Source organism: Streptomyces herbicida (assembly GCF_032656585.1).
In the GTDB taxonomy this organism is placed as follows: Bacteria; Actinomycetota; Actinomycetes; order Streptomycetales; family Streptomycetaceae; genus Streptomyces; species Streptomyces herbicida.
This window is the reverse complement of the sequence record NZ_JAUYWJ010000013.1, coordinates 1-115,343: the sequence shown is the minus strand read 5'-3', so window position 1 is coordinate 115,343 and position 115,343 is coordinate 1. Positions and strand designations below refer to the sequence as shown.

84 protein-coding genes, 7 pseudogenes and 1 riboswitch (1 of these 92 running past the window's edge) are annotated in these 115,343 nt (G+C 69.7%); of the genes and pseudogenes, 45 read left to right on the top strand and 46 right to left on the bottom strand.

Features of this window, described 5'->3' with window-relative positions; translation table 11 throughout:
* The 3 genes from Q8A52_RS26505 to Q8A52_RS26495 form a co-directional block, all read left to right on the top strand.
* Nucleotides 1-387, top strand: the 3' portion of a protein-coding gene (locus tag Q8A52_RS26505) for an SDR family oxidoreductase (RefSeq protein WP_316755913.1). 453 nt of this gene lie to the left of the window's left edge; 387 of the gene's 840 nt are visible here — the last part of the coding sequence; its start codon lies beyond the left edge, outside the window; the stop codon is at nucleotides 385-387.
* 744 nt (nucleotides 388-1,131) lie between these two features.
* Nucleotides 1,132-1,338 carry a hypothetical protein gene (locus Q8A52_RS26500; protein ID WP_316755911.1) on the top strand — a complete coding sequence of 69 codons (207 nt, stop codon included), beginning with the start codon at nucleotides 1,132-1,134 and terminating at the stop codon, nucleotides 1,336-1,338.
* Between the two features lie 134 nt (nucleotides 1,339-1,472).
* Complete coding sequence (locus Q8A52_RS26495; RefSeq protein WP_408649251.1) at nucleotides 1,473-2,489, top strand: amidohydrolase family protein; 1,017 nt, start codon at nucleotides 1,473-1,475, stop codon at nucleotides 2,487-2,489.
* A 286-nt stretch (nucleotides 2,490-2,775) separates the two neighbouring features.
* Here Q8A52_RS26495 and Q8A52_RS26490 read toward each other — a convergent pair whose 3' ends face one another.
* Entirely contained in the window at nucleotides 2,776-3,285 is a 510-nt protein-coding gene (locus Q8A52_RS26490; protein ID WP_316755907.1) for an SRPBCC family protein, read from the bottom strand.
* Nucleotides 3,286-3,424: 139 nt separating this feature from the next.
* On the opposite strand from Q8A52_RS26490, the gene Q8A52_RS26485 reads away from it, so the two are divergent.
* From Q8A52_RS26485 to Q8A52_RS26460, 6 genes are all read left to right on the top strand, one after another.
* Nucleotides 3,425-4,336 (top strand): helix-turn-helix domain-containing protein, encoded by a 912-nt coding sequence (locus Q8A52_RS26485; RefSeq protein WP_316755906.1) that lies wholly within the window; start codon nucleotides 3,425-3,427, stop codon nucleotides 4,334-4,336.
* A 189-nt stretch (nucleotides 4,337-4,525) separates the two neighbouring features.
* On the top strand, nucleotides 4,526-5,491 hold the full coding sequence (locus Q8A52_RS26480; RefSeq protein ID WP_316755904.1) for an SMP-30/gluconolactonase/LRE family protein: 966 nt from the start codon (nucleotides 4,526-4,528) through the stop codon (nucleotides 5,489-5,491).
* Between the two features lie 101 nt (nucleotides 5,492-5,592).
* Entirely contained in the window at nucleotides 5,593-6,498 is a 906-nt protein-coding gene (locus Q8A52_RS26475; protein ID WP_316755902.1) for an MBL fold metallo-hydrolase, read from the top strand.
* A gap of 123 nt (nucleotides 6,499-6,621) precedes the next feature.
* On the top strand, nucleotides 6,622-8,160 hold the full coding sequence (locus Q8A52_RS26470; protein WP_316755900.1) for a carboxylesterase/lipase family protein: 1,539 nt from the start codon (nucleotides 6,622-6,624) through the stop codon (nucleotides 8,158-8,160).
* Nucleotides 8,157-8,393, top strand: a complete 237-nt coding sequence (locus Q8A52_RS26465; RefSeq protein ID WP_316755898.1) for a Rid family hydrolase — start codon at nucleotides 8,157-8,159, stop codon at nucleotides 8,391-8,393. The genes Q8A52_RS26470 and Q8A52_RS26465 overlap by 4 nt, the downstream gene beginning before the upstream one ends.
* A 612-nt stretch (nucleotides 8,394-9,005) precedes the next feature.
* Nucleotides 9,006-9,440, top strand: coding sequence for a CBS domain-containing protein (locus tag Q8A52_RS26460; RefSeq protein WP_316755896.1), 435 nt, complete (start codon nucleotides 9,006-9,008; stop codon nucleotides 9,438-9,440).
* Between the two features lie 279 nt (nucleotides 9,441-9,719).
* Here the strand turns inward: Q8A52_RS26460 and Q8A52_RS26455 are convergent, their stop codons facing one another.
* Nucleotides 9,720-10,388, bottom strand: coding sequence for a response regulator transcription factor (locus tag Q8A52_RS26455; protein ID WP_316755894.1), 669 nt, complete (start codon nucleotides 10,386-10,388; stop codon nucleotides 9,720-9,722).
* Nucleotides 10,385-11,560 (bottom strand): sensor histidine kinase, encoded by a 1,176-nt coding sequence (locus Q8A52_RS26450; RefSeq protein ID WP_316755892.1) that lies wholly within the window; start codon nucleotides 11,558-11,560, stop codon nucleotides 10,385-10,387. The genes Q8A52_RS26455 and Q8A52_RS26450 overlap by 4 nt, the downstream gene beginning before the upstream one ends.
* Nucleotides 11,561-11,768: 208 nt before the next feature.
* Here Q8A52_RS26450 and Q8A52_RS26445 point away from each other — a divergent pair, with 208 nt between their 5' ends.
* The gene (locus Q8A52_RS26445) at nucleotides 11,769-12,689 is read left to right on the top strand and encodes an ATP-binding cassette domain-containing protein (protein WP_316755889.1); all 921 of its coding nucleotides are present in this window, start codon (nucleotides 11,769-11,771) and stop codon (nucleotides 12,687-12,689) included.
* Nucleotides 12,686-13,510, top strand: coding sequence for an ABC transporter permease (locus Q8A52_RS26440; protein WP_316755887.1), 825 nt, complete (start codon nucleotides 12,686-12,688; stop codon nucleotides 13,508-13,510). The genes Q8A52_RS26445 and Q8A52_RS26440 overlap by 4 nt, the downstream gene beginning before the upstream one ends.
* A gap of 278 nt (nucleotides 13,511-13,788) precedes the next feature.
* Here the strand turns inward: Q8A52_RS26440 and Q8A52_RS26435 are convergent, their stop codons facing one another.
* A complete protein-coding gene (locus Q8A52_RS26435) occupies nucleotides 13,789-13,902 on the bottom strand; it encodes a hypothetical protein (protein WP_316755886.1) in 114 nt (37 codons plus the stop codon).
* A gap of 284 nt (nucleotides 13,903-14,186) precedes the next feature.
* Here Q8A52_RS26435 and Q8A52_RS26430 point away from each other — a divergent pair, with 284 nt between their 5' ends.
* Genes Q8A52_RS26430 through Q8A52_RS26405 form a run of 6 tightly spaced genes read left to right on the top strand, consistent with a single transcriptional unit; the run spans nucleotide 14,187 to nucleotide 21,012 of the window.
* Nucleotides 14,187-14,978, top strand: coding sequence for a GntR family transcriptional regulator (locus tag Q8A52_RS26430; RefSeq protein WP_316755884.1), 792 nt, complete (start codon nucleotides 14,187-14,189; stop codon nucleotides 14,976-14,978).
* A 38-nt stretch (nucleotides 14,979-15,016) separates the two neighbouring features.
* Entirely contained in the window at nucleotides 15,017-15,244 is a 228-nt protein-coding gene (locus Q8A52_RS26425; RefSeq protein ID WP_055491243.1) for a 4Fe-4S dicluster domain-containing protein, read from the top strand.
* 15 nt (nucleotides 15,245-15,259) lie between these two features.
* Nucleotides 15,260-16,603 (top strand): ABC transporter substrate-binding protein, encoded by a 1,344-nt coding sequence (locus Q8A52_RS26420; protein WP_316755879.1) that lies wholly within the window; start codon nucleotides 15,260-15,262, stop codon nucleotides 16,601-16,603.
* Nucleotides 16,600-17,481 (top strand): ABC transporter permease, encoded by an 882-nt coding sequence (locus Q8A52_RS26415; protein WP_316755877.1) that lies wholly within the window; start codon nucleotides 16,600-16,602, stop codon nucleotides 17,479-17,481. The genes Q8A52_RS26420 and Q8A52_RS26415 overlap by 4 nt, the downstream gene beginning before the upstream one ends.
* A complete protein-coding gene (locus tag Q8A52_RS26410; RefSeq protein ID WP_316755875.1) occupies nucleotides 17,465-18,253 on the top strand; it encodes an ABC transporter ATP-binding protein in 789 nt (262 codons plus the stop codon). Before Q8A52_RS26415 ends, Q8A52_RS26410 begins: the two co-directional genes overlap by 17 nt.
* A gap of 11 nt (nucleotides 18,254-18,264) precedes the next feature.
* Nucleotides 18,265-21,012, top strand: a complete 2,748-nt coding sequence (locus Q8A52_RS26405; protein ID WP_408649250.1) for a fumarate reductase/succinate dehydrogenase flavoprotein subunit — start codon at nucleotides 18,265-18,267, stop codon at nucleotides 21,010-21,012.
* A 43-nt stretch (nucleotides 21,013-21,055) separates the two neighbouring features.
* Here the strand turns inward: Q8A52_RS26405 and Q8A52_RS26400 are convergent.
* Nucleotides 21,056-21,635 (bottom strand): annotated as a pseudogene (locus tag Q8A52_RS26400) (LLM class flavin-dependent oxidoreductase); the annotation flags it as partial.
* Here Q8A52_RS26400 and Q8A52_RS26395 point away from each other — a divergent pair.
* From Q8A52_RS26395 to Q8A52_RS26340, 11 genes and pseudogenes are all read left to right on the top strand, one after another.
* A pseudogene (locus Q8A52_RS26395) lies at nucleotides 21,621-22,025 on the top strand (ABC transporter permease subunit); the annotation flags it as partial. The pseudogenes Q8A52_RS26400 and Q8A52_RS26395 overlap by 15 nt on opposite strands.
* Nucleotides 22,026-22,239: 214 nt before the next feature.
* Nucleotides 22,240-22,767, top strand: coding sequence for a MarR family winged helix-turn-helix transcriptional regulator (locus tag Q8A52_RS26390; protein WP_316755872.1), 528 nt, complete (start codon nucleotides 22,240-22,242; stop codon nucleotides 22,765-22,767).
* Nucleotides 22,768-23,685: 918 nt separating this feature from the next.
* Nucleotides 23,686-24,624: pseudogene (locus Q8A52_RS49440) on the top strand (winged helix-turn-helix domain-containing protein).
* A 513-nt stretch (nucleotides 24,625-25,137) separates the two neighbouring features.
* Nucleotides 25,138-29,199: an amino acid adenylation domain-containing protein gene (locus Q8A52_RS26375; protein ID WP_316755866.1), complete on the top strand. Its 4,062-nt coding sequence runs from the start codon at nucleotides 25,138-25,140 to the stop codon at nucleotides 29,197-29,199.
* 63 nt (nucleotides 29,200-29,262) lie between these two features.
* Nucleotides 29,263-29,871, top strand: a complete 609-nt coding sequence (gene epsC / locus Q8A52_RS26370) for a serine O-acetyltransferase EpsC (protein ID WP_316755864.1) — start codon at nucleotides 29,263-29,265, stop codon at nucleotides 29,869-29,871.
* Between the two features lie 83 nt (nucleotides 29,872-29,954).
* Nucleotides 29,955-30,911: pseudogene (locus tag Q8A52_RS26365) on the top strand (ATP-grasp domain-containing protein); the annotation flags it as partial.
* Nucleotides 30,897-32,195, top strand: a complete 1,299-nt coding sequence (locus tag Q8A52_RS26360; RefSeq protein ID WP_408649258.1) for a cysteine synthase — start codon at nucleotides 30,897-30,899, stop codon at nucleotides 32,193-32,195. The pseudogene Q8A52_RS26365 and the gene Q8A52_RS26360, both read left to right, overlap by 15 nt.
* Nucleotides 32,192-33,466 carry an ATP-grasp domain-containing protein gene (locus Q8A52_RS26355; protein WP_316755862.1) on the top strand — a complete coding sequence of 425 codons (1,275 nt, stop codon included), beginning with the start codon at nucleotides 32,192-32,194 and terminating at the stop codon, nucleotides 33,464-33,466. The genes Q8A52_RS26360 and Q8A52_RS26355 overlap by 4 nt, the downstream gene beginning before the upstream one ends.
* A gap of 80 nt (nucleotides 33,467-33,546) precedes the next feature.
* Nucleotides 33,547-34,803 carry an ATP-grasp domain-containing protein gene (locus tag Q8A52_RS26350; RefSeq protein WP_316755861.1) on the top strand — a complete coding sequence of 419 codons (1,257 nt, stop codon included), beginning with the start codon at nucleotides 33,547-33,549 and terminating at the stop codon, nucleotides 34,801-34,803.
* 8 nt (nucleotides 34,804-34,811) lie between these two features.
* Entirely contained in the window at nucleotides 34,812-36,074 is a 1,263-nt protein-coding gene (locus tag Q8A52_RS26345; RefSeq protein WP_316755860.1) for an MFS transporter, read from the top strand.
* Between the two features lie 64 nt (nucleotides 36,075-36,138).
* Complete coding sequence (locus tag Q8A52_RS26340; RefSeq protein WP_316755858.1) at nucleotides 36,139-36,591, top strand: cupin domain-containing protein; 453 nt, start codon at nucleotides 36,139-36,141, stop codon at nucleotides 36,589-36,591.
* Between the two features lie 71 nt (nucleotides 36,592-36,662).
* On the opposite strand, the gene Q8A52_RS26335 is transcribed toward Q8A52_RS26340, so the two are convergent.
* From Q8A52_RS26335 to Q8A52_RS26305, 7 genes are all read right to left on the bottom strand, one after another.
* On the bottom strand, nucleotides 36,663-37,211 hold the full coding sequence (locus tag Q8A52_RS26335; protein ID WP_316755856.1) for a nucleoside deaminase: 549 nt from the start codon (nucleotides 37,209-37,211) through the stop codon (nucleotides 36,663-36,665).
* 2 nt (nucleotides 37,212-37,213) lie between these two features.
* On the bottom strand, nucleotides 37,214-38,074 hold the full coding sequence (locus Q8A52_RS26330) for an LLM class flavin-dependent oxidoreductase (protein ID WP_316755854.1): 861 nt from the start codon (nucleotides 38,072-38,074) through the stop codon (nucleotides 37,214-37,216).
* A gap of 90 nt (nucleotides 38,075-38,164) precedes the next feature.
* Nucleotides 38,165-39,397, bottom strand: coding sequence for an MFS transporter (locus Q8A52_RS26325; RefSeq protein ID WP_316756245.1), 1,233 nt, complete (start codon nucleotides 39,395-39,397; stop codon nucleotides 38,165-38,167).
* A 366-nt stretch (nucleotides 39,398-39,763) separates the two neighbouring features.
* Entirely contained in the window at nucleotides 39,764-40,789 is a 1,026-nt protein-coding gene (locus Q8A52_RS26320) for a transporter substrate-binding domain-containing protein (RefSeq protein ID WP_316755852.1), read from the bottom strand.
* Between the two features lie 113 nt (nucleotides 40,790-40,902).
* Nucleotides 40,903-41,940: an ABC transporter substrate-binding protein gene (locus Q8A52_RS26315; protein ID WP_316755850.1), complete on the bottom strand. Its 1,038-nt coding sequence runs from the start codon at nucleotides 41,938-41,940 to the stop codon at nucleotides 40,903-40,905.
* A gap of 56 nt (nucleotides 41,941-41,996) precedes the next feature.
* Nucleotides 41,997-43,307, bottom strand: coding sequence for an O-acetylhomoserine aminocarboxypropyltransferase/cysteine synthase family protein (locus Q8A52_RS26310; protein ID WP_316755848.1), 1,311 nt, complete (start codon nucleotides 43,305-43,307; stop codon nucleotides 41,997-41,999).
* Nucleotides 43,304-44,335, bottom strand: a complete 1,032-nt coding sequence (locus Q8A52_RS26305; RefSeq protein WP_316755846.1) for an isopenicillin N synthase family dioxygenase — start codon at nucleotides 44,333-44,335, stop codon at nucleotides 43,304-43,306. Before Q8A52_RS26305 ends, Q8A52_RS26310 begins: the two co-directional genes overlap by 4 nt.
* A 591-nt stretch (nucleotides 44,336-44,926) precedes the next feature.
* Here Q8A52_RS26305 and Q8A52_RS26300 point away from each other — a divergent pair.
* From Q8A52_RS26300 to Q8A52_RS26290, 3 genes and pseudogenes are all read left to right on the top strand, one after another.
* Nucleotides 44,927-46,288: a bifunctional o-acetylhomoserine/o-acetylserine sulfhydrylase gene (locus Q8A52_RS26300; RefSeq protein WP_316755844.1), complete on the top strand. Its 1,362-nt coding sequence runs from the start codon at nucleotides 44,927-44,929 to the stop codon at nucleotides 46,286-46,288.
* A complete protein-coding gene (gene metX / locus Q8A52_RS26295; RefSeq protein ID WP_316756243.1) occupies nucleotides 46,285-47,430 on the top strand; it encodes a homoserine O-acetyltransferase MetX in 1,146 nt (381 codons plus the stop codon). The genes Q8A52_RS26300 and metX overlap by 4 nt, the downstream gene beginning before the upstream one ends.
* Nucleotides 47,431-47,610: 180 nt before the next feature.
* A pseudogene (locus Q8A52_RS26290) lies at nucleotides 47,611-48,060 on the top strand (formylglycine-generating enzyme family protein); the annotation flags it as partial.
* A 153-nt stretch (nucleotides 48,061-48,213) separates the two neighbouring features.
* Here Q8A52_RS26290 and ssuE read toward each other — a convergent pair.
* Nucleotides 48,214-48,771: an NADPH-dependent FMN reductase gene (gene ssuE / locus Q8A52_RS26285; RefSeq protein ID WP_316755842.1), complete on the bottom strand. Its 558-nt coding sequence runs from the start codon at nucleotides 48,769-48,771 to the stop codon at nucleotides 48,214-48,216.
* An 864-nt stretch (nucleotides 48,772-49,635) separates the two neighbouring features.
* Between ssuE and Q8A52_RS26275 the strand changes: the two genes are divergently transcribed.
* The 8 genes and pseudogenes from Q8A52_RS26275 (at nucleotide 49,636) to Q8A52_RS26245 (ending at nucleotide 56,032) form a co-directional block, all read left to right on the top strand.
* A complete protein-coding gene (locus tag Q8A52_RS26275; RefSeq protein ID WP_408649249.1) occupies nucleotides 49,636-49,878 on the top strand; it encodes a hypothetical protein in 243 nt (80 codons plus the stop codon).
* A 288-nt stretch (nucleotides 49,879-50,166) separates the two neighbouring features.
* The gene (locus Q8A52_RS26270) at nucleotides 50,167-50,736 is read left to right on the top strand and encodes a winged helix-turn-helix transcriptional regulator (protein ID WP_316755841.1); all 570 of its coding nucleotides are present in this window, start codon (nucleotides 50,167-50,169) and stop codon (nucleotides 50,734-50,736) included.
* Between the two features lie 12 nt (nucleotides 50,737-50,748).
* The gene (locus tag Q8A52_RS26265; RefSeq protein ID WP_316755839.1) at nucleotides 50,749-51,978 is read left to right on the top strand and encodes an acyl-CoA dehydrogenase family protein; all 1,230 of its coding nucleotides are present in this window, start codon (nucleotides 50,749-50,751) and stop codon (nucleotides 51,976-51,978) included.
* Between the two features lie 282 nt (nucleotides 51,979-52,260).
* Nucleotides 52,261-52,719 carry an RrF2 family transcriptional regulator gene (locus Q8A52_RS26260; protein ID WP_316755835.1) on the top strand — a complete coding sequence of 153 codons (459 nt, stop codon included), beginning with the start codon at nucleotides 52,261-52,263 and terminating at the stop codon, nucleotides 52,717-52,719.
* Nucleotides 52,720-52,857: 138 nt separating this feature from the next.
* Nucleotides 52,858-52,959: a putative leader peptide gene (locus tag Q8A52_RS49100; RefSeq protein ID WP_361614562.1), complete on the top strand. Its 102-nt coding sequence runs from the start codon at nucleotides 52,858-52,860 to the stop codon at nucleotides 52,957-52,959.
* A 210-nt stretch (nucleotides 52,960-53,169) separates the two neighbouring features.
* Nucleotides 53,170-54,276: an aliphatic sulfonate ABC transporter substrate-binding protein gene (locus tag Q8A52_RS26255; RefSeq protein WP_316755833.1), complete on the top strand. Its 1,107-nt coding sequence runs from the start codon at nucleotides 53,170-53,172 to the stop codon at nucleotides 54,274-54,276.
* A 38-nt stretch (nucleotides 54,277-54,314) separates the two neighbouring features.
* Nucleotides 54,315-55,112: an ABC transporter ATP-binding protein gene (locus tag Q8A52_RS26250; RefSeq protein WP_316755831.1), complete on the top strand. Its 798-nt coding sequence runs from the start codon at nucleotides 54,315-54,317 to the stop codon at nucleotides 55,110-55,112.
* 42 nt (nucleotides 55,113-55,154) lie between these two features.
* Nucleotides 55,155-56,032 (top strand): annotated as a pseudogene (locus Q8A52_RS26245) (ABC transporter permease).
* 291 nt (nucleotides 56,033-56,323) lie between these two features.
* Here the strand turns inward: Q8A52_RS26245 and Q8A52_RS26240 are convergent.
* The 20 genes from Q8A52_RS26240 to Q8A52_RS26140 form a co-directional block, all read right to left on the bottom strand.
* The gene (locus Q8A52_RS26240; protein ID WP_316755830.1) at nucleotides 56,324-56,557 is read right to left on the bottom strand and encodes a hypothetical protein; all 234 of its coding nucleotides are present in this window, start codon (nucleotides 56,555-56,557) and stop codon (nucleotides 56,324-56,326) included.
* A 1,050-nt stretch (nucleotides 56,558-57,607) separates the two neighbouring features.
* Nucleotides 57,608-58,918, bottom strand: coding sequence for an LLM class flavin-dependent oxidoreductase (locus Q8A52_RS26235; protein WP_408649257.1), 1,311 nt, complete (start codon nucleotides 58,916-58,918; stop codon nucleotides 57,608-57,610).
* 77 nt (nucleotides 58,919-58,995) lie between these two features.
* Nucleotides 58,996-60,048, bottom strand: a complete 1,053-nt coding sequence (locus tag Q8A52_RS26230) for an aliphatic sulfonate ABC transporter substrate-binding protein (RefSeq protein WP_316755826.1) — start codon at nucleotides 60,046-60,048, stop codon at nucleotides 58,996-58,998.
* Between the two features lie 59 nt (nucleotides 60,049-60,107).
* Nucleotides 60,108-60,839 (bottom strand): ABC transporter ATP-binding protein, encoded by a 732-nt coding sequence (locus tag Q8A52_RS26225; RefSeq protein WP_316755824.1) that lies wholly within the window; start codon nucleotides 60,837-60,839, stop codon nucleotides 60,108-60,110.
* Nucleotides 60,836-61,726, bottom strand: a complete 891-nt coding sequence (locus Q8A52_RS26220) for an ABC transporter permease (RefSeq protein WP_316755822.1) — start codon at nucleotides 61,724-61,726, stop codon at nucleotides 60,836-60,838. The genes Q8A52_RS26225 and Q8A52_RS26220 overlap by 4 nt, the downstream gene beginning before the upstream one ends.
* The gene (locus tag Q8A52_RS26215; protein WP_316755820.1) at nucleotides 61,726-62,622 is read right to left on the bottom strand and encodes a TauD/TfdA dioxygenase family protein; all 897 of its coding nucleotides are present in this window, start codon (nucleotides 62,620-62,622) and stop codon (nucleotides 61,726-61,728) included. Before Q8A52_RS26215 ends, Q8A52_RS26220 begins: the two co-directional genes overlap by 1 nt.
* Nucleotides 62,623-63,504: 882 nt before the next feature.
* Nucleotides 63,505-63,678 (bottom strand): membrane dipeptidase, encoded by a 174-nt coding sequence (locus Q8A52_RS26210; RefSeq protein ID WP_316756241.1) that lies wholly within the window; start codon nucleotides 63,676-63,678, stop codon nucleotides 63,505-63,507.
* A gap of 221 nt (nucleotides 63,679-63,899) precedes the next feature.
* Nucleotides 63,900-65,582, bottom strand: a complete 1,683-nt coding sequence (locus tag Q8A52_RS26205) for an ABC transporter family substrate-binding protein (RefSeq protein WP_316755818.1) — start codon at nucleotides 65,580-65,582, stop codon at nucleotides 63,900-63,902.
* Nucleotides 65,583-65,699: 117 nt separating this feature from the next.
* The gene (locus Q8A52_RS26200; RefSeq protein WP_316755816.1) at nucleotides 65,700-67,787 is read right to left on the bottom strand and encodes an ABC transporter ATP-binding protein; all 2,088 of its coding nucleotides are present in this window, start codon (nucleotides 67,785-67,787) and stop codon (nucleotides 65,700-65,702) included.
* Nucleotides 67,784-68,698, bottom strand: a complete 915-nt coding sequence (locus tag Q8A52_RS26195) for an ABC transporter permease (protein WP_408649256.1) — start codon at nucleotides 68,696-68,698, stop codon at nucleotides 67,784-67,786. The genes Q8A52_RS26200 and Q8A52_RS26195 overlap by 4 nt, the downstream gene beginning before the upstream one ends.
* A 25-nt stretch (nucleotides 68,699-68,723) precedes the next feature.
* Nucleotides 68,724-69,707, bottom strand: a complete 984-nt coding sequence (locus Q8A52_RS26190) for an ABC transporter permease (RefSeq protein ID WP_316755815.1) — start codon at nucleotides 69,705-69,707, stop codon at nucleotides 68,724-68,726.
* A gap of 1,538 nt (nucleotides 69,708-71,245) precedes the next feature.
* Nucleotides 71,246-72,373, bottom strand: coding sequence for an LLM class flavin-dependent oxidoreductase (locus tag Q8A52_RS26180; RefSeq protein ID WP_316755813.1), 1,128 nt, complete (start codon nucleotides 72,371-72,373; stop codon nucleotides 71,246-71,248).
* A 14-nt stretch (nucleotides 72,374-72,387) separates the two neighbouring features.
* A complete protein-coding gene (locus Q8A52_RS26175; protein ID WP_316755811.1) occupies nucleotides 72,388-73,479 on the bottom strand; it encodes an LLM class flavin-dependent oxidoreductase in 1,092 nt (363 codons plus the stop codon).
* A complete protein-coding gene (locus Q8A52_RS26170; RefSeq protein WP_316755809.1) occupies nucleotides 73,476-74,885 on the bottom strand; it encodes an NtaA/DmoA family FMN-dependent monooxygenase in 1,410 nt (469 codons plus the stop codon). The genes Q8A52_RS26175 and Q8A52_RS26170 overlap by 4 nt, the downstream gene beginning before the upstream one ends.
* 19 nt (nucleotides 74,886-74,904) lie before the next feature.
* Nucleotides 74,905-76,113 (bottom strand): LLM class flavin-dependent oxidoreductase, encoded by a 1,209-nt coding sequence (locus Q8A52_RS26165; RefSeq protein WP_316755807.1) that lies wholly within the window; start codon nucleotides 76,111-76,113, stop codon nucleotides 74,905-74,907.
* A 74-nt stretch (nucleotides 76,114-76,187) separates the two neighbouring features.
* Nucleotides 76,188-76,304 (bottom strand): putative leader peptide, encoded by a 117-nt coding sequence (locus tag Q8A52_RS26160; protein ID WP_316755806.1) that lies wholly within the window; start codon nucleotides 76,302-76,304, stop codon nucleotides 76,188-76,190.
* 110 nt (nucleotides 76,305-76,414) lie between these two features.
* The gene (locus Q8A52_RS26155; protein WP_316755804.1) at nucleotides 76,415-77,209 is read right to left on the bottom strand and encodes a GNAT family N-acetyltransferase; all 795 of its coding nucleotides are present in this window, start codon (nucleotides 77,207-77,209) and stop codon (nucleotides 76,415-76,417) included.
* A gap of 78 nt (nucleotides 77,210-77,287) precedes the next feature.
* Complete coding sequence (locus Q8A52_RS26150) at nucleotides 77,288-78,307, bottom strand: transporter substrate-binding domain-containing protein (RefSeq protein WP_316755802.1); 1,020 nt, start codon at nucleotides 78,305-78,307, stop codon at nucleotides 77,288-77,290.
* Nucleotides 78,308-78,363: 56 nt separating this feature from the next.
* Complete coding sequence (locus tag Q8A52_RS26145; protein WP_316755800.1) at nucleotides 78,364-79,158, bottom strand: amino acid ABC transporter ATP-binding protein; 795 nt, start codon at nucleotides 79,156-79,158, stop codon at nucleotides 78,364-78,366.
* Complete coding sequence (locus Q8A52_RS26140) at nucleotides 79,155-80,159, bottom strand: amino acid ABC transporter permease (protein ID WP_316755798.1); 1,005 nt, start codon at nucleotides 80,157-80,159, stop codon at nucleotides 79,155-79,157. Before Q8A52_RS26140 ends, Q8A52_RS26145 begins: the two co-directional genes overlap by 4 nt.
* 456 nt (nucleotides 80,160-80,615) lie before the next feature.
* A riboswitch (SAM riboswitch) is annotated at nucleotides 80,616-80,760 on the top strand.
* Between the two features lie 211 nt (nucleotides 80,761-80,971).
* On the opposite strand from Q8A52_RS26140, the gene Q8A52_RS26135 reads away from it, so the two are divergent.
* Nucleotides 80,972-81,754 carry a glutathione S-transferase C-terminal domain-containing protein gene (locus tag Q8A52_RS26135; RefSeq protein WP_316755796.1) on the top strand — a complete coding sequence of 261 codons (783 nt, stop codon included), beginning with the start codon at nucleotides 80,972-80,974 and terminating at the stop codon, nucleotides 81,752-81,754.
* 54 nt (nucleotides 81,755-81,808) lie between these two features.
* On the opposite strand, the pseudogene Q8A52_RS48935 reads toward Q8A52_RS26135, so the two are convergent.
* From Q8A52_RS48935 to Q8A52_RS26125, 3 genes and pseudogenes are all read right to left on the bottom strand, one after another.
* Nucleotides 81,809-81,910 (bottom strand): annotated as a pseudogene (locus Q8A52_RS48935) (sulfurtransferase); the annotation flags it as partial.
* A 36-nt stretch (nucleotides 81,911-81,946) separates the two neighbouring features.
* Nucleotides 81,947-82,120 (bottom strand): hypothetical protein, encoded by a 174-nt coding sequence (locus tag Q8A52_RS26130; protein WP_316755794.1) that lies wholly within the window; start codon nucleotides 82,118-82,120, stop codon nucleotides 81,947-81,949.
* 785 nt (nucleotides 82,121-82,905) lie between these two features.
* Complete coding sequence (locus Q8A52_RS26125) at nucleotides 82,906-83,370, bottom strand: NUDIX hydrolase (RefSeq protein ID WP_316755792.1); 465 nt, start codon at nucleotides 83,368-83,370, stop codon at nucleotides 82,906-82,908.
* Nucleotides 83,371-84,092: 722 nt separating this feature from the next.
* Between Q8A52_RS26125 and Q8A52_RS26120 the strand changes: the two genes are divergently transcribed.
* The 3 genes from Q8A52_RS26120 to Q8A52_RS26110 all read left to right on the top strand — a co-directional run bounded on the left by Q8A52_RS26120 (nucleotide 84,093) and on the right by Q8A52_RS26110 (nucleotide 89,209).
* Nucleotides 84,093-87,350 carry an NPCBM/NEW2 domain-containing protein gene (locus Q8A52_RS26120; RefSeq protein WP_408649248.1) on the top strand — a complete coding sequence of 1,086 codons (3,258 nt, stop codon included), beginning with the start codon at nucleotides 84,093-84,095 and terminating at the stop codon, nucleotides 87,348-87,350.
* Between the two features lie 424 nt (nucleotides 87,351-87,774).
* A complete protein-coding gene (locus Q8A52_RS26115; protein ID WP_316755790.1) occupies nucleotides 87,775-88,410 on the top strand; it encodes a carboxymuconolactone decarboxylase family protein in 636 nt (211 codons plus the stop codon).
* Nucleotides 88,403-89,209, top strand: coding sequence for an SDR family NAD(P)-dependent oxidoreductase (locus Q8A52_RS26110; RefSeq protein ID WP_316755788.1), 807 nt, complete (start codon nucleotides 88,403-88,405; stop codon nucleotides 89,207-89,209). Before Q8A52_RS26115 ends, Q8A52_RS26110 begins: the two co-directional genes overlap by 8 nt.
* Nucleotides 89,210-89,275: 66 nt before the next feature.
* Here Q8A52_RS26110 and Q8A52_RS26105 read toward each other — a convergent pair whose 3' ends face one another.
* Complete coding sequence (locus Q8A52_RS26105) at nucleotides 89,276-89,938, bottom strand: TetR/AcrR family transcriptional regulator (protein WP_316755787.1); 663 nt, start codon at nucleotides 89,936-89,938, stop codon at nucleotides 89,276-89,278.
* 59 nt (nucleotides 89,939-89,997) lie between these two features.
* Here Q8A52_RS26105 and Q8A52_RS26100 point away from each other — a divergent pair, with 59 nt between their 5' ends.
* Nucleotides 89,998-90,339, top strand: coding sequence for a DoxX family protein (locus tag Q8A52_RS26100; RefSeq protein WP_316755786.1), 342 nt, complete (start codon nucleotides 89,998-90,000; stop codon nucleotides 90,337-90,339).
* A 157-nt stretch (nucleotides 90,340-90,496) separates the two neighbouring features.
* Here Q8A52_RS26100 and Q8A52_RS26095 read toward each other — a convergent pair whose 3' ends face one another.
* From Q8A52_RS26095 to Q8A52_RS26085, 3 genes are all read right to left on the bottom strand, one after another.
* On the bottom strand, nucleotides 90,497-91,264 hold the full coding sequence (locus Q8A52_RS26095) for a thioesterase II family protein (protein WP_316755784.1): 768 nt from the start codon (nucleotides 91,262-91,264) through the stop codon (nucleotides 90,497-90,499).
* Between the two features lie 100 nt (nucleotides 91,265-91,364).
* A complete protein-coding gene (locus Q8A52_RS26090) occupies nucleotides 91,365-92,972 on the bottom strand; it encodes a GMC oxidoreductase (RefSeq protein WP_316756235.1) in 1,608 nt (535 codons plus the stop codon).
* A gap of 450 nt (nucleotides 92,973-93,422) precedes the next feature.
* Nucleotides 93,423-94,001: a LuxR C-terminal-related transcriptional regulator gene (locus tag Q8A52_RS26085; protein ID WP_316755782.1), complete on the bottom strand. Its 579-nt coding sequence runs from the start codon at nucleotides 93,999-94,001 to the stop codon at nucleotides 93,423-93,425.
* Nucleotides 94,002-94,478: 477 nt separating this feature from the next.
* Here Q8A52_RS26085 and Q8A52_RS26080 point away from each other — a divergent pair, with 477 nt between their 5' ends.
* Nucleotides 94,479-97,976 (top strand): BTAD domain-containing putative transcriptional regulator, encoded by a 3,498-nt coding sequence (locus Q8A52_RS26080; protein WP_316755780.1) that lies wholly within the window; start codon nucleotides 94,479-94,481, stop codon nucleotides 97,974-97,976.
* 81 nt (nucleotides 97,977-98,057) lie between these two features.
* On the opposite strand, the gene Q8A52_RS26075 is transcribed toward Q8A52_RS26080, so the two are convergent.
* The 6 genes from Q8A52_RS26075 to Q8A52_RS26050 form a co-directional block, all read right to left on the bottom strand.
* Nucleotides 98,058-98,252 (bottom strand): ferredoxin, encoded by a 195-nt coding sequence (locus Q8A52_RS26075; RefSeq protein ID WP_316755778.1) that lies wholly within the window; start codon nucleotides 98,250-98,252, stop codon nucleotides 98,058-98,060.
* Nucleotides 98,253-98,296: 44 nt separating this feature from the next.
* A complete protein-coding gene (locus Q8A52_RS26070; protein WP_316755776.1) occupies nucleotides 98,297-99,511 on the bottom strand; it encodes a cytochrome P450 in 1,215 nt (404 codons plus the stop codon).
* A gap of 585 nt (nucleotides 99,512-100,096) precedes the next feature.
* Complete coding sequence (locus tag Q8A52_RS26065) at nucleotides 100,097-101,296, bottom strand: cytochrome P450 (protein WP_316755774.1); 1,200 nt, start codon at nucleotides 101,294-101,296, stop codon at nucleotides 100,097-100,099.
* Nucleotides 101,297-101,341: 45 nt separating this feature from the next.
* Entirely contained in the window at nucleotides 101,342-102,598 is a 1,257-nt protein-coding gene (gene ccrA, locus Q8A52_RS26060; protein WP_316755773.1) for a crotonyl-CoA carboxylase/reductase, read from the bottom strand.
* Nucleotides 102,599-102,656: 58 nt separating this feature from the next.
* A complete protein-coding gene (locus Q8A52_RS26055) occupies nucleotides 102,657-112,715 on the bottom strand; it encodes a type I polyketide synthase (protein ID WP_316755772.1) in 10,059 nt (3,352 codons plus the stop codon).
* A 46-nt stretch (nucleotides 112,716-112,761) separates the two neighbouring features.
* The coding region (locus Q8A52_RS26050; protein ID WP_316755771.1) for an SDR family NAD(P)-dependent oxidoreductase at nucleotides 112,762-115,343 on the bottom strand (2,582 nt) is incomplete at its 5' end.

The window sequence follows — 115,343 nt, the reverse complement described above, 5'->3', positions numbered from 1 at the left end:
GTCGCCGCGCCCTTCGGCGACGTCGGGGTGCCGATCGTCGACCCCGCGGACATCGCCAAGGTCGCGGAGGCCTGCCTGCTGGACGACCGGCACACCGGCGGGGTGTACGAACTGACCGGGCCGGAGGTGATCACGCCGCATCAGCAAGCGGAGACCATCGCCACCGCGCTCGGCTCGCCGGTGCGGTTCCACGAACTCACCCGCGACGAGGCCAAGGCCGCGATGACCCAGTTCGTGCCGGCGGAACTCGCCGACGACACCCTGGACATCCTCGGCGCCCCGAGCCCGGCCGAACTGCGGATCAGCCCGGACGTGGAACGGGTCCTCGGCCGCGCTCCGCGCCCCTTCATCGACTGGGTCGCCCGCAACATCGCCGCTTTCCGCTGACACAACTGCAGCGACCGGCCCGGCCCCACGCGCCGACGGCCGGCTGCGGCCGCGCGGGCGACCATCTCCGCGGTGCCGACCGCCGGGCGGAAGCCGAGGATCTCTCCGAGCGGTGGAGCTACCGGCCGCAGCCTGCGGCGACGCCCTAGGGTTCAGATCATTTTCTGGGTCGGGGTCCGGTCACGCCTCGCGGCGGCGCGTGGTGGGCGCCCCGACACGGCCACCTCCTCGCCCCCACGGACGCCACCTACCAGGGGCTACAAGGTCTGCATCTGGCTCAAGAACCCGCGCCGCCGCGCGTAAAACGATGAACATCGAGCGCCGACGCGCCGAGAGGCTTCCCGCCGGGTCGCGGCCGACGCCCTGACCGAGGAACGGCGCGACCAACTGGACGACATCGACCTCTCGTGGTGCCCGGCCTGGCCGGTGGAATGGCAGCGCGCCCTCCACCTCACCCGCTAGCACCTGGAAGAGACCGACGTTGTGGCCAGCCGAGGTCCCGCCTGCGATCGCGTACCTCAACGCCGCCGAGGGCGGCGGGAGGAGAATGCAGAACTGGCCACTCTTCTCCGGCCGTGCGGACAGGGCACCGTTCGTCGATGTCCGTGATGATGATCGCCTCACCAGGGTGCGGCTAGCCTCACTCGGCATCGGCCGGCTCCGCACCCTCGGCCTCCGCCTCCCCGGAACTCGCTTCGGCTGTGGGTGCTTCGCCCTCAGCCGCAGGCTCCTCGGATTCCGCGCGTGGCTGGTCGACATCGCGCTCGCCTCCGGGTGTTCGGCCCGGACGTGATCCGCGTCTGTCGCCGGCTGCTGACCTCAGGCGTCCGTATCGGCATCATCCAGCTGACCAGCGCCCCACCCCAGCCAGGCCCCCGAGCCGACGCGGGAGGCCTCGTGAGCAGCGACATCGCCCGGCCGGGCCGGCACCTCACCGCCGTGGCCCGGTGACGGATCCCTCACTGCTCCCTGTGGACCCGGTGACGGATCCCTCACTGCTCCCTGTGGACCCGGTGACGCATACCTCACGGCCCCCTGTGGAAAGGAGTGGACCCGCCACCGCATCGAGGTCGATCGTGGGCGACATGAACGATCACCGCATTGCGTCTGTCGACCCTGCCGGTTCCGCAGAACCCGCCCCCGGACCGAGCCGCCCGCACGATGCCGGGTCGCCAGGGTCGATCGCGGCGACGGGTTCGCGAGCGGCCATGAGTGACGTGCCGCTGGGTGAGGAGGCCAGTGAGGTCCGCCGTTTCTGGAGCCGGCTCGGTCTACCCGGGCTGGTCGATGTCCACACGCACTTCATGCCCGAGCGCGTCCTGCACAAAGTCTGGGGCTACTTCGACGCACTCGGACCGCTCACGGGTGGGCTCGAATGGCCGATCACTTACCGGAAGGAGGAGGCGGAACGGGCGTCCCTGCTCCGGGAGTTCGGGGTGCGGGCCTTCACCGCGATGCTCTACCCGCACAAGCCGGGGATGGCCCGGTGGCTCAACGGCTGGGCGGCCGACTTCGCCCGCCGCACCCCCGACTGCCTGCACACCGCCACCCTCTACCCCGAGCCGGGCGTCGAGACATACGTCCAAGAGGCCGTCGAGTCGGGTGCGCGCGTCTTCAAGGCGCATGTGCAGGTGGGAGCGTACGACCCGGCCGACGAACTCCTCCAGCAGGCCTGGGGGTTGCTGGCCGAGGCCCAGATCCCCGTGGTGATCCACTGCGGCTCCGGGCCCGCGGCCGGCAAGCACACGGGCCCCGAGCCGATCGCGCAGGTGCTGGCGCGGCATCCCCGGCTGCGGCTGATCGTCGCGCATCTGGGGATGCCCGAGTACGAGGAGTTTCTCGGCCTTGCCGAGCGGTACGGGGAGGTGCGGCTGGACACGACGATGGCGTTCACCGACTTCACCGAGGCACTCATGCCGTTCCCCCGCCGGGCCCTGCCCCAGCTCGCCGGACTCGGCAACCGCATCCTGCTCGGCTCCGACTTCCCCAACATCCCCTATCCCTACCTGCACCAGCTCCACGCCCTGGAGCGGCTGGGCCTTGGAGAGGAGTGGCTGCGGGCGGTGTGCCACGACAACGCGGCAGACCTGTTCGGACTGTGAAGAGGAAAGCTGTTCGGGGAGGACTGGTCCATCCCTGACAGGGTGGGAAACTGCACTTCTCCGTACCCGCCGAAGAACGAACCGTCCTTGACGTCAGGGAGACGTCCCGCCCGACCGTACCGTGCACGGCCCGACAAGATGTCGACGTACCGGCTTGCGGCGAAGCTGACACTCATTGCGGACTGCCGGGGCTACCCCACCGCTTAGTAGGGCTAGGTCACGTTCCTGTCGGGGTGGGTGCGTCGCGGTGGCAGGTGGGACAGGCGCCCGGAACGGCTGGTCGGGATCACCTCGAGCGTTCTTCGGCCAGCCATTGGGCGAGGGCGGTGAGGGTGACTTCGACGCTGTTCGCCATGTAGCCAAGGAGCGCGTCCAGGTCGGTGCGGGTGGTGCCCAGCACCGGGTCGAGGCGCAGCAGTCGCCAGGACTGCTGGACGACGGTTCCGCGCCCCTGGGGGGCGAGGGTCCATTCCCAGCGCACGATGCCGCTCTCGGCGCCGCCGACGACGAAGCCGAAAGCCGCGCCGGGGTCGGCCTTTACGACCTGGGAGCGGGTGGTCCACTCCTTGCCGTCCCTGCGGTTGCGGCCGCTGAACCAGTCGCCGACCCGGGGTCCAGCGCTGTGGTCGAAGGCGACGTCGCCGGCGTTGGGACTCCAGCGACCGATCGCGGACACATCGCTGATCAGCTCGTAGACTCGGGCGGGCGCGGCGTCGACCCAGGCGCGTCTGGTGAAGGCGAAGTCGGATGCGACCAGAGCCTCGAAGGAGTCGTTCTCGGTGGTGGCGGCGCTCAAGGTGACCTCCTGGGTGCGCGCGGAATGCCGGTTCAGCTGAATCCACTTCACCGACGGTCCGGCAGGGGAGCCAGACCCACCGTTGCCTATCCACAGCTGGGTCAGGCTGGGTGTTCCGAGGCGGCCCATACTCGGAGCCATGGATGGAAAAACGCGGCTCGGGGACTTCCTGCTGGCGCGGCGCTCCCAGCTGCGCCCGGAGGATGTCGGGGTGCCCACCTACGGGGAGCGCCGTCGTGTGCCGGGCCTTCGACGCGAGGAACTGGCACTGCTGGCGGGTGTGAGCGCTTCCTACTACACCCGCCTGGAACAGGGACAGTCACTGAGCGCATCCGCGGAGGTTCTGGACGCGATCGCCGGGGCTCTGCGGCTGGACGAGTCCGAGCGGGGGTACCTGCACGACCTGGCCCGAGTGAACAGGCATCGCGCCCGGGGCCGACGGCCCGCTCCGGAACGGGTGACGGAGGCGATGCGCCAGTTGCTGGACGTGTTGGGCGACGTTCCCGCGATCGTCCTCGGCCGGCGCAGCGACGTGCTGGCGTGGAACCGCCTGGGTCACGCGTTGTTCGCCGGGCACCTGGACCCCGGTGCCCCTGAGACGCCGGCGCAGCGCCCGAACATGGCCAGGCTGGTGTTCCTCGACTCCCATATCCGTGACCTGTACGTGGACTGGCCGAGCAAGGCCAGGGCGGCGGTCGGGAATCTGCGCCTGGTGGCGGCCCAGCATCCGGAGGACGCGGCACTGCATGCGCTGCTGGGTGAACTGACCACGAAGAGTACGGAGTTCGCCTCGATGTGGGCCGACCACCGCATCAAGGCCTGCACCGTCGCCCCGTACGAGATGCACCATCCGCTGGTCGGGCCCCTGACCATCATCCAGCAGACCCTGAGCAACGGGCCGGGCCCCATCGTGGTGGTCGCCACCACAGAAGCGGGCTCGCCCTCGCGGACCGCGCTCGCCCTGCTCGCGCAGGCCACCAGCAAGGCCCCCGCGCAGGCCGGCCTCTCCTCCGACCTGGCGCAGACGCGGCCCCGCGCCGACAAGGACTGATCCCCACAAGGTCACCGGGCGCTCGGCCGCAACGAGCCGGCATTCGTTCCACCCAGGCACGGCCGACGGCCGGCCCTGCCGCGGGCATCCGCGGGGCGCCGCCCGGCCAGAAGAACCCACATCCCCACCAATGCGTCGGCGTGTTGCTGCCGCATGCCCGAAAGCACCCCGACAACAGAGAAAGAAACCATGTTCAAGAAGCCCTTCACGTCCGCCGTGACGGCGGGCGCTCTGGTCGTGGCCGCTGCCGCGGCGTTCAGTCCCGCCCCGGCCTCGGCCGTCTCTGCGCCACTGAACAGCGCGCGGATCGCCGCCCACTTCGACCTGGCCAAGGGCCAGACGCCGGAGAACGTTGCCCTGGCACCGGGCGGCCGCGCGTACGTCACCTTCGCCAAGAGCCGCCAGGTCGCCGAGGTCTCCCCCAGGGGCGACGTCCGGATCCTGGCGACCCTGCCCAGGCCCGCCGACGGCGGTGTCCACACCCCGGCCCTGGGCTTCCCGCTGACCGTCGGCCTGGTCCGGGCCCACGACGGCACGCTGTACTTCCTGTACGCCACCGGCACTCCCGATCTCACCGGCGTGTGGCGGATGCGTCCCGGCGGGCAACCGCAGCGGATCGCCGCGCTGCCCGCAAACGGCCTGCCCAACGGCCTGGCGCTGGACCCGCGCACCCACACCCTCTACGTCACCGACTCCGTGCTCGGCACCATCTGGAGCGTGCCCACCACCGGCGGCACTCCCACCGCCTGGGCCACCGCCCCCGAGCTGACCCCCACCGGCTTCCTCGGCGCCAACGGCCTGAAGATCCACAACCGCGCGGTCTGGGCCACCAACCTCGACCAGGGCACCCTCCTGCGCATCCCCATCCTCCGGGACGGACGCGCCGGCGAGATCCACACCCGGGCCAACGGCATGCCGGGGATCGACGACATCGCCTTCACCAGCCACGGCGACCAGCTGCTGGCCGCCCTCGACGAGCCGAACGAAGTCGCGCTCGTCCAGCCCGACGGCAGCCATTCCACCGTGCTGACCTCGGCCGACGGCCTGCAAAACCCGACGTCCATCGCCCTGCGCGGCGACACCGTCTACGTGCTGAACGCCGGCTGGCTCACCGCCAAGGACCCCAACCTGATCCTCGCCCACCTGGACCGGTAGAGCACCGGGCGCAAGCACAGACCCGAGGCACACCGGCCCCAGGACGGCTGGTCACACCATCCCCGGCCCTCCAAGAAACCCGCCCTCTACGGAGAGACACCATGCAGGACACACACGAAATCACTCTGGGCAATGTCACCATCACCCGGATCGAGGAGATGCACGGGCCGATCATGCCGTCGGACCAGTTCTTCCCGGATCTGCCCGAGCAGGCCTGGAAAGACCACCGCGACACGCTCGTGCCCGACCACCTGGGTGCCGACGACGCCATGGTCCATGTCGCCATGCAGACCTGGCTGCTGCGCAGCGGCGGCCGGACCATCCTGATCGACACAGGCGTCGGCAACGACAAGATCCGCCCGGCCGTCGAGGCGTGGGACCACCTGCAGTTGGACTACCTCGGCAACCTCGCCCGCGCCGGTGTGCGGCCCGAAGACGTCGACCTGGTCGTCAACACCCACCTGCACGTCGACCACGTCGGCTGGAACACCCGCCTCGTCGACGGCTCCTGGGTGCCCACGTTTCCGAACGCCACCTACCTGATGCCCAAGCCCGACTTCGAGTTCTGGAACCCCGCCAACAACCCGGACATCGCCGGCGGCGTCAACGAGCACGTCTTCGAGGACAGCGTCGCCCCCGTCCTTGCCGCGGGCCAGGTCCAGCTGTGGGAGACAAGCCACCCCCTCGACGCGCACCTGCGCCTGGAAGCAGCACCCGGCCACACCCCCGGCTCCAGCGTCGTCAAACTGCACTCCGGCAGCGACCGGGCGCTGTTCGCCGGGGACCTGATGCACACCCCGCTGCAGGTCACCCACCCGGACCACAACAGCTGCTTCTGCCAGGACCCGGCGCAGGCTCGCACGACCCGCCGCAGGCTGCTCGGCTGGGCCGCCGACCACAACGCCCTCGTCCTGCCAGCCCACTTCAGCGGCCACAGCGCCCTGGAAGTCGAGGACCGGGGCAGCGGCTTCGCGATCAAGAAGTGGGCGCCGTTCACCCGGTACTGACACCGATGCAGAGCCCGCCGCCGCTCCGGCCGCCCCGGAGCGGCGGCTCCAGCGGGGGATCCCGCGAGTGCTGTGTGGGTTCTCTTCGCCCACCAGGGCCGATGCCCGCAGAAAGGAATGACTGTGTACGACCATCACGCCCCGGTCGTGACCACCGCACAGGGAGCGGTCCGCGGCCTGCGCCAGGGCGAGACCGTCGCCTTCCTGAACATCCCCTACGCCGCCCCTCCGCTTGGCGCCGGCCGGTTCGCCCGGCCGCAGCCGCACGCGTCCTGGGACGGCGTACGGGACGCCACCGTGCCGGGACCCAACGCGCCGCAGTCCGTACGCAAGCTCGGCAGCGTGGACATGTCTCCCTACTTCGGCAGCGGCTGGAGCCGAGGGGAGGACTACCTCACTGTCAACGTCTTCACGCCCCCAGCCGCGAGCGGCGGCCTGCCCGTCATGGTGTTCGTCCACGGCGGCGGATTCGTCGCCGGCTCGACGCGGTCCGCGCTCTACGACGGCTCCGCCTTCGCCCGGGACGGCGTCGTCCTGGTCACCCTCAACTACCGGCTCGGCATCCACGGGTTCCTCCACCTCCCCGCAGCGCCCGCCAACCGCGGACTGCTCGACGTCGTTGCGGCGCTGCGCTGGGTCCAGGAGAACATCGCTGCCTTCGGAGGCGACCCGCACAGCGTCACCCTCTTCGGCCAGTCGGCCGGGGCAACCATCGTCGGTGGCATCCTCGCCACGCCAGAAGCCGGAGGACTCTTCCACAGAGCCATTGTCCAAAGCGGCAGCGGCCTGGGGGCATTCACGACTGAGCAGGCCACCCGTGTCACCCGGGCAGCAGCCGAGGCCCTGGGCATCGAGCCCCGCATCGACGCCTTCGCGGAGGTCTCCGACGAGCGCCTGCTCAAGGCCGCCTCCCGTGTCACGGGCATCGACCTCCAGACCGAGACGCACAGCGATCCGCTGGTCGGGCTCAGCCCCTTCAGTTTGGTCCTCGACCCACAGCCCGCTCAATCCGTCGCGGCCGGCCTCAGCGCGGATATCGACCTACTCATCGGGACCACCACCGAAGAGGGAAACCTCTACCTGGTCCCCGTGGGCAAGTACTCCACCTCGACCGCCAGGAACGTCACCGCGGCAGCGGCGCGCTCCCACCCGCGTCCGGCGCAACTCGTCGCCACATACAAGAAGACGCGTCCCAAGGCCTCCTTCGGCGAGCTGTGCTCCGCCATCATGGGCGACGCCCTGTTCGGCGCGGGCAGCTGGGCCCTGGCCGAAGCACATGCCACCCACCCCGAATCCGCCACCTTCTGCTACGAGTTCGCGTGGCGCTCCCACGCCCTGGACGGACAACTCGGTGCCACCCACACGATGGAGCTGCCTTTCGTCTTCGACCTCGCCCATATTCCCCAGTTGCACGGACCGGGCGGCCTGCTCGGCCCCGACCAACCCCCCGCGGACCTCGCCGCACGCATGCACCAGACCTGGGTCCGCTTCGCCACGGCGGGAAACCCCGGCTGGGCCTCATACGACAACGAACGCCGGGCCACGATGCGCATCAACGCCGAATGGACCCAGCTCGACGACCCCCGTAGCCAGGAACGTCAGGCCTGGACCCGGCCCGCCGTATCCAGCCCCGTACGTGCTCCCCTCAGGGACACACCATGACCAGAACCGTCATCACCGCCAAGAGCACCCCCACCCTGGCAACCCCGCTGTTCCAGGGCATCCGCAAGGGCCCCGTACTGCAGGTGTCCAGTCGGCTGCCGCTCGCCCCGGACACGGGCGAGATCGCCGGCACCACGGTCGCCGAGCGGAGCGCACACACACTGCGCCACGTCGCCGCCGTGCTCACCGCGGGCGGCGCCGGCCTGGAGCACGTCGTGATGCTGCGCGTCTAGGGATCCCCGCAGAGAAGAGGAACGCGGTCCCGTTCGCGCTGTTCGCCGGTCGGGGCTCTGCGAGCGCGCAGGGCACGTCACCGAGTGGGCGTCCACAAACCGCTCCTGCGGACGTGACCCACTTTCCCGCCGAGGAACCGGAAACCGGGACCATGTACCCCCAGGTGGTTGCGGGGGTCAGGACAATGACATGCCAACACGGGACCACTACTGATCACCGACATTCGTCTGTTGAGCAGCCTGAAGGACCCGGCCGGCACGTCGTCCTGCCCGCCTTCGACAACGACCCCGCATCCATCCCGACAGACGCGTGACCCCATTCCCGGCGCTCTCCAGACCGAGCAGAGCCAGGCCGGGCCTGACTCACAGCACGATCTGCACGCCCTGGGCCGTGGTCCGTGCCGCCTACGCCTCTGGCACGGGCAAGCAGTAGCCCGACCGGCAGGCGCATCGCGGCAGCGAGGGGGCGGAGACCGGCCCGGGCCGGGCCGGAGCACACCCGGTCTCTCCCCCAGCCCCGGAAGCGATCTTGCTCCATTCGTGGTGTCATCAAAAATAGACGCCATGTGGCACACACGCCTGAGATGAACGCTGCGAACAGCGGGAGGAATCATGGCCGGCAAGCTCAGGGCCCGGGACATCATGACCGGCGGAGTGCAATGCGTAGGCGCGCACCAGTCGTTGCAGGACGCTGCGCGGATGATGCGCGATCTGAAGGTCGGCGCGCTGCCCATATGCGGTGACAACAACAGGCTGACGGGGATGATCACCGACCGTGACATCGTCATCAAGTGCTGTGCCGAGGGCATCGACCCGTCGACGGTACAGGCTGGTTCCCTGCAGGGCGAGATCCACTGGATCGACGCCGAAGCGGACGCCACCCAGGTCCTGGAGACCATGGAACAACACCGGATCAAGCGCCTCCCGGTGATCGACGTCAAGGGCGGCCACCAACTGGTGGGCATGATCAGCGAGGCCAACCTCGCCAAGAATCTCACCGACACCCAGCTCGCCGAATTCACCACCCGCCTCTACGCGACCGCCTGACGCGCTCCACCTCGGTCTGGACCTCGTCCGTGACACCGGCAGGGCCACGGCCAGGAGCTCGACCAGCCCGGGCCGTCGGCCGCACGGTTGACGGGCGGCGACTCCTGCTCGATCCGGACGCCGTCAACCTCGACGATGACGACGAAGAGGACTGAGCCAGCCCGGGACCGGCCAGTCCTGTGTACAGCCGCAGAGGGTGGCGTGGTAGCGGCGGCTCCCACACGAGACGTGTGCGACGACAGGGCATTTCCGGCTTCACCATGGGGCCTGAGACGCCCATCAGAGAGGCAGGGTGACGAGCCCCATCTCATAGGCGGTGATGACGAGCTGGACCCGGTCCCGGGCGCCCAGTTTGGTGAGCAGCCGTGACACGTGCGACTTGGCGGTTGCCACCGTGATGAAGAGGTCCTCGGCGATCTCGGTGTTCGACCGGCCGCGTCCGACCAGGGTCAGCACTTCCCGTTCCCGCTCGGTGATGCCCTCGACGACCGGCCGTGGGGAGCGCTCCGGGGCCGGCGCGGGGCGCCGCCCGATGAAGTCGGCGATCAGTCGGCGCGTCACACCCGGCGCGATCAGTGCGTCGCCGGCGGCGACGACGCGGATCGCCGCGAGGATGTCGTCCAGCGCCATGTCCTTGACCACGAAGCCGCTCGCGCCGGCCCGGAGTGCGCCGTAGACGTGGTCGTCCTCGTCGAAGGTGGTCAGGACGAGGACGCGCGTGGTTGCCGGACCGGTCGTGATCAGGCGGGTCGCCTCGATCCCGTCCATGCCGGGCATCCGGATGTCCATGACCACGACGTCAGGGCTGGTGTCGCTCACCAGTTGGACGGCCTCGGCGCCGGTGGCGGCTTCACCGACGACCTCCAGGTCGGGGTGATCAGCCATGAGCACGCGGAGACCGGACCTCACCAGCGGCTGGTCGTCGGCGAGCACCACCCGGACGGTCATCGGGCCTCCGCCGGAACTCCGACGGGCGCGGGCAGCGGCAGCCGGGCTGCCACCCGGAAGCCCCCCTCCGGGCGCGGCCCGATGCTGAGGTGGCCGCCCAGCAGACCGACCCGCTCCCGCATCCCGATGATGCCGAAGCCGTGGGCCGAGCCGTTCTCGGTGGCGCCGCGCCCGTCGTCGACGACCTCCACGGACAGTTCCTCGTCTCCGTAGGTGATGGCCACCCGGCAGCGTCCGGTGCCCGCGTGGCGGACCACGTTGGTAAGCGCCTCCTGCACGATGCGGTAGGCGGACAGGTCGATGTCGGCCGGCACAGGACGCTGCTCCCCGCTGCGGCGAACGTCGACGCGTACCCCCGCGCCCGCGGTCGCTGCCGCCAGCCGTTCGAGGTCCGCCAGCCCCGGCGAGGGTGCGAGCGGTGACTGCTCCGAGGTGGTCGCGCCCCGGTCGGCCTGACGGAGCGACACCAGCGTGCGCCGAAGGCCCGACAAGGTCTCTCTGCTCGTGGCCTCGATGGCACGTAGGGCCTCGCGGGCCTGTGCCGGCTGGGTCTGGATCACCCGGCTGCCCACACCGGCCTGAATGGCGATGATGCCGATGCTGTGCGCGACCATGTCGTGCAGCTCCCGTGCGATCCGCAGCCGTTCGCTGGTCACGGCCTCGGCCACCTCCTGTGCACGCAACGCCACCGCGTGTTCGCGGCGCTCGCGGCTCAGCAGACCGGCCATGCAGGATGCGGCCAACGCCAGGAGGGCGATCACCTCGTTGACGGCCAGGCCGTCCCCGTGCGCGAAGACGCCGATCACCAGGAGCTGCACTGCGACAGACACGGCCACGGCGACCATCGAAGCGCGCCGTACGCAGGTGGCGACGATGAAACCCAGCACGAGGTCCACCGCCAGATACGACAGGAACTGGCCCTGGTACGACGCCGACCGGCTCTCATGGCCGGAACTCGGAGGGCCCACCACCACAGCAGTGGATCCGAGGAGTGCCATGGCCAGAGCCAGCAGCGGCATCCGTCGCACCACGTCGGCGAGCAGGCTCACAGCCAGCAGTGCCCCGACACCGTGGACCGTGCCCGACGCCCGCGGCGCGCCCCCCACCAGCAGACCCACCACGAGGAGGTATGAGGCACCTCCCACCCAGGCCACGGCCTTGGTTCTGGTCATCAGCGGCATTCCCTCCCGGGAGCAACGCCGTGATGCGCGACGCGCGCAGGCAACGGAGTGATCGTCATGGGGTTCACGCCGCGAGACTAACCCGCCACCGCCTGCGCGGCATCAGCCCGGGGACGTACGCCCACGGGCCCATGCGGCCGCACGATTGCCGCCCACGGCCCCATGTCCGGGCGGGGGTCCCCTCGGCAGTGTGGGTGCCGTGATCGAAGTCAGCGAACTCACCAAGCGCTACGGCAGCAAGACGGCCGTCGACCATCTGTCCTTCACCGTGCTGCCGGGCCAGGTCACCGGATTCCTCGGCCCCAATGGAGCCGGCAAGTCCACCACCCTGCGGATGATCCTCGGCCTGGACGCGCCCACCACGGGCGCCGCCACCGTCAGCGGCGTCCCCTTCCACCGCCACCCACGGGGGCTGCGGCATGTCGGCGCCCTCCTCGACGCCGGGCAGATCCACGGCGGACGCAGTGCCGCGGCCCACCTGTCCGCCCTGGCCCGCAGCAACGGCATCCCGCGGCGCCGGGTGGAGGAGGTGCTTCAGGAGGTGGGGCTGGCCGAGGTGGCGAACCGCCGCATTGGCGGATTCTCCCTCGGCATGAAGCAGCGTCTCGGCCTCGCCACCGCCCTGCTCGGCGACCCGCCCGTGCTCATGTTCGACGAGCCGATCAACGGCATGGACCCGGAGGGCGTGCTCTGGGTACGCCGGCTCTTCCGGCGACTGGCCGCCGAGGGGCGCACGGTCTTCCTCTCCAGCCACCTGATGTCGGAGATGGAGAACACCGCCGACCAGCTGGTCGTCATCGGCCGGGGCCGCCTCATCGCCGCCGAGTCGGTACGGGACTTCGCGGCCCGCAGCACCCGTCGCAGCGTCGTGGTGGGGACACCGCAGGCCACCGAGCTGGCAGCCGTACTGACCGCAGCGGGCGCCTCGGTCGAGCCGGAGGGCTCGGCCGGCGCCGAGAAGCTCGCCGTGACCGGGCTCCCGGCGGACCGGATCGGAGCGCTCGCCTTCGAGAACCGCATCCGGCTGGACGAGCTGACCACCCGCACCGCCTCGCTGGAGGCAGCCTTCATGGAAGTCACCGCCGACAGCACCGAGTACCTGGGAGCAGAGCCCCGATGACCCCACTCGCCTCCGTCACCGGGACCGCCCCCGCCGCCGGGTCGCCCGCCCGCTTCCGCGACCTGCTCGCCTCCGAGTGGATCAAGATCCGGTGTCTGCGCTCCACCTCGTGGACTATCGGACTCACCGTCCTGTTCGTCGTCGGGTCCGCTGCCATGGCCACGCTGGCGGACAACGCCGCAGGCTCCGGCCCCGCCGACTTCCTGCCCTTCGATGCCTACCCGGCGGCGGGCTACTGGACGCTGATGCTCGTCGCCAGCAGCATGGGCGCACTCACAGTCGTGAGCGAGTACAGCAGCGGGCTGATCCGCACCACCACCGTGGCCGTCCCGGCCCGCCGCTCGGTCGTGCTGGCCAAGGCGGCCGTCACCGCCGCACTGTGGACCGTGGTCGGCACGGCCGCCTCCACCGGTTCCTTCTTGGTCTCCCAGGCCATCCTGAACGGGCACCATGCCGGCGTTCCGATCACCCACCCCGGGGTGTTCCGGGCGCTGGCGGCATCCGCGTTGCTGGCTCCAGTGTGTGCCCTGGTCGGTCTGGGCCTCGGCGTTCTGCTCCGGCATGCCGCCGGAACCATGGTCACCGGCGTCTTCACCCTGTTGATGCTGCCCACCATGTTCTCGGAGAGCAACCGCTGGTCGGCGGACGTCAAACACGCGCTGGTGTCGGCCGCCTGGAATCGCCTGGTCCAAAACTGGGGGCCGGATCCCGGGTCCCTGGGCTACACCGCCACGGTCCCCGGCTCCTGGATCGTGTACACGCTCTGGCCGCTGATCACGATCGCACTCGCGGTGCTCGTCGTGAGGCGCCGCGACGTGTGAGTGTGCCTCCAGAGGCGAGATCCCGGTAGCTCGTCGCCGCCTCGAGGACGGTCTCTCATCAATGAACATCTGTGAGAGTTCCGCGAGAAGCCCAGGAGCGATCCGGCGGTCCTGATCGGCCCATGTGGCAGGACGCGCAGCCTGGCCCACCGTTCCCGTCGCTGATCGGTGTCCGACGTTCAGCCCCGACCTGCTGGCGCGGGCTCGCACTCCCGTGCGCCCATCCGGCAGCGCCTGATCAGGTTCTGCCGGGCGCGGTTCGTTTGGATTTGCTGTGGTTAGCCGACGATGGCGACTCCGATCGGGTTGTTGCCGACGCTGATGGGGGTCCCGATCACCTGGTTGGTGCGGGTGTCGATCACTGACACGGTGTCGTCGCGGGCGTTGGTCACGTAGGCGAGGTCGTCGCAACCGGGTGGGTGCTGGGCTGCTGCCGCGTGCGGAGCGCGTGCGGGCAGCAGCGCGGCGCACAGAGCGACCAGCGCCCCAGCCTTCCCGGGATTTGGGGCCCCTGGGCCGATGGCAGCACCGGAGTTCGCAGCGCCCCGGCAGAGCCTGGCGGATGCTCCCGCCGGCCTGCTGAACTGCCCAGGTCAGCGACGCATCCGGCGGGGCGTCAGATGGCGCAACAATCCAGCAACACCACTATCCCTATCGGATAGCTATGGTTCGAGCCATGCCGCCCACCGACCGCATTCGAGACCACGCCGGCCAAGGCGCCGCGACCACGGTCGCCGCCCACCGCAGCCGGCGCAGGCTGCGCGCCGACCGGGCCAGGCAACTCGCCGACCTGCTCCGCCGCCAACTCCTCACCGGAGCCTTCCCCAATGGCGCGCTCCCCCACGAGTCGACCCTCGCCACCGATTACCGCGCCTCCCGCAACACCGTCCGCCAGGCCCTGGACCTGCTGCGCACCGAGGGCCTCGTCGAGCGCCAGCCCGGTGTCGGCACGCTGGTCGTGGCCCGGAAGTACCCCCATGGCCTCGACCGCCTGATGGGTCTTGCGGAAACCCTCCGCGAGCACGGCCGGGTCACCAACGAGGTCCGCACCATGGGCCCCGTCCCGGCCCCCGCCCCCGTCGCCGAACGACTCCACGTACCTGCGGACGCCGACGTCCTCTACATCGAGCGCCTGCGCCGTCTGAACGGCCTCCCCCTCTCCCTCGACCTCACCTACATCCCTCTCGACATCGGCACCGCGCTCCTCGCCGCGGACCTGGAGAACACCGACGTCTTCCGCCTGCTGGAGGCGACCTGCGGCCGGCCTCTCGGCCACGCCGAGATCACCCTGGAGGCAGTCAACACGGACGCACACTCCGCCGCTGTGCTGCAGGCCCCCCAAGGCGCCGCCGTCCTGATGCTGGAACGACTCACGCATCTTGACGACGGCCGCCCCGTCGACCTCGAGTTCATCCGCTTCCGCGGCGACCGCATCACCATGAGCGGCCTGCTGCACCGCTCTGTCTGAACGCCCCCGAAAAAGCTCGACCTTCCCTGGAGACAGCCATGCCCTTGGCGCCCCAGCGGGCCGACGTGCCCGTGACCATCGACGAGTCGAAGTGCATTGACGGCTGCACGCTCTGCGTGGACATGTGCCCGCTGGACTCCCTCGCCATCGACGTCAGCAGCGGCAAGGCGTACATGCACGTCGACGAGTGCTGGTACTGCGGCCCGTGCGCGGCTCGCTGTCCCACCGGAGCCGTCACGGTCAACATGCCCTATCTGCTCCGCTGAGAGGCCCGAACTCCCATGAAACGCACGGCAGTCGCACTCGCCACATCCGCTCTGCTGCTCCCCCTGTCCGCCTGCGGCGGCAGCGCCGAGGCCGGCAGCGGTGCCACGGTCACCGTCACCGTCGGATACCAGTCCAAGACCATCAACACTGTCACCGCCGGCACCCTCCTGCGCTCCCTCGGCTACTTCGAGAAGCAGCTGAACGCCCTCCACGACGGAAAGACGTACAAGGTCGACTGGCAGGACTACGCCACCGGCGCCCCCATCACGGCCCAGATGACCGCCGGGAAGATCGACATCGGCTCGATGGGTGACTTCCCGCTGCTCATCAACGCGGCCCGCGGCAAGCAGCTGGGCAAGCCCACCCACCTGGTCTCGGTCACCGGATACAACCTCAAGGGCGGCCTGAACACGGTCGTCGTCGCACCGAAGTCCAAGCTCACCTCCCTGAAGGGCCTGAAGGGCAAGAAGGTTTCCACGAGCGTCGGCTCGGCCGCCGACGGCACCCTCGTACGGGCCCTGCAGCGGGCCGGCATCGACCCGAACAAGGGCATAGAGAAGCTGAACCAGCAGCCCGCGGTGGGCGCCTCTGCCCTCTCGGCGGGCAGCGCGGACGCACTGTCGCAGTTCGTGGCCTGGCCGGGCCTGCTCACCTACCAGGGCAAGGCGCGGGCGCTGTACGACGGCGCGCAGCTGAACCTGCCCACGTTCCACGGCGTCACCGCCCGCGAGGACTTCGCCGAGCAACGCCCGGCCGTCCTGGAGGCGTTCCTGAAGGCCCAGACGGAGGCGACGGACTACCTCAACGCCCATCCGGTGGACGCCGCCGAGAAGGTCGCCGCCGCCACCGGTCTGCCCGCCGAGGTCGTCTACCTCTACAACGGCGCCCACGGCATCTCCACCTTCGACCCCGCCGTCAAGCCGCGGCTCGTCTCCGCCCTCGAGCAGGACGTGTCGGTCCTGAAGGCGGCCAAGCTGACCGGCGACATCGACGTCGACTCCTTCGTCGACGACCAGTACGCCGAGAAGGCCCTCGGCGCCGACTACGCCAGGCGACTTGCCGCCGGCCCGCCCGCCGCCGCGAGCGAGGTCTGGCCCGAGGGCGCCACGAAGACCCGGAGCTTCACCTCCCCCACCCAGCTCCTCGCCTACGTCGCACAGCACAAGGACGGCATCCGCGCGGCCTACGTCCCCGACGCCACCACCGGCACCCTCTGGTTTGCCGACAAGGCAGTCTGGGTGGCGGACGGCAAGCATCTGCTGCCCTTCGTCGCCCCGGCCACCGCGCAGAGTTACGTGGCCGGTCACAGCGGTGCCCAGGTGATCACGTACGCGGACGCCCTGGGTCGGGCCTCATGAGCCGGTACCACCGGAGGGCGGGACGGCTCGCACTGCGGGCCGGCTCGCTGGCCGCCGCTCTCGGCCTGTGGCAGCTGCTGACCACTCTCGATGTGAACGTGTGGCTGCGCTTCTCACAGTTCCCGACGGTGACCGACGTGGCCCGGACCTTCACCGACCGCCTGTCCGGACCCGACTACTGGACCGACCTCACGGACAGCCTCACCCGCATCGTGACCGGCTTCCTGCTCGCCGCCGTCCTGGGCGTGTCCACCGGCGTGCTCGTGGCCCGCTCGCGCCTCGCCGAGGACCTGCTCGGCCCGGTCCTGGAGGTGGTGCGGCCCATCCCGGCCATCGCCATGGTCCCTGTCGCCATCCTCCTCTTCCCCTCCAACGAGCAGGGCATCGTCTTCATCACGTTCACCGCCGCCTTCTTCCCGGTGCTGGTCTCCACCCGGCACGCGGTGCGCGCGCTCACCCCCGTATGGGAGGAGGCGGTGCGCACCATGGGCGGCGGCCTGTGGCGGATCCTCCGCTCCGTCGTACTGCCGGGCGCGCTGCCCGGCATCTTCGGCGGCCTGTCCGTCGGCATCGGCGTGTCCTGGATCTGTGTGATCTCCGCCGAGATGATCTCCGGCCAGTACGGCGTCGGCTACCGCACCTGGCAGGACTACACGATCGTCAACTACCCCGGCGTCTTCGTCGGCATGGTCACCATCGGCGTGCTCGGCTGGCTCACCTCCACCGCCGTCGAACTGCTCGGCCGCCGCCTCACCCGCTGGCTGCCGCGCACGTCGTACGTCCCCGGCGCCCGGCCCCGGCCCGCTCGGGCCCTGGTGGCCAGGTCCACCGCCGAACCCACCAAGGCCGAGGAGGCACGCGATGAGCACCTCGTCTGAGACCAAGCCGGCCGAGGCGAGGGTCGTGTCGGCGGCCCCGCACGGCACCCGCCTCACCCTGCGCGGCGCCATGCTCGGCCGGCCGGACGCCCCGGCAGTGGCCGACGTCGATCTGGAGGTCGCCGCCGGCGAGATCCTCACCGTCGTCGGCCCGTCCGGCTGCGGCAAGTCGACGCTGCTGCGCACCTGGGCCGGGCTGCTGCCCACGCTGGACGGGGCGGTGGAACAGGACGGACGGCCGGTGACCGGACCGAGTACGGACCGGGCGTTGGTCTTCCAGGAGGACGCCCTGCTGCCCTGGCGCACCCTGCGCGCCAACGTCGAACTACCCCTCGCCATCCAGGGCCTGCCACGCGCGCGACGCAGGGAACAGGCCGAAAGCTGGCTGGCACGGGTCGGACTCGCCAACCTGACCCGGCAGTTGCCACAGCGCGTCTCCGGCGGTCAGCGCCAGCGCACCCAGCTGGCCCGCGCCCTCGCCGGACGCCCACGCGCCATCCTGATGGACGAACCCTTCGGCGGGCTCGACGCCCAGACCCGCGCCGGCATGCAGGACCTGCTGGTCGAGGTGCTGGGCGGCACCGGCGCGACCGTCGTCTTCGTCACCCACGACGTGGACGAGGCCCTGTTCCTCGGCGACCGCGTGGCCGTGCTCGGCGCGGGCCGCCTCGTCGCCGTACGGGACGTACCGCGCCCGCGCGAGCGCGCCGCCCACGACAACTCGGCGCGCATCGCCCTGCGGCGCGACATCCTCACCTCACTCGGTTCTTGAAAGGCACCCTGGTGGACACCCCTCCAAAGATCCCGGCCCTCGCCGACGCCGAGGAGCTGACCTGCGACGTCCTCGTCATCGGCGGCGGCACGGCCGGCACCATGGCGGCACTGACCGCCGCCGAGCACGGCGCGGACGTCCTGCTGCTGGAGAAGGCCCACGTACGCCACTCCGGCGCACTCGCCATGGGCATGGACGGCGTCAACAACGCGGTCATCCCAGGCCGCGCCGAACCCGACGACTACGTCGCTGAGATCACCCGCGCCAACGACGGCATCGTCGACCAGACCACCGTCCGCCAGACCGCCACCCGCGGCTTCGCCATGGTGCAGCGACTGGAGTCGTACGGGGTGAAGTTCGAGAAGGACGAGCACGGCGAGTACGCGGTCCGCCAGGTCCACCGCTCCGGCTCGTACGTACTGCCGATGCCGGAGGGCAAGGACGTCAAAAAGGTCTTGTACCGGCAGCTGCGGCGGCGCGAGATGCGCGAACGGATTCGCATCGAGAACCGGGTGATGCCGGTGCGCGTGCTGACGGTTCGGGGGCAGGCCGTGGGGGCAGCGGGCTTCCACACGCGCACGGGCGCGTTCGTCGTCGTCCGCGCGGGCGCGGTGATCCTCGCGACCGGCGCCTGCGGACGGCTCGGCCTGCCCGCCTCCGGCTATCTGTACGGCACGTACGAGAACCCGACCAACGCGGGTGACGGCTACGCGATGGCCTACCACGCCGGCGCCGAACTGACCGGCATCGAGTGCTTCCAGATCAACCCGCTGATCAAGGACTACAACGGCCCGGCCTGCGCCTACGTCGCCAATCCCTTCGGCGGCTACCAGGTCAACCGGCACGGGGAACGCTTCGTCGACTCCGACTACTGGTCGGGCCAGATGATGGCGGAGTTCGCGGCGGAGGTGGCGTCGGACCGCGGCCCGGTGTACCTGAAGCTGAGCCACCTCCCAGAGGAGTCGATCACGGCCCTGGAGTCGATCCTGCACTCCACCGAGCGCCCCAGCCGCGGTACCTTCCACGCGGGCCGCGGCCACGACTACCGCACCCACGACGTCGAGATGCACATCTCCGAGATCGGCCTGTGCGGCGGCCACTCGGCTTCGGGGGTACGGGTCGACGACCACGCCCGCACGACCGTCCCCCGCCTGTACGCGGCCGGCGACCTGGCCTGTGTGCCGCACAACTACATGATCGGCGCGTTCGTCTTCGGCGAGCTGGCGGGCGCGGACGCCGCACAGTACCCGCCGTACGAAGGAGAACTTCCGTCCGGCCAGCTGCGCGAGGCGCACGAACTGGTCTACCGCCCGCTGCGCAACCCCGACGGCCCGCCGCAGCCCCAGGTCGAGTACAAGCTGCGCCGCTTCGTGAACGACTACGTGACCCCGCCGAAGTCCGGCGCCCGGCTGTCGCTCGCCCTGGAGGCGTTCGAGCGGATGCGCGCCGACGTCGCCGCGATGGGTGCGCGCACCCCGCATGAGCTCATGCGCTGCGCGGAGGTCACGTTCATCCGCGACTGCGCGGAGATGGCCGCGCGGGCTTCTCTTGCCCGCACGGAATCCCGGTGGGGCCTCTACCACGACCGTCTCGACCACCCCCACCGTGACGACGCATCCTGGTTCCACCACCTCGATCTGCGTAAGTCTCCTTCCGGCGCGATGGAGTTCACGGCACGCCCCGTGGCGCCCTATCTGGTACCGGTTCACGGTTTCACCCCGCTCGGCGGCCCCTCCCGTCACCTCGGCGAGGTCCGGCCGGACCCGGTGGCGACGGCGGGCGCACGGGAGGTGGCCCCGGTGACGATGCGGCCGGAGCCCACCGTTGCCGCCACAACCGCCCGCCCTGCTACCGACGCGCAGGCACCAGCCACGCCGCGTCTCCTCGAACTCCTCGCCCTCACGGAGGACCAGCCCGAACTCTCCACGCTCAACCCCTACTTGACCGACCCCGAGCCCGCTGTGCGCCGAACGGCCGTGGCCGTACTGACGGAGACCACACCGCCGGGCACCGGACCGGCACTGGCTGCGGCGCTCGCCGACACCGACGCGGGCGTCCGCGCCGCCGCGGCCGCCTCGCTGCGTGAACTGGTCGAGACCCTGACCCCGGAGCCGGGCCTGCGTGACGGCCTCATCGCCGCCCTCCCCGAAGCCGATCCAGTCGTCCGTGCCGCCGCACTGGACATCCTGCGCGGCCTGCGCGCCGGGGACGTGGACCTGTTCGCGGCCTCCCTGTCGGACTCCGACATCACCGTCCGTATCGCGGCCGTGCGAGCACTCGTGTCGGTCGACGCCACTGCGGAGGTCGCCCGCGCGGCGGCCACCGAACCGTCTCGCGAGGTCCGCGTCACGATCGCCAAGGCCCTGGCCGGCATGGCTCCGGGTCCGGACTCGGACGTGCCCCTTTCGGCTCTGGCCGAACTGATCGACGATCCCGACGCCCTGGTGCGCGGCGCCGCCTACGAAGCCCTGGGCACGACCGGCTGCCCGACCTCCCTGGCCGCACACGCCGAGTCAGCCCTGTCCGACCCCGCCTGGCAGGTGCGAGCCGGCGCCGCCACCGCCTTGTCCACCGGGGACCCCGACGTGGCCGTCCCCGCACTCGCCAAGGCCCTCGCCGACGCCAACGCCGACGTCCGCAAGGCCGCCGTACTGGCCCTGACCCGGCACCGTGCCGCCTCGGACGCCCGAGCAGCCCTGGCCACGGCGACGGCGGACTCGGACGCGGACGTGAGGGCCTATGCCGCGCGAGCACTGTGATGGCGTCCTGGCGACGGAACAAGAGTCGTGCCCCGTTCCGGGATCACGTGGGTCGTCGCGGGCTCCCGGCGGCGGCGAAGGGTACGTGAACCGAGGGTGCCACCTGCCGGCCGCATGAGTGCCGCCACAGGCCCTGCGCCCGAAGCCTCGGCAGGACGCCCTCGCCGAACCAGGAGGCCTCCTACAGGTGCGGGTAGCCGGAGAGGAGGAACTCCTCGCCGCCCAGGGCGCGGTACTCCTTGATCCGCTCGGCCACCTCGGCGTGGCTGCCGACCAGCGCTGTGCCGCGCCGCCCCGCACCAGGCCGGTGTCGGCCCACAGGTTGGGGTGGACCTCGAGGGAACTCGCCGCCCACACCTGCTCAGAGGTGACGCGGGTGATGCCGTGCAGCCGGATTCCGAAGCGAAGGGCACGGTTCTGCTTGGCGGCCAGCCCCTTGATCCAGGTGAGCTTCTCAGCGACCTGGGCGGGCGGCTCCCCCCGGTGAGACAGACATCGGTGTACCGCGCCGGGACCTCACCCGCGATGGGCGACGAGCCGCCGAAGTGCACCTCGGGGACGGGGTTCGGCGGCCGCGCGAGCCTGGCGTCCTCGACCAGCAGGGGCACGCCGCCGTGCTCGACGGGCTGCTGCTCACCCTCTGGTTGACCGGAGGGGATGGTGCTCGGCTTCCTGCTCGGCACCCCCCTTGGCCGTGATCCGGCTGTCCGCCAATCCTGCTCTGCGGACGCCGAGTTGGGGCAATGTGTGGATCTTCCGGTCCACCCCGCTGCTGGTGCAGCTGCTGTTCTGGTTCAACACAGGCGCCCTCTGTCCCACGCTCGGCCTCGGCATCCCGTTTGGGCCTCAGTTCGTCGCCGTCAAGACGGTCAATCTGCTCGGCCCGACCCTCACCGCCTTCATCGGGCTGACTCTGCACGAAGCGGCTTACTCCGCCGAGGTCGTACACGGCGGCATCCTCTCGGTGGTACGCCGGCCAGACGGAGGCCGCCCAGGCTCTCGGCATCGGCAGACTGTATCTGCGGGTCCTCCTGGAGGGGGAGGCGGTGTCCGAGCCGATCAACTGCCTGAGTCAGCTGGCTGGCAGCACGCAGGCGTGGCCGCACCGGGATCCCGGCCACTGCTGGCAGATGGAAGGCATCCTTCGAAGCAAATAGCTTGCTTTGAAACTACTTTCTTTCAAGCTACTTTCTTGCAGGTGACCGTTCCGCGGTCGATACTCGCGGCATGAGTGCACGCCACCCGCAGCTCAAAGCCCCGGCTAAGCGGCGCAAGGACCCCGTCGACGCGATCACGGATCAGTGGGCGGCCATGCGGCCCGATCTGGACACGACCGCGATGGAGGTCTTCGGCCGCGTCTTCCGGATCGCGCGCGCGATGGGCGACCGCGTGGACAAGGTGCACGCCCGGTTCGGGATCTCCCGCGGCGAGTTCGACGTCCTGGCGACCCTGCGCCGCTCCGGTGAGCCGTACGCCCTCTCCCCCCGCCAGCTCTCCGCGACCCTGATGGTGACCACGGGCGGCATGACCGGACGCCTGGACAAGCTGGAGCGCGCCAACTTGCTGCGCCGCTCCCCCGACCCGCACGACCGGCGGGGACTCCAGGTAACGCTGACCGAGGAGGGATTGCGCCTCGTCGACGAGGCGGTCGGCGCCGATCTCGCCGTCCAGACCGAGGCCCTGTCCGTCCTCGACAAGGACCAGGCCGGCCAACTGGGCCGCATCTTGCGGGAGTTGGTCAGGGGAACCGAGTGACCAAGAGCCGCTCAGTCCACGTGGGCGGCGACCGCGCCCTCGATCTCCGTGCCGTCCGCCGCCCACGCCACCTAAACGGCGCTCTCCAGCCCAGCGTTCCACGGCCTGCCGGTCCTTGCGGGCCCCCGTTCCCCCGTACGCCTCCGGAGTGATCAGCACGAACCGGCGGCCGCGCAGGGCCTCGTAGAGGCGGCCGCCCGCCGGGACGACGTCCTGGGCGCGGTGTTCGTCACGTGGCATGTGGGTCAGCCTCGGGGCCGCGAGCATCGCCAGGCCCGTGTCGCGCCGTGGATCGCGTAGTTCCAGGTGCCGCGCACCTCATGACGCTCGATGGGCAGCGAGTTGAGATGTTCTTGGCTGACTCCGCCCCCTGTGGGGGTAGGCGCTCGTTGACCCTCTCTCCTCGCCGACCTGCCCGTACTCAGCGCCACAGAGGGCTCAGGCTCTGCGGACATGAGCGCGTCGGCGAACGTCTTGGCCATCGCGCGCGCAGATCGGTACCGGGCGCGCACCCCCTGGCTGAGGGGTGTAAAGGCTTCGGCGGTGAAGCGGTACCAACTGCTCCGGTGGCACCCTCCGTTGCAACTCCGTGAACGCTTCTTTAAGGCCCCGACTTCATCGGCCGGCCGCAACGCACAACTGACTGCATGGGGCATTCACTGCAGCAGACGGCCAGAAATGTTCGCATGTCGAGGGGCGGTCGGCCGACTCACCGTCGGCTGTCATGAACCAGGCCGCTGCAATAACGGCCGGATGAGGCCCCTCCGCATCGCGTCGATGGCACTACTGACTTCGGCTCGTCGGGGTGATCTTGCGCGAAGTCCCTGATGCGGCTGGGTGTTGGTTGGAGTCCGTGGTGTGTGAGGTACGCGGTCTGGCGGGGCTGACCGCTGCGGGGGGCGCCGGGAGACGGTATGGATGCAGGCAGCCGAGTTGTTCGAGCAGGACACCAAGTCGCCGGAGGTCGCGGGGGGCTGCTGGCCGGAACGCGGCCTACCAAGGGCACCAGATGTGGCGCGACGGCGGTGCGCAGGCCCTTGCCTCCCGTGGCCCGAGCGGTTCACGGTGCCGTTTCTCCCCGCGTTGCCTGGAGAAACTCGCCGCATATCTGGAGCAGGGGCCGGCCGCGCACGGCTGGGTGGAGAACAAGGTGTCGACCGCAGCGAGGTTGGCGCTGCTGATCGGCAGGAAGTTCCACGTCTCCTGCAGCGCTCGGGTGCCGCCGGGGTGATGCACCGGCTCGGCTTGTCCCCGCAGGTGCCCATACGGCGGGTGACCGAGCGCGACGAGCAGGGTGTTACGGCGCGGAAGGAGGCGACGAGGGCCGAGGTAAACGAGGCCAGGCGGCCTTCGGGGGTTACATCTGCTTCGAGGACGAGGCGGGCTTCACCCGACGGCCGCCCGAAGGACGCATCTGGAGCCAACGGGAACGGGGCCGCACTCCGGTCGTGACGGTCAGCGCGCGATGCTCGGGACGCCTGTCGGTCGCCGACCTGACCGCGATGCGACCCGGCTCGCATACCCGGCTGTACCAGCGCCTGCGCACCCATCCCGCATGCCGGGCAATCGTCGCAACATGAGCAGCGCGGACTCATCGCGCTGAACGACAGCGTCCACCAGCCCCTGAGAGCACAGTTGTTCGCCCGGCGGGAGTTGCTGACAGTGTTCCTGCTTCCCGTCTACTCGCCCGGCCTCAACCCGGTCGAGGGCGTGTGGCGCAGCCTGGGCAACCTCACCCTCGATCGTCTGGAGACGCTCGTACGCCACCGGCTCAAACGCCTCCTGCACCGATCCGAGATCCTCGACCGCCTCATCACCGGAACCAGCTTGGCCCTCGATGCCCCAACATCACTCTGACGAGGCGAAGCCAGTAACCGGAACAATGTCCCCCTATTTGCACCTCGCAACACTTCGGTCATCCTGGCCTGACCGAGACCGCAGCGGTGATGAATGGCCACAAAAGGGATGAGTGAGCCTGTTTCTCAATCTCGCGTCGACCATCTCCGTCGTGTACGTTCCGATTGATCACCGAGATGACTGACTTGTTTTGGCCTACGTAGCGCCCTCCGGGGGGAAGGCGCTAGATCGTCACAGGCATACCGATTGGTTGGGGGAGGCGTAAAAGGCATGTCTGCACAACCCCTTGGGCAAGCACAGAACCCTCGTGGGCGATGTACGGAGACGCCCTGAGCGCCAGCCTGGCACCGTATGGTCCCGACCGGTTGTTCTAGCGACCGATCACGCAACCGTCGCAGGTTTTCCGACGGCTTCCATCCAAAACGAAGCCCATCACCGATCGCGCTTCTCCATGACCGTTTCCAGGCGTGTTACGCGCGTCGACGCAAAAATGACGAATTCTAGGTTCGAAGGATGATGGCGAAACTAACGGGGTCCGAGGAATTGTCCCTGTCAGACATGCTGCGCGCGGCCACCCTCGCCCAGCCCGACCGGACTGCCGTCTCCTGTGGGACGGAGCGGCTCACCTTTCAGCAGCTCAGTGAGCGCAGCAAGAACATGGCTGACCACCTCCGGCAGCGCGGTACGTCGACGAACGAGCCCGTCGGCATCTTCATGGAGCCGTCCGTCGACCTCATGGTGAGTGTCTGGGGCGTCCTGCACGCAGGCGCCGCCTACCTGCCGCTGTCGCCGGAGTACCCGGATGAGCGCGTGCGCTACATGGTCGCGGACTCACAGACCAAGGTCATTCTGACGGACGAGGCCTTAGTATCCCGGCTGGCCGCGATGACGCCACCGGAAACGAAGATCGTCACCGTAGCCCAGACGCGAGCCCACCTGGAAGTCGAGCAGGACTCCGGACCCGCCACTCCATCGGCCGCGCCCGCGAAGGCCGACAGCCTCGCGTACATCATCTACACCTCGGGCAGCACGGGCGACCCGAAGGGCATCGGCATCGAACACCACAGCATCGTCAGCCAGATGCGCTGGCTGGCCGACGAACAGGGTCTGGACGAACGCAGAACGGTGCTGCAGAAGACGCCGCTGAGCTTCGACGCGGCCCAGTGGGAGATCCTCGCACCGGCCTGCGGCAGCAGCGTGGTGATGAGCGAACCAGGGCTCTACGCCGACCCCGGCGGGCTCATCGACCTGATTGTGGCGAACAAGGTGACCACCCTGCAGGGCGTGCCGACGCTGCTGCAGGCGCTCGTCGACACCGGACGGCTGTCCAACTGCACCTCGCTCACCCACGTCTTCAGCGGCGGTGAGGCGCTCACCAGGAACCTGGCGATCGAGCTGCTCGACGCGTTGCCGGACTTCGAACTGGTCAACCTGTACGGCCCGAGCGAGTGCACTATCAACGCGTCGGCCCACACCGTGGACCGCAGTAGCGTCCAGCACAGTCCGGACCACATCTCCATCGGCCGACCGGTCCGGGGCATGAGCTTCCACATCCTCGACGCCGCCCGCCGGCCTGTCGCACAAGGTGAATCGGGTGAACTCCACATCGCGGGACGCCAACTCGCCCGCGGGTACCTGAACAAGCCCGAGCTGACCGCCGAACGGTTCATTGCCAATCCGTTCTCCACCGATCCCGAATGCGCCCGCCTCTACCGCACCGGCGACCTGGCCCGGTGGAACGACGACGGCACCGTGCAGTTCCTCGGCCGTACCGACAGCCAGGTCAAGCTGCGCGGCTTTCGGGTCGAGCTGGACGAGATCAAGGTGTCCATCGAAAAGCATGACTGGGTGAAGCGCGCCGCCGTCCTGGTCCGGGACGACACCAGAATCGGTGCCAACCTCATCGCCTTCATCGAGCTCGACCCCCAGCGGGCCGCGCTGATGGACCAAGGCAACCACGGCACCCACCACCAGTCGAAGCAGAGCAGGCTTCAGCTCAAGGCGCAGCTGGCGAATCCGGGCGTCCGTCAGGAGGACGGAGTGCCGGTCGTCGAGCTGCCCGGACGGTCAGCAACGGCCCGGCAACGGCGCACGGTGTTCGCCCGCAAGACGTACCGGTTCTACGAAGGGGGTGAGGTCACCCGGGCCGACATCCTGAGCCTACTCGCCCGCCCGACAGAACAACCGGCCGCGCCCCGGGACCCGGACACCCTGACGCTGTCCGAACTCGGCGCCCTGCTGCGCTATTTCGGACAGTTCCTCAGCGGCGAACGGCTGCTGCCCAAATACGGTTACGCCTCGCCCGGCTCGTTGTACGCCACGCAGTTGTACCTGGAGCTGTCCGGCATCGCGGGCCTCGAACCTGGCTACTACTACCACCACCCGATCAACCACCAGCTCTCGCTGATCAGCCGCGCTCCCGCCGCCGCGCCGAGGCTGCGCGTCCACTTCATCGGACGCCGGTCGGCTGTCGAGCCCGTCTACCGCAACAACATCCAGGAAGTCCTCCAGTTCGAAGCCGGTCACATGGTCGGCCTGTTCGACCACGTTCTCCCCGAGTACGGGCTACGGATCAACGCCCGCCAAGGGGCGCCGGAGGTCCGGGACATCCTGCGCTGCCCGGACGAGGACTACTACCTGGCCACGTACGAGGTGGAGAGGGCCGCCGCCCCGACCGTCGAAAGGCCGGTCGACCTGTACGTGCAGGCCCATCCCGGGCGGATCGCCGATCTGGCCGACGGCCTGTACCGGTACGCCGGCGCCGAGCTGGTGCGCGTGTCCGACGACCTCATCCGCAAGCAGGACGTCATCGCCATCAATCAGGAGGTCTACGAGCGCGCGAGCCTCGGGATCAGCCTGATCGGTCGCGCGTCCGAGCCCTGGCAGCGCTACGTCGACCTCGGCCGGGAACTGCAGCGCCTCCAGATGAACGGCCTCGACCTGGGGTTGATGTCCTCCGGCTACAGCTCGGAGAGCGGCAACCCCCTGCCGTCGGCCCGGCGCATCGCGGACATCGTCGACCTCGGGCCGAACGCGGCCTCCTACTTCGCCGTCGGCGGCCGTATCAGTGCCGAGCAGCGGCTCAGCGAAGGCATGAAGGAGGACTCCGTCCACATGCGGGGGCCGGCCGAGATCGTCAAGGACAACCTCGCCGAATCCCTGCCTTCGTACATGGTGCCCAACCGGGTCACCGTGCTGGACTCCTTCCCGCTCACCCCGAACGGCAAGATCGACCACCACGCCCTGCGCCGGCTGGACAAGGCCGCCATGGACGACACCGAAGCGCCGGTCGTCCCCCCGCGTACGCCCACCGAGGAAGCCATCGCCACGCTGTGGCGGAAGGTGCTCAGGCAGGATCGGGTCTCGATCCGGGACAACTTCTTCGCCGCCGGGGGCCACTCGCTGACCGCGGTCAACCTGGTCGGCCGGATCAACCGGGAGCTCGGCAGTTCCCTGCCGATCCAGGTGCTGTTCGACGCACCGACCATCGCCGAGCTGGCCAGACGCGTCGACCGTGAGCCCGCGACCGCGCTGTCCAGGCTGGTGCAACTGCACGCCGAAGACGGTGGCCGGCCGGTCTTCTGCTGGCCCGGGCTGGGCGGCTACCCGATGAGCCTGCGGCTGCTGGCCGGCAGGCTGGAGCTGGACCGGCCATTCCTCGGTGTCCAGGCCTACGGCATCAACGCGGGCGAGGTCACGTACCCGACGTTCGACGAGATGGTCGCCAATGACATCGAAGTCATCCAGCAGGTCCAACCGGTCGGGCCCTACACGCTGTGGGGTTATTCCTTCGGCGCCCGGGTCGCGTTCGAGGCGGCCCATCGACTGGAACGCGCCGGCGAGCAGGTCGACGAGGTGATCCTGATCGCACCGGGCAAGCCGCCCGTGGAAATCCGCGACGAGACGCCCACCGAGACGGCGGTCAGCTTCACCGACACCACCTTCGTCTCCATTCTCTATTCGGTGTTCGCCGGAAACCTCGAGCAGTCGGCGGTCGCCGCGTGCCTGGCCGCGACCCACGACGAAGACTCCTTCATCGCATTCGTCTGCGGCCGGTTCGAGCACCTGGAGCGTGAACTGGCGCGCAGGATCGTCAGCGTAGTGCGGCAGACCTTCCTCTTCGAGTACGCCCCGCACGAACTGGCCGAGCGCAGCATCGCGGCGCCGATCACCGTGATCCGGGCCAAGGGCGACCAGGACTCCTTCATCGACTCCGGCCACGCGCTGTGGCGCACTCCCCCCAGGATCACCCAACTCAAGGCTGATCACTACGAACTGCTGCGCGCGAACGGAATAGACGAACTCGTCACCGCCATTCAGGCCGCACGACTCCCCAGAAAGGCCATCGGAGTGCCTCACGTCAACATCAAGCATTTCCCGAACAACCTCGAAGCCGACCAGATCTCGGCCCTCGTCGACGCGATCACCAGCGCGGTTCGGACCGCGTTCTCGGTCGATGAAGGTGCCGTGTCGATCGCCCTCGAACCGGTGGCCCAGGACGTCTGGACCGAGCGGGTCTACATACCGGAGATCGTCAAAGGCACCGGAAACCTGGTCAAGGCCCCGAACTACTGAGGCCGGCCATCGAGTTCGACGGTGCCACCGGAAAAACCAGGACATGACATTACGGAGGATCGCATGCGCAGGGTGATCATCAGGGCGAGGGAAGACCTCTCCGTGATCGTCGCGCGGGACCCGTCGATCCACACACGTACGGAGGCGCTGCTGCATCCCGCACTGCCGGCACTGTGGACCCACCGGCTGGCGCATGTCCTGTACACCCGTGGGCACCGTCAGCTCGCCAGGATCCTGGCCTATCTGGCGCGCGCGGTGACCGGCGGCATCGAAATCCATCCGGGCGCAACGCTCGGTCGGCGCGTGTTCATCGATCACGGGGCCGCGGTGGTCATCGGGGAGACCGCCGAGGTCGGCGACGATGTCACGATCTTCCATCAGGTCACGCTGGGCGCGGTCGGCTGGTGGCGCGACGGGCGCCGCGAGCCCGGTGCCCGACGGCATCCGGTCGTCGGCAACCGGGTGGTGCTCGGCACCAACGCGATCGTGCTCGGTCCGGTCACCGTCGGCGACGACGCGTTGATCGGCGCAGGTTCGCTCGTACTGAGCGATGTGCCCTCAGGCGCCCGGGTGATGGCCCCCGTGGCCGAGGTCGTGCCGCGGCTGACGGCCGCGGATCGCGAGGAGGCGGACCAGTTGCTGCGCGCCCTGGCCACCTCCGGGTGCTGGTGACGGCCCGCCCGGTTCCGTTCCCCGTTCGTCGTTTGTCGTTCCTCGCAACCCGACCACGTGTCGGCATGCCATCGGAGGCATAGATGATTCACGTCGGTGTCGTGGAGAGCAACCTCTCCGGATCCGGCTTCGAAGGCCTGCAGATCATCAAGGAACTCGACTGTCGCGTCACCTTCTTCACCCGCGACCTGGACCGGTACCTGGAAGTGCCGGGCGGCCCTGCGTACTTCGACAACTACGTCGACGAGATCGTCCACTGCGAGACGAACATCTTCGAGAGGCTCCTGCCGCACGTGCACACGGCCGGGGCCAAGCATCCCTTCGACGCGTTCCTGACCCTGGCGGAGTACGACGTGGTCGTGGCCGCCGAGGTGGCGGTCCACCTCGGACTCCCCACGGTCAGCGTCGACGGCGTCGCGACGGCGCGCAACAAGGCGTTGATGCGCCGACGCTGCGCCGAACTCGGCGTCGCGATACCGGCGTTCCGCACCGTGCAGAACCCCGCCGAGGCCGAGGCGGCCGCGGCGGAGATCGGCCTGCCCTGCGTGGTGAAGCCCGCCGACGAGACCAGCAGCGCCGACGTCCGGCTGGTGGAGACCGCGGCGCAGGCCGCCGAGCATGTCGCGCTGATCCGGTCCCGGGTGGAGAACACCCGCGGCCAGGCCCGTTACCACGAGCTGATGGTCGAGGAGTACCTGAGCGGTCCGGAGGTCAGTGTGGAGGTGCTGGCCGACGGCGACCGGTACGAGGTGTTCGGGGTGACCGACAAGTCGGTCATCGGCCAGGGCTACTTCGTCGAGCTGGCCCACAGCTTCCCCTCCAGCCTGCCCGAGTCGGTGGTGCGCGCCTGCGGCGACCTGGCCGTGGAAGCGCTCCGCGCGGTCGGGTTCGACCTGGGCATGGCCCATGTCGAGATCAAGGTGACCGGGTCCGGGCCCAAGCTCATCGAGATCAACCCGAGGCCTGCCGGCGGCAAGATCACCTACCTCGTCGACCGCGCTCTCGGCATCCAGTCCCTGGAGCTGGTGGCCCGGCAGTATCTCGGGCAGCCGCTGCCGGCCCGGGTGCTGCCCGAGCGGCCGGTCGGCGGCGCCGCCATCCGCTACCTGACCGCGCAGCCCGGCCGAGTCGTGTCGGTCAGCGGCCAGCAGCGGGCTGCCGCACTGCCCGGCGTCGAGGAGGTCGTCGTCAAGCCCAAGCCGGGTTCCGTGGTGCGGGAGTTGCGCCGCAACGGCGACCGCGCCGGTCATGTGCTCGTAGTGGCCGAGACCGCCGAGCTCGCGGCGCGCACCGCGGAGGCCGCCGTGCAGGAGATCAGCATCCGGACCGAGCCGGTCACCCGACGCCCGGTCGCAGACTCCCTGGTCGACCTGATCGGCGGTACGCCGCTGCTCCGGCTGCCGGTTCACCGCATCGTGGCCGGTGTCCCGGGCGATGCAGAGGTGCTGGCGAAGCTGGAGCTGTTCAACCCCTCGTCCAGCAGCAAGGACCGGGCCGCGCTGTCGATGCTGCGCGGCGCCGAGGAGCGAGGGCTGCTCACCCCGGGCGACGGCACCGTGATCGAGGCGACCTCGGGCAACACCGGCATCTCGCTGGCCGCGCTGGCGGCGGCCCGCGGTTACCGCTGCGTCATCGTGCTGCCGGACAACGCCACCCAGGAGCGGGTGGCCATGCTCCAGTCGCTCGGCGCCGAGGTCGTACGGACTCCGCACACGGGCGGTTACCAAGCGGCGGTCGACATGGCCGAGGAACTCCACCGGCAGACCCCCGGGTCGTGGTTCTGCTGCCAGCACGACAACCCGGACAACACACGGGCGCACTACGAGACGACCGGCCCGGAGATCTGGAACGACGCCGACGGACAGATCGACGTTTTCGTCTGCGGGGTGGGCACCGGCGGCACGCTCAGCGGCGCGGGGCGGTACCTGCGCGAGAGCCATCCCGCGGTCCGGATCGTGGCGGTGGAACCGGCAGGCTCGCCGCTGCTGTCCGGCGGCGAGCCCGGCACGCACACCATCCCGGGCTTCAACGGCGGCTTCATCGCGCCTACCACGGAACGGAACCTCATCGACGAGGTGATCGCGGTCTCCGACGCGGACGCCCTGGACACCACCCGGCAGCTCGCCCTGCGCGCCGGCCTGATGGTCGGTGTCTCGGCCGGCGCTGTCGTCCACGCGTCCGGTGTCCTGGCCGCCCGTCCGGAGTACCGGGGCCGGCGCATCGTGACCCTGCTGCCCGACACCGGCGAGCGGTACCTGAGCCTGCTCGGCCGCGAGGCCAAGCAGGTACCGGCCGGGGCTGCCGACAGCGGCGGTGCCCGGTGACGGCATCCGGACCCACCGATGACCGGCCCCGGCTGCTGATGGTGATGCCGTACCGCCAGTTCGTACGGAAGGCACAGGCCGAGGGGTTCTGGGTAGGTGCGATCTGGGACCCCCGGCTGGAGTCGCCGGAGTACCTCGACGACGTGCGCGCACTGGCGGACCTGTTCATATCGGCCGACTTCCGGGACGCGGAACTGCTGCGCCGCACCCTCCACGAGGTGGCCAAGGAGCACCGCGCCACGGTGATCTACCACATCGGCAGGGAAGAAACGATGGTCACCGCCTACGAGGTGGCCGAGGACCTGCACGCCGAGCTCAACCCGGCCGCGGCGATCCGCTTCCTCGCCGACAAGCACGCGATGCGTAACCTGCTCGCCCGGCGCGGGCTGTCCCCGGTGTCCTTCGAGGCCGCACCAACGCGGCAGGAGGTGCCGGACGCGGTCGAGCGGATCGGCTACCCGGCCGTGGTCAAGCCGACCGCGCTCGCCGGCAGCCGAGGCGTGTTCCTATGGCGGGAGGCTCAGGACCGGACGGCCTGGACCGCACTCGTCGACCAGTACGGCTACGACGGCCCGTTCCTGGTCGAGGAGTATCTGCGGGGTCCCGAATACAGCGTGGAGACGCTGAGCAGGGACGGCCGGCACCAGGTCATCGGCATCACGGAGAAGCTGCTGGGACCCCCGCCGCTGTTCGTGGAGGTGGGGCACGTCCATCCGGCGCCACTGCCCCAGGACCGCCGGCGGGCCGTCGAGGAACTCACCACGGAGTTCCTCACGGCATGCGGGTACCGGTTCGGCCCCGCGCACACCGAGGTGATCTGGACACAGCGTGGCCCGCGCATCGTCGAATCGCAGGCCCGGCTCGGCGGTGACCGAATACCGCGACTCGTCGAGTTGGCCACCGGACTGGACATCGAACAGGCGATCTTCGCCGCCCTGGCGGACAGGCCGGCCGAGCCCACCGAGCCGACGGCGACTGCGATCGTGCGGTTCTTCACCTTCCCGCCCGGCCACGTCGACGAGATCCACGGCCTGGAGACAGCCGCTCGCCTCGGACACGTCGACGAGCTGAGCCTCCGGCTGAGCCCCGGCGACACCGTGCCGGCGGTCCGCGATTCCAAGAGCCGGCACGGGCACGTCATCGTCTCCGGTGCCTCTCCCGAGGAGGCCCGGACCCGCTGCGCGGAGGTGCTCGCCGCCATCGAGGTCGTCATCGACAAAACGCCCGTACGAGCGGACGGTCGCGCCGGTGCGCTCGGGACGCCCGTGTGAGCACCGTCGGTCACGAGTCCCCCCACCCGAAGAAAGGCAGTGACCATGCAGTGGTCCCTACCCACAACCAGGAGGTCGCCATGACCACCCCCGCCACCGACGCACAGGTGGTGTTCGTCGGCTACAACGCGGCCTACCTGCGCGCGATCGACGGGAGCGTCCCCGACAGGTCGGTTGTGGTGATCGAGGAACCCGACATCATCCGCAAGCGGGAACTTCAGGACGCGGCGGCGCGCTTCGACTGCCTGGACCGGATCGTCCCAGCGAGCTACCAGCAGTCGGCCGAGGCACTCGACCTGGTGGCCGAACTGACGGCCGCGCGCCCGGTGGCCGCCGTCGTCCCGGGTCTGGAGTACGCGGTGCCGGCCACGGCCGCACTGGCCGAGAAGCTCGGGCTGCCGGGCGCGACCGAAACGGCTGCGCAGGCACTGCGGGACAAGGTCCGGCTGCGCGAGGCCTCCGGTGCCGGCGGGGTCCGCAATCCGCGCTGGCGCGAGGTGCACGGGCCTGCGGACATCCTCGAGTTCGCCGGCGACGGTCCGGTGGTGGTCAAGCCGGCGAACCGGCAGGCGAGTGTCGGCGTGCAGCTGCTGGACTCGGTCGATGCCAAGGGCGCGGCACAGGCGTGGGAGCGGACCTCGTCCGCCGCCGAGTACGAGCAGGTGCCCGACCGGCAACTGGCGTGGCGCTTCCTCGCCGAGGAACGCCTGCAAGGTCCCGAGTACAGCGTCGAGGCGCTGGTGCAGGGAGGTGAGATCATCTTCGAGAACATCACGGCCAAGACCGTGATCTCGGGGCGGTACCCGGTCGAACTCGGCCATCTGCTGCCTGCTCCGCTCGGCCAGGACACCCAGCACGCGTTCGAGACGGCCATGCGGGCTCTGGTCGCCGCGCTCGGGTTCGAGACCGGCATCCTGCACGCCGAGTGGATCCTGACCGAGTCGGGCCCGACACTGGTCGAATGCGCCGGCCGCTGCCCTGGTGACTACCTGATCGACCTGATCGACCTGGCCTACGGCACGCGGATCAGGCTGACCCTCATCGCCCTGCTGGCCGGCCGTCCCGTCACGCTCCCCCGATCGGCGCGGCAGACCTCGGCGATCCGGTTCCTGGCCGCCGAGCCGGGCACCGTGACGGAGGTCACCGGCGTGAACACGGCACAGGAGCTGCCCGGCATCCAGCTCGCGGAAGTGGACGTCGAGGCCGGCCAGGAGGTCCGGCCGTGGGCGTCCTCCTGGGACCGTGCCGGGCACGTCATCGCGACCGGGCCGGACGCGGACACCACCCGTCAGCGCGTCCTGGACGCGGTCGCCGCCATCCGCATCGCTACCGAATGAGGAAACACATGTCTGTGTGGCAGCGCGTCCGCGGATGGCGCGGGTCCATGCCCGGAGGGTCGGTCGGCATACGGCTGGCCGTGATGGCGATGATCGACGCGGTGGGCACCGGTGCCTTCCTGGCCGTCTCCGTGCCGTTCATCACCAGGTCGGTCCACCTGTCGGAGGGCAACCTCGGTCTCGGCCTGACCCTGTCCGCCGCCATCGCCCTGGGCACGGCGATCCCGATCGGCATCCTCGCCGACCAGATCGGCCCGAAGAAGGTGCTGGTCGGGGTGAGCCTGTGGCGCTGCGCCTGCTTCGTGGTATATCCGCTCGTCCAGAACCTGTGGCAGTTCCTGACCGTGGTGTGCCTGCTCGGCCTGGTCGACAAGGCGGCGGCACCGATGGAACAGGCGCTGGTCGGGCAGGCGACGGCGACCGACGACCGGGTCAGGGTGGTCGCGATTCTCCGGTCGCTGCGCAACGTCGGCTTCACCGTCGGCGCCCTGTTGGGCGGTATCGGGCTGCTGATCGGCACGCGGGCGGGATACACCGCGATCCTGCTGGTCAACGCAGCTTCCTTCGCCGTACTCGCAACCCTGGCCTCCCGGCTGCCGGTGCTCAGCGCGCCGGCCAAGAGCCTGCGCCGGCGTTTCTCGGTCAGTGTGCTGCGGGACGGGTCGTTCCTGTCGTTCACCGGGATCAATGCCGTGCTCACCATGCACATGACCCTGCTGAGCATCGGCATCCCGCTGTGGATCGTTGGGCACACCGACGTCTCCTCCGCGCTGATCTCCCCCCTGGTCGCGGTCAACACCGTGCTCGCGGTAGCCCTGCAGGTGCGCGCCAGCCGGGGGACCGAGACCATCGCCGGCGCAGCACGGGCCCTGGTGTGGGCCGGCATCTCCCTCGCCGTCTGCTGCCTGCTGCTCGTCGCGGCGCCGAAGCTGCCGATCCTCCTGGCCGTCGGCGCGCTGCTGCTGGCCATGGTCGCGCTGACCGGCGGCGAGTTGTTCCAGTCCGCCGGCGGCTGGGGCGGCTCGTATCTGCTCGCGGTGCCCGGCCAGGAAGGCGTCTACCTCTCGGTCTTCTGGCTCGGCGTGGCCATCCAGCAGATCGCGGCCCCGATCCTGGTCAGCCTGGTCGTCACGACCGGCACCACCGGATGGGTTGTCCTCGCTGCACTGTTCGCGGTCTGCGGCCTTGCGGCGCCGGCCATCGGCCGGTGGGCGCAGGCACAGGCGGACAGCAGGACGCAGCAGGACCCGAGCCTGGCCGAGGCCACGTAACCACCCCTGCATGTCTACCCCGCGTAGGCGAGTCGGCACAGTAGATCACCACTTAAGGAGAGAAATGTCCGTTCCGCTGTATGTTCCGTCCGGCGAAGGCGAGTTCGTCAACATCAGGGACACGAAGAGGACCTACCTCAAACTCACCACGGCGGACTCCGACGGCGAGTTCGGCCTCTTCGAGCACCACATGGCTCCGGAGGCGAGCGGTGCCAGCCCGCACATCCACAAGAAGTCCACCGAGATGTTCTACGTGGTGAAGGGCGAGATCGAGTTCACCATCGGCGACCGCAAGGTGGTGGGTGAGCCCGGCGCGTTCGCCTACGTCCCCAAGGGCGAGCCGCACGGCTTCACGAACAGGGGCAACGAGGACGCCACGCTGCTGATCATGTTCTACCCGATCTACAACCGCGAGGACTACTTCCGCGGCCTGGGGCGCCTCACGGCCAACGGGCGCAACCCCAGCCTGGAGGAGCTGCAGGAGCACATGGCGAAGTACGACCAGTTCATGGTCTGACCCGCGAACCCGTGGCAGCGACCGGGGCCTGGCAGCGAATGCGCTGCCAGGCCCCGGGGTTCGTGCCACCGTCAGTCGGTCGCGCTGTTCCTGGTACGGAAACGCCACTGCAACTCACGTACCTGATCGGCGAGTTCGGGCACCGGGCCCGCCACCTCGAGACCGGGGACGACATCCTGGATGGACAGCGGACTCAAGGGCGAGGTGACGGGCACGCCCCACTCGGCCTTCCAGTCCCGGGCCTGCTGGGACGAGCTCGCGTACACGATCCGGCCCAGTCCGGCCCACCCGTGCGCGGCTGCGCACATCGGGCAGTGCTCACCCGAGGTGTACACGGTCGCGGTGGCCCGCTCCTCGGGGCTCAGGTGAGTCGCCGCCCAGCGGGCGAGTTCGAACTCGGGATGCCGGGTCGGGTCCCCCGTGGTGGACTCGCGGTTGCGGTCCTCGGCCAGAATCTTGCCGTCCGTATCGACGAGAACGGATCCGAACGGCCAGTCACCGGCCTCCACCGCCTCGGCCGCCAGCTCGATGCAGCGGCGTAGATAGGGCAGTTCGGCCTCGCTGACGGTGACGGCGCGCTCGGCGCTGCTCTCGGGAAAGTCGTGGTCGTTGAGGGCCACTGTTACTCCGTCTCTGTGGGGGTCGGCTGTGATCGCTGCGCGGCCACGGTCGCCAGCGCCTGCCACGCCACCTCGGGCCGCAGGGTCTCGTTCGGATCGCCGTGGTACGGATCGAGCAGCACGGTTTCTGCACCGGCTAGGCGCAACTCCTCGATGTCCTGGAGAATCTGCTCGATGGTGCCTTCGCCGGCCCGGCGATCCGGGTCGTCGATCGGCTTTTCGGCGAGCCGGAGATAGATACGCGGCGCCAACTCCGGCACCGGCTGATCGAGCACGGCCGAAATATTCTTCAGTCGATCCACGGCGTCCCGGAACCAGGGCATCGTGAACCGCAGTGGATGCCATGGAGAACCAAGACGTACGGCCCGATGTATTGCGGCATCGCTGTTGCCGCCGACCCAGATGGGAATCTGTCCGCAGCCATAGTCGGCGTCGTTTTTCCATGCGGCACGTATGGTCCGCAAGTGTTCGTCGGTCAGGGCACCACGCCGCTCGAACGGGACGCCCAGCGCCTCGAACTCTTCTCGGGCCCAACCGACTCCGACGCCGAGGATCAGTCGGCCGCCGCTAAGTTGCTGCAGGTTGGCCGCCATGCGGGCGACCAGCAGGGGGTGCCGGTAGGGCGCGATGAGAACCGTCGTACCCAGCTTTATCCTGGTGGTGATTCCGGCCAGCCAGGCGAGAGTTGTGACAGGTTCGTAAAATGGAGCAGGATATTGTTTGGCGACATCCGATGTGATCGCCACATGGTCGGAGAGCATCAACAGGTCGAAGCCGAGACCCTCCACGGTTTTGGCCCAGCGGGCCAGGCTGTCCGGGTTTGTTCCCGGGCCGAAGTTGGGGACATTCACACCTATCCGCATGACTCAACACTAGCAACTGTGTTCCACCGGCGTGCAGTTGTCGCCAAGTCTTTCGGTAACGCGAATGCATGAGGAGTGGCGGCCAGTCGGTCAGTTGTCGTGCGATGAGTCGCAATTCTTGGAATCTGGCACGCGCGCGGTTCGAAGGTCCACGAGGAGGAATGCGGCCAGGACGGCCGACGTTGCCGGGAAAAGGGTGGACGGGCCACCGAGGGAGAGCAGGGGGCCGCCCGCGAGCGAGCCGATTCCGGTACCGCCGTCGAAGGCAAGGTTCCACGCGACCCCGGCCACACCGAGACCGGCGGGGCTGTCGCCGGCCGCCTGCATGACGAGCACCAGCGTGGCGCTCTGGATGGCGCCGAAGCCCACTCCGAACAGGGCAGTACCGGCCAGCAACAGAGACGGTTCATGGGAGGCCGCGCCCGCGGCAGTGCCGAGCGTGGTGACCAGAACGGCAGATGCCAGCACCCGGCGGCCCCCGTACCGGTCGATGAGCCGCCCGGCGCCGAGCCGGGAGAGCACGGTGGAGGCCTGCGCGGCAAGCAGCGCCTCGGGCGCGGCCGAGGCGGTCAGCGGCAGGAAGGTGAAGACGACGCCATAGGCCGTGGTGGAGGCGGTCTCCACCATCAGGGGGCCGGTCATGGGGCGCAGCGGCTGCCATGTTCCGCGCAGGGTCCGTGGGCGGTCAGAGCGGGGTCCGGCGGGGCGGGCGGGGGCTGCTGCGCGAGGGAAGCCGAACGAACCGGCCAGAACCAGAGCGGCCGCGCCCGCCGCCAGGGCGAAGGCGAGCGCGCACGCCCCTTCCCGGGCCAGGGCGGCGCCCAGAGGCGCCCCCAGAACGCCGGCGACACCGACCACCGCGCCGTACCAGCCGATGGCGCGCCCCCGGTTGCCGGACGGGAACAGCTCAGCGGTGAAGGTGACACCGGCGACGACGAAGACGCCGAAGCCCAGCCCGCGCACTGCCGCCAGGCCGGTCAGGGCCGGCAGTGTGGAGGCAGCCGGCAGAACCAGGCAGGGCAGCCCGAGCAGCGCACCACTCACCGCGAGTGAGTGCCGCCGTCCGAGCCGGGCGAAGAGCCACGGCGTGAAGGGCTGTACGACCAGAGTGGCTAACATCAAGGTGGCGGTGAGCGCTCCGGCGCTCGACGGTCCGGCACCGGAGCGGACGGCGTACGCAGGCATCACGGAAAGCATCAGATTGAAGCTGGCGAAGCCGCCGAACGCGGCGGTCAGGGCGCCTGCTACAGCTGCCCGCCTCCGCCCGGCGGACGGCGCCGGGCAGCGGTCGGTCGACGCGGATGAGTGTGCCGGCGTGATCATCGCCCCCCCGATGAGCCAGGTGTGCATCGAGTCCTGTCCGGGTTGCCCGTCGCGGACGACACGTACCTCCCCCGGTCGATGGTCTTCTCGACGGGCGCCCCATGGCTGCCCACGTGATTCACCTGTGAGCAAGGTTCGGTGCTGGCGTGGCACCTGAGCACCGCATGCCTGGTCATCATTGGCTGTCCGCCCCAGGGAAACGTGCAACCTCGAACGCGACTGCATCAAGCACGCCCCGAGCCGAACACGCCAAGGACGCTGCTGGTCATGACGGTTCGGCATCTTCGCAGTGATGACGCGGCCGAGTGCGGCCGAGCCCGCTCCGGGCCCCACAGGTGGCGATGTGGGGCCCGGAGCGGAGGCGGATCAAGAGTTGTCGAGCGGCAGTCCGGGCGGGTTGACCTCGGACTTGGCGACGGCCTCGTTGGAGAGATTCCAGGCGGCCAGCCACTTGGCGTACTGACCGTTCTTGATCAGGTAGTTGATCGCGTCGGCTATCGGCTTGGCGAGACCGCTGTCCTTCTTGGAGGTGGCCGCGATCAGGCCTTGTAGCGAGACGCCGGCGCCGGAGAACGTGCCCGCGTTGGCCGTGGGCTTGTTCGTCTTCGCGGTCTGGGTGATGTGGTAGGAGATGGTCGGGTTGGGGCCGAAGTGGGCATCGATCTTGCCGCTGCCGAGGGCCAGGTAGACGCCGTTGTTGTCCGGGTAGTGCTTGACGATGAGCTTCTTGCCCTCGTTCTGCAGCTTCTTCTGCCACTCCAGGAGGATGCGCTCCTGGTTGGTGCCCGCACCGACCTCGACGGTCTTGCCGGCGAGGTTCTCGTAGTTGCCGTCGAACTTCCAGTTGCTGGACTTCAGCACCTCGAAGGCGAGGTTGTCCTGCCGGTAGGAAGCGAACTCGTACTTCTTCTTGCGCTCCTCGGTATCGGTGACGTTCGAGAAGGCCACGTTCACCTTGCCACTGTCGATGCCGACGAAGAGGTTCTCCCAGGTGAAGTTCTTGCTCTCCGGCTTGAGGCCGAGGACCGCGGCGACGAGGCGGCCGATGTCAGTCTCGGAACCGGTGAGGGTCTTCTGGTCGTTACCCACGTAGTCCAGGGGGGCGGAGCCGGACGGCAGAGCGCCGTGGCCGATGACCAGCTTGCCGCTCTTCCTGATGGCATCGGGCAGCTCGGCGCTGATCGACTTCACTTCGGACACCTTGAGGGTGGTCTCCTTGGCAGCGCCGTTCGAGAACTGACCGATGGTCACACTCCCGGCCGCTGCGTTGTTCGTCTTGGTGGCGGCGTCGCTGTCACCGCCGCAGGCGGCGAGCCCGTTGGCGAGGGTGGCGACGGCGGTCGCCGCGGTGATGCCGCGTATCAGGCTGCGTCGGGTGAAGTGGGTAGACATGGCCGTTCCTTGTCGCTGAGGGAGGGTGGTGGCGTGGAGGGAGATCTCGTGGGTCGCCGTGGGGCCGCGGTGGGTCAGAGGACCTTGCTCAGGAAGTTCCTGGTCCGCTCGTGCTAGGGCTTGTCGAGGACCTCGGAGGGCGGGCCTCTGTTCGACGATCTTGCCGCCGTCGATGAAGACGACCCGCTGGGCGATCTCGCGGGCCGATCTCGTGGGTGACGATGACCAGGGTGGTACTGGTGAGCGCTCCGCGCCCGGACGTCCTTCGTGGGGCCCGAGGCGTTGCTCGGCGCGAGAGTGAACCTGTCGGTCGTGTCACCCCGTAGCACCGTGTACTTACTCTTGTCGGAGAACGGCTGGAGCAGATCCGCCTGCGCTGCCGTCTCGATGTCGGGCTGGCCGGTCTGCTGGACGTTCTTGGCGGCGTTGCCGTCGTTGATGTGGTGGAAGTCGACCTTGGCTTTCTTGCCCCAGTAGGCGTCGCTACGCACGACGGTGATGCAGGAACCGCGCTTCCAGGCGTTCAGCTTGAAGGGCCCGGTACCGTTCTCCTCGTCGGCGGGCGTGAAGGAGTCGGTGCCCTTCTTGAAGACGATGCCCGCTCGTCCCGTCAGGCCCCAGGTGAAGCCGGTGTCACGCTGCTTGAGGTTGACGCCGTCGGTGTGGTCGTCGGAGGCGGACCCGCTCTTCACCGATGCGAGCGCCGCCGCGTCGGGGTTCCTCGAGCCGGCCTTCGTCACCTGCTGCAACGACCAGGCGGCGTCGGCTGCGGTGACCTTGCTGCCGTCGTGGAAGGTGGCGTCCCTGGCGAGCCGGAACGTGTAGGTGCGCCCGTCGGACGACTCCGCGTACTTGATTGCCGGGCTCGGCTTGACCTTGTCGTCCTCGTCGCGGGTCAGCAGGCCCTGGTAGATGTTGCCGAGCAGGATCCGGTCGAGCGCCGCGCCCGCTGTCGAGGCGATGTCGAGGCTCGTCGGCTCCAGCACGAGGCGTACGTCAACGGCGGCGCCGGTGTCGATCTCGTGCGCCACGGCCTGGCTGCTCTGTCCGCAGTTCGCCGGGTCGTCGGCGGAGCCGGTGCCGCAGGCGGTCGCGGCCGGGCCGACGAGCGCTGCGGTTGCGGCGAGCCGGACGGCGGTGCTGCGGCGCATGACGGATCGTGCTTCTTGGCTGTGGGCGGTGCGTGGATCACGGAGGCTGTCGGTGCTCATACGGAGGCCGCTCTCAGGCCTGCTTCGAGGTCGGCGATGAGATCGTCGACTCCTTCCAGGCCTACGGAGAGCCGCACCAGGCCCGGGGTCACACCTGCCGCCGCCTGCTGACCGGCGTCGAGTTGGGCGTGGGTGGTGGAGGCGGGATGGATGACCAGGCTGCGTACGTCGCCGATGTTCGCGAGATGGCTGAACAGCCGTACGCCTTCGACGAAGCGGCGGCCGGCTTCCAGTCCGTCCGCGAGTTCGAAGGCGAGGACCGCTCCGGCGCCGCGCGGCAGGTACCGCTTGGCCTGGGTCTGCCAGGGACTGGACGGTAGGCCCGCATAGTGCACTCGGCCGACCTGCGGCTGTACCTCCAGCCATGCGGCCAGTGTTTGGGCGTTCGCGACGTGCCGTTCGATGCGCAGGCTGAGCGTCTCCAGCCCCTGGAGGAGCAGAAAGCTGTTGAAGGGGGAGACCGCCGGTCCCAGATCCCGGACCAGGCGGGTGCGCAGGCGCAGCGCGTAGGCGAGACCGAGGTCGGAGCAGGAGTCCCAGAAGGACAGCCCGTTGTACGTCGGGTCGGGGCGCGTGATGCCGGGCCACCGGTCGGGGTCTGCACCGAAGTCGAAGTGGCCGCTGTCGACGACGACCCCGCCGATGCCGGTGCCGTGTCCGGACAGGAACTTGGTGGTTGAGTGCACGACGATGTCGGCGCCGTGCTCGAAGGGGCGCAGCAGGTAGGGCGTGAGCACGGTGTTGTCGACGACGAGCGGGACGCCGATCTTGTGGGCGATGCGGGCGACGGCCTCGATGTCGAGGACGTTGCCGCGTGGGTTGCCTATGCTCTCGCCGAAGAGGGCCTGGGTGGTCGGGCGTACGGCGGAGTACCACGCCCCCAGGTCGTCCGGGTCGTCGACGAAGGTGACATCGATGCCGAAGTCGGCGAACGTGTACTCAAGAAGGGTGCGCGTGCCGCCGTAGAGGGAGGAAGAGGCGACGATGTGGTCGCCGGTGCGGGCCAGGTTCAGCAGGGCCAGGGCCGTCGCGGCCTGTCCGCTGGCCACCGCCACGGCCGCCGAACCGCCCTCCAGGGCCGCGATGCGCTCCTCGGCCACGGCGGTGGTCGGATTCGACAGCCTGGTGTACGCGTGCGTGGTGAGGTCGGAGAGTTCGAAGGCCGCAGCGGCGTGGGCGGTGTCGCGGTAGACGTAACTGGTGGTCTGGTGGATCGGCACGGCGCGTGCGCCGGTGGTGGGGTCCGGTACGGCGCCCGCGTGCACCTGACGCGTCTCGAACTCCCACCCGCTGCCGTCGCCACTCATCGACCGCCCTCACGCTTCGCCAGGACGTCCGACCACCAGCGTTCGGCGACCCGCGGATGCGAGCGGAGCCAGCCGACCACGGCGTTCTCCCCGAAGGCAGCCAGGAGGGGATTGTCAGGGTCGTCGGTCACACCGCGGCTGCGGGCCACGAGCTCCGGTGGCAGCTGAAGGGCCTTGACGACTGCGTCGAGGCGCGGGCCGAGGAAGAAGGGGATGGAGTAACGGCTCACACCTGACTGCGGGCTTATCACCCGGTGTTGAGTGGCCTTCAGATAGCCCTGGGTGGCGATCTCCAGCATCTCACCGATGTTGAACACGAAGGCGTCCGGCAGGGGTACGGCGTCGATCCAGCAGCCGTCCTCGCGCTGGACCTGAAGCCCGCCGACCTCGTCCTGCTGCAACAGGGCGAGATAGCCGTAGTCCTTGTGTGCGCCCACTCCCTGGTCGGCGTCGTCGGCGGGGCGCGGCGGATAGTGCACGATCTTGACGTGCACGGCCGCCTCGTCGTCGAACCACTGGTCGAAGTAGCCCTCGTCCTGTCCGAGCGCGGCCGCCAGTGCCCGCAGCACCTCCCGGCTCACTCGCAACGCCTCCGTCTGCCAGCGCAGCACGATGTCGCGCAACTCAGGTAGCGCGGAGGGCCATTGGTTCGGCCCGACGAGACGGAGGTAGTCGGGATCGCCGGGTCCGACCTCTACGGCCGCGCGCTCCGGACCGATGTCGATCTGCTCGCGCCAGTCGGCGCTGGCGGCCGTGTACTCGGTTCCAGCGCGCGTATACCCGCGGAACTGGGGCGAGTTGAGGTTCTCGATCTCCAGTCGGCGCTCTTCCGGAAGAGCGAAGAAGGCGCGGGCCACGTGCAGGGCCTCGTCCCGTACGGACGAGGGGACGCCATGTCCGGTGACGTAGAAGAAACCCACTTCGTGGGCGGCGGCGCGGAGTTCGGCCAGGAAGGCGTCGCGGTCGGTGCCGGGGTCCCGGAAGCGGGAGATGTCGATGACGGGGAGAGCGGCGGTGGGCTGTGCCATGGGATTCCTTCGCGGCGGCAGCGGACCCGGACGCGGCGGCGCGCGCGGAAACGCCTTAAGGGAACGGTCGATTGCCGACAGAGCAGAGGGGTGCGCCGAGAGCAGGTTGGGGAAGGGAGGGTGAGATCGCGGGCCGTTACACGACGGTCAACGACAGATCTCATCGAACTGGTCGGCGCGGCGGCTCACCCAGAACGGGTCGAGCAGCACCGTGTGTGCCTGGCCAGTGGTCTCCATGGTCGGATCAAAGCACACGCTTGCAGGTGCGTCCACTGAGTGTCCCGACGGGTGAGACAGCGACCGGCCGGCGCCCTTGCCGAGCGCCCGAGGCATCGTCACCCTCCAAGTCGTGCTGGTGCGCCCTCACCATCTGTGGTTACCTGACCCCATGACCGTGCTTGTGACCCGCCGCCACGTTGACTACGTGCGTGTCACCACCACGTGTTGTTCCGCCGTGAGCTGACGCCGCGCTCCGGCATCTGATCCCCTTCTTCACCACCGCGCCACACCGTCCTCAGCCCTGTCCGCTTCTGTCCGGACAGCCGCCGCGGTCTCTTCACGCACCCCGCACGCCCCGCACAAGGGAGAACCATGAGCCAGCCGATCGACTCCGTCACCGCCGGCCACACCCCCGAGGACGAACCAGCCGGCCCCGACACCTCGGCCTGGTCGTTCGAGACCAAGCAGATCCACGCCGGCGCCGCGCCGGACCCGACGACCGGGGCACGGGCGGTGCCGATCTACCAGACCACCTCGTTCGTCTTCCGCGACACCCAGCACGCCGCCGACCTGTTCTCGCTCGCCGAGCCGGGCAATATCTACACCCGTATCCACAACCCGACCCAGGACGTCTTCGAGCAGCGGATCGCCGCACTCGAAGGCGGGATCGCCGCGGTGGCCCTGGCCTCCGGGCAAGCCGCGGAGACCCTCGCCATCCTGACTCTGGCAAGCGCGGGCGACCACATCGTCTCCAGCACGTCCCTGTACGGCGGCACCTATAACCTCTTCCGCCACACCCTGCCCAAATTCGGCATCGAGGTGTCCTTCGTCGACGACCCGGACGACCTCGGCGCCTGGCGAGCGGTGATCCGGCCCAACACGAAGGCCCTGTTCGCCGAGACACTCGGCAATCCGCGCGGCAATGTGCTCGACGTACGGGCGGTGGCCGACGTCGCGCACGAGGCGGGCGTCCCGCTGATCGTGGACAACACCGTGCCGACCCCGTATCTGTTGCGGCCCATCGAGCACGGCGCAGACATCGTCGTCCACTCCGCGACCAAGTTCCTCGGCGGCCACGGCACCACCATCGCCGGTGTCGTCGTCGACGGCGGCACCTTCGACTTCGGCGCGCACGCCGACCGCTTCCCCGACTTCAGCGAACCGGACCCCAGCTACCACGGGCTGCAGTACTGGCCCGCGCTCGGCCCGGGCGCCTTCGCCATCAAACTGCGCGTCCAACTGCTCCGCGACGTCGGGCCCGCCCTCTCCCCGCACTCGGCCTTCCTGCTGCTGCAAGGCGTGGAGACGCTCAGCCTGCGCATCGAACGGCATTCCGCCAACGCCCAGGCCCTGGCCGAATGGCTGGAACAGCGCGACGAGGTCGCCGCCGTCCACTACCCGGGCCTGGAGTCCAACCGGTGGTACGAGGCAGGGCGGCGCTATCTACCGCGGGGCGCCGGCGCGGTCCTGGCCTTCGAACTGCGCGACGGGGTCGAGGCCGGCAAGCGGTTCGTCGATGCCGTCGAGCTGTTCAGCCATCTCGCCAACATCGGCGACGTACGCAGCCTCATCATCCATCCGGCGTCCACCACCCACAGCCAGCTGGACGACGCGCAGTTGGTGGCGACCGGCACCTCGCCAGGCCTGGTTCGTCTGTCGGTCGGCATCGAGAACCTAGCCGATCTCAAGGCGGACCTGGAGGCAGGCTTCCGCGCGGCGAAGGGCACGTCCTGAACACGGTACTGGCGACCCCCGAGTTCCCCCTCCCGCCGGCGTCCGGGGCCTGGCGGGAGGGGGACCCTCCGGGGCGCCGCCAATGGCATCTGCGGGAGAGCCCGCTGCCGTTGGAGGCCGGCGGTGAACTGCCCGGTGTGCGACTCGCGTTCGAAACCTGGGGGCGGCTGGCACCGGATCGCTCCAATGCAGTACTGGTGCTCCACGCGCTCACCGGCGACAGCCATGTCGCCGGACCGGCCGAACCCGGTCACCCCACCCCCGGCTGGTGGGACGGGCTCATCGGGACCGGTCTGGCGTTGGACACGGACCGCTGGTTCGTCGTCGCTCCCAACGTGCTGGGCGGCTGCCAGGGCAGTACCGGACCGTCCTCAAGGCGTCCCGACGGACACCACTGGGGCGGCACCTTCCCCTCTTTGACACAGCGCGACCAGGTCACTGCGGAAGCCGGCCTGGCCGACGCACTCGGCATCGACCGCTGGGCCCTGGTGGTCGGCGGCTCCATGGGCGGGATGCGCGCCGTGGAGTGGGCCGTGTCGTATCCGCAGCGCACGAGCGCACTTCTCCTGCTCGCCACCACGGCGACGGCAAGCGCGGAGCAGATCGCCTGGGCCAACATTCAGCTCCATGCCATCCGCAGCGACCCGCACTGGCGCGGCGGCGACTACCACGACACCGGCTGGGGCCCGCACGCGGGGCTCGGCCTGGCCCGCCGGATCGCCCACGTCACCTACCGCAGCGAGCCGGAGTTGGAGGTCCGCTTCGGGCGCACGCCCCAGGCTACGGAGGACCCCTGGAACGGCGGCCGGTACCAGGTGGAGTCCTATCTCGACCACCACGCCGCGAAGCTGGTGCGCCGCTTCGACGCGGGCAGCTATGTCGTGCTGGCAGACGCCATGAACAGTCATGACATCGGCCGCGATCGTGGCGGTACGCGCGCCGCCCTGCGCCGTGTGACGGCCAGGACGCTTGTCGCCGGCGTGAGCTCGGACCGCCTGTACCCCCTCACCCAACAGGCGGAGCTGGCCGCCGGGATCCACGCAGCAGACCACCTCCGAGTGATCGAATCCCCCCACGGTCATGACGGCTTCCTCATCGAAGTGGAGCAGGTCGCCGCGCTTGTACGCGAACTCGTGGGCTAGCGGCGGCCGTTCAGGTCCGTGGCTGGTCACTCATCTCCACGCGCCGCCGGCGGTGATTCGGCGGGGGCGGGGGAAAGCATGGCGGGTCCTCGTCATGAGGGCGAAACAGCGCGGGAGGGGTCGGTGCGGCCCGGGGCGCACGGCAGGCTGCTAGCGCGTAGGGCAGGGTGTCCGCGGCAGAACCACCCCGCCGTCCATGTGTCCTGGAACGACACACAGGCGTTCTGCGAGTGGTCCGGTACGAGGCTGCCCACCGAGGCGGAGGGGGAGTACGCGGCCCGCGGCGGCCTCGTCCGCCGCCGCTACCCCTGGGGCGATGAACTGGCCCCCGGCGGCCGGACGATGCTCAACATCTGGCAGGGTATTTTCCCCACTGACCACACGGGCCCGGCCGGACCCGGCACGGTACCCGCGAAGTCCTATCGCCCCAATGGCTACGGCCTCTACAACACCGTCGGGAACGTGTGGGAGTGGTGCGCCGACTGGTTCAGACCGGACACCTCGCGGGCGATGCGCGGCGGCTCCTACCTGTGCCACGACTCCTACTGCAATCGCTACCGCGTCGCGGCGCGGAGCCGCAACACCCCCGACAGCTCCACGGGCAACATCGGCTTCCGCGTTGCGGCTTGAGTGGCGGCCCGAGCCGCTGAGCGCCCACGCGCCAACTGTGCTTCATCGACGACGAGTACCTTGAACGCACTGTTCGCCGGGGCTTGCGTCATATCCAGCTACCGGGATCGTCGCCGGGCGCCCGTTCGTCGTCGACGGTCACGGTTAAGGTGCTCATCCGGCGGCCGCCAGCAGGGCCGTACGGCTGCCGAGGGCGTCGGAGAACTGGTCGACGACCTGTACGAGGGCCTCGCCCGCACCCGGCGCGACGGTCAGGGTGCCGTCGTCGTCCACCGCGATGTCCTTGTCGAGCGTGAACCAGCCCTGGACGATGTGCGCCGCGCCCATGGAGCTGAGCACCGGGCGCAGGGCGTAGTCGATCGCCAGGACGTGCGCCGTGGTCCCGCCGGTCGCAAGCGGTAGGACCGTCTTGCCGGCAAGAGCGTACTGCGGCAGCAGGTCCAGCAGGGACTTCAGCAGCCCGGAGTAGGCGGCCTTGTAGACGGGCGTGCCGATCACGACCCCGTCGGCGCGGGCGAACAGCGCGGTCGCCTCGACGATCGCCGGGTGCCGGAAGTCGGCACCGAGCAGAGCCTCGGCGGGGATGGTGCGGACGTCCAGGGGGACCACCTGGTGTCCCTGGGCCGTGAGCCGCGCATCCAGGTGGCGCAGCAGGCGGGCAGTACGAGAGGTGGCGGACGGACTTCCGGAGACGGACAGGACGGTGGCCATGGCGGACCCTTCGCGAGCGTGAGGTTGGCGCGGGATCGCGGTCCGGGGCCGCATACCACGGCGGTACTGCGGCCCTGTATCCCTGCGACGGCTACTTGTTGGTCTTGGGCGGTCGGGGCGGGTTGATCTCAGACTTGGTCACGGCTCGTCGTGCAGGCCCCAGTGCTCCAGCACCTTGGGTACGTGCCGTTGTGGATGATCTCGTTGAGCGCGTTGGCGAGCGGTCTGACCAGATCCACTGTCCTTCTCGGTGGTGGCCGCGATGAGGCCCTGGAGGGTGGCGTCGGCGCCGGAGTAGGTGCCGACAACCTCGGCCTTCCAGTGGTGGCCGCGTGGTAGCCAGCGGTCAGGTTCGGGCCGGGGTAGAGGTCGATCCGGCCGGACTGCAGGGCGGGGTGGGTGTCGCTGTCGTTCTAGTAGTAATTGATGTTCACCGGCTTCCGGCCGACCTCGTCGTTCTCCTTGCTCCACTCGATGAGCAGCTTCTCCTGGCGATGACGCTGGGCATGGGCTCAGGGCGAGGCCGGGCAGCGGCAGCACGTGTCAGGTCTCGCAGAACCGTCCATACGTGAATTCAGCGTGCGTTCAGCACGTGCGTACGACGGCGCCGCGAAGAGAGGAACTCGGCCCGCGACGGGGTCACCGAGGGAGCGAAGGGCCGGTCAGACGGCCCGCTGCCGCGTCAGGCGCAACACGCGGCGGACCACACCCGACCGAAGTCGATGTGGTCACGGGTGACCAGGCACTGTCCGGCATTCATGCAATTAATTGAGCAGTACATCTCGCCTCTCGTCAACTACGGCCCGGATGCCGGACCTGCCTTGAGCATCGTCAGCGTGCTGGCCGTGCGACCGGCCGTACTCGGTGCAGCTGGTCCACAACCAGACATACCAGGCCATCTCGCTGCCGATCGTCGCCACCCTCTGGTGCATCGCCGTCACCCACGCGCTCATCGCGGGGCAGTTCTACGCCGAACGCCGCTACGCGCGTGGCTCCGCCCGCGGGCTGCCGCCCACACCTCTGCAGAGACCAGGGCCCGTCTCGCCGCACTGCGTGGACAGGGCGACCGCACCCGACGCCCGCCGGGCGGTCGACGGCGACTGGTGAGGCATTCGCAGTTGCGTTCCCTATATTTCCTATCGATTTACTAGGGAAGTGTTGACGGCCCGTCCAACGAGTGCGCAAGATGATGCACATGTCCCACACGCAGCAACGACTCGTTCGTCGTCGGCATGTCGACTTTGGTCACGTCGTCAGTGCCGCCTGCTGTCGCGTGTAGGCACGCGGCTCACTACGTTACGCGTGTCACTCCGCTCCTTCTCCCTCACCCCAGATCATCAGGCGAACCCACCCACAGCGCCTGATGGCCCGACGTACTTCTGAAGGACGACCGCCATGACCACGGCACTTCCGGCCCAGGCCACTCCATCGGGTTCGCCGCTTTCCGACATTCGCCGTCTTCGCCTCGTTGGCGACACCGCACAGGACAGCGATGAGGGAAACGATTCCCCTCCCTTCGTCGGCTATCTCCTGCTCGTCCCCGAGGGCACCGACCCCGCCCAACTCTTCGCCAAGGACGTGACACGGCCGGAGATCCGACCGCTCGCCTACACGGACTCACCTCCCATGCAGCGGACGGAAGGTGGTGTCATCCGCATCGATGCCGAACGACATGTCGCAGAAATCGACGGACGCGAGCTGGACCTCACCTACCTGGAGTTCGGGCTGCTGGCTCATCTCGTTCTGCATCCCCACCAGGTGCATTCGCGCGAGCAGTTGATGACGGGCATCTGGGGCTACGAGCACATCGGCGACGGCCGCACCGTGGACGTCCACATCGCGCGGCTACGCCGCAAGCTGGGCAGGACTCACCGGCGCCGGATCGTCACCGTACGGCGCGTGGGCTACAAGTACGTGCCCGACCAGCAAGAGGGCCCCAACACCGCGCCCTGCCACCGAGCTTGAGGAGACCACACCATGGGCGCTGCCACCGCGTCGTCCGGACCCCCCAAGGAATCCGACCGGACCGTGCCCGGCCCTGCGCACTGGCTGCGCGTGGCCCGCGAGACGGCGGACGACCTGGCCACGGACGCGGTGGCCAGAGAGCATGCAGGCAAGGCCCCCTTCGACGAGGTGTCGGGGCTGCGTGAGGCGGGACTTCTGACACTCCTCGTGCCGGGCGAGCTTGGGGGAGGTGGCGCGGACTGGCACACGGCCTACGCAGTCGTCCGGGAGATCGCCGCCGCCGACGGCGCGATCGCTCAACTGCTCGGCTGTCACTACTTCCTGTCGTGGAGCACTCGCTTCTTCACCGAGCCCGCCCTCGCCGCTCGGGTCGAGCGGCAGTCCGCGGCGGAGGGCTGGTGCTGGGGCGGTGGTTTCGCCCGTCAGGAACCGCCGCTGACGCTGGCCAGGAAGGGCCGCGGCTATGTGCTCGACGGTCGTCAGAGCTACGCCACCGGGGTCCTGGTCGCCGACCGCCTCGCAGTGCGGGCCGTACGAGCCGACACTGGCGAACCACTCGCCGTCATCGTCGATCCCGCCCAAGACGGCGTGCGGATCGACGGCGACGCCGACACCTTCGGCCAGCGGCTCGCGGCCGGCGGCAACGCGGAGTTCGACGCCGTGCCGGTCGTCGCCCATGACGTGCTCGGCTCCCTCTCCGCGGACGATGATGCCCTGTCGCCCCTGACCGCCCTCACATCGCCGGTCGGACGTCTGCTCTCCGTCCAGCTCCTTCTCGGCATGGCCGAGGGAGTGCTCGCCGAAGCCCGTGAGTACAGCAGGGCGGGCCACTCGCCCTGGCATCCCGCCTGGCCGGTCGGCTCTCCCCAGGACCCGGATGTGCTGACCACCTACGGAGAACTCACCGTCCTCGCCCGCTCCGCCTCCGCACTCACCGAGCAAGCGCTGGAAGCCGTACGCGGCGGGCTGGCACGGGGCGAAGACCTCACCTACGACGAGTACGCGGACATTTCGGTCCTGGCGGCCATGGCTGAAGCCGCTGCTTCCAGGGCTGCGCAGGAGTCCACCACCCGTGCTCTCGACGTCATCGGCTCCCGCTCCGCGTCCTCGCGGCTGGGTTTCGACCGCTTCTGGCGCAATGCCCGAACCCTCACCCTGTACGAGCCCGTCGCCCACCGACTCCGCGACGTCGGGGACTACTTCCTGAACGGAGCGCACCCGCCCTTCGTCCTGCCTGTCTGACCGACAAGCCCTCGAGGGCCGGATCAGTGACAGGCGTGCTCCACGATGAATTGGTCTCGGTACCTCCCAGCCGCCGACTCGACATGAGGGACATTCGCCATGCGAACGTGGGCCGGCGCCCATGTAGGCGCGGTTGGAGAGCATCGTCCCGCCGACGCCGACGGCACACTCAACCACATCATCGAGGGCGACTACGCATCCACTACACCCCCTGCCACGGCCTGAGCACCTCGGCCGCCAGGTAGGGCACACCCGACCGAAGCAGTACGGGATAATGCGCATATGCGGATCTCAGCCAGGGCGGACTACGCAGTACGCGCCGCATTGCAGCTCGCCGCGTCACGGGATGACGGGCCACTGAAGGCCGAGGCCATCGCCGGCGCCCAGGACATCCCGCACAAATTTCTCGAAAGCATCCTGAACGACATGCGCCGGGGCGGTCTCGTCCTCAGCCAGCGCGGCGCCAACGGCGGCTACCGGCTGGCCAAGGCCGCCGCATCCATCAGCATCGCCGATGTCATACGCACCGTGGACGGACCGCTGGTCTCGGTGCGCGGGGTCCGCCCCCCGGAGCTGTCCTACACCGGCCCAGCCGAGTCGCTGCTCCCCTTGTGGATCGCGCTGCGGTCCAACGTGCGCGAGATCCTTGAGGGCGTGTCGCTTGCCGACGTCGCATCAGCCCAACTGCCCGTGGACGTAAGCGCATTGACCAACACCCCGGGCGCCTGGGCAAACCCCTGACAGGCTGGGCGACTCACAGGTTGATCTCATAGAGCGAGATAGCGACGTCCATCATGCGAACACCCCCTTGGAGTGAACGCCGCCTTCTGCCACGATCCCCATCAGCCAGGTAGGAATACTAGGGAACTGGGGGTGGCCATGAGAACGCTCGATCGCACAGGCCGGGTGCTGCCCCTTCTGACCTCACGTCGTCATATCGACCTCGGCCGTACGTCCAGCGCCATCTGTCGGCCCCTCTGACGCCGCAAAACCTGCCCCTCTCCGAACCGGCTCTGCCTCCATCGGCGGGGCGGACACCTCGGCTGACGGCGCTTCCCCACGTTCCATTTCTCAGCCCGCGACGGCATGTGCGCCGCTGACGGCCGAGGCGTGGAGTGTTGCGTGCCCGACAAGCTGTCGCCTCGCATCTTCGTATCTCCCTGATCGCCCACTCCCTGAGAGGACACCTCCGTGTCTGCCGCAAGACCGCTCACCACCCTGCGCACCGTCGCCGTCATAGCCGCACTCCCTTTCCTGCTCACCGCCTGCGGCTACGGCTCCGAGTCCACCGACGACGGCAAGCAGCCCTCGGTCGCGGCAGGCGCCAAGAAGCTCTCCGCCGACACGGTGAAGATCGGCTACTTCCCCAACCTCACACACGCCACCGCTCTCGTGGGCGTCCAGGAGGGTCTGCTCCAGAAGGAACTCGGCGGCACCACGATCAAGGCGTCCACGTTCAACGCCGGCCCCTCCGAGATCGAGGCGCTGAACGCCGGCTCCATTGACATCGGCTGGATCGGCCCGTCCCCCGCCATCAACGGCTACACCAAGTCGAACGGCAAGAACCTGCGCATCATCGGCGGTTCCGCCTCCGGCGGCGTGAAGCTCGTCGTCAACCCGAAGAAGATCAAGTCCCTGAAGGACGTCAAGGGCAAGAAGATCGCCACGCCTCAGCTCGGCAACACCCAGGACGTGGCGTTCCTCAACTGGGTCGCGGACCAGGGCTGGAAGGTCGACGCCGAGAGCGGCAAGGGTGACGTCTCCGTCGTCCGTACGGACAACAAGATCACCCCAGATGCCTACAAGTCCGGTTCCATCGACGGCGCCTGGGTGCCGGAGCCGACCGCGTCCAAGCTGGTCGCCGAGGGCGGCAAGGTACTGCTCGACGAGTCGACCCTGTGGCCCGACAAGAAGTTCGTGATCACGAACATCATCGTGTCCCAGAAATTCCTCAAGGAGCACCCCGACGTCGTCGAGGCCGTGCTGCGCGGCTCCGTGAAGACCAACGAGTGGATCAACGCCAACCCTGAGAAGGCCAAGGCGGCCGCCAACACGGCACTGGAGAAGCTCTCGGGCAAGGCGTTGCCCGCCGACGTCATCGACCCGGCCTGGAAGTCCGTCACCTTCCTCGACGACCCGCTGGCCTCCACCCTCAGCACCGAGGCGCAGCACGCGATCAAGGCCGGTCTCCTGGAGAAGCCCGACCTGAAGGGCATCTACGACCTCGCACCGCTCAACAAGGTCCTCAAGGCCGAGGGCAAGGAGGAGGTCGACGACGCCGGTCTCGGCACCAAGTAACGACAACCGGACCCGATGAGCTCCCAGGGGTGACGACCATGGCGACCACGAGCGCCAAGGCTGCCGAGGACGCCACGGCGGTAACGCACGCCGTCGGTATCGAGCACGTCTCGAAGTCCTTCCCCGCCCCGGGCACACCCGGCGGACAGCAGCTCGTGCTGGACGACATCACCCTCGATGTCGCACCGGGCGAGTTCGTCACCCTCCTGGGAGCCTCCGGCTGCGGCAAGTCCACCTTGCTCAACCTGGTCGCGGGACTGGACCTGCCGTCCGCCGGCTCGATCGAGACGGACGGTCGGCCCGCCCTGATGTTTCAGGAACACGCCCTGTTCCCGTGGCTGACCGCGGGCAAGAACATCGAGCTCGCGCTGAAACTGCGCGGGATCGGCAAGCCGCAGCGCCGACCGGAGGCGGAACGACTGCTGGAACTCGTACGGCTGCAAGGCGCATACCGCAAGCGGGTGCACGAACTGTCCGGCGGGATGCGACAGCGCGTCGCGCTGGCCCGCGCACTGGCCCAGGACAGCCGACTGCTGCTGATGGACGAGCCGTTCGCCGCGCTGGACGCGATCACCCGTGACGTACTGCATGACGAGCTCACCCGCATCTGGCGCGACACGGGACTGTCGGTGCTGTTCGTGACACACAACGTGCGAGAGGCGGTCCGGCTGGCCCAGCGGGTGGTGCTATTGGCCTCACGACCGGGACGAATCGCCCGGGAGTGGACCGTCGGCATCCCGCAGCCGCGCCGCATCGAGGACAGCGCCGTCGCCGAGCTGTCCGTCGAGATCACCGAAGCACTGCGGGGGGAGATCCGCCGTCACGGCCAGCACTGACAGCGGCGTCGACGTCGACGTCGCGAAGGACGGCTCCCCGGCATCCGAGGAGCCCCCCAGGACCCGCACAGTCTGACGGGGCTCGAGGCCGGGCTCGACGCGCTGGAGTCAGTGCAAGCCGGTCGCAGGCCGCTGCGCGAGACCCTGATACGCGAAGTGCTGCCGCCCGTCACCGCCGTCGCACCGGTGCTGGTGGTCTGGCAGCTGCGGGTGTGGGCCGAGGCCACCCCCGACTACGAGCTGCCCTCGCCGTCCGCCGTGTGGGGCGAGGTCCGCGATGCCTGGCTCCAGGGCAGGCTGGTCGGCTGCATCTGGACCAGCGTCTCACGTGGCCTGATCGGCTTCCTGATGGCGCTCGCCGTCGGTACGCCGTTCGGCCTGCTGGTCGCCCGGCTTGGGTTCGTCCGGTCGGCCATTGGCCCCATCCTGTCCGGCCGGCAGTCACTGCCGTCGGTGACCGGGGTGCCACCGGCCGTGATCTGGCTGGGCCTGAACCACTCGATGATGTACGCCGTGATCCTGCTCGGCGCGGTCCCGTCCATCGCCAACGGCCTCGTAGCGGGCATCGACCAGATCCCGCCCCTGCTCCTACACGCCGGACGAACACTGGGCGCGACCGGGCTACGCGGGGCCTGGCACATCGTGATGCCGGGGGCGCTGCCCGGCATCTGGCGGGGCTGAAGCAGGGCTGGGCGTTCTCGCGGCGGTCGCTGATGGCCGCCGAGATCATCGCCTCGTCGCCCGATCTGGGCGTCGGGCTTGGCCAGTTGCTGGAGAACGGGCGGAACAACTCCACCATGTCGCAGGTGTTCCTGGCCATCTTCCTGATCCGGCTCGTCGGTATCGCCATCGATCTGCTGATCTTCAGCCCGCTGGAGCGGCGGGTGCTGCGCAGCCGGGTCCTGCTGGTCACACGCTGAACGAACGGCTCACGCTCGGCACGGGATGCGCCACCGACCACGCCACACCCAGCGCACAGCACCGGCTCCGCAGAGGCAGGCATCACCCCCGCAGCGGAGCCGGTCCTGCGGTACGCAGAGGAGACGGCCCCGCCTGCACGTGGTTCCACGGCGCACTGACCCGGTCCGCCGCGCGCCACGCGCGGAGCGACAACCCGGGCCCGCCGTCGGCGCCGCCCGCTGGACTGCGCCAAGTTCAGCAAACGCCGGGACCACGGTCCGTCCCGGACCACTCAGCGGGATCGGTCATGGCTAATCCGGGAACTCGGGCCCGACCGCCGCACGAGCGCCGAGCGCCCTTCCTCTGCCCCAGCCCAGCTCACGACGGTACCCGCCGAGCAGGCCGGATTCCTCGAGCTCCCGCACATCATGGAAGCGCGAGCCGCGAACGAGCTCGGTCGCGAGCGGGGCGACGAACAGCGCGTCGGTCGGGCAGTACGCCTCACACTGGAAGCAGGTCCGGCAGTTGTCGTGCCGCGCGATCACCGGAACGCCGTCAGGGCCGCGGTCGAAAACGCGTGTCGAGCACGCATGCCGCGCGACTCCGTCCGCTGCACAGCGGCGTGGTACATCCAGCGCCCGTGCGCGACCATCGCGGCCGCTTCCCTGGCCCGGTCGGCCAGGACGACGTCGGCGCCGGCCTGGGCGGCCTTGATCGCGGCTCAGGTGTCCGCGGGGCCGCCGCCGACCACGAGCACGTCGGTGGCAGGGTCTGTTCGGAATCGGTGCTCGTCATGGCATGCGTTCATTTCCGTGACGGGTATCAGGACTTGAGACGGCCGGTGGCCAACATGGGCGGCGGGCCACGCCGAGAGCGCGCAGGCGAGGGCCCAGTCCATGAGCCCGTGCCGACTCGCCCGAGCGGAGGAAGCCGACCCGCTCGACCTGGGCCAGGCAGAACCGGGTCGAGGTGGCTCAGGACGTCCCAGACAGACCGGGGGCAGCTGCCGGACCGAGTAGAAGACTCCGCCGAGGAAGCCCAGCGGCAACAGAACGATCGGCTCCATGGAATAGACGTGGTCGAGCGGCCTGACGAGGCTGCCCGCGCTCACGCCCACCTGCGCGGCGACCAGGAGCACACCGAGCGTGCCGAACAGCAGGACGAGGGGGCAACCGCGCTCCGGCCGCCGGTGAGCGGGAGAGCCGCCGCCAGCACTCCCCCACCCACGACGGCGCCTCTGACGAGACCACCGCTCACCAGTGCCGCGTTGATTTCCCACCAGCGCAGCGGACTCGCGAACACGTCGTGAATGTACCCTTCGCGCCGGGCCTCGGACAGGCTGGTCGTCCCGGTGCGCGCCGGACGGCCGCCTTCCGTCCGATGCCGTGGTACCCAGCGTGGTAGATCAGGATTCGCCGGATCGACAGGAACCGGTCGACGTTGATCTCCTGCTCGGTCAGGCCCAGCATCCGTCGGGCTGCACGGCTTCGGTGGTCGTGGCCGAAAGCGGTGAGCGTGACCGAGCAACCCGAAGAAGGCGCCGTAGGGGATCTCCAGATCCAGGCCCCTGGACGAGCAGAGCCGGCGGTTTGCTGTCAGCCACCGGACACATGGTGCTCTTCCAGGTGGAACTGGTTGGCCGGCACCGGCAGCCCGTAGTGATCGCGCAGGGTCGTTCCTTCGTACTCCTCACGGAACAGGCCCTTGCCGCGAAGGATCGGCAGGACGTGCTCGATGAAGCTTTCCAGGCCGGACGGCAGGGCCGGTGCCATGATGTTGAACCCGTCCGCGGCACCGCCCTCGAACCAGGTGATGATCGTGTCCGCCACCTGTTCAGGCGTGCCGATGAACTCGAAGTGGCCGCGGCCGCCGCCGAGCCGCGAGATGATCTGGCGGACCGTCAACCGCTCGCGGACGGCGAGCTCGATGATCAGGTCGGAGCGGCTCTGCGAGCCCTCCAGCTTCGGCCGCGCGAGGATGAAGTCCGGCAGTGGCGCGTCGAGTTCGAACACCGACGGCTCGGTCTCGAAGACCGCGGCCAGTTGCCGCAGCCCGTAATCCGGTATGCGCAGCTCGTCGAACTCCTTCGCCAGCGCACGGGCCTCCTCCTCGGTCGACCCGATGTACGGGACGATCCCCGGCAGCACGATCACACCGTCCGGGTCACGCCCCGCGACCCTCGCCCTGGCCTTGATGTCGGCGTAGAAGTCGGCCGCGCGCTCGTACGTCTGGTGAGCGGTGAATATCGCCTCGGCGTGCCGGGCCGCGAAGTCCTTGCCGTCCTCGGAGGAGCCGGCCTGCACGAGCAGCGGGTACCCCTGCGGCGGGCGCTCGACGTTGAGCGGGCCGGCCACCGAGAAGTACGTGCCCCGGTGGTCGGGCCTGTGGATCCGGGCGGGGTCGGCGTAGCGCCCCGTGGTCTTGTCGGCGACGACGGCCTCGGACTCCCAGCTGTCCCACAGTGCCTTGGCGAGGTGCAGGAATTCGTCGGCGCGGGCGTACCGCGCGGCGTGGTCGGGGCGGTTGACGAGGCCGAAGTTGGCCGCCTCGTCGGCGCCCGCTGAGGTGACGATGTTCCAGCCGGCGCGGCCGCCGCTGACATGGTCGACCGAGGCGAGCCGGCGAGCGAGGTTGTACGGCTCGTTGTACGTCGACGACACGGTCGCGATGAGTCCGATCCTGCTGGTCGCCTGCGACAGCGCGGTCAGCAGAGTGAGCGGCTCGAGCTGGCCCGGCGGCCGGAACTCGCCCGTGCCGATGATCGCCGGGCCGTCCGCGAGGAACAGCGAGTCGAACTTGGCGCTCTCGGCCAACTGAGCCAGTTCGATCCAGTGCCGCAGGTCGAAGTCCGCCCGCGGGTTGCTGTGCGGGAGCCGCCACGCCGCCTCGTGGTGGCCGGCCTCCATGAGGAAGGCGTTGAGGTGGAGCCGGCGTCTTCTCTGGTCGCTCACGAGTGCTCTCCAGTCCTTCGTAGTGCGCCGGCTCAGCCGACCGACAGCTTCGAGCTGTCGTAGCCGGCCGGAAGGAGGTTGTCGGTGATCGATGAGACGTCGACCTTCTTGGTGATCTGGCCCGCCTCCAGGAAGGCGTCGGCGAGTTTCTGCTCCGCCGCGATGTCCGACTTCCCCACCGGGGTCACCCGGGTCTCGAAGGCCTTCAGGGACGCCTTGGCGTCGTCCAAGGGGATGCCCTCCTCCTTGGCGATCGCCTGCGCGTACTTGTCCTCGTGCTTGACGGCCCAGGCGAACTCGTGGGCCAGCCGCTGCAGGACATCGGTGAGAGCCGCCCGCTTGGTCTTGTCGTTCAGCGAACTCTCACTCGCGACGTAGTAACTGCTCGTCTGGTCGATCGGAGGGAGACCCTTCGCCAGGATCCGGGCACCGTTCTTGACTGCGATCGCCGACTGCGGGTTCCAGATCGACCAGGCGTCCACCTTGCCGGTGTTGAACGCCGTGGCACCGGCCGCCGGGTCGAGGAAGACCAGCTTCACGTCCTTGGGGGTGAGGCCCACGCTCTTGAGCGCGTTCAGTGCCAGACCGTGAGCCGAACTGCCCTGCGGCACAGCGAGCTTCTTGCCCTTGAGGTCCGCGAGCTTCTTCAGCGTCGAGCCCTTGGGCACGATGATGTTCTCGTTCGCCTGGGTGGGCCTGAGGGAACGGTTGACGGCGACGACCTTGAAGCCGTACTCCTTCGCGGCGCCGGTGATCGGCGGTACGTCGCCGACGCTGCCCAGGTCGATGTCGCCCGAAGCGGCGGCCTGCACGAGCGGCGGGCCGTAGGTGAAGCGGGCGAACTTCACCTTGTAGGGCGCGTTGTCGAACACGCCGGTGATCTTCGCCAGCTCCTGGCTGCCGTCACCGCCGTTGTCGCCGATGGTGAAGGTGTACTTCTTCCACTCGGGGTGGCCGTCGGCGCCCGGTCCGCTGGGGCTGCTCAGAGGAGCGGCGGCCTCCGATGTCGATGCGCAGGCGACGAGCGTGCTCCCCAGGGCGAGCAGGCCGACGGCAGCGACGATTCGGGAGGATCTTCTGGACATGGGTTCTCACGTGCTTTCTGTGCTGTGGTGGGAGGAGTTGCCGGGTGTGGCGGGGGAAGTCAGTGCTGGTTGGCCAGGCCGAGGTCTTCCAGGAGCGCGGAGCGCAGTTCCTCGCGCGCGATGCTCGCCTCGCGGTCCGCGGCCGACAGCTCGACGAGGTGGGAGGTTCCGATGCGTCCGTTGTTCATGACGACGACGCGGTCGGCCAGCGCGATCGCCTCGTCGACGTCGTGGGTGACGAGCAGCATGGCCGCGTGGTGCTTGCTGCGCAGCGCCCGCACGAGGTCGTGCATGCGCAGCCGGGTGATGGCGTCCAGGGCCGCGAACGGCTCGTCGAGCAGTACGAGTTCGGGCTCCGAGACCAGCGCCCGCGCCAGCGACACCCGCTGGGCCTCGCCGCCGGAGAGTTCCTTGGGCCATGCCTTCTCGCGGCCCGAGAGGCCGACCTCGGCGAGTACGTCGAGGGCTCGCTGCTCGGCATCTGGTCCGTGCAGGCCGAGGGTGACGTTGCGCAGCACCCGCTGCCACGGCAGCAGGCGGTCGGCCTGGAACACGATCGCGCGCTTCGCAGGCACCTCCACCCGCCCGCCGTCGGGCCGGTCAAGACCGGCGAGCAACCGGAGGAGGGTGCTCTTGCCGCAGCCGGAGGGGCCCAGCAGGACCACCAGCTCCTCGTCGGCAATGGAGAGGTCCAGGTGGTCGAGAACGACCCGGTCTCCGAACCGGCGGACGACCTTCTCGACGAGGGCGCCGGCCTGTTGGCGGGGTTGGGTCTCAACGGTCGTGCTCATGCTGCCTCATAACCGGGGCGCCACCGCAGCAGCACCCGCTCGAGAGCCCGGACGAACTGGTCGGCGAGCAGACCGAGGAGCGAGTAGATCACCAGCCCCACGAAGACCTGGCCGGTCTGGAGGTATGTCTGCCCCTGGGTGATGAGGAAGCCGAGACCCTTGTCGGCGTTGACCGTCTCGGCGGCGACGAGGCCCAGGACGCTGTAGGCGAGGGAGAAGCGGAGGCCGACCAGGAACCCCGGCAGGGCTCCGGGCACCAGCACCCGCGTCACGAGGCGCCAGGTGCCCGCGCCCGTCGTCCGCGTCATCTCGATCAGACGCTGGTCGACGCCGCGGATCGCGGCGAAGAGGTTGACGTACATCGGGACGCCCGCACCGAACGAGATCAGCAGTACCTTGGTGAGCTCGTCGATGCCGAACCACACGATCATCAGCGGCAGCACGGCCAGCAGCGGGATCGTGTTGAGGATCTGCACGACGCCGTTGAACAGATACTCGCCGCTGCGCAGCAGTCCGCCGAGCACCCCGCTGACGATGCCCACCGTGAGCCCGATCGCGAGACCGATGCCGGCCCGTTGCAGCGAGATGGCCAAGTCCGGCCCGAGGAGGCCCTGTTGCCACAGATCGACAGCGGACTTGACAATGGACGTCGGTGCCGGAGCGTAGGTCTTCTTCAGCACTCCCGCCCTGGCCAGGACCTCCCAGGCGATGAGGATCACGACCGGAGTCGTGTAGATCCCCAGCGGCCAGCGCAGGCGCTCGCGCAGTGCGCGGAGCAGAGTCTGGCGGCGGGCGTCGCGCGGCAGGAAGACCTCGCGCCCCGGCGCACTCGTCGTCTCAGCAACTGCCGGGACGACGGCCGGCCTCTCGAGGCTGACCTCGGTCATCAGACAGCCACCTCCAGCACTCTGCTGTAGTGCGAGGCGTCACCGACGAGTTGCTCGCTGCGGCGGCCGTCGACACCGACCGGCACATCTCCCGCGACCGTCACACGGTTGAGGCGGCGCGGGTGGCCGTCGTAGTTGTCCACCCCGTAGTGCTGGGTGATCCGGTTGTCGAAGATCAGCAGCTGGTCGGGAGCCCAGGTCCAGCGCAGGACGTTCTCCGGGCGGGTCACGTACGGCTGGAGGATGCGCAGCAGATCGGCCGACTCACTGCTCGAAAGGCCGACGATCCGCTTGGCGAAGCCCCCGATGAACAGGCCGCGTTCACCCGTCAGCGGATGCACCCGCACGAGAGGGTGCTCCGTCTCGTGCGGCGTCGAGGCGAAGACCCGGTCGTACGCCTTCCGCTGTGCCGTCGTGGCCTGAGGACGCGCGTAGTCGTACTGGTTTGTGTGCACGACGCGCAGCGAGTCCGCGAGAGCGCGGAGCGGCTCGGGCAGGTCGCGGTAGGCCGCGGCCGCGTTCGCGATGAGCGTCTCGCCACCGTACGGCGGGGTCACGACGGACCGGAGCGTGGTGAGCTGCGGTGGGTTGAGCACGAAGGTGACGTCCGTGTGCCACTCGTTCGCCTTGGACGTCTCGCTGTCGACGGCGAGCACGTTTGTCGTACCGTCGGCGGCCGGCACGTTCGGGTGGGCGGTTGTCAGGTCGCCGAACCACCCGGCCACACGCTCCTGACCGGCGTTGTCGAGGTACACGTGGTCGAGCACGATCGCCTTGTGCTCGTTGAGGGCGTGACGGAGCGTCGTGATCGTCGAGGGATCGGGAGGCGCCGTGAGGTCGACGCCTTCGACGACCGCGCCGATGCGGCCCGTGAGTTTGCGGATGGACGGAGCCATGGAAGGTCCCTCTCAAGGAATGGGGGGGCGCACTGTCAGGTGCTGAGAGTCGGAGTGAACGGGTGATGGGCAGCGATGAACGGCCACGAAGCCGATACTCGGTCCAGCAGCGATGCGAGGGACCAACGACGCGAGGAGTGTCGGACGAAGGTCAAGCTGTGTGGTGGACGTCGTGCGACCGCACCCGCCAGCGCGCGCTGTCCGGGGTTTCCTGCGGAAATCCCGTCGGGCCCGCGCCACTTGCACGACAGGCCTTTGGGCCGAAGCTGACGACACATCCCCTCGCCGACCTCGAGTCGCAACGCACGTACTTCTCCCGAGGGGGAGAGCAGGAGCGGAGAGAGGAGCGGGCGAAGAAGGCGATCATGCGGTCGATACCGCGGTCCCTCGGGGAGACACCACTGAGGCGGCGGCTCAGCACCGCTCCTTCCGAAGGCAGGCCGTCCGCGCACACACGCCGCTGCCCAGGGTCGCTTCGCGGATCAGCGACACACTTTCCGGATCAACGACAACAGAACGCGCTGGAGACGTGCGCCAGGTCGATGTGGCGCCTCCGAGTCAAATCCACGCGCGGGGTCATGGAACGTGAGTTCAGCAGACGCCCACCCCGTCGGTCAATAAGTTCCGGCCAGGTCTCACATTGCGGAAACGTGGAACTGCTCCGCCCTGGAGAACGGAGCCGCGGACGGTGCCACGTGAGGCCTGTCCCCTGAGCCGGCGTGGCGGAGTTGGTACCGGTCCAGCGACGGATGGCACCCTGCAGCGTCCGGCGCCACTTCCCGGACCGGCAGTCGCTGCCAGATCTTTCCGTCGGCCATCAGGAACTCCAGGTCAGCGACGCATGTGGTCCGGAACAGGCGACGCCACACTCCAGCATCACCACTATCCCGATCGGATGAATATGGTCCGACTCCTGCCTCCCTCCGACCGCATCCAAGACCACGCCGGCCAGTCGCGCAACAGCTCCCAACCCGGATCGGCGAGGTTGCGCGAGTGGTCGTTGAGGGCGCGTACGGAGGAGTGGCTGAAGAGCACCGGGGAGGTAGAGGCGGCCAGGGCGAACGGAAGCCGATCGCGCTGTGAGCCTCTCCCCTGCCCTGGATCCGCTCCCTGGCGTTCCTGCTGGCCGCCGCGGCGCCGGACGGCAGCGACGTCCTGCTGGACACGGTCGGCGGGAAGTGATGCTGGCTCGGCGGGGCGAGGGGCCGCCCTGGCACTCGGCCCGGCCTGCGACCAGCCCCGGCGGCACGCGTCTCCGGGGCCGGCCTGCGGGGTGGTTACTTCTCCCAGCCGACCGTCTCCGGGAGCGGGTTGTAGAAGATGGTCGCGCCGACGTTGGCGAGGCCCGTCTTCACACCGTAGGTCGAGGGGCCGCTGAACAGCGGGAGGAAGGCGTACTCCTGGAGCGCCTTCCGTTCGACCTGGTTGGCTGCCGTGGCCTGCTTGCCGAGGTCGGCGATCTTGGTGGTGGCGCGGATCTGTGTGTCCAGCGCGGGCGAGCCCGCACCGGTGATGTTGGAGGCGCGGTCGGAGCAGTAGAAGTCGCACAGGTAGCGGGCGCCGAAGGGATCCATCGAGCGGTTCCCCGAGAGGAACAGATCGAACTTGCGGTCGCTGAGGATGTTGGAGAAGTCCGCCTCGTCGGCCTTCTTGATGTCGAGGCGAATGCCCACCGATTTCAGCATCGCCGCGAAGGCGCCGGCGGTTGCCTTGTCCAGCGGGTCATCGCCGAGCAACGTGTAGCCGACTTCGAGTTTCTTGCCGTTCTTGGCCCGCATACCGTCGCTCCCGGGCTTCCAGCCGGCCGCGTCGAGTGCCTTCTTGGCCTCGTCCGGCGCGTACTTCAACACGGCCGAGACATTGTCCCGGTAGCCCTTCTGGAAGCTGTAGAGGATGGCGGAGCCGGGCAGCGGCTCCTTGTAGTCCAGGCCCTGGAACTGGATCTTCGCGATCTGCGTGCGGTCGATGCTTTCCTCGATCGCTTTGCGCACGGTTTTGTCGGCGAGGACGGAGGATTTGGTATTGAAGTACAGCGAGTACTCGAAGGGGCTTCCGCCACGGCGGACCTCTGTACCCTTGAGCCCCGTGATCTGCTTGAGGCTCTCGGCGTCGACTGCGGAGACGTAGTCGAGCTGCCCGTTCTTGAAGGCGTTGATCGCCGCGGTCGACTCCAGGTTGACGTAGATGCGCTTGTCGAGCTTGCCCTTCCTGCCCCACCACTTCGGGTTGCGGACGAACGTGATGTTGCCTGAGTGGGTGTCCCACTTGCCGACGGTGTACGGCCCCGCGCCCCACTCCGGGTGCGCCTTCTTGACGTAGGCCTGGTTGAAGTTCTCGACCGTTGCGGCCTTGGGGTGCAGGAAGGTGGTGAACAGGCTCGACCAGGAAGGGTCGACTCCCTTGAAGGTGATCACGGCCTGTTTGGCATTCCTGCCCTTGTCGACCGAGATGATCTGGTCGTAGCCGTCCGTGGAGGAGGCGGCGTAGGCCTTGTCGGAACCGTTGTTGGCCTTCCACGTGGCCTTGATCGCGGTCCAGTCGATCGCGGTGCCGTCGTTGAAGACGGCCTTGGAGTTGATGGTCAGCGTGACCTTCTGGTTCCCGTCTTCCACAGAGACCTTCACATCGCTGAAGTAGTCCGGGTTGTACTGCACCTCACCGGTCGGCGAGTAGGTGATCGCGTCGGCGTTGTACCAGGCCCAAACACGGGACGCTGTCAGCGTGGCATTGACGTTGAACGGGTTGCCCTGGTCATCGAAGGTCCCGACCGTGGTGTAAGTGCCCCCGTCCTTGATCCGGTCATATGGCGTGGGGTTGTAGTCGGCGACGGAGGATGCGGCCGAGGGAGTGTTCTTCCCGTCCGACGCCGCGGAGTCTTTCCCTGATGAGGACTGGCACGCGGTGGCGGTGACGGAGATGGCAGCTATGAGAGCGACAGGCAGGGCCAGTCTTGCGCGCATGACGGAGAGTTCCTTATAGGTCGGTGAAGGAGAACATGGACGCGGCAGCAGCGCCCACGGCGGGCGCGGGCGGGCATTCGGGAAGAACGTGGTCCCTCCGATCGCCAGGGGCGGTGTTCAGACGCCGTGACAGGCGTACTGATGACCGGGGCGCCCGGCAGCGAGAGTCGCCACGGGGGGCCGGGTACCGCAGCGGTGCCGCAGCTCTTCGTCGGCACGGCGGTACAGCGGGCAGCGGTCGACGAAGACACAACCCTCGGGCATGCGCGCGGCGTTCGGCGGCTCCCCCTCCAGCACGACGCGTTCGCGGGTGCGTTCCCTCTCGGGGTCGGGTATCGGGATCGCCGACAGCAATGCACGGGTGTAGGGGTGCTTCGGATCGGAAAAGATCGCCTCGGTGTCCCCCGTCTCTACGATGTGCCCCAGGTACATCACCGCGATGCGATCGGAGATGTACCTGACCACAGCCAGATCATGGGCGACCACGAGGTAGGCAAGTCCGAGTTCGCGCTTGAGCCGCGCCAGCAAGTTGATCACCTCGGCCTGCACCGAGACGTCCAGGGCGGAGAGCGGCTCGTCGAGCGCGAGCAGCTTCGGCTCCGTCGCCAAGGCACGGGCGATACCGATCCGTTGGCGTTGGCCTCCGGAAAGCGCGGCCGGGAAGCGGTCACTGACCGAGTCGTCCAGACCGACCAGGCTCAGCAGCTCGTGGACCCGTGCGCGGATCGACTCGCGATCCCTCCCGATCGCCCGCAGGGGCTCGGCCAGCAGGTGGAAGACGGGCATGCGAGGGTCCAGGGCCCCCACAGGGTCCTGCATGACGATCTGTACATCCTGCCGCAGCTCCCGTAGGCGCGTGCCGGATGCGACCGTGCCCACGTCGGCGCCGGAGATCTCGATCCGGCCCCCTTCGGGCCGCCTGAGCCGAAGGATCTCCATCAGCGTCGTGGTCTTGCCGCTGCCGGACTCACCCACCAGGCCGAGCGTCTCACCGGCGCGCAGCTCGAAGCTGACCCGGTTGACGGCGTGCAGCGTGCCGACCCGGCGCTTGAGGAGGGCGCCCTTGGTGACCGGAAAGGTCTTGACGAGATCCTCGACACGGAGCACCACCTCGCCGGCCTCGGCATGAACCGAAGGCGCCGGTCGGCCGACGGGCGCCGCAGCGTCCCCCGTCGGGTCCAGGGATCCGCCGGCGATCTCAGCGGCGCGCAGGCAGGCCACGTGCCCGTGCCCGGTGACACTGCGCAGCTCCGGTTCGCCGGAGCGACACGCGTCGAGAGCGACGGCGCAGCGGGGTGCGAAGGGGCAGCCGTCCGGGAGGCCCACCAAGGCGGGTGGCTCCCCACCGATCGGGACCAGGGGACGGCGGGCCCCGCCGTCCACGGTCGGCACGGCGGCCAGCAGCCGCGCGGTGTACGGCATCGTCGGCCGACGGAAGAGTTCCTGGACGCCCGCATGTTCCACGAACCGGCCCGCGTACATGACGGCGACATCGTCCGCGTGGCCCGCGACGACCCCGAGGTCGTGCGTGATCAGGACGAGACCGGCGCCGGTCTCCTCCTGCGCCAGCCGCAGCACGTCGAGGATCTGAGCCTGCACGGTGACGTCGAGTGCGGTGGTGGGTTCATCGGCCACGAGCACGGATGGCCTGTTGGCGATGGCCATGGCGATGACCACGCGTTGGCGCATGCCGCCGGAGAACTCGTGCGGGAAGGCGGCGGCGCGGCTGCGCGGGTCGGGAATGCCCACGAGATCGAGCAGTTGCACGGCCTGTTCCCAGGCTGCCCGCTTCGTCAGGTCCTGGTGGACCCGCAGGGCGTCGGAGAGCAGCCGGCCCACCGAGAAGATCGGTGTGAGGGCGGACAAGGGGTCCTGGAAGACCATGCCGATGGAGTTTCCGCGTATCTCCGAGAGCGCCCGGTCGTCGAGGCCGGTAAGGTTCCGTCCGCCGAGCAGCACCTGGCCGCGCAAGTCGGCGGTGGGCGGCAGCAGGCCCATGATGCCCATCGCGGTGGCCGACTTGCCAGAGCCGGATTCGCCGACGATGCAGAGGGTCCGGCCGGGCAGCACGTCGAAGCTCACGCCGCGCACCGCTTCGACGGTGCCCGCCTCGGAGGGGAAGGAGATCCGCAGGTCCCGCACGGAGAGGACGGGCACGGCGTCGGCGGGCGGCGCCGGGTCGACCAGCGAGGTCGCGAGGGTCATCGTCGATCTCCTGCCGAGCCAGTAACTGACGTGGGGTCGAGGGCGTCACGGAGGCCGTCACCGATAAAGGTCATCGACACGGTGAGCACAACGACCAGCCCCGCGGGGAAGGCGAAGAGCCAGGGGGCGCTCGTCACGGTGCTCGCGCCGTCCGCGAGCATCGTGCCGAGGGAGACGTCCGGGGTCTGGACGCCGAACCCCAGGAAAGAAAGGGCGGTTTCGCTGAGCACGGTCGCAACGACTCCGAGCGTCAGGTTGACGATCAGAAGGGAGCCGAGGTTGGGGATGATGTGGCGGAAGATGATGCGCAGGGGACCGACCCCCATGAATTCGGCCGCCTTCACATAGTCGCGTTCGCGCAGTGAGGTCGAGACGGACCAGATCACCCGCGCGGTGGGCATCCAGCCGAACAGGGTCAGCACGGCGATGAGGACGCGCCAGTCGCCGGCCAGCCGGTGGGAGACCAGAGCGAGGATGAGGAACGAGGGGACGATCAGGAGGAAATGGATGACGGCGAGGGTCGCCCGCTCGACTCGGCCGCCGATGTACGCGGCGCCGGAGCCGATGATCGCGGCGAGGACGATCGTCAGTACCGACACGATCACGGCAATCATCAGGGAACGCTGGAGCCCGTGCACGGCACAGGCGTAGATGTCGTTGCCGCCCTGGTTGGTGCCGAACCAGTGGAGTTTGCTCGGAGGCTGGGTGAGCGCGGTGAAGTCGGGGTCGGTGTACGCGTAGGAGTTGAATCGGCCGCCGAAGGCACCGAACAGCACCAGCAGCACGAAGATCACCACTCCGACGACGGCGAGGCGGTTGCGAAGGAAACGCCGCAGATAGAGACGGCCAAGGCCCAGGTTCGAGTACTCGCGCGCGGGGGTTGCCGCTTCCGGCGACTGCTGCGCGGTCAGCTGGGCGGGAGCGTCGGTGGTCACGTCAGCTCGCCCGCACTCTCGGGTCGAGGACGACCGTGGCGATGTCCGCGAGGATCGCGCCGATCGCGGTCAGAGCTGCGGCGAAGGCGGCCGTCGCAACCGTGCCGTGTACGTCGTTCTTGCTGATGGTCTGGATGAAGTAGCGGCCCATGCCGTTCCAGCCGAAGATCGTCTCCGTGATCACGGCACCGGTGAAGACCGCCGGGACGCCGAACGCCACAGAAGCCGCCGTCGGGATGAGCGCGGCCCTGAGGGCGTGCCTGCGGATGGCCTGGCTGCGGGTGAGCCCGGTGGCCTGGGCGGTCCGTACGAAGTCGGCGTGGAGCGTGTCGAGGAGCAGCGAACGCTGCGTCAGGTGGTAGCCGACGTAACCCATCAGCGTGAGCGTCAGGGTCGGCAGGATCAGATGCAGGAGGCGATCACCGATCGTGGGGAGCAGTCCTTCGACGTTGGGTGAGTTCTCACCAGCAACGTAGAGGAAGTGCAGCCCGGCACGCTGGTTCAGCCAGATGGCGACGAAGACCACGGCGAGTGCGGCGACGGACGTGGGGATGTTGAACACCACGATGGACACGGCCTGCGACACCCGGTCTGCCCAGCCGTACTGCCGAGCGGCGGTGTAGACGCCGAGCGCGACACCGATCACGACGGACAGGACGGTCGCGACGACGACCAACTCCGCGCTGACGACAGCCCGATAGCCCACTTCGCCGTTGACGGAAACGCCCGTAGGGGACTTCCCCCAGTCGAAGCGCAGGGTCACCGTGGTGAGCCACTCCCACCAGCGGTGCACCAACGGCACCCTGGGGTCCAGGTTGTACGGCGCGAGGGCCCGGTCGATCTGTGCCTCGCTGCGGGCGGGCCGCAGTTCCTTGAAGTTCGATCGCGGGTCCAGGAACCAACTGGCCAGGAAATAGGTCGCATTCGTCGCGACCACGATCATCAGAAGCCAGCCGACCGCCTTGCGTGTCACGTAGCGCACCACGCCCGGCACCTCCCCATCACACACGGGATGTGCGCCTCGGGAGCGCCGGGGAGACAAGTCGAATTCATGCGCGGCGAAGCTTTCTGTGGGTACGGAACGGAGCCACGGAGGGTGAGCGCCAGCTTGGTCCGTACTTTGCTGCGGCACCAGGTTTTACCTGGTGCCGCCACGAGGTCGACATGTTGCCGTAGCACACGATCCGGAATACGGCGCAATTCGGATGATCTTGATGTGCGCGGCGTTACGTTGACGCTGGCTCGTGCAGGAGCGATACGCGGTCAGCACCCGTCAGCCGGGGCCAGCTCGCCGAGAAGCGCCCAGGTCCGCCGCCGATCCACTTCTCTCGCGATCGGTGTGCCCGAGAAGAGCACCTGCATGGCCGGTGACCGCCCCGTGCCCGAGGACCACGATCCGGGCCCAGGACGGCCGGCAACGGCGGCCGTGAGGGCCGGGACCAGATGTTCCTCCAGGGCACGCGTACCAGCCGGATAGGGGCAGGATTCGGTCCGCCAGTTCGCTGCCAGCACGCAGGCCTGCGATCCCATGGAGGCGACGAGCAGGGAGACACCACTCTCGGCACTCGGCAGGCGGGGCGGGGTTCGGCGTGGTTGCGGTGAGCAGCTCACCGTCGAAGTCGGCCGTGCTGGTTTGCGTCAACTACCTTACCTTCGCCGGGAATTCACACAGACGCGCGACGGGCCGTTCGAAGGGCACGCCGAAACCGTCGGGAGCTTGGGCCCAGGTCCAACTCGAGGTGGTAGCGGCCGTGGGTGACCGCTTGGGCTATCTGGACCTGACTGGGGACGAGCAGGGAGTGCCGGCCGAAGGCAGGAATCGAGGAGGGGCCCACAACGAGTTGGGGACCTCGCGTCCGACGACCACCGCGAGCCGCGGCGGGTCCGCGCCGAAGGACCACCCGAACCAGGCCGACCGCAGGCTGGCCGCCACGGTGTCACGAGCCAGCCGCACGGAGGCGTCGATTGGTTCTGGGCGTCTGATGCGTCAAGCGCTACTCCTAGCTCATGCCCGTGACAAGCGCTCGCGTCCGGTCGGGCATTGCGGGGGTGTGTGAAAGCCGGGATCAAGCCGACCGGGCTCATGGAGTAAAAGTCACGCCGAAGAAGGCTCGTAAGACCGTGTCCTACATGGTCTGAACTCGTGGCCGCCGCTGCGGAGGATGCGACGGGCACGACTGCCTCCACGGCCCCACACCCGCCCACCGGGCGCGCAGCAACCCGACCAGGAAATGCACCAGCGCAGAGCAGCAACGTCTCACCGCCTGGCCGTACTGCCCCACAGCCCGGCCCGCCACCCCGGGGGGAAGGGCGGCGGGCCGTAGCGTCGGAGTGCTGGCCGCGGCGGGCGGCGGCATCCAACGGGCGCAGTCCCGGTCCACGAGTCCCGAGAAGACTGTCCCTGGGTATTCCGTGCCCTCAATCCCGGTCGGGCTGAGTCGATCTCGTACGTGTCGCAGCCGCGCTCCGTTGCGCCGCCACCCGCTGATCACCCGTCAGTCCTGGCACTGAACGTCTCGCACCTCACCTCTTGCGCCACTCCTCGGCCAGCAACTCGTAAGACCGCACCCGGTCCGCGTGGCCGTGGGTGATCGTGGTGATCAGCAGCTCGTCGGCGCCGGTGGCCTCCTGGAGCTGTTCCAACTGGTCGGCGACCCGGCCCGGGGAGCCGACGAACTGGGTGTCGAGTCGGTCCTGGACCAGCGCCCGGTCCGCGTCCGACCATGCGTGGGCGCGCGCCTCGTCCGGCGTGGGGAATTGGATCGCGCCCTCGGCCGTACGGATACTGCGGACCCACAGGCCGTAGCCGGTGGCGAGGTCGCGGGCGGCCTCGTCGTCCTCGGCGACCACGACGTCCGCGGACACGCTGACGTACGGCTTGTCCAGGACGTCGGAAGGCTGGAACGCGGCGCGGTAGCCCTCAGCCGCCTCCAGCACCGTGGCCGGACTTACGTGGTAGTTCGCCGCGAACCGCAGGCCGTTGCGCCCCGCGACCTCGGCGCTCTGGCCGCCACTGCTGCCCAGGATCCAGATCTCGACGTCGGCGCCCTCTCCCGGCACGACATGGGCCTCGACGCCGTCCGCGGAGCGGTACGTGCCCGCCAGCAACGCCAGGATGTCCTCGATCTGCTCACCATAGTCCTGCGACTCGGCGTTCGGCAGAAGGAGCAGCTCGCGCTGGAGGGCGATGCGCGGTGAGCCGAGCAGGTGCTCGAACGAGAACCGGGGCGGGATGCGCAGGCCGTTGGGAGCGAAGCCGTCCTCCACCGGAGTCGCGGCCGGCAGCGGGGTGGCGGACCCGCCGGGCGGGCGTCCGCCGGAGCGGCCGAGCCCCAGGTCGAGGCGCCCGGGGTGCAGTGCGTCGATCAGGCCGAACTCCTCGACCGTGGACAGGGCGGTGCGATGGCCCAGTTGTACGGCACCGGAGCCGAGCCGGATGGTCGAGGTTGCGGAGGCGGTCAGGGCGAGGACGACCGCGGGCGACGTGCCGGCCACACCCGGGTTGAGGTGGTGTTCGGCGAACCAGTATCGGGCGTACCCGAAGCTCTCGGCCTGCCGGGCCAGGTCGATGGAGTTGCGCAGTGCCTCGGTGGCGGTGGAACCGGACGAGACCGGGACCAGGTCCAGGACGCCGAGGGGGATGTCGGACATGTACGGAGGGCTCCTCAGTGGTCGGCGGGCACGGACACGGGCACGGGCTCCGCGAGAACCGGGCCCCATGAAAACGGCGGATCGGGGATCTCGCGGCGCAGCACCGGCGCGATGTCCGACTGGAAGAGTTCAAGGGAGCGAAGGTGTTGACGGTCCGTCAGTCCTCCTGCGTCCGCGTGCAGATGCAGCACGGTGTGCCCGAACTGCTCGTGGTAGCGGTGTACCTTCTCGATGATCTGCTGGGGGCTGCCGATCAGCGCCGAGCTGCGCTCCACGAAGTCCTCCAGGGTCGAGAACACCGGCTCCAGGCCCAGCTGTTTCTGGAACGCCAGGTTCCCCTCGAACACGGGCCGATAAGCGGCGATCGCGTCCTGCGAGGTGCGGGCCGCGTAGAGCCCCGCCGTCCCCGCGCCGACTGCGACGTCGGCCGGATCGTGGCCGTAGTGTTCCCAGCGCTCGCGGTAGTAGCGGATCAACTCCGCGTAGGGCTCTATGGGGTTGGTGACGTTGGCAGAGAAGAGCGGGTCGCCGTAGCGGGCGGCCAGGTCGACCGACTCCTTGCTGGTCGCGCTGCCGTGCCAGACCCGGATCGGCTGCTGGAGGGGCCGGGGCCACACCTCCGCGTCCTTGAGCTCCGGGCGGAAGCGGGTCTCGGCGGTCACCTTGTCCTGGCGCCAGATCTTGCGGAACACCTCGTAGCTCTCGGCGTTGCGGTCCCACTGCTCCTCGGGGCTGACCTGGAACAGGTCCCGTTGGGCGGCTCCGTTGCCCTTGCCGATGATCAGCTCGAGGCGTCCGCCGGAGAGATGGTCCAGGGTCGCGTAGTCCTCGTACGCCCGCACCGGGTCGAGGAGGCTGAGCGTGGTGACCGCTGTGAACAGCCGGATCCGGGAGGTGAGGGCGGCGATGTGACTGAGGACGACGGGTGGCGAGGAGGAGATGAAGGGCCGCTCGTGCCGCTCCCCCACGCCGAAGCCGTCGAAGCCCAGTTCCTCGGCGAGGAGCGCGTTGTCGAGCACCTCGCGGAAGCGGTCCTGGATGGGCTTTTGTACGCCCGTCACCGGGTGCGGGGCGTGCACGATCAGGGTGATGGCGAGGAACTTCATGACGCCGCACGCTCGTCGCGCACCTCGTCGATGGGGGTCCCCCCGCTCGAGCCAAGCCGAGAGTGGGGGAGAGCCAGACCGAGGTGGTCGCGCAGAGTGGTGCCCGCGTACTCCGTGCGGTACACACCGCGTTCCTGGAGCAGCGGGACGACCTGGTCGGCGAAGGGGTCGAGGCCGCCCGGGGTGATGTGCGGGACGAGGATGAAGCCGTCGCTGGCGTCGGCCTGGACGAAGTCGTTGATGGTCTCGGCGACGGTGGCCGGGGCGCCGACGAAGTTCTGCCGGTTGCCGGTCTCGATGACCAGGTCGCGGATCGACCACTTGTTGGCGGCGGCGAGCTCGCGCCACTCGCGGGCCGTGGCCAGCGGGTCGCGGTACATCCGTACCTGCGCACGGCCCCGGGCGATGGTGTGCTCGCCGAGAACCGGTTCGATGTCGGGGAGCGGACCGTCCGGGTCGTACGCGGACAGGTCCCGGTTCCAGACGAACTCCAGGTGCTTGATGGCCGTGGCTCCGCTCACCTGCTGGCGGCGCACCTCGCGGGCCAGTTCCTCCGCCTCGGCATCGGTGTCGCCGAGGACGAAGCTCGCGGCGGGCAGGATCAGCAGCTGATCGCGGCCGCGGCCGTACCGGGCGAGGCGGCCCTTGACATCGGCGTAGAACGCCTGGCCCTCCTTCAGGGTGGCGTATCGGCTGAAGATCGCGTCGGCGCTCGACGCGGCGAACTCGCGCCCCTCGTCGGAGTCTCCGGCCTGGAAGATCACCGGCCGGCCCTGCGGGCTGCGCGGGACGTTGAACTGTCCCTGGATGTCGAAGTGCCGGCCCTGGTGCACGAAGGCTCCGGCCTGCGCGTCCCGCAGGAAGGTGCCGGTCCCCCGGTCGGCGACGATCTCGTCCCCGTGCCAGGAGTCGAAGAGCTCGATCGCGGTGGCCAGGAACTCCTTCGCGCGGGAGTAGCGCTCCTCCTGCGGGAGGAAACCGCCGCGGCGGAAGTTCTCACCGGTGAAGGCGTCCCAGGACGTCACGACGTTCCAAGCGGCGCGTCCGCCTGAGAGGTGGTCGAGGCTGGCGAACTGGCGGGCCACCTCGTAGGGCTCGTTGAAGGTGGAGTTGATGGTGCCGGTCAGGCCCAGCCGTTCGGTGACGGCAGCCAGCGCCGACAGGACGGTGAAGGTGTCGGGGCGCCCCACCACGTCCAAGTCGTAAATCTGGCCCCCCTGTTCGCGCAGCCGCAGCCCCTCCGCGAGGAACAGGAAGTCGAACTTGGCGCGTTCGGCGGTCCGGGCGAAGTGCGCGAACGAGCTGAACTCGATGTGGCTGCCGGCCTCGGGGTCGCTCCACACGGTGGTGTTGTTGACGCCGGGGAAATGGGCCGCGAGGTGGATCTGCTTGAGCGGCTTGCTCATGGTCGGGGGTCCTTCCGGCTCAGGCGGTGGCGGCGTAGCGGTTGGCGGGGCGGGAGAGCCCGAGCAGCCCGCGCAGAGTGTCGGCCTCGTACGCGCGGCGGAAGGCATCCCGGCGCTGAAGTTCAGGGACCAGGCCCTGCGTGATCGCCGGGAGGTCGTGACCGGCGACGGCGGGGCGCAGCCGGTAGCCGGACAGCCCCGACGCCTGCAGCTCCTGCAGCAGATCGGCGAGTTGGGCGGGGGTGCCGGTGAAGATCGGGGCGTCGCTGGTGTACGGGTATCCCGCGAGGGCGTCCAGGCGCTGCCGGCGGGCCGCGGCCTCGGCGGGATCGTCGTCGAGGAAGACCACCAGGTCGCCGAAGATGTGCAGGGTCTCGTCGGCGCGGCCTGCCGCCGTCTGCTCGGCGCGGATCTCCTCGACGACGGCGCGGGCCTGGTCGGCGTCGTGCGGGGTGACGTAACCGATGTCGGCGGCCCTGGCCACCAGCCGGTAGGGAATGGTCGCATGGGCCAGGGCGCTGACGATCGGCTGGCCCTGGGGCGGGCGGGGCGTGATCGAGGGGCCCTTGATGCTGAAGTGCCTGCCCTCGAAGTCGATGTAGTGGAGCTTGTCCCGGTCGATGAAGCGGCCGGTGGTCACGTCCCGGATCTCCGCGTCGTCCTCCCAGCTGTCCCAGAGCCGGCGCACGACCTCGACGTAGTCGGCGGCCTCGTCGAAGGCGTCGGCCACCGCTTCCTGCACAGCAGGTGTGTCGTAGTCCTCTATCCGGAACGGCGGGAATGTACGACGCCCGAAGTGCGCGGCCTCGTTCTGGCGTGCCGTGATCTGTACACGCAGGCCTGCGCGGCCGCTGCTCACATAGTCGAGGGTGGCGATCGCCTTGGAGATGTGGAACGGCTCCGTGTGGGTGGCCACCACCGTCGGCACCACACCTATGTGGCGGGTCAGCGGGGCGACCCGCGCGGCGATGAGGACGGCGTCCAGGCGTCCGCGGACCTGGTCGGTGCGGCCGTCGGGTTCGGTCAGGGACGAGGACTGGAGGCCGAGCGCGTCCTCGATGGTCACGAAGTCGAGCAGACCGCGCTCGGCCTCGGTGACGAGGTCGGTCCAGTATGCGGCGCTGAGCAGTTCGCGGGGCCGAGCGACAGGCTCGCGCCAGGCGGACGGGTGCCAGCCGGCGCCGTCGAGGGCGACGGCGAGGTGCAGAGGGGAGGGTGACGAGGACACGGGAGTAGTGCCTTCCTGATCAGCCGTACGAGGGAGCCGCCCCGTACGAAGGGTGCGGCTGCGAGGACAACGGGTCAGGAGCAACAGAGCGCGCCGGCCACGCGCAGCAGGTCGATGTGTGGCCGGGAGTACAGATGCAGGCGGCGGGGCGGGGCGGGGTTCACGACGCGGTGACGGGACACGGGACGCATGTGCCTCACCTCCGCCCTTCCGGTCCAGCGGCCCCGGGGCCCTTGCCCACCTCGCGCTCGCGTCTTGCCGAAGGGGCGCCACTTGCTGGTCAGCAAGCACAACAGCACGGCTATGCCTTTTCTTCCGGTTGTCCGGCTACTTGTTCGTCCCGGGCTTTTGTTTCGTCCCCACCTTGTTTTTCCGGCTGTCCGCCCGGCGTGCGGACGAGCGCGAACCGCGTACGGCGGCGCAGGGTGAACCCGATGGACTCGTAGAGCCGGATCGCGTGGGTGTTGCTCGCTGCGGCGTGGAGGAAAGGGGTGTCGCCGCGTTCCCTGATCCCCGCCGCGACCGCGCGAACCAGCCGGGTGGCCAGGCCCCGGCCGCGGTGCTCCGGGTGGGTGCAGACGGCGCTGATCTCGGTCCAGCCCGGTGGGCGAAGGCGTTCGCCGGCCAGGGCGATCAGCCGCCCGCCGTCCCGGATGCCGAGGTAGGTGCCGAGCTCGACGGTACGGGGCAGGAAGGGGCCCGGCTGGGTGAGGGCGATCAGGCCGAGGATCTCGGGTACGTCGGCGGGTCCCAGCCGCACCGCTTCGGGTGCGGGTTCCGCGTACAGAGCGGTGTCGACCATCTGGACGCCCTCACCGCTGTCCACGATCTCCCAGCCTCCGGGCACCGTCTGGACCGCGGTGACCGGGGTGACGGTACCGGGTCCCACCAGTGCGGCCAGGTCGTCCCAGGCACGGGGATCGGCGGGGTCCTCCAGGGCGGTGAACGGGGAGACGTACGTCAGGTAGCGGGCGGCCCGGCCGACGCGCTCGGCGAAATGGACGTGCGGGCCCGTCAGCGCGGCCCAGGCGGCGTTGTCCAGGATGTGCGATTGCGTCGGGCTCGGGAACACGGCGTGGTGAACGCTGGTGGACATTGCGGTGCGGAGTCTCCGTATCGGGAACGCGGCCGGGACTCCACCGGGGCACGGCGGAGTCCGGTGGGCGGACGACGGTCAGGAGTTGTCGAGCGGCAGGCCGGCCGGGTTGACCTCGGACGTGGCGACGGCCTCATTGGAGAGGTTGTAGGCGGCGAGCCACTTGGCGTACTGACCGTTCTTGATCAGATAGTTGATGGCGTCAGCGACGGGCTTGGCGAGCCCGCTGTCCTTCTTGGTGGTCGCCGCAATCAGCCCCTGCAGAGTGGCACCGGCGCCGGAGAAGGTGCCCGCGCTGCGGGTCGGGTTGGGCGACTCGGCGGTCTGCGTGATGTGGTAGGCGATGCCCGGGTTGGCGGCGAAGTAGGCGTCGATCTTGCCGCCGGTCAGCGCCAGGTTGACGGTGTTCTTGCTGGCGTAGTTCTTGACGGTGAGGGTCTTGCCCTCCTTCTTCAGCTTCGTCTGCCACTCCAGGAGGATCTTCTCCTGGTTGGTGCCGTTGTCGACGGCGACGGTCTTCCCGGCGAGGTTCTCGTAGTTGCCGTCGAAGTTCCAAGTGCTCTTCTTGAGCACCTCGAAGCCGAGGTTGTCCTTGCGGTAGGAGGCGAAATCGTACTTCTTCTTGCGCTCCTCGGTGTCGGTGATGTTGGCGAAGGCCACGTCGACCTTGCCGCTGTCGATACCGACGAACATGTTCTCCCAAGTGGAGTTCTGCAACTCGGGCTTGAGGCCGAGGACGGCAGCGACCAGGCGGCCGAAATCGGGTTCGGCGCCGGTGAGGGTCTTCTGGTCCGAGCCGATGTACGCCAGCGGCGGGAAGCCGTCCGGCAGGGCACCGACGCCAATCTTCAGCACGCCGCTCTTCCTGACCGTCGGGGGCAGTTCGGCGCTGATCGACTTGACGTCGGACACCTTGAGTGGGGTCGGCTTGGCGGCCCCGTTGGACAGCTGTCCCACGGTGACCGTGCCGGCGGCGTCGGCCGTGACGGCGGCGTCGCTGCTGCCCCCGCAGGCGGCGAGTCCGGCGGCGAGCGTGGCGACGACGGTGCCTGCGGTGAGACCGCGGAGGAGTCGGCTGCGGAAGCTGAGGGTGCGCATGGCTGTCCTTGGTGATGAGCGGTGTGCGATGAGAGATGAGGTGGGGCAGGCGGCGGTCAGAGGACTTTGCTGACGAAGTCCCTGGTCCGCTCGTGCTTGGGGTGGTCGAGGACCTCGGCCGGCGGGCCTTGCTCGACGATCTTTCCGCCGTCGATGAAGACGACGCGGTCGGCGATCTCGCGGGCGAAGCCGATCTCGTGGGTGACGATGACGAGGGTGGTACCGCTGGTCGCCAAGTCCTTGATGACGGCAAGGACTTCGCCCACGAGTTCGGGGTCGAGGGCGGAGGTGGGTTCGTCGAAGAGGATGACGCCGGGGCTCAGGGCGAGGGCACGTGCGATGGCCACCCGCTGTTGCTGGCCGCCGGACAGCTGCCGTGGATAGGCGCCGGTCTTGTCGGCCAGGCCCACCCGTCCGAGGAGTTCGCGGGCGATTTCCTGGGCCTCGGGCTTGCTGAGTTTCCCGGTGGCGACCGGGGCGGCGGCCACGTTGTCCAGCACGGTCAGGTGCGGGAAGAGGTTGAAGTTCTGGAAGACGAAGCCGATCCGGCTGCGCTGGGTGAGGATGGCCCGCTCACTCAGCTCCTTCAGCCGCTCCCCCTGACGCCGTACGCCGATCAACTCGCCGTTGACGCTGACGTAGCCGACCTCGGGCTTCTCCAGGTGATTGATGACCCGCAGCAGCGTGGACTTGCCGGAGCCGGACGGACCGAGGATCACGGTGACCTCGCCGGGCCGGACGGCCAGGTCGATGCCGTCCAGCACACGGTGAGTGCCGTACCACTTGTGTACGTCGTGGACCTCGACGGCGGCGGGCGCGGCCGCCAGGGTCCCGGGGGTGTCGGTGCTCATACGGCGGCCTCCCTGCGCGCACGTTCGCGCAGGTCCCGCAGGCCGGTGCGGAGTTTCTGCAACGGGGTCGGCGGCAGGGTGCGGATGGCGCCCCGGGCGAAGTACCGCTCGACGTAGAACTGGACGACGGACACGGCACTCGTGAGGATCAGGTACCAGACGGTGGCGACCAGCAGCAGCGGCACGATGTCGCCGGGGTAGGTGCTGCCCATCGTCTGCACCGAGCCGAACAGGTCGAGCAGCGACACGTAGAACACCAGGGATGTGCCCTTGATCAGGCCGATCAGCTGGTTGACGTAGTTCGGAGTGATGGACCTGAGGGCCTGCGGGAAGACGATCCGGGTGAACTGGTAGCTCTGGGGCAGGCCGAGCGCGGCAGCGGCCTCGTGCTGGCCCTGGTCGACGGAGAGGATTCCGCCGCGCACCACTTCGGAGGCGTAGGCCGCCTCGTTGAGGCTGAGGCCGACGACGGCGACCACCATGTCGGAGGCGAGCCGCGACTCGTCGAAGGTGAAGAAGGCGGGCCCGAAGGGCACCCCGAGGCTCAACGTCTGGTACAGGGCAGAGAAGTTGTAGAGGAAGATCAGCACGACGATCAGCGGCACGGACCGGAACAGCCAGGTGTACACCCAGCTCACCGCACGCAGCACCGGACTCCCGGAGAGCCGCCCCAGCGCGATCAAGATCCCGCCGAGCAGCCCCAACACCGCGCTGAACGCGGTCACTTCGAGGGTGATGACCAGCCCGTCGAGGACGGTGGGGCGCAGGAACCAGTAGCGGAAGCGGTCCCACTGGTAGAACGGGTTGGTCACCAGCCCGTGGGTGATCTGGGCGACCAGCAGGAGCACGGCAGCCGTGATGATCCAGCGGCCGGGACGCCGGAGCGGAAGGACTCGCTGCGCCGCCAGGGGCTTCGGCACGGCGGGGGTGTCGGGGCGGGGGATCGCCTCGGCGGGCGGTGCTGATCCGGAGGACACAGCGATGCCGGGAGGTTCACTCATGGAGGGCTCCATCGGTTACGGACACCCAGGACCGCGGAAAGCGGCAGCACCACACCGCGCGGGAACGGCTCGGCACGAGGCGACGCACGGGTACACGCGATGCGGGGGCTGGGCGGGGAGAGGGCGCACCGCGACAGCGGTGGTCGTCAGAGACTCAGAGAGCCGTCAGCCTTGACAGAGGGCGCGGCAAGCGACCGTACACAGCGCGCTGTTGACGCGCAGCAGGTCGACGGAGCGGTCCGTGCACAGCACGACGCGGCCGCGGAGCCGCCATGCGGCCGTCCCGTCAGCTGCGTACATCGCTGTCACCATCACTTCTCCGCCCCTGGGGCATCTCGGTCTGAGCCGCAAGTTAGGCAGGTACCGAAAAGAATGTCAATCCGCGTGACCACCAGGTGAGACCGCATGCTCGGCCTTCTTGACGGCGTCACGGAGCTCACTGAAACTGACGGGGACGGTCACGATTGTCAGCGCCACGGCGCGGGTTCGCCCCGCTCATGTGGTCATCGGCCCCGGCCCGCTGACAGGCAACCCTTCCACCGCGACGGGGTGCCCCGGGTGACGACCGGGTCCCGCCGGTGCGGCGGGGCAAGCGTGGTCTCGCGTCTCGCGAGCCGGAGGTGGGACTGGTGGGAATGCCCTGGAACGACTTGACGAGGCGCCTGCACATCGATCTGTCGCGGGTCTCCAGCGCTTACTGATCCGCCACCCGTCCGCGCCATCCGGACCGGTGCGGCAAGCTCAGTCGCTCCGCATTCGGCCGCCGGTGCCCACAAGGCGGCGGTAGCTTGCTCGTTCCCAAAGGGAGAGTCATGCCCGAGACAACTTCACCCAGTTCCAGCACAGACAACTCCAATGCCGGCAACCAGAGTTCGTCCGCTTCGGGCCATCGCCCCAGCGCGGCCGTACCGTCCCCCCTCCCCCACCTCTTCCACAGCCGTATCGGCGTCGGTCTGGCCGGCGGCTTCTACCCGGCACCGCACCGCTACGAACTGTTTCTGTCGGGGAGTTGTCCCCGCTCGCTGCGCATCTCCATCAGCCTCGACCTGCTCGGCCTGAAGGACTCGGTCGCCACCACACTCCTGGCTCACCCCGCCGAGACACCCGACGCCTTCGCCTCACTGCGCCGCGCGTACGAAGCCACGGTGCACCACTACGACGGACCACTGAAGGCGCCCGCGCTACGCGACCGGTGGAGCGGGCGCATCGTCAGCAACCACACCCCCGACATCCTCCGCGACCTCGCGGGCCTGCTGTCCGGTCACGACGGAGCCTGCCCCTCCGCGCTGCGCCCGCCAACCCTCGCCGCGGACATCGACGCCCTCTGTGACCTGCTGGATCGGGATGTCACCCCGGTCGCCGAGTCCTCAAAACGATCGGCGGCACTGGAACTGTTGGAGCGTCGGCTCGCCGGGCAGCCGTATGCGCTGGGCGAGGCTCTGACGGCAGCGGACGTAGACCTGTGGGTGGCGCTCGTCCATCTCGGCCCGGCCGACACCCTCAGCTCGCACCCCCGGCTCCGGGACTACGTACGCCGGCTCGGCAACCACCCCGCCTTCCCGGCCAGGACCGACCCGGTGCCTGACGCGGCGTGAGCCCAGCACACAGGTGCCCGTCGCGAGCGGCCAGGACGGATCCTGGGACCATTCCTCCAGGGAACCGTCATACAAGGCGATGTCCCGACGGCCCAGGAGCGTGAGGGCGAGAACCGTGCCGACGGCGGAGATGCCGCCTCTGCAGTAGAGGATCAACGGTGGCTCGTCGCCCTTGAATACCGTGCCAACGCGTTAGGCGAGTTCGGTGGCGGGCAGGAACCGGCCCGGGCCGTTCGCCGACGACACGGCGGCCGACGCCCCCGGGGGTGCGGCGTTCACCTCACCGTCCAGCAGCGCATCGGCACTGCCCATGATGATCTCGGCGTGCGCGTGCCGGTAGACGTCCAGCTCCGTGATCGGCCGCACCCAGGTCGAACCGCGGCAGGCGGGTCGGAGATGTTGTTCACGCCCTTCCTGACCAGGAGGTCGTGTTGCGTGACCGTCGACAGTGCGAGGCGGGCGGCACCAAGCTGCGCCGCGCCAACGGCCTCGTCGGTGCTGTGATCGTGACCACCGCCCGGTACACCTGGACGCCCGGCGGCGGTCCCAAGGTCACGCCGCCCGAGGACGACGCTCACTCGGGCGCAGCCAGGAGGAGCTGGAACCGCGTGTCCTGGCCGCACTCGCCCACCCGGTCGGATCGGCGAGGTCACCCTGCAGCTGTCCGCGAGGGTAGGACGTGGCTGGGCCCGGGACGGTATGACGGCGCAGCAGCTCCTCGAGACGGTCGTCCAGGACATGCACTGAGCCAAGACACTCCGCAAGACGGTGCGGCTGTCGCACGGCTGAGCCGCCACCGGGGAGGACCACGAGGAGAACACCGGAGGGGAGCCGGTTCTCCTCCTACCACGGGTGCCGCCGTTCCGGGGGAACGGCGGCACCTGCTTGGACGAAACCCTTGTCCGGGGCCTCGACGCGGCCACGCAAGGACTCCAGGACGGAGAGCCTCTCGTTGTCCAGCCAGTCGGCCCGCCGGCTCCCCATGCCCGATCGTGACGCCGCTTCAGGTCAGTCCCCCTATTCGGCGTGCCCTCCACGACTCGTCGAGGCAAGCGCGCATCAACCCCTGGTAACGGCGTCCGGCTGCTTCGCGGCAGCATCCGAATACGCGATAGGGCCCGGCAGGAACTGCTCGTCCAGGCCTGCGCGCACTACGCCGGCGCGCCACCGGCTCGGTCCAACTCCGCCAGCAACCGAGGCCAGGTGGCCTCAAACCCGGGGTGCAGACGAAGCGAGCCCATCTCGGCGGGCGTGCACCAACGGTAGGCGGCTCCCTCCCCGTCTCCACGGCGTGGAGAAAGCGGCGCCAGGAGGTCCGCGACGACGGTGTGATACGTCCATCCGCCGTGGTCGTCCACGAACGTCAACAGGTGACGTACCGTCGCAGCAGTGCCCAGTTCTTCGACGAACTCCCGGCAGGCCCCCTCCCACGGACTCTCGCCGATGTCCAGCGCACCGCCGGGGATGCCCCAGCTGCGGCCGTGATGAACCCACCAGGATCGCCGCTGAAGCAGGAACCGGGGCCCCTGACGCACCAGCAGCCCTGCCGCGCCATGCGGGCCCCAGTGGCGGCACCCTCGCCGGTCTCTGACGTATCCGCGGCTGCTGTCGACCATGCTGCCTCCCCCATACGGCGCGCCACCGAACAACAAACTCAACCCGGCGACCGCCTCTCACCCCAAACAAGTCCACCCCCGAACCTGTCACACGGCACCGCTTCCAACACGCCGAACTGTTGGAAACAACGCGCACATCGAACCAGTAACGGGGCCGTTCCTGGCGCCGAACATCGCCCGGAGGCGATCCCTTCGGGCCACAGCCCGAGACGATCGTGGATGCTGCTGGATACCTGCGTCAGCGTCCGAATTCTCGGCTCCGACCGCCGCCCCAACACCCCGGGCCGAGTCAGGAAACGTGCAATCGAATCATCCGTGCAGGTCAGCGGCACGACACCCACTCAGGTTGCTCCGCTATCGGACTCGCCGGCTGCGGATTCAGTCCGTTGTAGCAGAGTTGACTCTCCGACACCTTGCGAGGAACATCTCCGCAGGTCAGGGGCCCTGCTGAAGTGGAGCCGGTGGGACGCGAACCCACGGCCGACGGATTTTCCTCGGCGATTGCTCCAACTCAGAGGGGAGCCTCGAACCCATCCGCAGCGAGCTTCCATTCCAACGCGAAGTGACTCCGCCTCCGGCGGGACAGAGCCTCATCGGCCGTAATCGCATGAGCTAGGTGCAACCTTCTATTGAATATTGTCTGGACCATTGTCTGACTGCGTGGGCTCCTGTAGCACTGTGCGCGGAGCTGTTCCTTCCGTCACCCCACACCGGGAGAGCGCATGTCCCAGTCCGTACGGAGCCGTGCGCCCAGACTGGGCGGCGTGCTCCTCACCGCACTCTTGCTGCTGTCCGCCACGGCAAGAGCCGGGGCCGACGGTGTCGGCGCCGGCGACACCGCCACCACCGTCACCGTGGACGACTCGGTCCAGGGAAGCGGTCGGGACCAGTTCGACTACCACGGCTCCGGCTGGGGCCACGCGCGCGGCGAAGGCGCGCCCGCCAATCCCTATGAGGGCACCAACAGTTGGACCGAGCACGCCGGCGACTCGGTCGACTTCACCTTCACCGGCACCCAGCTCACCTTCCGCGCGGTCACCGACCCCGGCCATGGCATCGCCGCCGTATCCGTCGACGGGAGCACCCCCGTCGACGTAGACCTCTACAGCGCCACCCGCACCGGCGACATCCCCTTGTGGACCAGTCCCAGGCTGGCCGACGGCCCGCACACCTTCACACTCACGTCGACCGGCCGGAAGAACGAGGCCTCCGGTGGCACCGCGGTGACCATCGACCGCATCGATTTCGTCGGTGAGGCACCCGTTCCGGGCAGGACCGACATCATGGTGGACGGCTCCGGCACCGGGCGCACCTTCGACGGCATCGGCGCCATCAGCGGCGGCGGAGGCAACTCGCGGCTGCTCATCAACTATCCCGAGCCGCAGCGCGGCAAGATCCTGGACTACCTCTTCAAACCGGGCTACGGCGCTTCCCTGCAGCTGCTCAAGGTGGAGATCGGCGGCGACACCAACTCCACCGACGGGTCCGAGCCCAGCATCGAGCACACCAGAGGGAACGTGCACTGCGACAGCGGCTACGAGTGGTGGCTGATGGAGCAGGCCAAGAAGCGCAGCCCGCATCTCAAGCTCTACGGCCTCGCCTGGGGCGCCCCCGGCTGGATCGGCAACACGGACAACTCCCCGAGCGGCGGCCACTTCTGGTCCCAGGAGATGATCGACTATCTGACCGCCTGGGTGGGCTGCGCCCGGCAGCATGGCTTGGACATCGACTACCTGGGCGGCTGGAACGAGCGCGGCTATGACACCGCCTGGTACGAGAAGCTGCACGCGGCGCTCGCCGCCCGGCACCTCCCGGTGCGGATCGTCGCGGCCGACTCGGGCCTGGACGTCGCGGACGACATCGTCTCCGACCCGGACTTCGCCAAGTCCGTCGACGTCGTCGGCGTCCACTACCCCTGCGAGGGCGGCGACGGCGGCACCGCGAACAGTTGCCACAGCTCGGCCAACGCCCAGACCACCGGCAAGCCCCTGTGGGCCAGCGAGAACGGCTCCCTGGACGAGAACACCGGCGCCGGCGCCCTGATCCGCTCCATCACCCGCGGCTACCTCGACGGCAAGTTCACCGCCTACCTCAACTGGCCGCTGCTGGCGGCCATCTACCCCAACCTGCCCTACGACACGGTCGGTCTCGCGGTGGCGAACCAGCCGTGGTCCGGGGCGTACGACATCGGCACCAGCCTCTGGACTACGGCCCAGGTCACCCAGGTCACGCGGCCGGGCTGGACGTTCGTCGACAAGGCAAGCGGCTACCTCGGCGGGGACCGGACGGGCGGCAGCTACGTCACGCTGAAGTCGCCGGACGACTCGGCGTACAGCACCATCCTGGAAACCTCCACCGCGAGCAGCGCCCAGACCGCCGACTTCACCGTCACCGGTGGACTTCCGACCGGCACGGTGCACATCTGGGCCACCGATCTCAAGTCCGGCAGCACCTCCGGCGGTTTCGTGCACACCGGTGACGCGACCCCCGAGAACGGGCACTTCTCCCTCACCCTCCAGCCCGGCTACGTCTACTCCCTGACCACCACCACCGGCCAGGGCAGGGGCGACGCCGTCAGCCCACCGCAGGGCCACCTCGCGCTCCCCTACCGCGACTCCTTCGAACCGAACACCCCGGGGAGGGAGGCGAAGTACCTCTCCGACATGCAGGGTTCCTTCGAGACCGTGGGGTGCGGGGGCGGGCGCCCGGGCCGGTGCGTCCGGCAGATGGCCGCGCAGCAGCCCATCGAGTGGCAGGACGACAGCGACGCGTTCGCCCTCCTCGGTGACACCGGCTGGAAGAACTACACGGTCAGTTCGGACGTCTACCTGGAGCAGCCCGGCACGGTCGAACTCATCGGCCGGGCGGGCGAACAGCAGCGGCCGCAGTCCCACCAGGCGGGCTACTTCCTGAAGGTCCGCGACAGCGGCACATGGTCGGTGATCAAGAGCGACACCAGCGGCCGACTGACCACACTCGCCGACGGCACCACCCGGGCGCTCGGCACCCACCGCTGGCACAGACTCGGCCTGAGCTTCAGCGGTACCACGATCACCGCGAGTATCGACGGCAGGCAGGTCGGCGCGGTGGACGACTCCGCGTACGCCTCCGGGCAGGTCGGCATCGGCGTGGTCGGCTACCAGACCGACGAGTTCGACAACCTCAGCGTCACCCCCGTACGGCACCCGGCCGAGCCCCCGGCCGCACTCGCCGCGGACCTGCCGTCGACAGTCCACCGGGGTGAGTCGGCGACCTTCAAGGCCACCTTTGCCGTCCCGGCGTCGGACGACGCGGCCACCGACCTCACGCTGCGGCCCGGTGCCCCGGCCGGCTGGACGGTCGCCGCCACCACACCGACGACCTTCTCGAAGATCGCACCGGGCCACTCGGTCACGGCAAGCTGGACCGTCACCGCTCCCACGGCCTCCGACACCCCCGTCTCCGTCACCTTCTCGCCGCTCGCCACGTATGGCCGCGGCGGCGTGCAGCACTGGACGTACGGCACCGCGAAGACCGAGGTGCCGATCCCGCCGCCCACCGGGAGCCCCTACCTGAGCGACCTGTCGTTCGTCTCCAGCAGCAACGGCTGGGGCCCGGTGGAACGCGACACCTCCAACGGCGAGCAGGCAGCGGGCGACGGACAGCCGATCACGATCCGCGGCACCGTCCACGACAAAGGTCTCGGTGCCCACGCCGACAGCGACGTGGCGTTCTTCCTCGGCGGCAACTGCAGCCGGTTCACCGCTACCGTCGGCATCGACGACGAGGTCGCGCCGTACGGCTCGGTCACCTTCTCCGTGATCGCGGACGGCCGGACGCTGACCACGACCCCCGTCCTCACAGGCACTGCACAGCCCCTGCCATTGGACCTCGACGTGTCCGGCGCCCAGAACCTGCACCTGGCGGTCTCGGACGGCGGCGACGGTAACGCCCACGACCACGCGGACTGGGCAGACGCCCGGCTCGGTTGCGCAGGGTAGGGCGGAGCAGCACAGGCCCCCTCGCAGAGCCTTCCCGTTGCTTGCGTCCTGTCAGCGGGCAGGCAGGGCGGCGGCAACCCGGTCCGCCGCCGCGTTGAGCTCCGCGCAGTCCACCGTTGCTTTCCCAGCACCACCGCAGTGTGGTCATGGCGTGCAAGTGAGGTCACGTCGTGGGCCGCACCCATAGTCGGCCGGAGCCGGTGGTGGGCAGCGGGCACCTGGCACGGGCGCCTTGCCATGTGCTCGCACCCGTCGTGGGCACTACCTGGTCCCTGCATCCTGCCAGCTTCCGAATTCACAGTCCCGGCCGTCAGGCCGAGCCACCTGGAGTGGCCATGCCCCACGCGCTGTGAGGTTCCGGGCGCAGCGCCTCCAACGTTCGAGTTCACTTGCTAAACGTTCAGCCAGTTTCTACTGTGTGCGTATGGACGACGCCACGACAGAGGTACCTGACGCGCCCCATGGCCACTTCCCAGATGGCAGCCGCCTCCCCCGCATCGCGCCGCTGCCGGAGGACCGCTGGGACGCGCGGCTAGGACGGCTTCTGGCCACCGCTCCACGGGACCCGGGAGGGCAGGTGCCCAACATCTTCACCACCTTGGCCCGCCACCCGGACCTCTATGCGCGGTTCATGCCGTTCGGCGGGCAGCTGCTGCGTGGCGGGCTGTTGCCGGGAAGGATCAGGGAGCTACTGATCCTGCGCACCGCGCACAACACCGGGGCCGCCTACGAGTGGGGACGTCATCTGCCGCTGGCCGAGGCCGCCGGGATCTCGGCCGCGGACGTCCAGCACATCACCCAGGGCCCGGACGCCGTCGGGTCGACGGACCTCGAGAGGCATCTGCTGCGGGCCGCCGACCAGCTGCACCGCGACGCCCGGATTTCCACCGTGACCTGGGAAGCTCTCGCGTCCCACTTCGAGGAAGCAGAGCTGATAGAGATCACCATACTCATCGGCCAGTACCACATGCTGGCGTTCTTCCTGAACTCCGTCGGCGTGCAGCTGGAGCCGGGCTTCGACCGGACCGGCACCGGGAAGGAGGCATGCACCGATGACTGAGCAGCGGAGCCCGGAGAGGGAGGCGCGCCGTCTGGCCGGCCGTAAGCTCCTGGTGATCGGCGCCGGCACCCGTCCGGACGGGGATCCGCAGGCACCCGTCGGCAACGGGCGGGCCCTATCCGTTCTTGCCGCCCGTGAGGGAGCGAGTGTGGCGTGCGCCGATATCGCACCCGAGGCGGCCGCAGCGACCGCCCGGCTTGTCACCGCCGAAGGCTCCCCCGGGGTCGCCCTGGTGGCTGATGCCACCGACCCCGAACAGGCCGCCGCGTTGGTCGCCGAGGCCGCCCGCGAGCTCGGCGGTCTGGACGCACTCGTGGTGAACGCAGGCATCGGGCTCGGCGTTGGCCTGGCCGGCTCTTCGCCCGAGGACTGGGACCGCGTTCTCTCGCTCAATCTGCGCGCGCCCTTCCTGGCCGCGAAGTACGGCCTACCGACGCTGAGCGACGGCGGCGCCATCGTCTTCATCGGATCCGTTGCCGGACTGCGCGCCGCCACCGGCTCGCCCGCGTACGACAGTTCCAAAGCGGGTCTGATGGGTCTGACCCGTCATGTCGCCAAGGAAGGCGCGGCCCGGTCAGTCCGCGCCAACGTGGTCGTACCAGGCTTGATCGACACCCCGATGGGACGTCAGGCATCAGCAGCACGCACCTCCAGGACCACATCCTTCGCCCGGATCCCACTCGGTCGGCAGGGCACAGCGTGGGAGGTGGCGGACGCGGTCACCTTCCTGCTCTCCGACCACGCCTCCTACATCACGGGCCAGCAGCTGGTGGTGGACGGCGGCCTGAGTGCGGTCTGACCACAGTTCGGCAGCCATCCGGCCGGTGCGCGGGCAGACTCCCGCAGACCACACCTGCCGTCGGCGTCAGCCGGGCTTCCGGTCCGGAGTGAGTGCCAGGAGCACCATGTCGTGCGCCGCGCGGCCGATCTCCTCCAGGTGGGCGCGCGAGGAGTCCAGCTGGTACTGGAGCAGTACGCCGCGCGCGAGGCTCTCCAGAAGGAATCCTTGCGCGCGGGGCTCCAGGTCGGGGCGGATGCTGCCGTCGGCTACGCCACGCCGGATGTCGTCCTCCACGCCGGTGCGGACCAAGTCAAGTTGGCCGCCCAGGGGCCCCTTGGCGGTGTCCCCCGGGCTGCCGACCGCCTCGACGAGCAGGCTCAGCAGCGCACGCGCCCGGACACTGGGGCCCGGCTGGGCCAGACTTGAGAAGTACTGCTCCAGCTTGGCCAGCACGGCCTCGAGCCCGGTCATCCGGTCGTATCCGGGGAGCGTCCGGAGCCGGTCTACAAAGACCTCGCGGATGTCGTTGATGACCGCTTCAACGAGCCCAGCCTTGGACTCGAAGTGGTAGTTGACCATGCCCCGACTGACCCCGGCGCGATCACCGACGTTCTTCACCGTGAGACCGCGGTAGCCCTCCTCGGCGAGGATCCCCAGCGCACCGTCCAGCAGTCTGCGCCGGGAAGCCTCCCGCTGGTCGTCGCGCATCGTCGGGAGGGGGCCGGTCGTCGTCGTGGGATCGGTCATCACCCCAGCAGTATCCCATCCGCGACTGCCCCCTGCTCGAAAGGTGACTTGTGGACGTCTTGCGCATCATCCTGGCTGTAACCACTGGCCCGATATTTGTCTTCACCGGGGGGATCAAGATCTACGGGCTGCGCCGGTCCCTGCAGTACCGCGACCACTTCGGCATGTCGCCCTCGCTGTGGCGGGCGATCGGTGTGCTGGAGGCCGCGGGGGGCTTGGGGCTGCTCGGGGGGCTGGCGGTCCGGCCGCTTGGGGTCGCGGCCGGCGCGGGACTGTGCGCGTTGATGTTCGGCGCCGTGCTGACGCACCTGCGGGCCAGAGATCCGATCGCTGTGGTGGCCTCCGCCTCGGGCGTTCTGCTGCTTGCTTCGATGTCCGTTGTGTGCGGCATCGCTGCGTGACTCCGCCACGCGCTGGAGCGGGGGAATAACCAGCTGCGCCCTGCCGCGCGCACCTGGTAGGTAGAGCGCTTCGGGTTCCTGGACCAGGCGGTCGACGCGGTCGGCGACCCCGCATGAGCCGGACATGACATCACGGTGGGACATGCCAGGCCGGTCCTCATGTCCGGTCGGGCACCTCCAGCTGGGCGGCCATGAGGCGGACGATTTCCGGCTGATGCTGGGCCAGGAAGAAGTGGCCGCCCGGGAAGACCTTCAGCGTGAAGGGGCCGTCGGTGTGCCCGGACCAGGCGGCGGCCTCCTCCACGGTGACCTTCGGGTCGTCGTCGCCGACGAGGCAGGTCACGGGGCAGCGCAGGGGCGGCCCCGGTTCCCAGGTGTAGGTTTCGGCGGCGCGGTAGTCCGCCCGGATGGCCGGGAGGATCATGCGCAGGACTTCCTCGTCGCCCAGCAGTTGGGGGTTGGTGCCGCTCAGGCCGCGCATCTCGGCGACGAGTCCGTCGTCGTCGCGCAGGTGGACGGTCTCCTCGCGGTGCGTGGACGGGGCGCGGCGGCCGGAGACGATGAGGGTGGCGGGCATGATGCCCCGCTCATGCTCCAGCCGTCGGGCGATCTCGTAGGCGAGGGAGGCGCCCATGCTGTGGCCGAACAGGGCGATGGGTCGGTCGGCCCAGGGCAGGAGGGCCTCGTAGACCTTGTCGGCGAGCGCCGGTACGGAGTCCAGGAGCGGTTCGGTGCGGCGGTCCTGGCGGCCGGGGTACTGCACGCACAGCACGTCGACGTTGTCGGGCATGGACCGGGACACGGGGAAGTAGAAGCTGGCGGAGCCGCCCGCGTGGGGCAGGCAGACCAGCCGGACGCGGCTGTCGGGGCGCGGGTGGAACCTGCGGATCCAGCGGCCGTTGTCCTCGGTGAGCGGGGAGTTCACGGGAGCGTTCCTTTTCGGTTTCGGTTCGGCCGCCCACCATGGCGGGGCGTTCGCCGGGAGGAGAAGGGGCGGGGCGCGGGCGGGCCCCGCCCCCCGCGGATCAGGAATCCGCGACGTCCTGCTTGATGATGCGCTCCACGTTCCGCTCCGCCAGCGCCGTGATGGTCACGAACGGGTTGACGCCGATGCTGCCGGGGATGAGCGAGCCGTCGGTCACATAGAGGTTCTTGTATCCGGCGACGCGGCCGTAGTTGTCGGTGGCCTTGCCGAGCACGCAGCCGCCGAGCGGGTGGTAGCAGAAGTCGTCGGCGAAGGCCTTGATCTGCTTGCCGAAGAGGTCGTACCGGTAGATGGTGGCGTTGACCTTGTTGATGCGGTCGAACAGCGACTTCGCGGCCGCGACCGCGGGTGCGTTCTGGTCCCGGGTCCAGCGCAGGTCCGCCCGGTCCTTGGCGATGTCGTAGACGAAGGTGCCGCGCTCCGGGTTCTTGGTGATGGCCAGGTAGAGGCTCGCCCAGGTCTCGACGCCCGCCGGCAGGGGGGCGATCTCGGCGAAGACGGGGGCGTCAGGGTTGTCCCAGTCGTCGATGCCGAGGGCGGGGATCGACGACTGCTTGGTGCCCGTGGGGTTCCACATGTGGTTGGCACGGGCGGTCATGATGTTGCCGTTGGGGCCCCAGCCTCCGCCGACCTCGGAGCTGAGGTTCGGCAGAGTTCCGGTCTCCCGGGCACGTAGCAGCAGTTCGGTCGAGCCGAGGCTGCCGGCGCCGAGGAAGAGGTGGCGGCAGGAGACCTCCTTGGTCGCGAGCAACCTGCCGCCGGTGTCCCTCTGCTCGACGGTCAGCAGGTACGTGCCGTCATTCTGCTGACGGATCGTCTTGACCTGGTGCATGGTCTCGATGGTGACCTTGCCGGTGCCCAGGGCGGCCGCCAGGTAGCTCTTGTCGAGTGAGATCTTGCCGTGGTTGTTGCCGTAGATGACCTCGGCGGCCAGCGCGGACTTGGTCACCGCGCCGTCCGCCTCACGGCGCATGTAGTCCCAGTCGTAGACGTTGGGCACGAAGGCGGTGCTCAGGCCCGCATTCGAGGCCTGCTGGCGCGAGACACGCGCGAACGTGTACCACTCGCTCTGCTCGAACCAGCTCTTGTCAATGTTGTTGACCCGGAGGGTGGAATTCGCCCGCGGGAAGTACTTGGTGTACATCTCGTCGGCGTCGACCTGGGGCAGCACCTCCTCGAAGTACGAGCGCCGGGGCGTGACCGCCATGCCGCCGTTGACGAGTGAACCGCCACCGACACCGCGTCCCACGTACACGGACATCTGGTCGAAGTTGACCCGGTCCAGTACACCCGCGTAGGGCTCGATGTCCCGGTTGGCGAGGTCGAGCCACAGGAAGGAGCCGAGCGGAGCCTCGGTGCGGGTCTTGAACCAGCTGGAGCGCTTGTCGGGCTTGAGCATCCCGCAGAATACGTTGCCGTCCGGACCGGGCTGGTTCCACAGCCGGCCCATCTCCAGCATCAGGGTGGGGACCCCCGCCTCGCCGAGACGCAGTGCGGAGACGGCTGCGCCGTAGCCGGTGCCGACCACGACGGCGGGGAAGAACGTGCCGCCGGAACCGCTGGTTGCGGTGGCAGCGACCGCCTGGGGGGCGGTGATCGTGGTCCGCCCCGCGAGTGCGGCGGCGCCCAAGGCCGCCAGGCCGAGCATGCGGCGGCGCGACAGGGGCTGGTGTGCAATCACGCTGTGTCTCCTGAGCTTGGAAAGAGAAAAGACGGATCGGAAGGCCGGCCGGAGCGGTGCGGCCTGAGGCGGAACGGACCGTGTGAAGACCGCGCACAGGCCGTCGACGGAATCCGGGACGGGCACGCTGCCCCTGTGCAGGCCGGGCCCGGAGGTTCGGTCACCCGGTGTACAGAAGAGGGCATTCCCGTACGGCCCGCTCCCGGGCGCGGGCAGCGCTCACGCGTGCCTTCAGGCGTCCGCCGGGCCCGGCAGCAGTGGGCAGGACACGGCCGGTTCGGACCGTCTGCCAACCCCGGAGCTTGTGGTAGCGCTGGTGACTCCGCGAGCGGCGAGTCCTGAGACCCTGCGTTCGGCCCGGGTGAACGCTGCCACAGCCGCCGGCGCGTGGGGGTGCCCGGCGGGCCCCTTGCCCGCTCACTTCACGAAGTCGTCCACGACCTCGGGCGGCCAGGTGCCGACCTTGAACACGCCCAGGGAGTAGGCGCGCGAGACGAGCGCGGCGCGGTTGGACACCTTCAGCTTCCGCAGCAGGCAGGTCACGTGGTACTCGACGCCCTGTCGGCTGAGGTAGAGGCTTGCTGCCAAGGGGACGGTGGAGACGCCGGCGGCGATGCCTTCGAGGATGCGCGCGTCCATCGCGGAGAGGATCTTCTTGCGTTTGGTCACCACACGTGTCTGCTCGACGTCCCCGGCCGTGGGCATCATGACCAGGATCGCGGTCGTGTCGGGCAGGCCTCCGCGCACCGCGACCGCGGTGAGGGGCACGGTGAAGGCGGACTCCTCGTCAGGCCCCACGGCAATGACGGGCGTGACGAATCGGTGGTTCTTCCCTTCAAGTAAATTGGAGAATTGACGCACCAGCGGCTGCTGCACGCTCGGGTGCACCACGTCACGGAAATTGCGACCGCATATGTCCTCGGACGAGCCGTTGAACTGGCTGAAGAACTCCTGGTTCGCCTGCTGGATGGTCAGGGTTTTATCGAGGCTCGCCATGCACAGGCCCGGAGTTGCAGGTGCTGGACTCAGCAATAGAGTGCTCCCTGTCAGGAAACTTGGGCGAAATAAATCGGAGGCCGGTGAGCGGCCGTGAAGGCCGTCAACAGGGGCGTCATCGGCCCTGGGACCAGCGGTAACTCCAGATGCGGAACATCGTGCGTCACCGCCCTTGCGGGGTCCTGGTCGAGCCGCTGGCGGCCCCCTTGCCGTCGCCCGCCGTCGATTTCCGGACGCCTGTCGAAATCCTTGCCGAACACCTGCTGATTTCTTGCCAATCGATGGATCTCCAGCTTGGAAGGCGTCGTTCGCTATGCCAGGATCCGCAGAGGACGGTGTGAGACCAGCCAGTTCAAAACCGTCCGTCAGCCATATCCGCAAGCACGATGGGGACCGTTCATGCCGTTACCTCCGACCGCGAACGTGTCACCCACGACGACCGGCCACGCTGAGCTCTTACTGAGCGTTCTGGGGCCCATGTCGGCGCGACACAACGGGCATGACCTGCCGCTCGGCCCGCCACGCCGGCGAACACTGCTGGCCCTGCTGCTCATCCGCCTTGGCCGCGTGGTGCCCACCGAACTGCTCATCGAGGAACTGTGGGGTGACGGAGCGCCCCGCCACGCCGTCGCCACACTCCAAAGCCATGTCTCTCATCTGCGCCGGTCCCTGGATACAAAGGCGAGAACAGGCCAAATTTCGGTGCTCCGTCATCGAACGCCCGGTTACGTGCTTGATCTCGATCCCGAACAGGTCGATGCCTGCCGCTTCGAGCGTCTGGTCACCGACGGTCGGCGGCTGCTGGAGCAGCACGATCCGCGCACCGCGCATGCCCGGCTCACCGAGGCTTTGGAGCTGTGGCACGGCTCACCGTACGCGGAGTTCGACAGCCATCCACCGCTCAGCGACGAGTGCACCCGACTCGAACAGATCCGGCTCACCGCCGTCGAGTCCCGCGCGGAGGCGCGGCTGACTCTCGGCGCTGCCGAAGAGGTCGCCGCCGATCTGGACGGGGAGGCGCGCCGTCATCCCACACGGGAGCGGCTGGTCGGCCACCTCATGACGGCACTGTCCCGGCTCGGGCGGCAAGCCGAGGCGCTTGAGGTGTATGAGCGGACGCGTAGTCATCTGGTCGAGGAGTTCGGCGTGGACACCGCAGCCGAACTACGCCGGGTCAGAAACGCGATCCTGCGCCAGGAGCCGGGAGCGAGCGCCCCCTCGAAGAAGCTGTCACCCACACCGCTTGAGTCCACCGGAGCGTCACATGTCCCGCTCGTGATGAACGAGATCGGTGACGACGGAGTACAGAACTCCGAGGGCTTCGAGGGCTCCTGGGACGGTAGGACGGCCGTCACTCCCCCGGGACACGGCACGGCGGTGGCAACCGATGACGTCAACGGGACAGACGATTCCGGCGCGGCCGTCGAACCCGAGGGGATCACAGGGATCGACGCGCGCTCGCAGACGCGAACTGATGTGCCGCCGGACGCGCGGGCGGATGCTGCCGGAACGCAAGCCGGGACAGCCCGGTGGCGACCTGTACCCGAGCCGGCAGCCGCCCCGGAAGCCGGGGAGATCCCGGAGTCCGAGTCGGGGTGGACGGCTGCCCGTTCACCGTTCACCGGCCGCAGCCAAGAGCTCGACCGCCTGACGACCGCCGCCGCGAGCGCGCTCGTGGGCCACGGCCATGTCGCCGGCGTCCTCGGCCCCCCAGGAGTCGGAAAGACCCGCCTGCTGCTTGAACTTGCGGCACGTTTGGAAAGCATGGACACGCATGAGAAGGGCTCCAGGTTGGAGGTGGTCTGGAGCCACTGCTTCCCCGGCGAAGGCGTTCCCGCCTACTGGCTTTGGACCCAGATCCTGCGGCGGCTGTCCGCCACCCGGCCGGATGCCTTTCGCAAGGCGACGGAACCGTTCGACACACTGCTCGCCCCACTGATGCCCGAGCGGTCGGCGGCCCGGACCGAAGGCGGCCCGAGAGGGGCCTCCGACTGGAGCCAGGCCCGCTTCCTCGCCCACGACGCGGTCTGCGAAGTGTTACTCACCCTCGCCGCGCAACACCCGCTCGTGCTGCTCCTCGAAGATCTCCAATGGGCGGACACCGCCTCCCTTGACCTGCTCAGGCTACTGAGCACCCGCTGCCAGGGCCATCCGCTCGGCATCGTGCTCACGGCCCGGAAGTTCGAGGCCGAGTCGGACGCAACCCTGCGCCGAATGGTCTCCGACGTGCTACGCGGCCCCAGGACCGACACGCTGCGGCTCTGCGGGCTCTCCCTGCAGTCCGTCGGTGCCCTCGTCGAGGCACATGCAGGGTCTGGTGTGGACCCGAAGGTTGTCGAGGTGCTGCACCGGCGCAGCGAAGGCAACCCGTACTTTGTGATGCAGCTTCTCTCCCTCTTGGGCGATGCGCGTAAACTCCATCGACCGGATGCGGTTGACGCGCTCCTGGCTCACATTCCCACCGGCGTACGCGAGGCTCTGCACCAGCGGTTCGCCGCGCTGCCCGAGCCGGTCCTGCGGGTACTTCGACTGTGCGCCGTCATCGGCGCCGAGGTGGACACCGACCTGCTGCACCGGACCGCCACGCCCGACGAACCGGTCATCGCGGGTCTTGAGTCCGCCATCCGTGCCGGCTTGCTCGGGGAGGACCCGCACCATCCGGGACGGCTGCACTTCGCTCACGCCCTGGTCCAGGAGACACTCGTCGACGAGCTCCCCCGTGAGGACCGCCACCGCCTGCACGCCAGGGTCGCCGACGCGCTGAGCGCACGCAGGCGCGGGCAAGTGGGGGACGAGGAGATCGAGCGGGTGGCACATCACAGCTGGCACGCCAAGAGGGCACTGTCCCCCGCCGAGGTGCTGCCTCGGCTGCTGCTCGCCGCGGCACACGCCGAGCAGTCCATGGCGTACGAGCAGGTGGAGATATGGCTGCGCCGCGCAGTACACCTGGTCGGCTTCCTACCGCCGGACGATGCCGCCACCGTGAGGTTGGAACAGAAGCTGCACATCCAACTCGGCCAGGTACTCGCCACCACTCGCGGCTACGGCCACCCAGAGGCCGAGACGGCACTGACGCGCGGGCGCGCCCTCAGCACAGCCACTCATGCCCCCGAGGACCCGTCGGTGCTCTGGGCGCTGTGCACGGCACACCTGGTCACCGGGCGCTACGACGCCTCGCGGCAGTTTTCCGGCCTGCTCGGGGACATCTCGCGGCAGACCCAGGAGCCCGTGGCGGCGCTCGGTGCGGCGTACGGCGAAGGCATCGTGCTGCATGTGCGCGGAATGCTCCCGCAGGCGCTCGCCGACCTGGAGCGCGGCGTCGGCATGGCGGATCGCTTCGCCGACGAGGGTCATGAGCTGGCGCGCACCTTCCAGCACGACCCACGCGTCTCCTGCCGCTCCTACGACACCTTCACCCACTGGCTCCTAGGACACCGGCAGACCGCCGGCGCGCGCCGACGTGAGCTGTTGAGCCTCACCGCGTACGAAAGCAGGCCGTCCGACCGCTCCTTCGCCCTTTACGTGGACGGGGTCGTGGCGGCTTGGGAGGGTGACACCCGCACCGCACTCGCCTCGAGCGACGAAGGCGCCCGCGTCGCGGGCGAACATGGACTTCTCTACTGGAAGGCAATGCTGGGCGTCGTCAAAGGGTGGGGCCTGGCGCACGCGGGAGATCACGACGCCGGCCTCACCCTCATGCACACATCGCTGGCCGAACTGGGCCAGTCCAGGACGTACTTGCGCCACCCGCTCCACCTGGGCCTGTTGGGCCAGGCGCAACATCACGGCGGGCGGATCGAGGAGGCGAGGACTACCTTCCGGAAGCTGCTGGCCGCCGTCGAACAACGCCGCGAGCGCGTGTACCTCCATCCGGCACTGCCCGCGACCCCGCTGCTCCACGAACTGCTGGGCCACAGTGCTGACGCGCTCAAGGGCCGGGGTCCGGGACTGGACGGGCCCGACTCCGGCCGATGAGCAAGGTGGCCCTGGCCGCCCGGCTCCCGGGGAGCCACCGCTTGCACGGTTGCGGACCCCAAGCCGTGCGGCCGGTGCCGCTCAGTCCTCGTAGACCGCGATCGCCTGGACCGGACAGGCCATGGGGACGTCGTGCACACGCGGGTCCCCCGCCCCGTCCTCATGTCCCGGGACCAGGGCGACCAGCGCGTCGTCGTCCTGCGTGAAGACGCCGGGTGCGGTCATGACGCACTGGCCGGAGCCGATGCACCGGCCGCGGTCGATGGTGATGCGCATGGCGTGGCCCGCCTCCCTTCCTTCCGTTGCCTCCGCCCGGGCCCTCACCACGTGACGGGGAGCTCGATCGGACCCTGGGCGTCGTGACCGGCCTTGATGGGCACCTCGTCCAGGGGTACGGCCAGCCGCAGGCCCGGGATGCGGGCGAAGAGCGTGCCAAGGGCGATCTCGAGCTCGGCGCGGGCGAGATTCTGCCCCAGGCACTGATGGGTGCCGTGGCCGAAGCCGACGTGGTGACGTGCGTTGCGCCGGGCGTCGAAGATGTCTGGGTTCTCGTAGGCCTTGGCGTCGCGGTTCATCAGCGTGATGGAGACCAGCACCGCGTCCCCGGCCTTGATCGTCTCGCCGCTGACATCGATGTCCTCCTTGGCCATCCGGACCATGTAGTCGGAGACGGAGGTGAACCGCAGCAACTCCTCGACCACTCCCGATACCGCACCGGGCTCGCGCAGCAGCACGTCGATCTGCTCGGGGTGCTGGATGAGCGTGAGGGCTCCGAGGGCGATCGCGTTGACGGTGGTCTCGTGGCCGGCCACCAGCAGGACCAGCGCGATCATGACCACCTCGTTGTGGTCCAGCTCGCCCTCCTCCAACTGGCGTGCGATCAGCTCGTCCAGGAGGCCGTCCCCAGGCTCGGCCTGCTTCTTCCCGACCAGGCCGTGCAGATACGTGTACAACTGGCCGAAGGCCGCGTCGGCTTCCGCCGACGCCGCGGCGCCCACGAAGTTGCGGGAGCACTCCTCGAAGAAGTCATGGTCCCCGTACGGGACGCCGAGGAGCTCGCAGATTGCCATGGAGGGCACCGGCAGGGCGAAGGCCGACACCAGGTCTGCGCCCGGCCCCTTCGCCAGCATGTCGTCCAGGAGCCGGTCAGCGAGGCTCTGAAGCTTGGGACGGATGACGTTCATGCGCTTGACGCCGAAGCTGGGGATCAGCATGCGCCGCTGCCGGGCGTGCAGGGGATCGTCGACGCCGATCAGCGGGAAGGCGAGCCCGCCGCGGTCCTCGGTGCGCCGGACGACGACGGGGAAGCCCGGGTGACCCCAGTCGGAGGACAGCCGGGGATCGACGAGCAGCGCCCGTCCCTCGGCATGCCCGGTGATCAGCCACGCCGGTCGGCCGTCGAACAGCGTGACCTGCGTCAGCGGGTTCTCGCCCCGCCATTCCGCGTAGGCCTTCGGCGGCTGGTACGGGCAGGTCCGGTCCTGAGGGAAGGACGGGGCCTGCTGCCCAATGAGGCGGATTTCGGTCTCGGTCATCTCGTGCCTTTCGAACAATGGGCAGTGCGGTCGTTCATCGGTGAGTGATGGGTTACGGGAGACAGGTTTCAGTCCGTCAGCAAGGCCGTGCGCAGCCCTGTCGGCACCCGTCCGTCCGGCCCCGGACCTCGTCGGGCAAGTGGGCCACGGGCCGCTGCCAAGGGCTCCTCGGCGCCGCCGTGGCCGACCGGCCGGCCGTCGAAGGACTCGGTCACCGACCGGACGTCGGGCGCGTGCCGGGACACGGCGTACGAACCGTCGCCGCGCTCGGTGACGGCGGCCCCGGTGAACGGGGCTGCGCGCTGGGCCGCCCGGGAACGCGCCCGCCGTCGCGTCGGGCTGTGGCGTGCGCAAGCGGCTTCGGGGGCAGTCATCGCGAGGGCCGCGGCGGAGGGAGAGTCGCGGCGGCACGAAAACCGACATGCGGAATCTCCAGGTCCGGCGGCCATGCGCCCGAAGCAGGGCAACCCCTGGTGTGCGCGGCGGCCTTGGCCGCCCCCGGCGCGAGGCGGCCGCGGAAGGCGTGATCAGCGCACGCGGTCCGCGGGCGCTGATCTCCTGTGGGAGTGGGCCGTGATGCGGGGGTCACCAGGTGACGGGCAGCTCGTGCACGCCGTAGAAGACCATGTCGGTGCGGAAGCGGAGCTCCTCGACGGGCTTGGCCAGACGCAGGGTCGGGAATCGGCGGAACAGGGTCTCGAAGACGATCTGCAGCTCGATCCGGGCGAGTTGCTGGCCGATGCACTGGTGTGCGCCGAAGCCGAAGGCCAGATGCGGGGCGGGGCGGCGGGTGATGTCGAAGCGCTCCGGCTCCTCCACGAAGGCGGGGTCGAAGTCGGCGGCGAGGACGTGCGCGACGGCCTGATCACCCTCGGCGATGCGCACGCCACCGAGCTCCACGTCCCGGGTGGCGACCCGTTCGCCGCCGAACTGGCCGATGGTGAGGTAGCGCAGCAGTTCCTCGACCGCGTTGCCGATCAGCGACGGGTCCTCGCGGAGCAGGGCCAGCTGGTCGGGGCGGTCGAGGAGCAGCGCCGTACCGAGGCCGATCATGCAGGCGGTGGTGTCGTGGGCCGCGATCAGCAGGGTGCCGGCCGCGTTCATGAGGAACATGTCGTCGACGACGCCATCGGGGTCCTCGGTGTTGATCAGCGCCGAGATCAGGTCCTCACCGGGGTTGGCCCGGCGCTCCTGGACGAGCTGGTAGAGCAGCCCGCCCAGGCGCATGCCGGCGGCCTCGGTGGCGGCGGCGTCCTGGTCGACCCGCATCATCGCCTCGGCGATGTCCTGGAACTCCGCCCGGCGCTCGACCGGGACACCGAACAGGTCGGAAATCACCATGGAGGGCACCGGGTTGGCGAAGGTCTTCACCAGGTCGACCGGACCACCGCGGGCCTCGATGGCATCGAGGTGCTCGTCGACGATGCGCTGGATGTTCGGCCGGAGCGCCTGCATGCGCCGGACGGTGAACTCCTTGGCGAGCAGCTTGCGGTCTAACGTGTGCTCCGGCTCGTCCTGCCACAGCAGGCTGCCGCGGCCGGGCTTCTGGGTGACGACGCCGTCCTGGGTGTGCAGCGCGTGGGGCACCTGGACGCTGAACGAGGGGTCGCGCAGCAGGGCGCGTACCTCCTCGTAGCCGGTCACCAGCCACGCCTCGTGGCCGCTGGTGAAGGTGGCCCGGGTCACCGGGGCGGCCGCCCGGATGTCGGCGATGCCGTCCGGGGGCAGGAACGGGCAGCTTCGGGACTTGGGGACGGCGGGCGCGTCGGCGGTGGGCTCGGGCATGACTCTCCTTGCACTTGTGGAAAGGGGGTTCGTACGGCGGGACGGTCAGGCGGCGGCGAGTTCGAGCGCCGTCTCGCCGCGCCGAGGCGCGTTCACGAGGACGGCCATGTTCCCGGAGGGGTGCACGTTGTCGTGCATCATCTGGTGCATGCGCCCGATGTCCTGGAAGCCGTCGCAGGCGGACAGGCAGGGGTCGAGCATGCCGGCGCCGACGAGGTCGATGACCTCGCGGCACTGGCGGGTGTCGGCGTAGTGCGAGCCCTGGAGGCGCTTGGAGCGCATCCACAGGTGGCGCAGGTCGACGTCTCCGTTGTAGCCGGAGGTGCCACCGCAGATCACCACCATGCCGGCGTTGTCGCACAGGTACATCGAGGTCGGCAGGGTGTCCTGGCCGCTGTGCTCCAGCACGATCCGCGGGGACTTGCGCTCACCGAGGATCTCCCAGACCTTCTTGCCAACCCCGCGAGCGCCGCGCAGGAACCGCGCCGACGCCTCGGCGTCCCCGACATCGGGCAGCCGGCCCCAATGATCGAAGTCGTGGCGGTTGACGGTGCCCGCCGCCCCGAGGCGGCGGCAGTATTCGGAGCGGTCCTCGCTGGACACCACGGCGATCGGAATGCCGCCGGCCAGCCTGACGAGCTGGATGGCCATCGATCCGAGGCCGCCCGCACCGCCCCAGATCAGAACGGGGTCGCCGGGGCGGACCGTGTTGCCCTGCCAGCCGAACAGCTGCCGGTAGGCCGTGGGCCCGGTGAGCAGGAAGGCCGCCGACTCCTCCCACGACAGATGGGCGGGCTTGGGGTGGCACTGGTACTCGTCGACGCGGCAGAACTGTGCGAAGGAACCGTAGTTGGTCTCGTACCCCCAGGCCTTGATGCTCTCGGAGACCAGAGGGTCCGTGCCCAGCCGGATGTCCGCGGCGGCCTCGTCCCACTGGCCGCTGGTGAGCAGCACGTGGTCACCCACCTTGACGTTGCGGACGCCTTCACCGACGGCCCACACCACACCGGAGGCCTCCGAGCCTCCGATGTGGAAGTCCTCGGGCTGACCCTGGCGCTGCCGCATCCCGATGACGTCGACCGGCTTGCCCAGTGAGGACCACACGTTGTTGTAGTTGATGCCGGCGGCCATCACGTAGACCAGCACCTGGCCCCGGCCCACCTGGGGGGTGTCGACGACCTCGGTGCGGAACGCCTGCTTGGGCTCCCCGAAGCGGTTCTGGCGGATCACCGAGGCGTACATCTGCCGCGGGACCTCACCGAGGGGCGGGGTCTCGCCTATCTCGTAGAGAGCCTTCGTCATGATTTCTCTCCCACCTCTGCTCTGTCCGGTCTGGGTGCTCGCGGTGGTCGCGGGCCGGTCATGCGGTCGTTGCGTCCGGAGGTGCGGCGGCGCCGGACGAATCGGTGACGACGTCCGCCAGCCAGGAATCCACCGCCGCCGCGGTGGTGCCGGCGTGGTCCTCCAACATCGAGTAGTGGTTTCCGCTCACTTCGACGATCGTGTCCACGTGCTCGGGCGGTGCCGCGCGCCCGTCGCCGTCGGCGGCGCCGGCCAGCATGGGCTCGCTCGCCCGTACGAGAAGGGTCGGCGCGGCGATCTCCGGCGCGGTCCAGTCGTCGAACAGACGCATGTAGCGGCCCATCGCGGTGAGCTGTTCGCCGCCGGACCTCATGAAGTCCAGGCGCTGCGACTGCGCCTGGGCCATCGCGTTGAGCACCTGGTGGTCGAAGGGGACCTCGCGGCTGAAGCTGTCGACCATCACCACGGCCGCCGGCTGCTCGCCCATGGCCTCCAGATGGGCCGCCACGCCGTGGGCGATCCAGCCGCCCGAGGAGTAGCCGAGCAGGACGACCGGCTTTCCGCCGGCGCACTCCCGTACGGTCTGCGCGTGCAGCCGGAGCACGACATCCGGGTCGGACGGGACCGGCTCGCCCTTCTCGTAGCCGGGGTGGACCAGCGCCCACACGTCCAGCCGGTCGCGGAAGGGTGCGGCGAACCGCGCGTACTGGTGCGCCCCAGCCGGTACGACGTACGGCGAGAAGCACATCAGCGCGAGGGGATGGTCGCCTTGCGACAACCGTACCGGGGCGGGCCGCTGGGCCAGTTCCTCGGGCCGCTCGAACGAAGGCCGGAAGCGGGCCGCCTCCATCAGCATCCCCATGGCCTCGGCGGCCGTCCCGTTCTCGCTCGCGTGCCGGTAGAGCTGCACCAGCATGTCGGTGGACCGCTCCTGCGCCGCGCCGCGGCCGGCTCCCTGGAGCAGCGTCAACAGGTGCTTGGCGAGCCTGGCGGGCGTGGGATGGTCGAAGGCCAGTCCGGCGGGCAGGTGGAGACCGGTCGCCGCCGACAGGCGCCGGCGCAGGTCGATCGCGGTGAGCGAGTCGAAGCCGAGCTCCAGGAAGTGCGCGGTGGGCAGCACGTCCTCGGCCGACGCGTGACGGAGGACCACGGCGCTCTGGGCGCGGATGTGTTCCAGCAGCCGCTCCTCCTGCTCGTCCGGGCCGAGTGCGGCGAGCTCGGTCGCCAGCGTCGCTCCGGCGCCGGTGTCCTCTCCGGCGGCCTGCTCGGCTTCCAAGAGCCGTTGTACGTCGGGCAGGTCGGCCAGCAGCGGGCTCGGCCGTCCCACGGTGAAGGCGGGCAGGAACTTCTCCCAGTCGATCGGGGCGACGGTGAGGGCCGCTTCCTCGTGCTCGACGGCCTGGCGCAGGGCACAGATCGCGAGTTCGGGGGGCATGAGGCCCAGGCCCCGCCGCTCACCGCGCTCCTGGACCGCGTCGTCGACCATGCCGCCGCCCGCCCAGCCGCCCCAGGCGACCGAGGTCGCGGTCAGGCCGCGGGCCCGCCGCCGCAGTGCCAGGGCGTCGAGGAAGGCGTTGGCACAGGCGTAGGAGGCCTGCCCACCGCTGCCCCATACGCCGGCACCGGAGGCGAAGAGGACGAACGCGTCCAGCTCACGGCCGTCGAGCAACTCGTCGAGGTGGACGGCGCCGGTGACCTTGGCGGCCGCGGCTTCGGCGAACTCGTCGAGACCGGCGTCGGCCAGCATGGACGACCGTGCCGTGCCGGCGGCGTGCAGCACCGCGGTGAGCGGGTGCCGGGACTCGATGCCGGCGAGCAGCCGAGCGACCGCGTCGCGGTCCGCGATGTCGCAGGCGGCGATGGTCACTTCGGCGCCCAGTGCGGTCAGCTCCGCGTGCAGTTCCCGCGCACCGGGGGCGTCGGGCCCGCTCCTGCTGGTGAGGACCACGTGTCGCGCGCCCGCACCGGCCAGCCAACGGGCGAGGTGCCGGCCCACGCCGCCGGTTCCGCCGGTGACCAGGACGGTGCCGCGAGGCTGCCACGGTGTCGCGGCCGCCACGTCGGTGGGCCGCGCCCGGAGCATGCGCCGTCCGTACACGCCGTCGACCCGTACGGCGAGCTGATCCTCGTCGTGCTGGGCCAGCACTCCGGCCAGTCGGCGCAGCGCGTGCTCGTCCGGCTTCTCGGGCAGGTCGACGAGACCGCCCCAGCGCCGGGGCAGTTCCAGTGCGGCGACGATACCCAGACCCCAGAGCTGTGCCTGGTCTGCGTCCCGCAGCGGGTCGGTGACTCCGGTGGACACGGCTCCGCTCGTCGCGCACCACAGCGGTGCCTGGACGTCCACGTCGCCCAGCGCCTGCACCAGGGCGACGGTCGTGGCTAGGCTCGCCGACAACGTCGGGTGGGCTGGGTGGCAGCCGGGGGCGAGGCCGAGCATCGACAGGACACCGGCGGGCTGTTCCCCGCCGAGTTCCTCGGCGAGCCGGCTCGCGGCCTGCGCGCGGTTGCAGTCGACGGGGAGTTCGACGACGCGCACCTTGGCGCCGTGGGCGCCGAGCACGCCGACGACGCAGGGCGCCCACTGCTCGTCCGCCAGCCCGGCGGGCAGGACGGCGAGCCACAGGCCGTTCAAGCCGGGGGCCGGGTGGTCGGTCAGCCGCCGGAAGGAGACACGGTAGCGCCAGCCGTCCACCGTGGACTTCTCCCGGCCCCGCCGACGCCACGCGGACAACACCGGCAGCGCCGGGCCGACGAGGGCGGCATCGTCCGCCCCGAGTTCACCGGCGAGCCCGGACAGGTCCGTGTTCTCCACCAGCTCCCAGAACCCGGCCTCGACCGGATCGACGCCCGCAGGCACCGGGTCGGCGCTCTCCAGCCAGTACCGCTGCCGCTGGAACGCGTACGTCGGCAGCTCCACGCGCCGTACCGGACGCCCGGCGAAGGCGACCGTCAAGTCCACGTGAACTCCGCTCACGTGCAGTTCGGACACGGAGCACAGGAAGCGGTCCATGCCGCCCTCGCCTCTGCGCAGCGAAGTGCCGGTCACGGCGTCGGCACCGCTCGCCTCCGCGATCTCCTGCACCGCGCCGGCCAGCAGCGGGTGCGGGCTGCACTCGACGAACACGCCATGCCCGTCCGCCAGCAGCGTCCGTACGGTCCGCTCGAACTCCACCGTGTGGCGCGCGTTGCGGTACCAGTACTCGGCGTCCAGGGCGGTGGTGTCCAGCAGGGTGCCGGTCACCGTGGAGTAGAAGGGGATGTCCGCCGCGCCCGGCGCGACCGGGGCCAGCAGTTCCAGGAGTTCGGTACGCAGGCTCTCGACCTGGGCGGAGTGCCCGGCACCGGTGGCGCCGCGGACCTTGCGGACGCGCACGCCCTCGGTTTCGAGTTCCGCCAGGAGTTCGTCGACCGCGTCGGGCTCTCCGGAGACGGTCAGGGCGGCGGGCCCGTTCACGGCGGCGACCGACAACCGGTCCCCGTACTTCTCCAACCGCGCACGGACCCGGTCGGCGGGCATGGAGACCGCGAGCATCGCGCCCTTGCCCATGAGCGTGGTCAGCGAGCGGCTGCGCAGGGCCACGATCCGGGCCGCGTCGTCCAGCGTCAGCGCGCCCGAGACGAACGCGGCGGCGACCTCGCCCTGCGAGTGACCGACGACGGCGGCAGGCGTCACACCGTAGGAGCGCCACAGGGCGGCCAGCGACACCATCACCGTGAACAGCGCGGGCTGGGCGACCTCCACCTCGGCCACGTCCGGCGCATCGGGCTCGGCGCGCAGGACGTCGAGCAGCGGCCAGTCGAGGTAGGGGGCGAACGCGTCGGCGCAGGCCCTCGCCTGCTCGGCGAAGACCGGGGAGGTGTCCAGCAGTTCGCGAGCCATCTCCGTCCACTGCGAGCCGTGACCGGGGAAGACGAAGACGACCCTGCCGGAGGCCGCGGCGGTGCCCTGGACCACGGTGTCCGCGGGTTCGCCGTCGGCGAGCGCCGCGAGCCCGGCCCGCAGCTCCTGCCGGTCACGGCCGACGACCACGGCCCGCTGCTCCAGCCGCGTCCGCGTGGTGACGAGAGCGCGGCCGACGTCGGGCAGGCAGAGCCCTTCGCTGCGGTCGAGGTGGTTCAACAGCCGACGTGCCTGCTCGCGCAGAGACCGCGCGGACTTCGCGGACAGCGCCCACGGGAACACGTCCAGGGGCCGTGCGGCGGTCGCGTCCTGCGCTGCGTGGGTCTGCTCGCCCTCGGCGGCGGGCGCGGTCCGCGGGGCCTGCTCGATGACGGTGTGCACGTTGGTGCCGCTCATCCCGAACGAGGAGACGGCCGCACGCCGTGGCCTGTCCTGGTCGGGCCAGGCGGTCTGCTCGGTGAGCAGGCGCACGTTCCCGCCGGCCCAGTCGACGTCCGGTGTCGGCTCATCGACGTGCAGCGTCTGCGGCAGGATGCCGTTGCGGATGGCCATCACCATCTTCATGACACCGCCGACGCCCGCGGCCGCCTGCGCGTGGCCGATGTTGGACTTCAGCGAGCCCAGCCACAGCGGCCGGCCCTCCGGCCGCTCCTGACCGTACGTGGCCAGCAGCGCCTGCGCCTCGATCGGGTCGCCGAGCCGGGTTCCGGTGCCGTGGGCCTCCACGGCGTCCACCTCGTCCGGGGCGAGCCGGGCGTTGGCCAGCGCCTGCCGGATGACCTGCTGCTGGGCCTTGCCGCTGGGCGCCGTCAGGCCGTTGGAGGCACCGTCCTGGTTGACCGCGCTGCCCCGCACGACGGCCAGGACCTCGTGCCCGTTGCGGCGGGCGTCGGACAGCCGCTCCACCAGGACCAGGCCCACACCCTCGGCGAAGCCGGTGCCGTCCGCGGACGAGGAGAACGCCTTGCACCGGCCATCGGCGGACAGCGCGCGCTGCCGGCTCGACATCGTGAACGCGGACGGTCCGGCCATCACCATCACGCCGCCGGCCAGCGCCATGGAGCACTCGCCGCCCCGCAGCGCCTGCACGGCCAGGTGGAGGGCTGTCAGCGAGGACGAGCACGCGGTGTCGACGGTGACCGACGGCCCCTGCAGGCCGAACGTGTAGGAGAGCCGGCCGGAGATCACACTGGCCGCGTTGCCACTGGGAATGTAGCCCTCGACACCGTCGGGCACCTTGAGCGGGCGGCCGGTGTAGTCCTGGTAGCCGGAGCCGACGAAGACGCCCGTGGCGGTGGAGCGCATCGCGTCGGGGGCGATCCCGGCGCGCTCGAAGGCTTCCCAGGCGGTCTCCAGCAGCAGGCGCTGCTGCGGGTCCATCGCGACGGCCTCGCGCGGGCTGATTCCGAAGACCGCGGGGTCGAACTCGTCCGCGTCGTGCAGGAATCCGCCCTGGGTGGTGTATGTGGTGCCGGGGTGGTCGGGGTCCGGGTGGTAGAGCGCCTCGACGTCCCAGCCGCGGTTGCCGGGGAAGCGGGAGATCGCGTCGCCGCCGGAGGCGACCAGCTCCCACAGGTCCTCGGGCGAGCGCACGCCGCCGGGGTAGCGGCAGGCCATCCCGATGATGGCGATCGGCTCGTCCAGCACCGCGGCGGCCGCCGCGGCCGTGGCCGCCGTGTCCTGGCCACCGGTGAGTTCGGCGAGCAGGTGGGCGGCGAGGTCCGCGGCCGTGGGGTGGTCGAAGACCAGCGTCGTGGGCAGGGCGAGGCCGGTGGCCTCGTTGATCCGGTTGCGGAGTTCCACCGCGGTCAGGGAGTCGAAGCCGAGGTCCCGGAAGGGCCGGTCGGCCTCGACGGCGCCCGCTCCGTGGTGGCCGAGGACGGCGGCGGCGTGCGTGCGCACGAAGTCCACGAGGGAGCGTGCACGGTCTTCGGGCGACAGCCCGGCCAGGCTCTCAGCGAGCGCCCCGGAGCCGTGGCCCGCCTCGGGGGCGTCTTCCGCGAGCGTCGCGCGCACCTCGGGGAGGTCGCCGAGCAGCGGGCTGGGCCGGCCGAGGGTGAACGGCACGATGAAGCGCGACCATTCCACGTCGGCCACGGTCAGCAGGGTTTCGTCGCGGTCGAGCGCGCGCTGCAGGGAGGTGATCGCAGATGCGGGGGTCATCGCGCGCAGGCCGCGGCGGCGCAGCCGCTCCTCGTCGTCCCCGTCCTCGACCATGCCGCCGTCGGCCCAGGGGCCCCAGGAGACGGCGGTCGCGGTGAGGCCGCGGTCGCGGCGCTGCCGGGCGAGACCGTCGAGGAAGGCGTTGCCGGCGGCGTAGGCGGCCTGGCCGCCGCTGCCCCAGACGCCGGAGATGGAGGAGAAGAGGACGAAGGCGTCCAGCTCCTGGTTGCCCAGCAGCTCGTCCAGGTGGGCCGCGCCGCCGGCCTTGGCGGCGAGAGCGGCGGCGAAGGCGGCCGGGGTGGTGGCGTCCACCATGCCGGCGTCGGCGACTCCGGCGGCGTGCACGACGGCGGTGAAGTCGTGCTCGGCGAGCAGGGCCGCCACGGCGTCGCGGTCGGCCACGTCGCACGCGGCGAGCGTGACGCCGGCGCCGAGGTCCTCCAGTTCGTCGCGCAGGGCGGCGGCGCCCGGGGCGTCCGCGCCCCGGCGGCTGGTGAGGACGAGGTGTTCGGCGCCGCCGCGCGCCAGCCAACGGGCGACGTGGCCGCCCAGCGCACCCGTGCCACCGGTGATGAGGACGGTTCCGCGGGGCTGCCAGCGGCGGGTGGCCGCCCGTGCCGGTGCGTGGGTGAGCCGCCGGGCGAAGACGCCGGCGGCGCGGACGGCGAGCTGGTCCTCCTGCCACCGGCTCGTGAGCGCCTGTCCCAGCACGTCGGCCAGGCATGCTGCAGCCCGGCCGTCGACGGACTCCGGCAGGTCGATCAGGCCGCCCCAGCGTCGGGGCAGCTCCAGGGCGACGGTGCGGCCCAGGCCCCAGACCTGAGTGTGCCGGGCGTCGCGTACGGCGTCGGAGCCGCTCACGGCCACCGCGCCCGAGGTGAGGCACCACAGCGGAGCGTCGACGCCCGCGTCGCCCAGGGCTTGGACAAGCAGCAGGGTGGGCAGCACGGGGTCGCCGGTGACGAGCAGGGACAGCACGCCGTCGACCGACCCGATCCCGGCCAGCTCCCCGGCCAGACCGGCGCGGTCGCTCGCCGCACCCACGACCAGCGTCTTCAGAGTGGCGCCGCGAGCGGTGAGCGCGGTGCGGACCGCGGCGGTCTGCTCGTTCTCCTCCACCGGCACGGCCAACAGCCAGGTGCCGCCGATGCCGGCCGGAGCGAGCTCGCCCAGGCGCTTCCACGACTCGCGGTAGCGCCAGTTGTCTACGGTGGACTGCTCCTTGCGCTGCCGCCGCCATGACGACAGCCTCGGCAGTACGTCGCTGAGCGCGTCCCCTGCGCCGACGTCCAGTGTCTCGGCGAGGCCCTGGAGGTCCTCGCGCTCCACGGTCTCCCAGAACTCCGCGTCCACCGGGTCCACCGCCGCGGCGGCGGCGGTTTGCGGGGCGTCGACCCAGTACCGCTCGTGCTGGAAGGCGTAGGTCGGCAGTTCGGTCTTCCGCGCACCGACGAAGAAGGCGCTCCATTCCACCGCGACGCCGTGGGTGTGCAGGTGCGCGAGAGCCGTGACGAGTGCCTGCCGCTCGAGGCGGTCGGCCCGTAGCATCGGCACCGTGACCGCGCCGTCCAGGCAGCCCTGCGCCATGCCGCTGAGGACACCGCCCGGGCCGATCTCGATGAAGGTCTTCACACCCAGGTCGTGCAGGGTCCGCACGCCGTCGGCGAAGCGGACGGCCTCGCGGACGTGCCGCACCCAGTACTCGGGGGTATAGGCCTCGACGAGCCGACCCGTGACGTTGGAGACGACGGGGAGCTGCGGTTTCTCGAAGGCCAGCCCGCGGACGACCTCGGCGAACTCCTCCAGCATCGGGTCCATCAGCGGCGAGTGGAAGGCGTGGCTGACCTTCAGCCGGGACGTCTTGCGGCCCTGCTCGGCAAAGCCCGCGGCAATCTCCAGGGCCGCCGTCTCGTCGCCGGAGACCACCACCGACGAGGGGCCGTTGACCGCGGCGATACTCACGCCGTCGGTGAGGTGGGGCACGACTTCCTCTTCGATGGCCTGCACGGCGACCATCGCGCCGCCCGCGGGCAGGGCCTGCATCAGCGCGGCGCGGGCGGACACCAGCTTCGCCGCGTCGTCGAGGGACAGCGCACCGGCCACGTGCGCGGCAGCGATCTCGCCCACGGAGTGGCCCACGACGAAGTCTGGCCGGACGCCCAAGGATTCGAGGAGCCGGAAAAGGGCCACCTCGACCGCGAAGAGCGCGGGCTGGGCGCACCCGGTCCGGTGAAGCGTCTCGGCATCGACGTCGACGGGGGCGTCCAGACGCGCGCACACCTCGTCGTATGCCGCGGCGAAGACGGGGAACGCCGTGTACAACTCGCGCCCCATGCCGATGCGCTGCGAGCCCTGCCCGGAGAAGAGGAAGCCGGTCTTGCCGCCGGCCGGGCGCCCCAGCAGCACACGGGACGAAGGGGTCCCGGTGGCCAACTCCTCCAGCCCAAGGAGCAGTTCCTCACGGTTCTCCCCCACGACCGCGGCCCGGTGCCGCATGGCCGCGCGGGTCGTGGCCAGCGACAGCCCGACGTCCTGCGGTCGGACCTCGCCCCGTGCCAAGGGCAGCAGCCGGGCCGCCTGGGCCTTGAGCGCCGCATCGCTCCTGGCGGAGAGCACCCACGCCAGGGGGCCGTCGGCGGGATCCCCGGCGGGCTCCTCGTCCTGGGCCGGCGCCTGCTCGATGATGGTGTGGGCGTTGGTGCCGCTGACGCCGAAGGACGACACGGCGGCCCGGCGCGGGTGATCGGTCTGCGGCCACTCCACGGCCTCGGTCAACAGCCGCACCGCGCCCGCCGACCAGTCCACGTGCGGGGTCGGCTGGTCCACGTGGAGGGTCTGCGGGAGGACTCCGTGGCGCATGGCCATGACCATCTTGATGATGCCGCCGACACCCGCGGCCGCCTGCGCGTGGCCGATGTTGGACTTCAGCGAGCCCAGCCACAGGGGCTGTCCTTCGGGCCGCTCCCGGCCGTACGTGGCGAGCAGCGCCTGTGCCTCGATCGGGTCGCCCAGCGTCGTGCCCGTGCCGTGCGCATCCACGACGTCGATCTGGGCGGGAGACAGGCCGGCCGACGCCAGGGCCTGACGGATGACCCGCTGCTGCGCCGGACCGTTCGGCGCGGTCAGGCCGTTGGACGCGCCGTCCTGGTTCACGGCGCTCCCCCGCACCACCGCCAGGACCTCGTGGCCGTTGCGCGTGGCGTCGGACAGCCGCTCCACCAGGAGCATGCCGACGCCCTCGGCCCAGCCCGTGCCGTCGGCCCCGGCGCCGAAGGCCTTGCACCGTCCGTCAGGGGCCAGCCCGCGCTGGCGGCTGAACTCCACGAACGCGGTAGGCGTGGTCATCACCTGCACACCGCCGGCCAGCGCCATGGAGCACTCGCCACCGCGCAGCGCCTGGATCGCCCAGTGCAGCGCCACCAGCGACGACGAACACGCAGTGTCGACGGTGACCGCCGGGCCCTCCAGGCCGAAGGTGTAGGCGATACGGCCGGACATCACGCTGGCGGAGTTGCCGGTCCCGAGATGGCCGTCGGACTCGCCGCCCACCCCGACCAGGAGGTTGACGTAGTCCTGGTAGCCGGAGCCGACGAAGACTCCGGTACGGCTGCCGCGCACCGACTCCGCGTCGATGCCGGCCCGCTCGAACGTCTCCCACGTGGTCTCCAGCAGCAGGCGCTGCTGCGGATCCATCGCCACCGCCTCACGCGGGCTGATCCCGAAGAACCCCGGGTCGAACTCCCCCGCGTCGTACAGGAATCCACCGCGACGCGTGTACGTCTTGCCCGACGCGTCCGGGTCGGGGTCGTAGATGCCGTCCACGTCCCAGCCCCGGTCCGCCGGGAACTCGCCGACCGCGTCACCACCGGAGACCACCAACTGCCACAGGTCCTCCGGCGAACGCACCCCACCCGGATACCGGCACGCCATACCTACGATCGCGATGGGTTCCTGGTCCTTCTCCTCGACCTCGCGAAGGCGCTCCCGGACCTGACGAAGGTCTCCGGTGACGCGCTTGAGATACTCGAGTAGCCTGTCTTCGTTGCTGCTCATCCGCCTCATCCGTCCTCGGCTGTCGTTAAAGGTAGAGCGCCAAGAACTAGGAATTTTCTAGATCTTGATCGATCAGATCGAAGATGTCGTCGACCGTCGCGTCCTGGAGCTGCCGCCGCGCATCGGCCGATTCCGCGCCTTGCTCTCCGGCGGAGTTCACCAGGGACAGCACTTCCTGCAGCCGCCTGCGCACCGCTGACCGGACCGTCTCCTCGGCGGAGGCGGCCGTCGAGATCACCGACTCCAGCCGGTCGAGCTCGCTGAAGACCGACACCTCGTCCGGGCCCGCCTCGCCGGCGAGTTCGCTCCGCAGGCAGCGGGCGATCGCCTCGGGCGTCGGGTGGTCGAAGACCAACGTCGCGGGCAGGTTCAGTCCGGTGTCGGCAATGAGCAGGTTGCGCAGCTCCACCGCGGTCAGGGAGTCGAAGCCGAGGTCCCGGAACGCCACGTTCGGTTCCACCGCCGCGGAGCCGCTGTGGCCGAGTACGGCCGCCGCGTGCGCACACACCGTGTCCACGAGCAGGCGTTGCTGTTCGCCTTCGGACAGCGCCGACAGCTTCTCCTTGAGCGCGGACGGCTTCGCGGCCTGTTCGGCGGGCTCCTCCGCGAGGGCGTCCCTGACCTCGGGCAGGTCGCTCAGCAGCGCGCTCCGCCTGCTGACGGTGAACGGGACGACGAACCGCTCCCAGTCCACGTCGGCCACGGTCACCGTGCCGTCCCCGCCGCTCAGCGCACCGTGCAGCGCAGAGATCGCCCGGTCCGGCCGCAGCACGGTCAGACCCCGCTGCCGCAGCCGCTCCTCGTCCCCGGCATCGGCGACCATGCCGCCCTCGCCCCACGGGCCCCAGGCGATCGCGGTCGCGGCGAGGCCCCGGGCCCGCCGGTGCTGCGCCAGACCGTCGAGGAAGGCGTTCGCGGCCGAGTACGCGGCCTGCCCACCGCCTCCCCACACGCCGGAGATGGAGGAGAAGAGGACGAAGGCGTCCAGTTCCTGATCGCCGAGCAGTTCGTGGAGGTGCACGGCCCCGAGGGCCTTCGCGGCGACCGTCGCCGCGAAGTCGCCGAGGCTCGTCTCGGCGAGCATGCCCGCCTCGGCGGTGCCGGCCGTGTGGACAACGGCGTTCACCGGGTGCTCGGCGAGCAGCGCGGCCAGCGCCCCGCGGTCGGCCACGTCACAGGCGGCCACGGTCACGCGCACGCCCGTTTCCTCCAACTCGGCCTTGAGGCCGGCCGCGCCGGGCGCCGCGGGACCGCGGCGGCTGGTGAGCACCAGGTGCTCCGCACCCGCACCGGCGAGCCAGCGGGCGACGTGACCGCCCAGCGCACCCGTACCCCCGGTGATCAGCACGGTGCCGCGCGGCGACCACGAACGGTCGCTCCGGGCTGCGGGCAGACGCGACAGGCGCCGCACGAACACCCCGCGGTCGCGGACCGCCACCTGGTCCTCGGCCGACTGGCCGAGCACCGCGGCGAGGCGATCGGCGACCCGGTCGTCGACCGTGCCGGGAAGGTCGACGAGGCCGCCCCAGCGCCGCGAGTGTTCCAGCGCCGCCACCCGGCCCAGACCCCAGACCTGGGACTGGTACGGGTCCGTCGCCTCGTCGGCGGGGCTCACGCCCACCGCGTTCCGGGTCGCGCACCACAGCGGGGCGCCGATGCCCGCGTCGCCCAGGGCCTGGACGAGCAGGAGGGACAGCGCGACACCGGCGGTCAGTGCGGCGGCCGCCGGGGCGGCCTCGGCGTCGACGGCGAGCAGCGACAGGACGCCCGCCACGGTCTCGTCACCGGCCGCTCGGGCGAGCTGGGCGGTCAGGTCGTCACGGCCGGTGGCCGGCTCGACCGGGACCGGCAACGGGGCCAAGCCCCGCTCGGTCAGCCCGCGGAGGCAGGCGGTGACCCAGTCGTCGCCGAGCTGCGCAGCGCTGACCGGAACCAGCCATATACCGATCCGGGCAGGGCCCTCCGGGGCGGGGTCGGGTATCCCTTTCCAGGACACGCCGTAGCGCCAGCGGTCCACGGTGGACTGCTCGTTGCGCTGCCGCCGCCATGACGACAGCCTCGGCAGTACGTCGCTGAACGCGTCCCCTGCCCCGATGCCCAGGGTCTCGGCGAGGGCCTGCAGGTCCCCGCGCTCCACGGTCTCCCAGAACTCCGCGTCCACCGGGTTCGTCACCGTGACGGCGGCGGTTTGCGGGGCGTCGACCCAGTACCGCTCGTGCTGGAAGGCGTAGGTCGGCAGGTCCGTCTTCCGCGCACCGGCGAAGAAGACGTTCCAGTCCACGGAGACGCCGTGCGTGTGCAGATGCGCGAGGGCCGTCACGAGGGCCTGCCGCTCGGGGCGGTCACCGCGCAGCACGGGCACGGTGACGGCCTCGTCCGCGCAGGCCTGCGCCAAGCCGCTCAGTACGCCGCCGGGACCGATCTCCACGAACGTGGTCACGCCCAACTCGCCGAGGGTCTCGATGCCGTCCGCGAAGCGTACCGCCTCACGGACGTGCCGCACCCAGTACTCAGGGGTGTAGGCCTCGGCCAAGCCGCCCGTGAGGTTGGAGACCACCGGGATCCGCGGCTCACTGAACGTCAGACCGCGGACGACCTCGGCGAACTCCTCCAGCATCGGCTCCATCA

Bases quoted from the DNA above. Each gene is read 5' to 3' on its own strand.
- Q8A52_RS26495 (WP_408649251.1), top strand. From the start codon at position 1,473: ATGAACGATCACCGCATTGCGTCTGTCGACCCTGCCGGTTCCGCAGAA.
- Q8A52_RS26485 (WP_316755906.1), top strand. From the start codon at position 3,425: ATGGATGGAAAAACGCGGCTCGGGGACTTCCTGCTGGCGCGGCGCTCC.
- Q8A52_RS26480 (WP_316755904.1), top strand. From the start codon at position 4,526: ATGTTCAAGAAGCCCTTCACGTCCGCCGTGACGGCGGGCGCTCTGGTC.
- Q8A52_RS26475 (WP_316755902.1), top strand. From the start codon at position 5,593: ATGCAGGACACACACGAAATCACTCTGGGCAATGTCACCATCACCCGG.
- Q8A52_RS26465 (WP_316755898.1), top strand. From the start codon at position 8,157: ATGACCAGAACCGTCATCACCGCCAAGAGCACCCCCACCCTGGCAACC.
- Q8A52_RS26460 (WP_316755896.1), top strand. From the start codon at position 9,006: ATGGCCGGCAAGCTCAGGGCCCGGGACATCATGACCGGCGGAGTGCAA.
- Q8A52_RS26455 (WP_316755894.1), bottom strand. From the start codon at position 10,388: ATGACCGTCCGGGTGGTGCTCGCCGACGACCAGCCGCTGGTGAGGTCC.
- Q8A52_RS26450 (WP_316755892.1), bottom strand. From the start codon at position 11,560: ATGACCAGAACCAAGGCCGTGGCCTGGGTGGGAGGTGCCTCATACCTC.
- Q8A52_RS26440 (WP_316755887.1), top strand. From the start codon at position 12,686: ATGACCCCACTCGCCTCCGTCACCGGGACCGCCCCCGCCGCCGGGTCG.
- Q8A52_RS26430 (WP_316755884.1), top strand. From the start codon at position 14,187: ATGCCGCCCACCGACCGCATTCGAGACCACGCCGGCCAAGGCGCCGCG.
- Q8A52_RS26425 (WP_055491243.1), top strand. From the start codon at position 15,017: ATGCCCTTGGCGCCCCAGCGGGCCGACGTGCCCGTGACCATCGACGAG.
- Q8A52_RS26420 (WP_316755879.1), top strand. From the start codon at position 15,260: ATGAAACGCACGGCAGTCGCACTCGCCACATCCGCTCTGCTGCTCCCC.
- Q8A52_RS26415 (WP_316755877.1), top strand. From the start codon at position 16,600: ATGAGCCGGTACCACCGGAGGGCGGGACGGCTCGCACTGCGGGCCGGC.
- Q8A52_RS26410 (WP_316755875.1), top strand. From the start codon at position 17,465: ATGAGCACCTCGTCTGAGACCAAGCCGGCCGAGGCGAGGGTCGTGTCG.
- Q8A52_RS26390 (WP_316755872.1), top strand. From the start codon at position 22,240: ATGAGTGCACGCCACCCGCAGCTCAAAGCCCCGGCTAAGCGGCGCAAG.
- Q8A52_RS26375 (WP_316755866.1), top strand. From the start codon at position 25,138: ATGATGGCGAAACTAACGGGGTCCGAGGAATTGTCCCTGTCAGACATG.
- epsC (WP_316755864.1), top strand. From the start codon at position 29,263: ATGCGCAGGGTGATCATCAGGGCGAGGGAAGACCTCTCCGTGATCGTC.
- Q8A52_RS26350 (WP_316755861.1), top strand. From the start codon at position 33,547: ATGACCACCCCCGCCACCGACGCACAGGTGGTGTTCGTCGGCTACAAC.
- Q8A52_RS26345 (WP_316755860.1), top strand. From the start codon at position 34,812: ATGTCTGTGTGGCAGCGCGTCCGCGGATGGCGCGGGTCCATGCCCGGA.
- Q8A52_RS26340 (WP_316755858.1), top strand. From the start codon at position 36,139: ATGTCCGTTCCGCTGTATGTTCCGTCCGGCGAAGGCGAGTTCGTCAAC.
- Q8A52_RS26330 (WP_316755854.1), bottom strand. From the start codon at position 38,074: ATGCGGATAGGTGTGAATGTCCCCAACTTCGGCCCGGGAACAAACCCG.
- Q8A52_RS26325 (WP_316756245.1), bottom strand. From the start codon at position 39,397: ATGATCACGCCGGCACACTCATCCGCGTCGACCGACCGCTGCCCGGCG.
- Q8A52_RS26320 (WP_316755852.1), bottom strand. From the start codon at position 40,789: ATGTCTACCCACTTCACCCGACGCAGCCTGATACGCGGCATCACCGCG.
- Q8A52_RS26315 (WP_316755850.1), bottom strand. From the start codon at position 41,940: ATGCGCCGCAGCACCGCCGTCCGGCTCGCCGCAACCGCAGCGCTCGTC.
- Q8A52_RS26310 (WP_316755848.1), bottom strand. From the start codon at position 43,307: ATGAGTGGCGACGGCAGCGGGTGGGAGTTCGAGACGCGTCAGGTGCAC.
- Q8A52_RS26305 (WP_316755846.1), bottom strand. From the start codon at position 44,335: ATGGCACAGCCCACCGCCGCTCTCCCCGTCATCGACATCTCCCGCTTC.
- Q8A52_RS26300 (WP_316755844.1), top strand. From the start codon at position 44,927: ATGAGCCAGCCGATCGACTCCGTCACCGCCGGCCACACCCCCGAGGAC.
- ssuE (WP_316755842.1), bottom strand. From the start codon at position 48,771: ATGGCCACCGTCCTGTCCGTCTCCGGAAGTCCGTCCGCCACCTCTCGT.
- Q8A52_RS26270 (WP_316755841.1), top strand. From the start codon at position 50,167: ATGACCACGGCACTTCCGGCCCAGGCCACTCCATCGGGTTCGCCGCTT.
- Q8A52_RS26265 (WP_316755839.1), top strand. From the start codon at position 50,749: ATGGGCGCTGCCACCGCGTCGTCCGGACCCCCCAAGGAATCCGACCGG.
- Q8A52_RS26260 (WP_316755835.1), top strand. From the start codon at position 52,261: ATGCGGATCTCAGCCAGGGCGGACTACGCAGTACGCGCCGCATTGCAG.
- Q8A52_RS49100 (WP_361614562.1), top strand. From the start codon at position 52,858: ATGAGAACGCTCGATCGCACAGGCCGGGTGCTGCCCCTTCTGACCTCA.
- Q8A52_RS26250 (WP_316755831.1), top strand. From the start codon at position 54,315: ATGGCGACCACGAGCGCCAAGGCTGCCGAGGACGCCACGGCGGTAACG.
- Q8A52_RS26235 (WP_408649257.1), bottom strand. From the start codon at position 58,918: ATGGAGGCCGGCCACCACGAGGCGGCGTGGCGGCTCCCGCACAGCAAC.
- Q8A52_RS26230 (WP_316755826.1), bottom strand. From the start codon at position 60,048: ATGTCCAGAAGATCCTCCCGAATCGTCGCTGCCGTCGGCCTGCTCGCC.
- Q8A52_RS26225 (WP_316755824.1), bottom strand. From the start codon at position 60,839: ATGAGCACGACCGTTGAGACCCAACCCCGCCAACAGGCCGGCGCCCTC.
- Q8A52_RS26220 (WP_316755822.1), bottom strand. From the start codon at position 61,726: ATGACCGAGGTCAGCCTCGAGAGGCCGGCCGTCGTCCCGGCAGTTGCT.
- Q8A52_RS26215 (WP_316755820.1), bottom strand. From the start codon at position 62,622: ATGGCTCCGTCCATCCGCAAACTCACGGGCCGCATCGGCGCGGTCGTC.
- Q8A52_RS26205 (WP_316755818.1), bottom strand. From the start codon at position 65,582: ATGCGCGCAAGACTGGCCCTGCCTGTCGCTCTCATAGCTGCCATCTCC.
- Q8A52_RS26200 (WP_316755816.1), bottom strand. From the start codon at position 67,787: ATGACCCTCGCGACCTCGCTGGTCGACCCGGCGCCGCCCGCCGACGCC.
- Q8A52_RS26180 (WP_316755813.1), bottom strand. From the start codon at position 72,373: ATGTCCGACATCCCCCTCGGCGTCCTGGACCTGGTCCCGGTCTCGTCC.
- Q8A52_RS26175 (WP_316755811.1), bottom strand. From the start codon at position 73,479: ATGAAGTTCCTCGCCATCACCCTGATCGTGCACGCCCCGCACCCGGTG.
- Q8A52_RS26170 (WP_316755809.1), bottom strand. From the start codon at position 74,885: ATGAGCAAGCCGCTCAAGCAGATCCACCTCGCGGCCCATTTCCCCGGC.
- Q8A52_RS26160 (WP_316755806.1), bottom strand. From the start codon at position 76,304: ATGCGTCCCGTGTCCCGTCACCGCGTCGTGAACCCCGCCCCGCCCCGC.
- Q8A52_RS26155 (WP_316755804.1), bottom strand. From the start codon at position 77,209: ATGTCCACCAGCGTTCACCACGCCGTGTTCCCGAGCCCGACGCAATCG.
- Q8A52_RS26150 (WP_316755802.1), bottom strand. From the start codon at position 78,307: ATGCGCACCCTCAGCTTCCGCAGCCGACTCCTCCGCGGTCTCACCGCA.
- Q8A52_RS26145 (WP_316755800.1), bottom strand. From the start codon at position 79,158: ATGAGCACCGACACCCCCGGGACCCTGGCGGCCGCGCCCGCCGCCGTC.
- Q8A52_RS26140 (WP_316755798.1), bottom strand. From the start codon at position 80,159: ATGAGTGAACCTCCCGGCATCGCTGTGTCCTCCGGATCAGCACCGCCC.
- Q8A52_RS26135 (WP_316755796.1), top strand. From the start codon at position 80,972: ATGCCCGAGACAACTTCACCCAGTTCCAGCACAGACAACTCCAATGCC.
- Q8A52_RS26125 (WP_316755792.1), bottom strand. From the start codon at position 83,370: ATGGTCGACAGCAGCCGCGGATACGTCAGAGACCGGCGAGGGTGCCGC.
- Q8A52_RS26120 (WP_408649248.1), top strand. From the start codon at position 84,093: ATGTCCCAGTCCGTACGGAGCCGTGCGCCCAGACTGGGCGGCGTGCTC.
- Q8A52_RS26115 (WP_316755790.1), top strand. From the start codon at position 87,775: ATGGACGACGCCACGACAGAGGTACCTGACGCGCCCCATGGCCACTTC.
- Q8A52_RS26110 (WP_316755788.1), top strand. From the start codon at position 88,403: ATGACTGAGCAGCGGAGCCCGGAGAGGGAGGCGCGCCGTCTGGCCGGC.
- Q8A52_RS26105 (WP_316755787.1), bottom strand. From the start codon at position 89,938: ATGACCGATCCCACGACGACGACCGGCCCCCTCCCGACGATGCGCGAC.
- Q8A52_RS26090 (WP_316756235.1), bottom strand. From the start codon at position 92,972: ATGCTCGGCCTGGCGGCCTTGGGCGCCGCCGCACTCGCGGGGCGGACC.
- Q8A52_RS26085 (WP_316755782.1), bottom strand. From the start codon at position 94,001: ATGGCGAGCCTCGATAAAACCCTGACCATCCAGCAGGCGAACCAGGAG.
- Q8A52_RS26080 (WP_316755780.1), top strand. From the start codon at position 94,479: ATGTCGGCGCGACACAACGGGCATGACCTGCCGCTCGGCCCGCCACGC.
- Q8A52_RS26075 (WP_316755778.1), bottom strand. From the start codon at position 98,252: ATGCGCATCACCATCGACCGCGGCCGGTGCATCGGCTCCGGCCAGTGC.
- Q8A52_RS26070 (WP_316755776.1), bottom strand. From the start codon at position 99,511: ATGACCGAGACCGAAATCCGCCTCATTGGGCAGCAGGCCCCGTCCTTC.
- Q8A52_RS26065 (WP_316755774.1), bottom strand. From the start codon at position 101,296: ATGCCCGAGCCCACCGCCGACGCGCCCGCCGTCCCCAAGTCCCGAAGC.
- ccrA (WP_316755773.1), bottom strand. From the start codon at position 102,598: ATGACGAAGGCTCTCTACGAGATAGGCGAGACCCCGCCCCTCGGTGAG.
- Q8A52_RS26055 (WP_316755772.1), bottom strand. From the start codon at position 112,715: ATGAGCAGCAACGAAGACAGGCTACTCGAGTATCTCAAGCGCGTCACC.